This is a genomic window from Clostridium sp. AF32-12BH (assembly GCF_003477935.1).
Classification (GTDB): Bacteria; Bacillota; Clostridia; order Lachnospirales; family Lachnospiraceae; genus Brotaphodocola.
Genome location: NZ_QUEH01000010.1, coordinates 1 through 115,343 on the forward strand (window position 1 = coordinate 1; position 115,343 = coordinate 115,343).

108 protein-coding genes, 1 tRNA gene and 1 pseudogene (1 of these 110 running past the window's edge) are annotated in these 115,343 nt (G+C 48.8%); 79 read left to right on the forward strand and 31 right to left on the reverse strand.

From position 1 onward, the window contains the following. From DWZ40_RS11000 to DWZ40_RS11045, 9 genes are all read right to left on the reverse strand, one after another. Window positions 1-287 (reverse strand): antirestriction protein ArdA (locus DWZ40_RS11000; protein ID WP_243035316.1); only part of this gene is annotated, 287 nt, incomplete at its 3' end. A 109-nt stretch (window positions 288-396) separates the two neighbouring features. Continuing rightward, window positions 397-618 carry a hypothetical protein gene (locus tag DWZ40_RS11005; RefSeq protein ID WP_002570387.1) on the reverse strand — a complete coding sequence of 74 codons (222 nt, stop codon included), beginning with the start codon at window positions 616-618 and terminating at the stop codon, window positions 397-399. Window positions 619-669: 51 nt separating this feature from the next. Continuing rightward, window positions 670-1,881, reverse strand: a complete 1,212-nt coding sequence (gene mobT, locus DWZ40_RS11010; protein WP_347560081.1) for a MobT family relaxase — start codon at window positions 1,879-1,881, stop codon at window positions 670-672. A 163-nt stretch (window positions 1,882-2,044) separates the two neighbouring features. Beyond that, window positions 2,045-3,442 (reverse strand): FtsK/SpoIIIE domain-containing protein, encoded by a 1,398-nt coding sequence (locus DWZ40_RS11020; protein ID WP_118543098.1) that lies wholly within the window; start codon window positions 3,440-3,442, stop codon window positions 2,045-2,047. Between the two features lie 38 nt (window positions 3,443-3,480). Further along, the gene (locus DWZ40_RS11025) at window positions 3,481-3,858 is read right to left on the reverse strand and encodes a YdcP family protein (protein WP_118543099.1); all 378 of its coding nucleotides are present in this window, start codon (window positions 3,856-3,858) and stop codon (window positions 3,481-3,483) included. Between the two features lie 21 nt (window positions 3,859-3,879). Next, window positions 3,880-4,194 carry a YdcP family protein gene (locus DWZ40_RS11030; protein ID WP_002578441.1) on the reverse strand — a complete coding sequence of 105 codons (315 nt, stop codon included), beginning with the start codon at window positions 4,192-4,194 and terminating at the stop codon, window positions 3,880-3,882. A 182-nt stretch (window positions 4,195-4,376) separates the two neighbouring features. Further along, entirely contained in the window at window positions 4,377-5,093 is a 717-nt protein-coding gene (locus DWZ40_RS11035) for a hypothetical protein (RefSeq protein ID WP_118543100.1), read from the reverse strand. After that, window positions 5,086-5,403 (reverse strand): hypothetical protein, encoded by a 318-nt coding sequence (locus DWZ40_RS11040; RefSeq protein ID WP_007037474.1) that lies wholly within the window; start codon window positions 5,401-5,403, stop codon window positions 5,086-5,088. The genes DWZ40_RS11035 and DWZ40_RS11040 overlap by 8 nt, the downstream gene beginning before the upstream one ends. Then, window positions 5,396-6,484 (reverse strand): hypothetical protein, encoded by a 1,089-nt coding sequence (locus tag DWZ40_RS11045; RefSeq protein ID WP_118543200.1) that lies wholly within the window; start codon window positions 6,482-6,484, stop codon window positions 5,396-5,398. Before DWZ40_RS11045 ends, DWZ40_RS11040 begins: the two co-directional genes overlap by 8 nt. Before the next feature lie 1,204 nt (window positions 6,485-7,688). Between DWZ40_RS11045 and DWZ40_RS11050 the strand changes: the two genes are divergently transcribed. The 4 genes from DWZ40_RS11050 to DWZ40_RS11065 all read left to right on the forward strand — a co-directional run bounded on the left by DWZ40_RS11050 (window position 7,689) and on the right by DWZ40_RS11065 (window position 11,660). Then, entirely contained in the window at window positions 7,689-8,201 is a 513-nt protein-coding gene (locus DWZ40_RS11050) for a pyridoxamine 5'-phosphate oxidase family protein (RefSeq protein WP_118543101.1), read from the forward strand. A gap of 115 nt (window positions 8,202-8,316) precedes the next feature. Then, window positions 8,317-9,360 carry a GGDEF domain-containing protein gene (locus DWZ40_RS11055; RefSeq protein WP_182431718.1) on the forward strand — a complete coding sequence of 348 codons (1,044 nt, stop codon included), beginning with the start codon at window positions 8,317-8,319 and terminating at the stop codon, window positions 9,358-9,360. A 53-nt stretch (window positions 9,361-9,413) separates the two neighbouring features. Then, window positions 9,414-9,938 carry a flavodoxin family protein gene (locus DWZ40_RS11060; protein WP_118543103.1) on the forward strand — a complete coding sequence of 175 codons (525 nt, stop codon included), beginning with the start codon at window positions 9,414-9,416 and terminating at the stop codon, window positions 9,936-9,938. A gap of 363 nt (window positions 9,939-10,301) precedes the next feature. After that, the gene (locus tag DWZ40_RS11065; protein ID WP_118543104.1) at window positions 10,302-11,660 is read left to right on the forward strand and encodes an MATE family efflux transporter; all 1,359 of its coding nucleotides are present in this window, start codon (window positions 10,302-10,304) and stop codon (window positions 11,658-11,660) included. Here DWZ40_RS11065 and DWZ40_RS11070 read toward each other — a convergent pair. Then, complete coding sequence (locus DWZ40_RS11070; RefSeq protein ID WP_118543105.1) at window positions 11,657-13,012, reverse strand: MATE family efflux transporter; 1,356 nt, start codon at window positions 13,010-13,012, stop codon at window positions 11,657-11,659. The genes DWZ40_RS11065 and DWZ40_RS11070 overlap by 4 nt on opposite strands. Window positions 13,013-13,270: 258 nt before the next feature. On the opposite strand from DWZ40_RS11070, the gene DWZ40_RS11075 reads away from it, so the two are divergent. Beyond that, entirely contained in the window at window positions 13,271-13,645 is a 375-nt protein-coding gene (locus DWZ40_RS11075) for a zinc ribbon domain-containing protein (protein ID WP_118543106.1), read from the forward strand. Window positions 13,646-13,773: 128 nt separating this feature from the next. Here the strand turns inward: DWZ40_RS11075 and DWZ40_RS11080 are convergent. Beyond that, window positions 13,774-14,107, reverse strand: a pseudogene (locus DWZ40_RS11080) (C-terminal helicase domain-containing protein); the annotation flags it as partial. 27 nt (window positions 14,108-14,134) lie between these two features. On the opposite strand from DWZ40_RS11080, the gene DWZ40_RS11085 reads away from it, so the two are divergent. From DWZ40_RS11085 to DWZ40_RS11095, 3 genes are all read left to right on the forward strand, one after another. Further along, window positions 14,135-14,365: a hypothetical protein gene (locus DWZ40_RS11085; protein ID WP_147354187.1), complete on the forward strand. Its 231-nt coding sequence runs from the start codon at window positions 14,135-14,137 to the stop codon at window positions 14,363-14,365. A 13-nt stretch (window positions 14,366-14,378) separates the two neighbouring features. After that, window positions 14,379-14,852, forward strand: coding sequence for a MaoC/PaaZ C-terminal domain-containing protein (locus DWZ40_RS11090; RefSeq protein WP_118543108.1), 474 nt, complete (start codon window positions 14,379-14,381; stop codon window positions 14,850-14,852). Window positions 14,853-14,928: 76 nt separating this feature from the next. Then, window positions 14,929-16,509, forward strand: coding sequence for an AMP-binding protein (locus DWZ40_RS11095; RefSeq protein ID WP_118543109.1), 1,581 nt, complete (start codon window positions 14,929-14,931; stop codon window positions 16,507-16,509). A 94-nt stretch (window positions 16,510-16,603) separates the two neighbouring features. Here DWZ40_RS11095 and DWZ40_RS11100 read toward each other — a convergent pair whose 3' ends face one another. Then, complete coding sequence (locus DWZ40_RS11100; RefSeq protein ID WP_118543110.1) at window positions 16,604-17,254, reverse strand: DUF6198 family protein; 651 nt, start codon at window positions 17,252-17,254, stop codon at window positions 16,604-16,606. 275 nt (window positions 17,255-17,529) lie between these two features. Between DWZ40_RS11100 and DWZ40_RS11105 the strand changes: the two genes are divergently transcribed. From DWZ40_RS11105 to DWZ40_RS11120, 4 genes are all read left to right on the forward strand, one after another. Continuing rightward, entirely contained in the window at window positions 17,530-19,722 is a 2,193-nt protein-coding gene (locus tag DWZ40_RS11105) for an ATP-binding protein (protein ID WP_118543111.1), read from the forward strand. A gap of 15 nt (window positions 19,723-19,737) precedes the next feature. After that, window positions 19,738-21,030, forward strand: a complete 1,293-nt coding sequence (locus tag DWZ40_RS11110; RefSeq protein WP_118543112.1) for an ABC transporter substrate-binding protein — start codon at window positions 19,738-19,740, stop codon at window positions 21,028-21,030. A 143-nt stretch (window positions 21,031-21,173) separates the two neighbouring features. Beyond that, entirely contained in the window at window positions 21,174-22,541 is a 1,368-nt protein-coding gene (locus DWZ40_RS11115) for an MATE family efflux transporter (RefSeq protein WP_118543113.1), read from the forward strand. A 13-nt stretch (window positions 22,542-22,554) separates the two neighbouring features. Beyond that, complete coding sequence (locus DWZ40_RS11120; RefSeq protein ID WP_118543114.1) at window positions 22,555-23,142, forward strand: cytidylate kinase-like family protein; 588 nt, start codon at window positions 22,555-22,557, stop codon at window positions 23,140-23,142. Between the two features lie 282 nt (window positions 23,143-23,424). On the opposite strand, the gene DWZ40_RS11125 is transcribed toward DWZ40_RS11120, so the two are convergent. The 5 genes from DWZ40_RS11125 to DWZ40_RS11145 form a co-directional block, all read right to left on the reverse strand. Beyond that, entirely contained in the window at window positions 23,425-23,964 is a 540-nt protein-coding gene (locus DWZ40_RS11125; RefSeq protein WP_118543115.1) for a hypothetical protein, read from the reverse strand. A 251-nt stretch (window positions 23,965-24,215) separates the two neighbouring features. After that, on the reverse strand, window positions 24,216-25,343 hold the full coding sequence (locus DWZ40_RS11130; protein ID WP_118543116.1) for an aldo/keto reductase: 1,128 nt from the start codon (window positions 25,341-25,343) through the stop codon (window positions 24,216-24,218). A 108-nt stretch (window positions 25,344-25,451) separates the two neighbouring features. Further along, a complete protein-coding gene (locus DWZ40_RS11135; protein ID WP_118543117.1) occupies window positions 25,452-26,342 on the reverse strand; it encodes a LysR family transcriptional regulator in 891 nt (296 codons plus the stop codon). Between the two features lie 77 nt (window positions 26,343-26,419). Continuing rightward, a complete protein-coding gene (locus DWZ40_RS11140; RefSeq protein ID WP_243035317.1) occupies window positions 26,420-27,613 on the reverse strand; it encodes an alanyl-tRNA editing protein in 1,194 nt (397 codons plus the stop codon). 31 nt (window positions 27,614-27,644) lie between these two features. Further along, entirely contained in the window at window positions 27,645-28,334 is a 690-nt protein-coding gene (locus DWZ40_RS11145) for a Crp/Fnr family transcriptional regulator (protein ID WP_118543118.1), read from the reverse strand. A 136-nt stretch (window positions 28,335-28,470) separates the two neighbouring features. On the opposite strand from DWZ40_RS11145, the gene DWZ40_RS11150 reads away from it, so the two are divergent. The 7 genes from DWZ40_RS11150 to DWZ40_RS11175 all read left to right on the forward strand — a co-directional run bounded on the left by DWZ40_RS11150 (window position 28,471) and on the right by DWZ40_RS11175 (window position 33,848). Then, window positions 28,471-29,361 carry a 4Fe-4S binding protein gene (locus DWZ40_RS11150; RefSeq protein WP_118543119.1) on the forward strand — a complete coding sequence of 297 codons (891 nt, stop codon included), beginning with the start codon at window positions 28,471-28,473 and terminating at the stop codon, window positions 29,359-29,361. Between the two features lie 221 nt (window positions 29,362-29,582). Next, the gene (gene trmB / locus DWZ40_RS11155; protein WP_118543120.1) at window positions 29,583-30,218 is read left to right on the forward strand and encodes a tRNA (guanosine(46)-N7)-methyltransferase TrmB; all 636 of its coding nucleotides are present in this window, start codon (window positions 29,583-29,585) and stop codon (window positions 30,216-30,218) included. Between the two features lie 271 nt (window positions 30,219-30,489). Further along, a complete protein-coding gene (locus DWZ40_RS19575) occupies window positions 30,490-30,627 on the forward strand; it encodes a hypothetical protein (protein WP_154106737.1) in 138 nt (45 codons plus the stop codon). A gap of 8 nt (window positions 30,628-30,635) precedes the next feature. Further along, entirely contained in the window at window positions 30,636-31,052 is a 417-nt protein-coding gene (gene trxA / locus DWZ40_RS11160) for a thioredoxin (RefSeq protein ID WP_347560075.1), read from the forward strand. A 143-nt stretch (window positions 31,053-31,195) separates the two neighbouring features. Beyond that, window positions 31,196-31,268, forward strand: a tRNA-Lys gene (locus DWZ40_RS11165). 108 nt (window positions 31,269-31,376) lie between these two features. Beyond that, the gene (locus DWZ40_RS11170; protein WP_118543121.1) at window positions 31,377-32,081 is read left to right on the forward strand and encodes a TIGR01906 family membrane protein; all 705 of its coding nucleotides are present in this window, start codon (window positions 31,377-31,379) and stop codon (window positions 32,079-32,081) included. A gap of 108 nt (window positions 32,082-32,189) precedes the next feature. Continuing rightward, window positions 32,190-33,848 carry a D-alanyl-D-alanine carboxypeptidase family protein gene (locus DWZ40_RS11175; RefSeq protein WP_118543122.1) on the forward strand — a complete coding sequence of 553 codons (1,659 nt, stop codon included), beginning with the start codon at window positions 32,190-32,192 and terminating at the stop codon, window positions 33,846-33,848. A gap of 48 nt (window positions 33,849-33,896) precedes the next feature. Here DWZ40_RS11175 and DWZ40_RS11180 read toward each other — a convergent pair whose 3' ends face one another. Further along, on the reverse strand, window positions 33,897-34,892 hold the full coding sequence (locus tag DWZ40_RS11180; protein WP_118543123.1) for a 3'-5' exonuclease: 996 nt from the start codon (window positions 34,890-34,892) through the stop codon (window positions 33,897-33,899). A 267-nt stretch (window positions 34,893-35,159) separates the two neighbouring features. Between DWZ40_RS11180 and DWZ40_RS11185 the strand changes: the two genes are divergently transcribed. From DWZ40_RS11185 to DWZ40_RS11240, 12 genes are all read left to right on the forward strand, one after another. Beyond that, a complete protein-coding gene (locus DWZ40_RS11185) occupies window positions 35,160-36,122 on the forward strand; it encodes an SH3 domain-containing protein (RefSeq protein ID WP_118543124.1) in 963 nt (320 codons plus the stop codon). Window positions 36,123-36,314: 192 nt separating this feature from the next. Beyond that, window positions 36,315-36,659, forward strand: coding sequence for an ATPase (locus tag DWZ40_RS11190; RefSeq protein ID WP_147354188.1), 345 nt, complete (start codon window positions 36,315-36,317; stop codon window positions 36,657-36,659). Window positions 36,660-36,663: 4 nt separating this feature from the next. Continuing rightward, on the forward strand, window positions 36,664-37,707 hold the full coding sequence (locus DWZ40_RS11195) for a V-type ATPase subunit (RefSeq protein WP_118543126.1): 1,044 nt from the start codon (window positions 36,664-36,666) through the stop codon (window positions 37,705-37,707). Window positions 37,708-37,806: 99 nt separating this feature from the next. Beyond that, entirely contained in the window at window positions 37,807-39,861 is a 2,055-nt protein-coding gene (locus tag DWZ40_RS11200; protein WP_118543203.1) for a V-type ATPase 116kDa subunit family protein, read from the forward strand. A 119-nt stretch (window positions 39,862-39,980) separates the two neighbouring features. After that, window positions 39,981-40,412, forward strand: a complete 432-nt coding sequence (locus DWZ40_RS11205) for an ATP synthase subunit C (RefSeq protein ID WP_118543127.1) — start codon at window positions 39,981-39,983, stop codon at window positions 40,410-40,412. A 1-nt stretch (window position 40,413) separates the two neighbouring features. Continuing rightward, a complete protein-coding gene (locus DWZ40_RS11210) occupies window positions 40,414-40,722 on the forward strand; it encodes a V-type ATP synthase subunit F (RefSeq protein ID WP_118543128.1) in 309 nt (102 codons plus the stop codon). A 13-nt stretch (window positions 40,723-40,735) separates the two neighbouring features. Beyond that, window positions 40,736-41,350 (forward strand): V-type ATP synthase subunit E, encoded by a 615-nt coding sequence (locus tag DWZ40_RS11215; RefSeq protein WP_347560076.1) that lies wholly within the window; start codon window positions 40,736-40,738, stop codon window positions 41,348-41,350. Continuing rightward, window positions 41,343-43,109 (forward strand): V-type ATP synthase subunit A, encoded by a 1,767-nt coding sequence (locus tag DWZ40_RS11220; RefSeq protein WP_118543130.1) that lies wholly within the window; start codon window positions 41,343-41,345, stop codon window positions 43,107-43,109. Before DWZ40_RS11215 ends, DWZ40_RS11220 begins: the two co-directional genes overlap by 8 nt. 12 nt (window positions 43,110-43,121) lie before the next feature. Beyond that, on the forward strand, window positions 43,122-44,597 hold the full coding sequence (locus tag DWZ40_RS11225; protein ID WP_118543131.1) for a V-type ATP synthase subunit B: 1,476 nt from the start codon (window positions 43,122-43,124) through the stop codon (window positions 44,595-44,597). A 12-nt stretch (window positions 44,598-44,609) separates the two neighbouring features. Next, a complete protein-coding gene (locus DWZ40_RS11230) occupies window positions 44,610-45,227 on the forward strand; it encodes a V-type ATP synthase subunit D (protein WP_118543132.1) in 618 nt (205 codons plus the stop codon). 147 nt (window positions 45,228-45,374) lie between these two features. Continuing rightward, complete coding sequence (locus tag DWZ40_RS11235) at window positions 45,375-46,937, forward strand: peptidoglycan-binding protein (protein WP_347560077.1); 1,563 nt, start codon at window positions 45,375-45,377, stop codon at window positions 46,935-46,937. Window positions 46,938-47,638: 701 nt separating this feature from the next. Continuing rightward, window positions 47,639-49,348: a carbon starvation CstA family protein gene (locus tag DWZ40_RS11240; RefSeq protein ID WP_118543133.1), complete on the forward strand. Its 1,710-nt coding sequence runs from the start codon at window positions 47,639-47,641 to the stop codon at window positions 49,346-49,348. A gap of 160 nt (window positions 49,349-49,508) precedes the next feature. Here DWZ40_RS11240 and DWZ40_RS11245 read toward each other — a convergent pair whose 3' ends face one another. The 8 genes from DWZ40_RS11245 to DWZ40_RS11280 form a co-directional block, all read right to left on the reverse strand. Beyond that, complete coding sequence (locus tag DWZ40_RS11245) at window positions 49,509-51,806, reverse strand: HAMP domain-containing sensor histidine kinase (protein WP_118543134.1); 2,298 nt, start codon at window positions 51,804-51,806, stop codon at window positions 49,509-49,511. Window positions 51,807-51,815: 9 nt separating this feature from the next. Continuing rightward, the gene (locus tag DWZ40_RS11250) at window positions 51,816-52,511 is read right to left on the reverse strand and encodes a response regulator transcription factor (protein ID WP_118543135.1); all 696 of its coding nucleotides are present in this window, start codon (window positions 52,509-52,511) and stop codon (window positions 51,816-51,818) included. Between the two features lie 138 nt (window positions 52,512-52,649). After that, entirely contained in the window at window positions 52,650-53,402 is a 753-nt protein-coding gene (locus DWZ40_RS11255) for an aminoglycoside phosphotransferase family protein (protein ID WP_118543136.1), read from the reverse strand. Between the two features lie 241 nt (window positions 53,403-53,643). Continuing rightward, entirely contained in the window at window positions 53,644-55,563 is a 1,920-nt protein-coding gene (glgB, locus tag DWZ40_RS11260; protein ID WP_118543137.1) for a 1,4-alpha-glucan branching protein GlgB, read from the reverse strand. A 4-nt stretch (window positions 55,564-55,567) separates the two neighbouring features. Further along, window positions 55,568-56,902, reverse strand: a complete 1,335-nt coding sequence (locus tag DWZ40_RS11265) for an alpha-amylase family glycosyl hydrolase (RefSeq protein WP_118543138.1) — start codon at window positions 56,900-56,902, stop codon at window positions 55,568-55,570. 67 nt (window positions 56,903-56,969) lie between these two features. Beyond that, a complete protein-coding gene (locus DWZ40_RS11270) occupies window positions 56,970-57,212 on the reverse strand; it encodes a DUF2508 family protein (RefSeq protein ID WP_243035318.1) in 243 nt (80 codons plus the stop codon). Between the two features lie 69 nt (window positions 57,213-57,281). Next, window positions 57,282-57,614: a metalloregulator ArsR/SmtB family transcription factor gene (locus DWZ40_RS11275; RefSeq protein ID WP_118543139.1), complete on the reverse strand. Its 333-nt coding sequence runs from the start codon at window positions 57,612-57,614 to the stop codon at window positions 57,282-57,284. A gap of 248 nt (window positions 57,615-57,862) precedes the next feature. Continuing rightward, entirely contained in the window at window positions 57,863-58,120 is a 258-nt protein-coding gene (locus tag DWZ40_RS11280) for a hypothetical protein (RefSeq protein ID WP_118543140.1), read from the reverse strand. Between the two features lie 310 nt (window positions 58,121-58,430). Here DWZ40_RS11280 and DWZ40_RS11285 point away from each other — a divergent pair, with 310 nt between their 5' ends. The 13 genes from DWZ40_RS11285 to DWZ40_RS11345 all read left to right on the forward strand — a co-directional run bounded on the left by DWZ40_RS11285 (window position 58,431) and on the right by DWZ40_RS11345 (window position 70,975). Beyond that, complete coding sequence (locus DWZ40_RS11285) at window positions 58,431-58,979, forward strand: A24 family peptidase (RefSeq protein ID WP_118543141.1); 549 nt, start codon at window positions 58,431-58,433, stop codon at window positions 58,977-58,979. A gap of 114 nt (window positions 58,980-59,093) precedes the next feature. Beyond that, on the forward strand, window positions 59,094-60,083 hold the full coding sequence (locus DWZ40_RS11290) for a ParA family protein (protein ID WP_118543142.1): 990 nt from the start codon (window positions 59,094-59,096) through the stop codon (window positions 60,081-60,083). Window positions 60,084-60,319: 236 nt separating this feature from the next. Continuing rightward, window positions 60,320-61,546 (forward strand): CpaF family protein, encoded by a 1,227-nt coding sequence (locus DWZ40_RS11295; RefSeq protein ID WP_118543206.1) that lies wholly within the window; start codon window positions 60,320-60,322, stop codon window positions 61,544-61,546. Further along, on the forward strand, window positions 61,479-62,276 hold the full coding sequence (locus DWZ40_RS11300; RefSeq protein WP_118543143.1) for a type II secretion system F family protein: 798 nt from the start codon (window positions 61,479-61,481) through the stop codon (window positions 62,274-62,276). The genes DWZ40_RS11295 and DWZ40_RS11300 overlap by 68 nt, the downstream gene beginning before the upstream one ends. 181 nt (window positions 62,277-62,457) lie before the next feature. After that, entirely contained in the window at window positions 62,458-63,681 is a 1,224-nt protein-coding gene (locus DWZ40_RS11305) for a hypothetical protein (protein WP_118543144.1), read from the forward strand. Window positions 63,682-63,766: 85 nt separating this feature from the next. Continuing rightward, window positions 63,767-63,973 (forward strand): Flp1 family type IVb pilin, encoded by a 207-nt coding sequence (locus DWZ40_RS11310; RefSeq protein ID WP_118543145.1) that lies wholly within the window; start codon window positions 63,767-63,769, stop codon window positions 63,971-63,973. A 23-nt stretch (window positions 63,974-63,996) separates the two neighbouring features. Beyond that, a complete protein-coding gene (locus DWZ40_RS11315; RefSeq protein ID WP_118543146.1) occupies window positions 63,997-66,087 on the forward strand; it encodes a DUF5702 domain-containing protein in 2,091 nt (696 codons plus the stop codon). 191 nt (window positions 66,088-66,278) lie between these two features. Then, complete coding sequence (locus tag DWZ40_RS11320; protein WP_118543147.1) at window positions 66,279-67,145, forward strand: hypothetical protein; 867 nt, start codon at window positions 66,279-66,281, stop codon at window positions 67,143-67,145. Beyond that, the gene (locus DWZ40_RS11325) at window positions 67,142-67,798 is read left to right on the forward strand and encodes a hypothetical protein (protein ID WP_147354189.1); all 657 of its coding nucleotides are present in this window, start codon (window positions 67,142-67,144) and stop codon (window positions 67,796-67,798) included. The genes DWZ40_RS11320 and DWZ40_RS11325 overlap by 4 nt, the downstream gene beginning before the upstream one ends. A 121-nt stretch (window positions 67,799-67,919) precedes the next feature. Beyond that, entirely contained in the window at window positions 67,920-68,237 is a 318-nt protein-coding gene (locus DWZ40_RS11330; RefSeq protein ID WP_118543149.1) for a hypothetical protein, read from the forward strand. Continuing rightward, window positions 68,234-69,589: a DUF6382 domain-containing protein gene (locus tag DWZ40_RS11335; protein WP_118543150.1), complete on the forward strand. Its 1,356-nt coding sequence runs from the start codon at window positions 68,234-68,236 to the stop codon at window positions 69,587-69,589. Before DWZ40_RS11330 ends, DWZ40_RS11335 begins: the two co-directional genes overlap by 4 nt. Before the next feature lie 87 nt (window positions 69,590-69,676). Beyond that, entirely contained in the window at window positions 69,677-70,324 is a 648-nt protein-coding gene (locus DWZ40_RS11340; protein WP_118543151.1) for a rhomboid family intramembrane serine protease, read from the forward strand. A gap of 234 nt (window positions 70,325-70,558) precedes the next feature. After that, on the forward strand, window positions 70,559-70,975 hold the full coding sequence (locus DWZ40_RS11345; RefSeq protein ID WP_118543152.1) for an HIT family protein: 417 nt from the start codon (window positions 70,559-70,561) through the stop codon (window positions 70,973-70,975). A gap of 81 nt (window positions 70,976-71,056) precedes the next feature. Here the strand turns inward: DWZ40_RS11345 and DWZ40_RS11350 are convergent, their stop codons facing one another. Next, entirely contained in the window at window positions 71,057-72,127 is a 1,071-nt protein-coding gene (locus tag DWZ40_RS11350; RefSeq protein ID WP_118543153.1) for an undecaprenyldiphospho-muramoylpentapeptide beta-N-acetylglucosaminyltransferase, read from the reverse strand. A 304-nt stretch (window positions 72,128-72,431) separates the two neighbouring features. Between DWZ40_RS11350 and DWZ40_RS11355 the strand changes: the two genes are divergently transcribed. Continuing rightward, window positions 72,432-73,124: a 5'-methylthioadenosine/adenosylhomocysteine nucleosidase gene (locus DWZ40_RS11355; RefSeq protein WP_118543154.1), complete on the forward strand. Its 693-nt coding sequence runs from the start codon at window positions 72,432-72,434 to the stop codon at window positions 73,122-73,124. Window positions 73,125-73,330: 206 nt separating this feature from the next. Then, window positions 73,331-74,296 carry a hypothetical protein gene (locus DWZ40_RS11360; protein ID WP_118543155.1) on the forward strand — a complete coding sequence of 322 codons (966 nt, stop codon included), beginning with the start codon at window positions 73,331-73,333 and terminating at the stop codon, window positions 74,294-74,296. Between the two features lie 97 nt (window positions 74,297-74,393). On the opposite strand, the gene DWZ40_RS11365 is transcribed toward DWZ40_RS11360, so the two are convergent. Next, complete coding sequence (locus DWZ40_RS11365; RefSeq protein ID WP_118543156.1) at window positions 74,394-74,660, reverse strand: hypothetical protein; 267 nt, start codon at window positions 74,658-74,660, stop codon at window positions 74,394-74,396. A gap of 280 nt (window positions 74,661-74,940) precedes the next feature. On the opposite strand from DWZ40_RS11365, the gene DWZ40_RS11370 reads away from it, so the two are divergent. The 9 genes from DWZ40_RS11370 (at window position 74,941) to DWZ40_RS11410 (ending at window position 85,799) form a co-directional block, all read left to right on the forward strand. Then, complete coding sequence (locus DWZ40_RS11370) at window positions 74,941-76,038, forward strand: hypothetical protein (RefSeq protein WP_118543157.1); 1,098 nt, start codon at window positions 74,941-74,943, stop codon at window positions 76,036-76,038. Window positions 76,039-76,101: 63 nt separating this feature from the next. Continuing rightward, window positions 76,102-76,701, forward strand: a complete 600-nt coding sequence (gene yyaC, locus DWZ40_RS11375; protein ID WP_118543158.1) for a spore protease YyaC — start codon at window positions 76,102-76,104, stop codon at window positions 76,699-76,701. Between the two features lie 143 nt (window positions 76,702-76,844). Continuing rightward, window positions 76,845-78,173 (forward strand): LysM domain-containing protein, encoded by a 1,329-nt coding sequence (locus DWZ40_RS11380; RefSeq protein ID WP_347560078.1) that lies wholly within the window; start codon window positions 76,845-76,847, stop codon window positions 78,171-78,173. A gap of 128 nt (window positions 78,174-78,301) precedes the next feature. Next, complete coding sequence (locus DWZ40_RS11385; RefSeq protein ID WP_118543159.1) at window positions 78,302-79,570, forward strand: DUF5711 family protein; 1,269 nt, start codon at window positions 78,302-78,304, stop codon at window positions 79,568-79,570. Between the two features lie 112 nt (window positions 79,571-79,682). Then, a complete protein-coding gene (tkt, locus tag DWZ40_RS11390) occupies window positions 79,683-81,671 on the forward strand; it encodes a transketolase (RefSeq protein WP_118543160.1) in 1,989 nt (662 codons plus the stop codon). A gap of 26 nt (window positions 81,672-81,697) precedes the next feature. After that, entirely contained in the window at window positions 81,698-82,651 is a 954-nt protein-coding gene (locus DWZ40_RS11395) for an ROK family glucokinase (RefSeq protein ID WP_118543161.1), read from the forward strand. A 341-nt stretch (window positions 82,652-82,992) separates the two neighbouring features. Continuing rightward, window positions 82,993-84,660, forward strand: a complete 1,668-nt coding sequence (locus DWZ40_RS11400) for a putative manganese-dependent inorganic diphosphatase (protein WP_118543162.1) — start codon at window positions 82,993-82,995, stop codon at window positions 84,658-84,660. A 15-nt stretch (window positions 84,661-84,675) separates the two neighbouring features. After that, entirely contained in the window at window positions 84,676-85,272 is a 597-nt protein-coding gene (locus DWZ40_RS11405) for a flavin reductase family protein (protein WP_118543163.1), read from the forward strand. After that, the gene (locus DWZ40_RS11410) at window positions 85,269-85,799 is read left to right on the forward strand and encodes a shikimate kinase (protein ID WP_118543164.1); all 531 of its coding nucleotides are present in this window, start codon (window positions 85,269-85,271) and stop codon (window positions 85,797-85,799) included. The genes DWZ40_RS11405 and DWZ40_RS11410 overlap by 4 nt, the downstream gene beginning before the upstream one ends. A 75-nt stretch (window positions 85,800-85,874) precedes the next feature. Here DWZ40_RS11410 and DWZ40_RS11415 read toward each other — a convergent pair whose 3' ends face one another. Then, a complete protein-coding gene (locus tag DWZ40_RS11415) occupies window positions 85,875-86,408 on the reverse strand; it encodes a DNA-deoxyinosine glycosylase (protein WP_118543208.1) in 534 nt (177 codons plus the stop codon). A gap of 122 nt (window positions 86,409-86,530) precedes the next feature. On the opposite strand from DWZ40_RS11415, the gene DWZ40_RS11420 reads away from it, so the two are divergent. The 6 genes from DWZ40_RS11420 to DWZ40_RS11450 all read left to right on the forward strand — a co-directional run bounded on the left by DWZ40_RS11420 (window position 86,531) and on the right by DWZ40_RS11450 (window position 92,997). Beyond that, the gene (locus tag DWZ40_RS11420; RefSeq protein ID WP_207664512.1) at window positions 86,531-87,064 is read left to right on the forward strand and encodes a hypothetical protein; all 534 of its coding nucleotides are present in this window, start codon (window positions 86,531-86,533) and stop codon (window positions 87,062-87,064) included. After that, complete coding sequence (locus DWZ40_RS11425; RefSeq protein ID WP_118543165.1) at window positions 87,061-88,002, forward strand: LysR family transcriptional regulator; 942 nt, start codon at window positions 87,061-87,063, stop codon at window positions 88,000-88,002. The genes DWZ40_RS11420 and DWZ40_RS11425 overlap by 4 nt, the downstream gene beginning before the upstream one ends. A gap of 235 nt (window positions 88,003-88,237) precedes the next feature. After that, complete coding sequence (locus DWZ40_RS11430; RefSeq protein WP_118543166.1) at window positions 88,238-89,635, forward strand: Na+/H+ antiporter NhaC family protein; 1,398 nt, start codon at window positions 88,238-88,240, stop codon at window positions 89,633-89,635. 118 nt (window positions 89,636-89,753) lie between these two features. Further along, complete coding sequence (locus DWZ40_RS11435) at window positions 89,754-90,929, forward strand: M20 family metallopeptidase (RefSeq protein ID WP_118543167.1); 1,176 nt, start codon at window positions 89,754-89,756, stop codon at window positions 90,927-90,929. A gap of 412 nt (window positions 90,930-91,341) precedes the next feature. Beyond that, window positions 91,342-92,214, forward strand: coding sequence for a YitT family protein (locus tag DWZ40_RS11445; protein ID WP_118543169.1), 873 nt, complete (start codon window positions 91,342-91,344; stop codon window positions 92,212-92,214). Window positions 92,215-92,496: 282 nt separating this feature from the next. Continuing rightward, complete coding sequence (locus DWZ40_RS11450) at window positions 92,497-92,997, forward strand: QueT transporter family protein (RefSeq protein ID WP_118543170.1); 501 nt, start codon at window positions 92,497-92,499, stop codon at window positions 92,995-92,997. 103 nt (window positions 92,998-93,100) lie between these two features. Here the strand turns inward: DWZ40_RS11450 and DWZ40_RS11455 are convergent, their stop codons facing one another. Continuing rightward, a complete protein-coding gene (locus DWZ40_RS11455; protein WP_118543171.1) occupies window positions 93,101-93,667 on the reverse strand; it encodes a hypothetical protein in 567 nt (188 codons plus the stop codon). A gap of 3 nt (window positions 93,668-93,670) precedes the next feature. Further along, window positions 93,671-96,589, reverse strand: a complete 2,919-nt coding sequence (locus tag DWZ40_RS11460) for a transglycosylase domain-containing protein (RefSeq protein WP_118543172.1) — start codon at window positions 96,587-96,589, stop codon at window positions 93,671-93,673. 242 nt (window positions 96,590-96,831) lie between these two features. Here DWZ40_RS11460 and murC point away from each other — a divergent pair, with 242 nt between their 5' ends. From murC to DWZ40_RS11550, 18 genes are all read left to right on the forward strand, one after another. Next, window positions 96,832-98,211: a UDP-N-acetylmuramate--L-alanine ligase gene (murC, locus tag DWZ40_RS11465; RefSeq protein ID WP_118543173.1), complete on the forward strand. Its 1,380-nt coding sequence runs from the start codon at window positions 96,832-96,834 to the stop codon at window positions 98,209-98,211. A 265-nt stretch (window positions 98,212-98,476) separates the two neighbouring features. Beyond that, window positions 98,477-99,502, forward strand: coding sequence for a DnaD domain protein (locus tag DWZ40_RS11470; protein WP_118543174.1), 1,026 nt, complete (start codon window positions 98,477-98,479; stop codon window positions 99,500-99,502). Between the two features lie 113 nt (window positions 99,503-99,615). Then, window positions 99,616-100,617 (forward strand): ATP-binding protein, encoded by a 1,002-nt coding sequence (locus tag DWZ40_RS11475; protein ID WP_118543175.1) that lies wholly within the window; start codon window positions 99,616-99,618, stop codon window positions 100,615-100,617. 170 nt (window positions 100,618-100,787) lie between these two features. Continuing rightward, window positions 100,788-101,960: a ribose-phosphate pyrophosphokinase gene (locus tag DWZ40_RS11480; protein WP_118543176.1), complete on the forward strand. Its 1,173-nt coding sequence runs from the start codon at window positions 100,788-100,790 to the stop codon at window positions 101,958-101,960. A 363-nt stretch (window positions 101,961-102,323) separates the two neighbouring features. Next, window positions 102,324-102,899, forward strand: a complete 576-nt coding sequence (gene lepB / locus DWZ40_RS11485) for a signal peptidase I (protein WP_118543209.1) — start codon at window positions 102,324-102,326, stop codon at window positions 102,897-102,899. A 176-nt stretch (window positions 102,900-103,075) separates the two neighbouring features. After that, window positions 103,076-103,999, forward strand: coding sequence for a sugar phosphate nucleotidyltransferase (locus DWZ40_RS11490; protein ID WP_118543177.1), 924 nt, complete (start codon window positions 103,076-103,078; stop codon window positions 103,997-103,999). Continuing rightward, window positions 103,992-104,747, forward strand: coding sequence for an exodeoxyribonuclease III (locus DWZ40_RS11495; RefSeq protein WP_118543178.1), 756 nt, complete (start codon window positions 103,992-103,994; stop codon window positions 104,745-104,747). The genes DWZ40_RS11490 and DWZ40_RS11495 overlap by 8 nt, the downstream gene beginning before the upstream one ends. A 158-nt stretch (window positions 104,748-104,905) precedes the next feature. Then, the gene (locus DWZ40_RS11500) at window positions 104,906-106,813 is read left to right on the forward strand and encodes an alpha amylase C-terminal domain-containing protein (RefSeq protein WP_243035320.1); all 1,908 of its coding nucleotides are present in this window, start codon (window positions 104,906-104,908) and stop codon (window positions 106,811-106,813) included. A gap of 83 nt (window positions 106,814-106,896) precedes the next feature. Then, window positions 106,897-107,172 carry an HU family DNA-binding protein gene (locus DWZ40_RS11505; RefSeq protein ID WP_118534074.1) on the forward strand — a complete coding sequence of 92 codons (276 nt, stop codon included), beginning with the start codon at window positions 106,897-106,899 and terminating at the stop codon, window positions 107,170-107,172. Window positions 107,173-107,367: 195 nt separating this feature from the next. Continuing rightward, window positions 107,368-107,607 carry an RNA-binding S4 domain-containing protein gene (locus DWZ40_RS11510; protein ID WP_118543179.1) on the forward strand — a complete coding sequence of 80 codons (240 nt, stop codon included), beginning with the start codon at window positions 107,368-107,370 and terminating at the stop codon, window positions 107,605-107,607. Window positions 107,608-107,778: 171 nt separating this feature from the next. Continuing rightward, window positions 107,779-108,063, forward strand: coding sequence for a sporulation protein YabP (gene yabP, locus DWZ40_RS11515; protein ID WP_118543180.1), 285 nt, complete (start codon window positions 107,779-107,781; stop codon window positions 108,061-108,063). Next, window positions 108,063-108,392, forward strand: a complete 330-nt coding sequence (gene yabQ / locus DWZ40_RS11520; protein ID WP_118543181.1) for a spore cortex biosynthesis protein YabQ — start codon at window positions 108,063-108,065, stop codon at window positions 108,390-108,392. Before yabP ends, yabQ begins: the two co-directional genes overlap by 1 nt. A gap of 58 nt (window positions 108,393-108,450) precedes the next feature. Continuing rightward, entirely contained in the window at window positions 108,451-108,837 is a 387-nt protein-coding gene (locus tag DWZ40_RS11525) for a septum formation initiator family protein (protein ID WP_347560079.1), read from the forward strand. Window positions 108,838-108,959: 122 nt separating this feature from the next. Beyond that, window positions 108,960-110,366, forward strand: coding sequence for a SpoIIE family protein phosphatase (locus tag DWZ40_RS11530; protein WP_279220661.1), 1,407 nt, complete (start codon window positions 108,960-108,962; stop codon window positions 110,364-110,366). A gap of 246 nt (window positions 110,367-110,612) precedes the next feature. After that, window positions 110,613-112,184 carry a tRNA lysidine(34) synthetase TilS gene (tilS, locus tag DWZ40_RS11535; protein WP_118543182.1) on the forward strand — a complete coding sequence of 524 codons (1,572 nt, stop codon included), beginning with the start codon at window positions 110,613-110,615 and terminating at the stop codon, window positions 112,182-112,184. After that, the gene (gene hpt / locus DWZ40_RS11540; protein WP_118543183.1) at window positions 112,174-112,704 is read left to right on the forward strand and encodes a hypoxanthine phosphoribosyltransferase; all 531 of its coding nucleotides are present in this window, start codon (window positions 112,174-112,176) and stop codon (window positions 112,702-112,704) included. Before tilS ends, hpt begins: the two co-directional genes overlap by 11 nt. Before the next feature lie 12 nt (window positions 112,705-112,716). Continuing rightward, window positions 112,717-114,525: an ATP-dependent zinc metalloprotease FtsH gene (gene ftsH / locus DWZ40_RS11545; protein ID WP_118543184.1), complete on the forward strand. Its 1,809-nt coding sequence runs from the start codon at window positions 112,717-112,719 to the stop codon at window positions 114,523-114,525. A gap of 564 nt (window positions 114,526-115,089) precedes the next feature. Continuing rightward, on the forward strand, window positions 115,090-115,343 hold the 5' end (the start) of the coding sequence (locus DWZ40_RS11550; RefSeq protein WP_118543213.1) for a glycoside hydrolase family 13 protein. 1,819 nt of this gene lie beyond the right edge of the window; only the first 254 of its 2,073 coding nucleotides appear in the window; its start codon is at window positions 115,090-115,092; the stop codon falls past the right edge of the window.

Sequence of the window (115,343 nt, forward strand, 5' to 3'; positions counted from 1 at the left end):
CGCTTTTGTACCACATCCATTTCATAATAGAGGGGCGTTCCTTGCATTTCCAGTATCATCCGGCAAAGTGCGTTGATTTCCCAGAGCCTTGTGTTGCCTTCCAATGGAAAGGGCAGCTCATAGTCTTCAATTTCGATTTCTTCCTCACTTTGAACCCCAAGACGTTCCCTGATTTCTTCAAAATCCACAGGACAGGAAAACCATGCCCCAGGATATTCCTCAAAATCCTCATGGTAAAACCGTGTGGTGTTCAGGATGTAGATTCTCATTTCCTCAATCAGTATCATGTCCTTTCTCTGTTAAGGTTTTGGGGAGTTACGCTCCCCAAGCCCCTAGTGGACTTCCACCATGAAGCAATCAGAGCTTGCTCCATAGCGGAAGTGTAACAAGGGTTTCCTATGCACCGATAATCTTATTGAACAGTTCCAGTAAGATGTCCTTTACACCATCCGCATTGAAGACCAGACCAACCGCTACAAGGGAAACTACTAAAAAACCGATAAGTTTGGAAAATTCCCTCTTAAATCCGAGGTACAGTCCAATCACCACGATTGCCAGCAGCACAAGGGACTGGGCGTTGGATAAAAACCAGTTGTAAAGATTCTGTCCGAAATTCATAAAAGCTCCTTTCTTTCCTGTAAGATTCCTTAGGTTTCAAGATTGCCGCCGTTAAAGCACCACCTCCTTTGCAGCGGCGGCTTGCTGCTTCAGGATTTTTTCGTGCTTCTTCGTCAGCCTTGCATGGGTGATGATGTCATGGACAATCTGGGTGTGGTTCAGCTTATCCAGACGGAGAGCCAGCTTTAACGTGGGGGCTACCTGATGGGAGAGCCAGTGCAGGGTGCGTTCAAAGGAATAGGGTTCCGGTTTCGTTGTCAGTTTCAGGCTTCCCCTGTGTTCCCCGATAAACCACGCCCATTCCTCACTGATACGCCAGTCAGAACGGGGCTTCGTATCGTCCCTGTCCACGAACCGGACATAGCGGTTGATGATTTGAAAGGCTGTCCGTTCTGGATTGTCGTGTTCTAACAGGTCACGGATGGCGTAAAAGGCACGCTCATTTTTCAGCCGGATTTCAAAACGGTTCTTTACCTCTGCGTCCGCAATGGGAATATCATGTTTTTTGTACTGCTCATAGTCCTTTTCGTAAATGCAGAAGTACACCTCACTTTGGAGGGAGCCGATATACAGGGTGTTCCCCATACATTCTTTTTCCCCACGCCGTACCAGTTCGCCGATGCGGTAGCTTTTGAAGCTGCGGAAGACCGAGATACATTCTTCATTCCGGCACTTCTCTGTCAGATGGGGAATGTTCAGGATTCCCGTTTTGTCATTGATGGCGAGGTCAAGCCGCTTCATCACGCCGTCCTCCATGAGAACATCCATGAAAAACTCATACCAGCTCCGTTCCTGTGCCAGCAGATAGCTTTCAAACTGGCGGCAGCCACGCCCTTTCAGTTCCAGCAGCACCCCTTTTTCCAGTTCCGGCGATACCAGAACGAAAATATCCCCCAGATAGTAATGCTCTGTGTAAGAATAGAAGCCGTAGTCTTCATAGATAAAGTAGGGGAGCTTTAGCCGAAGCACGTCTTCCACGATATGCTTCACATCCGTAGTGGGAAAACGAATCCGAACATAATCAAAGAGCATTTCAAGAGGAGCGTCTGGATTGAAGCGTTCCAGAGCTTCCGTGATGGCTTCCTGTAATGCTTCGGATGGGTGAGCCTTGCCCGTTTCAATATCGCTCAGGTACGGACGGGTGATTCCGGCAGCTAGGGCAAGTTTTTGTTGTGAGATACCGTAAACTTCCCGTTTTTCTTTGATGTCCCGTACCCATGTTTCTTCATTCAGTGAAAATCCCTCCTGTCTAAAAAAGCGTATGTCAACTTTCAGAGCCTTGTTGACACACGCCGGATATGGGAAAATCCCTTGTGTACCGTGGGATTCTGCCCTGTTGTTTGGTTGTTGCCTGTCGATTTGTACCCCTCTGTTAGATATGAGGGGTTCCTGCTGGCGTGCCTTGCGGCACACCAGCCACAGCAGGTCAGTACGTTTTTGCGGCTTTCGCTTCGCACGCCGCCTGCACTCCCTGCCTGCTGTCTATGAGCTTTTTTATTTCCTTGAGGAAATCGTGTCCTTTTGGTACAAGGGGCGTGTAAAACTCCGAGATAACGCTGGTTCCCACATCCACATAGCCACGCCCTTTTATCTGTTTGAGGAAGAAGTCCTTTGTGGTTTCCCCGAACATCATCCCATAGCCCATTTCCGACATCCGCCCCAGAGCTACACGGAAATTAAACTGGTCACGGATTCCATCCCCCAGATACTTTGCGTCCGGACGCTGGCAGGCGAGTATCAGGAAGAAACCTGCCTGCCGCCCAAGCATAACGATTTGTTTTAATTTGTTGAGGACAGCAGCGTTTTCCTTTGTGCCGAGCATTTCCATAAATGCCACATATTCATCAAAGATAAGGAAATTTGCAGGAAGCCCCAGATAAGCGTAATTTTCCCCTGTCCGGTAATTCTCCATGAGCTTCATGTCTTCGCTGCGTTTCATCATTTCTTCATAGAAACGGTCAATGCAGGCGAGCATATCTTCCTTTTTGTAGTACACATCCGGCATAACCGCCTGTAAGTCCGCAAGGTCGGCGTTTTTGGGGTCTAACACGAACAGGACGGCGTTAGTGCGGAGCAGGGCTTCAATGAGGGTCAGGATAAAGTAAGTCTTTCCGCCGCCGGTTCCTCCGGCAATGAGCATATGGGGGAGCTTGTCATACTCCCACCAGACATTTTGCATAAGCCGGAGCCTGCCGTCCTTTGCCTGTACATCCTCAATGGAGATACGGTTGGCAATAGTATCATAGAGCAGGGTGTACTCCACATAGGAATCCTTTAATTCCTTATCCGTCAGCTCACAGTACAAGCCGCTTTCCAGCTTTCTCTCCAAGTTTAAGAGCTGTTCCTGATATTTCCCCAAGGTGATTTCTACACGGATATGGAGCAAGCCCTGTTTCATCCGGTAGTAGATTTTGGGAAAGTAAGTAATGGTTTCTTTGGAACGGCTGGAAGACAAGTCCTTGAAAAAAGCGTCTTCCTTTCTCTGTTCCGATTCATACCACTTGTTTTCCAATACCATCCTTGCCAGCTTTTGGCGGTGGATGAGCTGTTTTACTTCGTCCCTGCGGTATCGCCAGAACAGAAGAACGGCTGTAAGACACACCAGCCCTGCCACGCCCATACTGAATAACAGGTAAGGGATGTTTACATCCTGTATTATCTGGGAGAGGGACACTTCCTGCCAGTTGGTTCCGGCTATTTGCCCTGTATGAAACAGCAGGACAACCAGCAGGAAGACAGGGAACAGGGCGGCAAGGGCAGTATGGGACACAAGGTCTTTATCCGTGGGACGGATACGTTTTCCACGGGGAAAAAGCTGCTTCATGGGAACAATCCTCCTTTCGTTTTTCTCTTATTTATCTGTTATTTTGCAGGGGGAGCGTCTTTTTTCGGTGTCTGCGGATTCATGGCAGCCCCTTTTTTCAGGACAATATCCTCTGCCTTGATGTACCAGTCCACCTCTGCTCCCTGAAAGGTAGCCGTTGCCACGGTATCTGCCACTGGATTGATAAGTTCCACCTCTGCGTTGTAATCGAACTCCTTTAACGGCACGCTGGCAGGGATGGAAACCTGAATCATACGCCCCTGTCCTCTGGATTTTAAGTCATAGGTACGCTCCTTGATTTCTTCTGATACCGAGCCGTCTTCATTCTGGAGGTGAACCTCACGGCGGAGGGCAGAAAATTTCAATGCCCCGAATGTTGCTTCCTTGTCAATCACGATTCCGTTTGCTAATCTCATAGTCTGATGTCCTCCTTTTCCTTACGCTTTTACCATATCGTCAGCGTGCAAAATGTAGTTGGTAAAGCCCCTTGTGCCGATTTTATAGCCCTCTGCGGTGATACGGGGATTGACGAGCTTTACACGTTCTTCAAAGTCAAAGTGTTTCTCTCCGGCTTCGGCAGGGAGGATAACCACAATATCATCCGCCCTCTGTACGTCTGAATACAGATTGAAGCTGCGGGAGAGTACCGCCATGCGTCCATTGATTCTTCTCTGTTCTGTTTTGTCTTCTCCGGCAAACTCCAAGTTGCCGAATGTCTTTTCCATGTTGGGGATAACGAATTTTAATTCCATATAGATGTACCTGTCCTTTCTGAATGTTGTGTTTGATAGTTGGTTTTGGGTTCTGGTCTGGAAGCGGAGGGGAACGCTCCGGCGGTGGTGATTTCTTCGTGGTATCACATCCTTTCTGGTTTTAGGGTAAAAAAATAGACGCTCAGTTTTGAACGTCTATAAGGGAAATACTTATTAACTTTTTAGTCTTCTGCTGGATGTTTTGAAAGATAACGGGAATAATCTGTGTCAAATTGTAAAGATTTCAATTGTTCATCTATAATCTGTAATAGGTTTTTACCGTTAAGGATTGCTTCAAATTCTTTTATAGAAAAATCAATAATGCAATATTTATCTTCCAATTTCTCCCTATGGAGATAAAATTTTTTTATTAGTCCAGCACCATTACTCCATCCGGTTCCGCTAGTACCATAATACGAAAATAAAATGCCTATTTTTATGTTGGTTGTCAAAAGCAAACTACAAAATTTTCCTATGTATGTAACACTAACGGCTTTGTCGTAATTTTTGCATTCTCCTAAAAAGGTATCAAGTTTTGGGTCAATCAGATGATATGTCAACAAAACTTTTCCTTGAGGAGTTAAAGTAACAATTTGGTCTATTTCATTTGTTGAAGTTCGTAAGTTTCTATCTACATTAAAAATATTTCCAGAGATAGTTAAGAGATACGAAACTAAATTTTCTAAAGCTTCGCCCTTTAAGTTATGTAAATTTTTAGGTGCATTGTCTGTAAGGGAAATGTCATGAAGCTGTTTGAATTTTTCAAGTAACTCTTTATAAGTATTTTTTTGGGCTTCGCTAATTTCACAAATTTTTTCATATCTTAATGTATCAGATATACTATTAAGGACATTTAATGCCTTAGAAATTTCTTTATCATCTGGCATAATATCAATCATCACGTACCACCATATATATTAAAAATGAATTTTCTATTGAGGAGAGTTCGCTATGGCAGAGTTCACATTCAAAAGTTTCTGGTAACTCATTAAACAAACGTACTGTCCCCATAGATTTTTGGCAATTACTACAATATAGTTCATAATAACTTTGCAAAATTCCTTGCTTTTCCAATTCAGATAAAAAATCATAGATTTCAGGAATAGATAAGGAAAATTTTCTTTTCAAAACGCCAGGATAAATCCACATATTTTTTCTATAATTTTTGAAAAAATTAGTTAAGGCAATGCTATCTATGTTTTTATTCATTTTGCGTTGTATCGTCATTTCTATGATTGACAATGTATTCGATAACATAATTCATTCGCTCCATTCCAATTAGCACATTACTATAGTAATATTGTATTAAACAATAAGATTTATTCATGTAATTGAAAACGAATTTAACACGGTTACTTCGTGTTTTTATTTCGTTCTCCCATAATAATTCAATCCAAGGATAATCGGACATTTCTTCCATTTCAAACATAAATTGTTCTAAGGCTTCTCTGAAATCAGGTACTTTCTCTAATTCAGCCTGATTGTCATTTAATAGTGAGCGTAGTTCACCGATAAATGGTAATATATATTCTTGATTGTTACCAACATCCAGTTGTGCGTTTCCACCATTAGGTAATTTCATGGATTGAGCAATAAGTTTTACATTTTCATCACGTTTGCATACATTAACCATAAAGTCTAAATTTAGCGGAATCAAATCGCACGCAAAATGCTCTTTAAAATAATCAGACATTTCTGCAATTAAGTTGGAATATATAGTCGGTTCTTTTTTGTCGGATAAAAAGACCCTTTTTAAAACATCAAAACGAAATTCTATCAATTCTCCTTTTTCGTGAAATACAACTAAAAAGGGATATTTAGTTAAAAATTCTTCCTGTGTGAGAGGATGAATAGCCGCATATGCCAAATTAAATTTCAGAAAATAGTATCCATCCATAGAATATGCAACAGGCTTTACGAAAGATGTATATAAGTAATCATTTTCATAAGTGTCTTTAAGAGGAAGGATTTCCTGTGCCTTTTTTAACGTTGATGAAAAATCATCACAAGTAAAAATAACGGAATACTTATAATCTTTTAAAAACTCCCATTTTTCTAAAGCATATCCAGCTCTTTTGCTCTGGTGAATGCAGGTTACAAGCTGTTCAGATAATGTTTTTTCTGAAATATCTACAGTTTCTAGCCCCTCTATGTATAACTGTCCCGAAGTATCTGTTTGTTTAGTCGCAATTCCGTGCTGAATGAATTGTTTTACTAAATGGCGTTTTACTTTATCTGAATAAGCCATTACTGTTTTTTCAAGATATTCTAAATAGTTATTTAACTGCATACAATCCCTCTTTTCTGTGCATATATCTTTCGTTATCTTGATTATACTTGATATAAGTACAAAAAGCCATGCACAAATCAAAATTTTTATAGGATTTTCGATATATACATAATGATAAAAGTTTTGGTGGTGTTGCATATATAAAAATAGACGCTTCATGTTTTCACATAAAACGTCTACTCCTTGCATTAAGGAAAAGAGTATCGTATAATCTTGATAAATGGTCTATAAGCCGGATTTGAACCAGCTAACACGTTGCTAACACTTTTGTTACCAGTACAGGATATTTCGTGAATCTATCTTCCGCACAGACCTCACGCTTTTCCTGCATTATAAGGTGTTAGATGGTATTACAGGAGGTTAGAAACTACTTGCTGCGAAAGGACATTTAGAACTCCTAAGCGCTAGTTGTGGGTTCGATTCCCGCTGGGAACAGTTTTTGCAGCAATGAGCGAAACTCTATTTATATTGGGCTGGTCGAAAGACCCGGGTCCACCAAACGGCGGGTAAGACACCCGTCGTTTTTGTTTTTTGGAATTATTGGCTGCCATTTGTTTTTCTGGTGCTGGTCGATGCGGTCTTTATCCGATCTTGACTTAAATAAGGAATGTAGTTAGAGATTTTGGTTGACATATTTTCAGAAGCTAGGTAATCTAATATTAGAGACAGGCAACCTGAGTGTCTGTCAAGCTGTGAAGTAAGGTATTGTACCAGAGAGCAGTGTCTTATGAGCTTTATAAGGGTTTGACATTTACCACAACCTGGCTAGAGGTTAATTCTCGAAAGAAAATGTTATCATGACTTAATTGGGTGAAGAAGCATAAATTTTCTTTGACTATTTCAAAGCTACAGTGTAATCTAAAAGAGATACTTATAAGGTCGGAACAGAGACCTAAAACCTGTTCTAGTGGTCTGGATGGAGACCGAAAACCCATTCCCATTGCAGGATAAACTGTGAAAAATTAGTAGAAGGATGGCTGTGAAGTCATTCTTCTATTTTACTATATGGAGGTTTGATGGAAGAACAGAAGAGTTTTACACAACGCGTGAAAGAAACATAAATCACAAATCTTGGTCAAAAAAGCATCGATATCCGACCCCATACACGGTATAATATAGGTAATTTAATAAGGAAACAGAGTTATCATTGTTATGGTATCGTAAAACTGATTACAAGAAAATGAGCTCCAAGGGAGGAATAAGCATGAATCATGAAGACTATAAAAAAGCCGCAGACCACTGGAAACCAATCGATGCGGCTTCCGTTAAGATGCCGCAGGAAGAACTGTTTGCGGCAATGGAAACCTATATTCTGACGAACGATACCTGTGCACTCGCCACGGGAAGCGGAAGCCAGATCCGAAACACTCCGATCGAGTATACATACCACGACGGCGCATTCTGGATGTTTTCGGAGGGCGGCGAAAAGTTCCTGGGATTGGAGCAGAATAAGAATGTATGTCTCGCAATCTTTGACAAGTATGCCGGGTTTGCAAAATTAAAGGGAATGCAGGTTCAGGGCGTTGCAGAGATTGTAGAACCATTTTCGGAAGAATATCTGAAAGCGGCAGAGTTTAAGAAAATCCCGATTGAGATGTTAAAAAAGCTTCCGGAGGTCATGAACCTGATTAAAATTGTGCCGGAGCGGATTGACTTTCTGAACTCGGATTTCAAGAAAGACGGATACGGGAGCCGCCAGGAATATGTTTATTTTTGAGAAAAAATCGTCATTTTCTCTACAATATCTCCATAATTTATGCTAGAATATGCCGTACAAAAAAATCTGGTTACCGAACACGCCTGCGTGAACTGTAGCCATGTGGAGAATCGGAATGAATATATTTTATGATGAAAACATTGATTTAAAGATCCGGTTGTTTTATGTACTGGCTTTGACAGCTTGCATTGCGAATACGCTTGGATACCTGACGAATATGCTGTTATATGGCATGACGGCAGCTACGCTGTTTCCGCTTTTCTGTGCCGTGATCATCTATGCGGCAAGTGCCTATGGTATCAAGACAAAGAAAACGAAAATTCCGGTCGTTCTGATCCTGGTGATCTGCGATCTGATTGAGTTTTCGGTGCTCTATTGCAGCTATGGTTTTTACCGCTTGTCTTATATGGTTCTGGGAATTGTGGCAACAACATTGTTTCTGGAGGATAAATGGCGGATGAAGGGAACCAGTGCCCTGATCTTGTTTGATCTGGTATTCATTGTATGGAGGCAGCGCGACCCGGCTTTCTTTGCTGCATTTGCGGGAAAAGAGAATATGAGCTCGGTGGTTATTACGTTCCTGATCGCAGGCAGCAGTATTCTGATGCTGCTGAGTACTCTTCTCAAGCAGTATACAAGGCAGCAGAAGTGCCTGGAGGAGATGACAAAGGACCTGCGGTGGATGGCAAATCTGGATCCGCTGACCCACCTGTATAATCGCCGCTATCTGCCCCAGTATCTGGAGGAGAAGAAGGCGGACGGAGAAAATGCTTTTTCGGTTGTATTGCTGGATATTGATGATTTTAAACAGATCAATGATACGTATGGTCATATGTTTGGAGACGAGGTATTGCAGACATTTTCGGAGATTCTTCTGAAGCATATGAAAGGACAAGGACTTGTGACCCGTTTTGGCGGGGAGAAATTTATGCTGGTGTTCCACACGACAGACCAGAATAAGATACAGCAGGTTTTAAACGGCTGTGCGGATGATTTTAAAGAGTATGGGATGTCTTCCAAAGGGAAGCCGCTGACATTCAGTGGCGGTGCTTCGGTCTTTCATGGGGAAGATATGCTGGTCAAGCTGTTCAACTATGCGGATGAGCGCCTGTATCAGGCAAAAAACACAGGAAAAAGACATGTGGTATATGACGTGTAGCAACATAAGATATGCTTATAAAATGATAATGTTGTGATAAAGGGGGATTACCAATGAAAATTGTAATTATTAACGGAAGTGCCAGAAAGGGCAATACCTTAACGGCAATCAATGCCTTGATCAAGGGAGCATCTAAGAATCATGAGATCGAGGTGATTCAGCCGGACAAGCGGCACATCAGTCCATGTAAAGGCTGTGGCGCCTGTCAGTGCTATAAGGGCTGTGTTGACCAGGATGATACCAATCCGACGATTGAACAGATCGCGGCGGCGGATATGATCGTATTTGCGACACCGGTGTACTGGTGGGGAATTACCGGACAGTTGAAACTGGTGATTGATAAGTGTTATTGCCGCGGTCTGCAGCTGAAGGGCAAAAAGACTGGTCTGATCGTTACAGGCGGTGCGCCTGTAAATCATGATCAGTATGATCTGATTGAGAAACAGTTTGCATGTATGTCTGAATACCTGGAATGGGATATGCGCTTTCAGAAGAGATATAGTGCGAATGGGAAAGATGAACTGGCGAAGAATGAGGCGGTAATGAAGGAACTGGAAGAATTGGGGGCTCAGTTGTAACTGCTGCTTACGTGTTTGGCAAACCGCAACGTGTGAACAGTAACCGCCAGGTTAAGATGGCAATATAAATTTTGCATTGCAAATTGACAAGAAAAAATGCATATTGTATAATCAGAATCGTTCATCGGAGGGTGATTTGTTCCATTTAAGTAACCGGGTGATACAGACCCGTTGCTGATGCAGAAACAATAGCTGGATAAGATGGCAGGTTGAAATATCTGCTTTCTTATCCGGCTTTTTTATTGCATTGCATATCGAAGAAGGTGCTGGTGGCATATCCGCTGATTTCAGAGGAAATTATAGCGTGGAAAAACACGCTCCACAGAATAAAAAATAAATGATCAACATTGGAGAGAAAATTTCATGGAGAGAACCACATCATTTACAGAAGGGAAAATTTTGCAGCCGCTCATCTTATTCGCATTTCCAGTCCTGTTGGCGCTGTTTTTGCAGGCAATGTACGGTGCGGTGGATCTGCTGATCGTCGGAAAGTTTGCTTCCTCCGCAGATGTATCCGCGGTATCGACCGGTTCGCAGATCATGACAACACTGACGAACCTGATCAGCAGCTTTGCGATGGGAACCACGATCTTGCTGGGACAGCAGATCGGAAGCGGAAAACGGGAAGAGGGAGGCCACACGGTAGGAACGGCGATTTTGCTGTTTGCGGGAATTGCGGTGGCATTGTCGGTTATTCTTGTGGCATTTGCCCCTCAGGTCAGCCGTGCGATGAATGCACCGGAGGAGGCGTTTCACAAGACTGTGGATTATATCCGGATCTGCGGCGGAGGTATGCTGGTGATCGTTGCGTATAACCTGATCGGCTGCATCTTCCGCGGACTTGGCGATTCGAAGACACCGCTGGTCACAGTGGCAATTGCCTGTGTATGCAACATTGTCGGTGACTTGATTCTGTGTGCTGGCTTTCGCATGGGAACGGAAGGCGCTGCGATCGCAACGGTGTTTGCGCAGGTTGTGAGTGTGGTGGTGTCTTTCTTTCTTATCCAGAAGAAGGACTTACCGTTTACCATGAAGAAGGAGAATATCCGGATCCACGGTGTTTATCTGCGGAAGATGGTGAGCTTTGGTGTGCCGATCGCGCTGCAGGATCTTCTGGTCAGCATGTCGTTTCTGATCATTCTGGCTATCGTGAATGCGATGGGGGTGACGGCATCTGCCGGAGTCGGCGTGGCAGAGAAGGTATGTGCGTTTATCATGCTGATCTCATCGGCATTCATGCAGTCGATGTCGGCGTTTGTGGCGCAGAACTATGGCGCCGGACGCATGGACCGCGCCAAAAAAGCATTGCATTATGGAATTGCAGTGTCCTTTGTGATCGGTGTGTGCATGTTTGCGCTTACGTTCTTCCATGGAGACCGCATGGCCGGTATTTTCTCATCGGATGAGGCAGTGGTTCTAGCAGCAGCTGATTATTTGAAGGCATATGCGATCGACTGCCTGTTTACGTCTATCTTCTTCTGTTATACCGGATTTTACAATGGCATGGGCAGAACAAGATTTGTGATGATCCAGGGAATTCTTGGGGCATTTGGTGTCCGTGTGCCGGTGTCTTATCTGGTGAGTATCCAGCCGAAGACATCTCTGTTTCATATCGGGCTGGCGACGCCGATGTCGTCTGCGCTGCAGCTGGTTTTGTGTGTGGGATTTATGATGTGGCTGAATAAGAAAAGAGGAGGTGCCAGTGGCACCTCCGATGATTAATTTTCTCCGAACAGAATCTTCAATTTTTTCAGGCAGTGGAAGAATGCCGGGAGCAGGAACGCATCTGCAAAGATCCACGCAAGTGGGCTGGCGAAGCACGCCGGAAGGAACCCGAATACCGGAACCAGGCAGAAGCCGACGAGTGACCGTGCAGCCATCTCGCAGACTCCGGCCAGGATCGCAAACGTGGAAAATCCCATTCCCTGGATCGTGAAGCGGACGACGTTGACAAAGGTCAGCGGGATATAGAACATACTGTTTGCGGCCAGGAACGTGGCTACCCTGCCGATAATCTCGGTCTGCCCTGCGTCCATGAAGAGAAGCGCAATGTATTTGCCGCCGAAAAGCAGGACCACAAATGCGATCAGGGAATAGATGATCCCGATCAGACTTGCAGCTTTCAGTCCTTCTTTTACGCGGTCCAGCTTTTTGGCACCGACATTCTGGCCTGCGTAGGTTGCCATGGTACCGCCGAGTGCGTCAAACGGACAGCAGAAGAACATGCTGACTTTGCTTCCGGTGGAAACTGCTGCCACGGCCATGGAGCCAAGCGAGTTTACCGCGGTCTGGAGCACAACGCTTCCGATCGCCGTGATGGAATACTGGAGCCCCATCGGGATTCCCATGCCGCAGAGGAAGCGGAGCATGTGGCTGTCCGGTCTCCATTCCTCCTGTTTCATATGCAGGATCGGATAATGCCGGATCATGTAGATCAGGCAAAGCACTGCGGAAATTCCCTGGGAGATGATGGTAGCCAGTGCCGGTCCGCGGACTCCCATGCCGAGCACAAGGATCGTAAAGAAATCCAGGGCGATGTTCATGAGGGAGGAAAGCAGCAGGAAATAAACTGGTGTTTTGCTGTCTCCCAGGCTTCGGATGATGCCTGCGAGCATGTTGTAAAGATAGGTGACAGGAATTCCGAGGAAAATCACGAAAATGTAATCGTAAGCCCCCTGGATGATATCTTCCGGCGTGTTCATCCACTGCAAAATGTTCATGCAGAGGATACCGACGATGGTTGTCATGACTGCGGCGAAGACTGCGGACAGCCAGCCGGAGTTGGCTACGAATTTTCGCATCCCGTTATAGTCTCCGGCACCGAATTTTTGGGCTACCGGGATTGCAAAGCCATTGCATGCGCCGGTGCAGAAGCCGATGATCATAAAGTTAATGGAGCTCGTTGAGCCGACCGCTGCCAGGGCTGATATGCCCAGACATTTACCGACAATGATGGTATCGACCATGTTGTAAAACTGCTGGAAAAGGAACCCGAAGAGCATCGGGATCGCAAAGCTTAAGATCAGCTTCATCGGGGAACCGACGGTCAGGTCCTTGATGTCATTCTTTTGCATAATATCTCCTTGTGTATATTCGTGCGGAAAGTTTCCTGTGATTTATGAGGAATCTCAAATCGGATGTATTATAAAACAAGGTAAAAGAAAAGTACATAGGGTAATTGCAAAAAAATCGGATGTCAGGTAAGCCATGAATCGTGAGCGGTTTGCGCAACGAGCGAACAGTAACGAAACCGGAACATAAAATGAGGTTGCATTTGTGTAAAGAGAACAGCTATAATGATTACACTATAAATTAAGAAAAGAAGTGACACTATGTTTTTTATGATGGGAATTACCGATGGAAGAAAGCAGCTTGATTTTACGCAGACCGTCATCTGCAGTGTATGCGGCAAGTATGGGCGCTACCAGGTCTTTATGACGTATACGGTGTTGTCGTTATTTTTTATCCCATGCTTGAAGTGGAACCGGCACTATTATGTGCAGATGAGCTGCTGCAATACGCTGTATGAGCTTGATCCGGAAATCGGAAAGGCGATTGCGCGTGGGGAACAGGTGGAGATTCTGCCGCAGCATTTGACGATGGTGCAGCAGGGAACCAGTGGATATGGACACCGGCATTGCGATCATTGCGGTTATGAGACAACAGAAGATTTTGAGTATTGCCCGAAGTGCGGGAACCGGTTTTAGAAAAATATGGGCGTCAGATCCGAAAAAGTGGATCTGACGTCTTTTTTGATTGTGAAGCATCCCAAAGCAATTGTTAATGAGTTAATGACAGTAGTTACAGGTCAGCCTATTTCTCAAATTCACCGATCCTACAGCAGCTTCAAAATCTCATCCCGGTCAATCAGGATGCTGCTGATTCCCTCTCCGGAGAGAATCTCTTCGGCCAGGTCCTGCTTACTCTTATGAAGATTCTGGATCTGCTCTTCGATGGTGTGTTCCGCGATCAGTTCGTAAACGGTTACGGTGTTTTCCTGGCCGATGCGGTGCGCACGGTCGGTTGCCTGGTTCTGGGCTGCCACCGTTCCACCACGGATCGTAGTGGATGACGATGTCAGCAGCAGTCAGGTTCAGGCCGGTTCCGCCGGCTTTTAAGGAGATGCAGAATACCGGGACATCGTTTGTGGCGAAGCTTTCAACTAACTGCATGGGCTGGATTGCCAGACGCTCTGGGTGGATGGAAGCTATATTGGACTACTGGATCAGCAGATGAGCTTCTTAAAACCGGTATACGTGGGAGATACGATTTATCTCACGATGACTCCGACTGCAAAGCGTTTATCAAGAAAACCAGGACGTGGAATTATAACATATCGTATTTCTGTCTTTAATCAGAAGGAAGAAATGGTTATGGATGGAACCTGGGTTATTTTGATGGCGACTGACCGTGAACATATGGAATAAGGAGAAGATACTTATGGCGATGAAAGATTATGTATTTCCTGGGAAAACCTATGATGAATGGAATGTAGGAGACGAATTTATCACTGGAGCACGAACGATTACAGAAGCAGATATTGTAAATTTTGCAGGTTTATCTGGTGATTGGAGCGCTACCCATACCAATGATGTTTACGGAAAGAGTACGATTTATGGTTCAAGAATTGCATATGGAAATGTAACATTTATTGTTAGTACAGGTTTGCTGGCACAGACGAGAATGTTTGAAGGTACGGCAACAGCGCTGCTTGATATGAAAATCAGTTATCAGGAGCCGGTAAGATTTGAGGATACTATTTACTGCAAGTTAGTCGTAGAGGAAAAACGTCCAAGTAAAACGCCTGGTAGAGGCGTGGTTACGTTCCGTGTATATGTTTATAACCAGAGTGATGAACAGGTAGCAGAGGAACGTCTTGTTTTTCTGATTTTTTCTGAAAAAGCAAGTTTGTAAAAAATCAATTTTTGAGCTTCGCTGTCTGAGAATCTTTCATCAGGCAGCGGAGTTCATTTTATATGGAGAATATCATATGGAATTGATAGAAAAAACGATTGGGCAGTATTTGGAGGAAGAGGCAAGAAATAAAGAAAATCATATGGCAATAGAAGAGAACGCATGGAGCTGCACCTATGCACAGTTAAATCAGATTGCTGAGACACTTGCGTTTGAGATGGAAAGTTTGGATATAAAAAGGGGAAGGCATGTAGGAATCTGGAGCGAAAACAGTGCGGCCTGGGTATTTGTTTTTTTGGCTTTAATGAAGAGAGGGGCCATTCCGGTACTTTTGAATACCTGTTACAAAGTGGAAGAGATTCGGAAAGTTCTGGACTATTCAGATGTGGAGATCTTATATTATGGGACTGGCTACAAGGATTGTGTCTATGCAGACATGATTGCAGATTTGCATAAAAAATTACCAAGAATTAGATATTTTATTTCAATGAATAAAATGAATGACAGAGCGTGGATAGAAAACCATGAATTAGGGAGCTGCAGTTCGTTTTCAGCAATGAGGGAATTGGTGAATCCGGGGGACACAGCATGCATTATCTTTACGTCTGGAACAACCAGTATGCCGAAAGGTGTCATGCTAAGTCACTATAGTATTGTGAATAATGCGAGGGCCGTGGCCATGGCTATGCACTGGAATGCAACAGATAAAATGTGTATTACGGTACCATTGTTTCATTGCTTTGGAATTACTGCTGGAATTGTTGCTTGTCTGGTCAGCGGTATGTGTATGCATATTATTCCGTATTTTCATACGCTTCACGTGTGGGAGGCTATAGAAAACAATCATTGCAGTGTGTTAAATGGAGTGCCGAGCATGTTTTTGGCACTGATCCGCAAGCAGGAACACAAAAGCAGAAAAGGAAAAGATTTAAAATCAGGAATTATTGCAGGTTCTGCTGTAACATCATTGGAGTATAAAGAAATCTGTTCACGCTTTTCTTCAATGCATCTGCAGCCGGCATATGGTCAGACGGAAAGCGCACCATGTATCTCGATAGCAGACTGGGAGGACAGTATAGAAAATAAGGCAACATCGGAGGGGGAGGTTTTAGAGCATATACAGATTCGAATTAATTCACTGGACTACGAAGAAAACGGTCAATCAGGCGTATGTGGAGAAATACAGGTTCGCGGATATAATGTTATGCAGGGATATTATAAGAAGCCGGAAGAAAACAAGAAAGTGTTTACAGAAGATGGATGGTTAAAGACGGGAGATATCGGATATTTGGATGAATGCGGGAGACTTCGTATAACAGGACGTTTGAAGGAAATGATTATTCGGGCTGGGGAAAATATCGCACCACAAGAAATTGAAGAGGTAATCAGATTATTTGATGGTGTAGATGGAGTTAAGGTAATAGGAATTCCAGCAGAAGTATTGCAGGAAGAAATCGTAGCTTGCATTGTAGCAAAGCAAGGATATCCCATATCAAAAGAAGCGCTTCAGGCATTTGTAAGATCCAGACTGGCAGATTATAAAGTCCCGGCACATGTTTTGCAATTTACAGAACTTCCTATGAATGCAAGCGGGAAAATTGATATAAAACAGTTAAAAAAGCTTGTGCAGGAACGGATTTGCATGGGAAAAAAGTAAATATTAGGCAGGAAATATGCAGTGGGGATATTTCCTGCCATTTTTTTGTTGCCATACATCTGAAATGAGTTGTCAGTGCAAAATCTCTTTTCATTTATTGCCCAGCCAGCCCACGGATCTTTTCAATCCCCAGCAGATGCCGGTTCACAAAGGAGATCATTGGCCCGATAAGGATGGCAGATACAATGGTGCCAAGTCCGACGCCGTTTAAGCGCTGGAAGAAAAGGAATGACAGTACGATCGCAATGATGATCAACGTAACATCAAACCGGATCTTGACCTTACCGAATTCGATGCCGGATACGCGGGAGATTGCATGGACAATGCCCTCACCCGGAACCTTGATGACATCAGGAGCGACTTCTACGCTGATCCCGATGGCAAGGATCGCGCAGCCAATCAGTAGGCTTAAGATGCGCAGTGGCAGTGTCTGCGGGTTCAGCCATGCCAGCACGAGCATGCTGATATCAATAAAGAAGCTGAACAGAATGTTGGCCAGAACCTGCAGAAACTGGATCGGGTGAAAATCCTTTTTCAGGATCGCGATCTGCATGACAATGAAGATCATATTAAACAGGAACGTGGTCTGCCCGAAGGTCAGCATGGTGAATTTTAGGCTTAAAACATAAGGAATACTGGAAATCTGGGAGGTGCCCAGGGCGCTTTTGGTGATGAAGGCAACGCCAAAAGAGTTGATGATCAGCCCCAGAATAAAGAAAAAATAGCGTTTGGCAAGTGTTGGCATGGAAAAAGTCCTCCTTTGTAAATTTTTTTGCAGGTTTTTGATAAATTTTGTTTATTGCTGTTACGTTATTATTAAGGATACTACGATTTTATACTTGAAACAATGAACGCATTTACTTTTTTGTGTGGTGGTGTTACTATTTATATTAGGGAATTCTACGTTTTTGGGGGGAGAATTTGGGTTGTGCATGAGTGAACAGCAATGAAGATAGATTTGGCAGCAGATTCTGCCAGACGCATATGCACAACCAAAAATACGGCTAAGGGGGAAGGAGCATGGCATTGTATACCAAGCATACAGAAAAATTGTATAAAGCAGCCTTATGGGCTGGAAATATCGTGCTCATGCTCGTTGCAGTCGCTGTCTCCCTGATCTATGCGTATCATGTCCGCACTTCGCAGATCGAAGTAAAACAGGCGGATTTTATTTCCACGGTAGAATCCATGAAATCCGTTTCCCAGAATTATCTGGACAGTGAGCGGGGCTATGTGGAAAACTGGGCATTCTACATCAACGACCGGCAGATGACGCGGGAAGAGGCATTGGACTTTTTGCGGTCTATCAACACCAATCCGGGGCGGTATGTTCATATTGTAGATATGGAAAATTTTGATGCCTGGTCGGCAAGCTATCCGGCTGGTCATGATGAGATCGATACTTATCACAGATTCCAGGGCGAGTTAAAGGACTGGGAGCAGCTCATGCTGGATGCCATGTGGGAGATGTACAATGGCACAGCGCCGAAGTTTACGGTGGTCGGGCGGTATCAGCTGGATGAAACGGTTTCACCGGCAGTCAGTGTCGGGGCACGGATCACGCTGCAGACGGAAGATGGGACGAAAGATTTTCTGCTGCTGCGGGCCATTCCGACAAATGTACTGCAAAAGACCTGGGTATTTCCGGCAGAATACCAGTCTGCCGAGGTCGGGATCATGACAACAAAAGGCGGTTATGTGATTCAGTCTCCATCCATGAAATCAATTTCGTTTCCGGAATATATTCGGGGCTATAATTTCCAGGATGATTACAACAAGGTGGACAGTTTCCAAAAAGAACTGGAAAGCACCGATCATGGTGTACTCTGCTATAAAAATTTCAGGAATGAGGACTGTCTGTGGTATTATTCGTCCTTTGGTGGCAATTCCAATCTGGATATCCTTGGTGTGATCCGGTTGGATGAGCTGCAGCCGGAGAATGGCACCTGGCTGATCGTAGTCCTGATCTGTGGAACGCTGGCGGCCCTGGTGCTTCTGGACGGACTTTATCTGCGTCAGGTAAACCAGCGTCTTCGCAGGACTGCAAAGCTGGCGCAGGAGGCCAGTGAGGCAAAGACTCAGTTTCTTTCTTCCATGTCCCACGATATCCGGACTCCGATGAATGCGGTACTTGGCATGATGTCGATCGCGAAAAGCCATGTGCAGGATCCGGAGTATGTGACGCAGTGTCTGGATAAAGCGATGACATCTGGAAAACGCCTGCTGACCCTGATCAACGATGTCCTTGATATCTCAAAGATCGAGAGCGGTCAGTTTGTGCTGACTCCTTCGGAGGTCTTGGTGGAGAAATTTTTTAAAGAGCTGGACGATATGCTGGCGCTGCAGATCCGGGAGAAAAATCTGCATTTTACCATTCAGAAAGATGCGCTGCCGCATCCGGTTGTTCTGGCCGATCCAATCCGGCTTAATCAGATATATATGAACCTTCTGTCAAATGCTGTGAAATATACCCCGGATGGCGGCAGCATTACCATGCGTTTTGGGGAAGAGCCGGCAGAGGCGGATAAGAAGCTGACTTGCCTGGTCTTTTGTGTATCCGATACGGGAATCGGCATGACACCGGAATATCAGGACCGGATGTATCAGTCTTTTTCGCGTGAGATCAATACCCAGGTAAACCGGACTTTGGGATCTGGTCTGGGACTGGCGATTGTGCGTCAGATGGTTGATCTGATGGGCGGTACGATCACCTGCGAGAGTGAGGTTGAGAAGGGAACGACCTTTACGGTTCGACTGAATCTGCCAATTGTAGATCAGCAGCCTGTGACAAAGCAGGAGGGACATCTGGAAGATGATGATGTAAGAGGTCTTCATCTGCTGGTTGCAGAGGACAACGAGTTAAACTGGGAAGTGATTGAGATACTTTTGGAAGAATTCGGGGTTACCTGTGAGCGGGTGGAAAACGGAAGGCTCTGTATCGAGCAGCTTTTGGCAAATCCTGCAGGAACGTATGATGCAGTTCTGATGGACGTACAGATGCCGGAAATGAATGGTCTGGAGGCCAGCCAGCGGATCCGGAACTTAGACGAGGCCGCCCTTCGGAATATTCCGGTGATCGCCATGACGGCAGATGCCTTTGCGGAGGATGTACAGGCCTGCATCTCCAGTGGAATGAATGGCCATATGGCAAAGCCGATCGATACTATCGTGCTTTTGAATTATCTGAAAAAGATAAAAAATAAAATGTTTTAATGGGAGAGTTACGATATGAAAAGTTTTACACACGGTATGGTGACTGCGGCACTGGCAGCATCATTGCTGTTGTCTGGATGTTCGGCAAAGAAAGAACCGGAAACGGGATTTACACCGAGAATGGATAAGGATGCAAAAATCCAGCTGGATATGATTGGTTATTTTGGGAATTTTGAGGCGTTGGATCAGGTCATGAGCGATTTTAACCGCTTTTATCCGAATATCACGTATACCTACCAGCAGGTAGGCGGGAGTAATGAGGTGGCATATTTGCAGGCAAATCCCAACGTTGATGTTATTATGACTTCCAGTGAATTATTAACTCCAAAGGATAGTGCACTTGCAAAATATTGCGTGAATCTGTCGGAGGCAGATGTTGATTTCAGTGCAATAGACCCGCAGATGCTTTCTGCATCCTGTATTGACGGCAGGCAGCTTGCCATTCCCATGGGACAAAATATTTACGGGATGATCGTGAATACATCCCTTCTGGAAAAAGAAGGTCTGGCACTTCCCCAAAATAGAGAGGAATTTCTGGATGTGCTTTCTGCGTTAAAGGAAAAAGGATACAATCCTGTTCAGGGACCAACTGCAAAGGTGTATGCGGAGCTGGTGGCAAATCAGATCTTTTCTGGTCTCTGTGACGGGCAGCCACTGAATAAGGCATTGCAGGAGGGAGACCGGGCAGCAGCCGAAGCGGCTGTTATGCCAGCCGTGGAGCTTGTGGATGAAATTCTTGCGGGCGGTTATACAGATCCTGCGGTCAATGACAGTTACCCGAAGGATAATTATGACCAGGCAATCCTCCGTTTCCTGGAGGGGGATGTGCCATTCTGGGTATGCAATACCGAAAAGGTCGGTGGAATGAAAAAACGGGAATCCAAATCCGAAGCATTCCAGAAGGAACCTTTTTCTTACACGTTTATTTACCCGCCGACCGGAGAGAACGGGGCATACGTTTACCGTGAACCGTGGTGTGGATTTGCGGTGAACAAGGACGGCAGCCATTTGGATTATGCAATGGAGTTCATTCGTTTCCTTTCCACGGAGGAGGAAATCAACAAGATGGCAAACATCAAAGGAGTTCCGTCTGTGGCAAAGAACAGCAGCATCACTGAGAATTATAAACAGGTCCTGGATGCAGAGTTCATTAAGGATGGCAGTGTAAACCTGGGCGAGGTTACGCCGAATATCGTCGAGGCGTGGTATTCCTGTATGACAGGATATGCGGCAGGGGAGTATGTTTCTGCAAAGGATGCGGTAACCGAATTTCTGGATGTATGTGACCGGGATATGGGGCAGGAGTAAAAATACGGAAAAAGCCCTTTGACTTTTTGAAAAACAGGCAATATAATAGGTGGCGAACGAGTAGCAATAACTGCGTAAATCCAGTTTTTGCTGCTCGTTCTTTTTATTTATGGAAAAAGAAAGGAACAGGAGGATTTGACGAAATGTCAGAAGGTAACAAAATGAAAGAAATGCCAGTGAATAAGCTCATGATCCAGATGGGAATCCCTATGATCTTATCCATGGCACTGCAGGCTGTCTACAACATCGTGGACAGTGCGTTCGTCGGCAATATGAAAACAGGAAGCGAATCGGCATTGAATGCCCTGACGCTGGTATTCCCGGTGCAGATGCTTATGGTTGCGATCGGAGTCGGAACAGGCGTTGGAACCAATGCGCTTCTTGCAAGGACACTGGGACAGGGAAACAGCAAAAAGGCAGCAAAGGTCGCAGGCAACAGTCTGTTTCTTGGCGTGATCATTTATGCAGTCTGTCTTTTGTTTGGATTGTTTGGTGTGGGTGCCTATATCTCTTCCCAGACAGTAGACCCGGAGGTCCTTTCCATGGGAATCAGCTATCTGCGGATCTGCTGTGTAGTCTCATTCGGAATCATCTTCTTTTCCCTGTTTGAAAAACTGCTTCAGGCAACCGGACGCTCTCTTTATTCTACCATCGGTCAGGTCGTTGGTGCAGTTGTCAATATCATTCTGGATCCGATCATGATCTACGGTCTTGGACCGGTACCGGAAATGGGGGTAAGAGGTGCTGCTTATGCAACAGTCATTGGCCAGGTGGTTTCTGCGGTACTTCTGCTCATCTTCCATCTCAGACTGGATCATGAGTTTGAGCATGATATAAAGTATATGAAGCCGGATATGCGGATCATCGCAGAGATTTATTCCATCGGACTGCCGGCGATCATTGCGCAGGCGCTGATGTCCATTATGGTATATGCTATGAACCTGATCTTAAAATTCAGTCCGTCTGCGCAGACGGCATACGGCCTGTTTTATAAGGTGCAGCAGTTTGTATTGTTCCTGGCATTCGGACTTCGCGATGCCATTACGCCGATCATTGCATTTGGTTACGGAATGCGCAGCAAAAAGAGAATCAGCGATGGCATCAAGTATGGTCTTTTGTATACCCTTGTGCTGATGATCTTTGGTGTAGCGATCACTGAATTTTTCCCAGGCGCATTTGCAACGTTATTTAACGCCGGACAGTCCAGAGAATCCTTTATCGGTGCGATGCGGATCATTTCCATCAGTTTCATTTTCGCGGGAATGAATGTGGCGTATCAGGGCATTTACCAGGCACTGGACGGCGGTATAGAGTCTCTGGTGATTTCCCTTTTAAGACAGCTCATCATCATTCTGCCGCTTGCGGGAATCTTCTCTGTATTTGTGCGGAACGGCCAGGCAGGAGTCTCTTTGATCTGGTGGGCATTCCCGATCACAGAGCTTGTGTCCTGCGTGGTGGGATATGTATTTTTACAGCGGATACGGAAAACGAAGGTTGGTAAATTAGCATAAAGGAGGAAATACTATGGCAAAACGAATCATTACGATCAGCAGGGAATTTGGCAGCGGCGGTCGTTTTATCGGCGAAGAAGTGGCGAAGAAACTGGGAATCGCATACTATGATAAGGATATTATCGGCAAGATTGCGGAGCATGCCGGATTATCCCCGGAATATGTTCTGGAAAGCAGCGAATTATCCCCAAGAAAAGGCCTGTTTGCGTATGCGTTTAGCGGGCGTGACGCAACCGGGAAATCCATGGGGGATATTGTTTATGAGGCACAGAGGAAGGTGATTTTAGATATTGCAGAGAAAGAATCCTGTGTCATCATTGGCCGGAATGCGGACTTTATATTAAAGGGCCGGAGTGATGTATTGAATGTTTTTATTCATGGAAATATGCCGGAGAAAACAGAGCGGATCAGCCGTCTGTACCATGTGACAGAGGCGGAAGCTGTGAAGATGATGGAAGATATCGATAAGCGGCGCCGGACAAATTACAACTTTTATACCGAGCAGAAATGGGGAATGGCAAGCAATTATGCGCTGGCATTGAACAGTTCAGAGCTTGGATATGAGCACTGCGAAAGCATGATCATAGAGTGTGCAAAGTGAGTGTGAGAAACAAAAAATCACTTACATTTTTGAAAAAAACAGGGAATAATTAAGGTACAAATCCAAGTACAATTTACATGAAAAACGAGATCGTTTCATTCAAATTTACTGAGTGAACGGTCTCGTTTTTTCATTCTTATGCATACTGAAAAAGTATTTTCGTGCGCAGTATAAGATTGTGTCCGAGGTGACAAATGAGGATGGTTCGATCGTGATCGAGATCAAAAAGCAGTATAATTCTACGCCGGTGGGGGATTATCTGAAGTAACAATTTATTTATTTTTACCATGCAATCTGCAGAATAATCTGAAGCGCGTAGCATGCAAAAGCCAGCAATACAGTTGGTACAATAAATTTTAATCCTTTCACAAACTCATCACAGCGGCGGTGAAGTTTCACCAGATTTCCATTCACGGTTTCCCGGTACAATGCGATCAGGCGAAGCCTTGCCGCCTCTTCTTCCATTTCTTCGAAATGTTCTTTCCGCATGATATCCGGGTCCATTCGGGTAATCTGCTCGGGCTGCAACAGACGCATGAAAAATACCAGGACAAAAGCATATGCACCCATCACGCCAATGCAGGTTAAAATATATAATACAGAGACAAAAAGCTGCAGTCCATCCTGAGGCTTTTCCAGTTGGGAAAGTCCATTAAACAAGCCAATAATAAATACAAAAAAGAATCCGCAGAATGTAATGGTGATATAGACTTTATTATCCAGTTTGTTGCTGCGGTCAAACTGGTTTTCATATTCGGTAGTCAGGCTGGTTAATTCCAGTTGGCTTCCGGTTGCAGGATTTTGAGTTGTCGTGTTTGGCATATGTTAGTCATCTCCATTCTTGAATTTTTTCTTGATTTTTCATATAGAGGTATTTATAATAACTATAAAAGAAAGCAGCCACTCCTGTCATGAGTGCTTTCCTTTTTTAGTATATCATGCGAACATTTGTTTCACAATCATATTATAAACAATATTGGCTAACAATGAACGAGGGGCGAAAGCTCCTGCAGCCGCCATGCATGGTGGCTGCAGGAACTTTCGCCCCTTTGATACTTACTGTGTGATATTGTTTATTCAGCCAATAGCTTCGCAGTAACCTCATCAAGGTGTTCGCGAATCGCGATATGCTGCGGGCAGACTGCTTCGCACTTACCGCATTTGATGCACTGGTCAGCGCGTTTGCGGCCGTGACTGTCTACCAGCCAGTTCTCCTGGTGCAGGGCACTTGCCTTATCGCCGTAGAGAGTTAAGTAGTTCATGGCGGTAAAGGAACCGGAGATACCGATTTCCATCGGGCATACCTTTGCGCAGTAATTGCAGGTGGTACACGGGATCAACGGGATGCGGTTTAATTCCTCTTGTGCTTTCTTAAGAGTTTCTTTCTGTGCATCGGTAAGACCGGTAAAGTCTTTCATGTAGGATAAGTTATCCTGCATCTGTGCGATGTTGCTCATGCCAGAAAGTACGGTGATAACGCCGTCCAGACTTGCAGCAAAGCGGATTGCCCAGGATGCAACGGAAGAATCCGGTTCTGCATTTTTTAAGATCTTGGCAACGGATTCCGGCGGGGTAGCCAGCATGCCGCCCTTGACCGGCTCCATGATGATGACTGGCTTGCCATGCTTTCTTGCTACTTCATAGCAGGCTCTGGACTGGATGGCCGGGTTCTCCCAGTCAGCATAGTTGATCTGCAGCTGTACGAACTCCATTTCCGGATGTGCAGTTAAGATTGCCTCCAGCTCTTCCGGGGTAGAGTGGAAGGAAAAACCAAGATGTTTGATGAGGCCTTCCTGCTTCTTTTCCTGCAGCCAGTTCCACAGATCAAAACGGTCGAAGAACTCTGTGCGGCTTTCTCCGAGGTTGTGGAGCAGGTAAAAATCAAAATAGCCTGCTCCGGTCTGCTTTAAAGAGGTTTCGAACTGTGCGTGAGCCTCCTCTTTTGTCTTGCAGTTGATCCATGCGGCATTCTTGGTAGCGAGCTGGAAGCTTTCACGCGGATAGCGCTCTACCAGAGCCTGGCGGATGGCATCCTCAGAGCCTGCGTAAGCCCATGCGGTATCGAAATAGGTAAATCCGGCATCCATAAACATGTCTACCATCTGTTTTGTCTGTTCTACGTCAATCGTTTTTTCGTCTAATTTCGGCAGGCGCATCAGGCCAAAGCCGAGTTTCTTAATATCACGACCCAGATCACTCATGTTCTCATCCTCCTTAGGGTGCTGTTAATGATAATCAATTATATTTTACAACCCGAAGTTGACTTTACGTCAAGGATTTTTTGATAATCTGTCTTCAATATCACCTTTTCAAGTTGCAAGCTGGATAAATAATTCAGATGTTTCTGAACTCCTGTTGGTTTTGTGGCAGCCTAGATAAACGATTTGGGAAACTGGCAGCGGCAGCGCCTGATAATCCACACTTTTGCAGGCACGACACCATGCATGGGTGAGATATACCCCCTCGTTTTGTGCAACGAGGTCTAAAATTGTGGATAAGTTGGCCGCTGACCGGATTTTTGGTGCAAAACCAAGTTTATTGAAAAAGTGGTAGAGATTCTGGATTTTCCAGGTAGATACATCGTGTTCTGGTAATAAAAAGGATGAGTCCTGGAAACAGGAAATATCTGTCGACTCTGGGCAGGATGCGGCATAAAGGAGCACCTGGGAAATTTCAGCAAATGGCTGTATAGACAGCGGATTTTCATCGGTAAAAAGTTTCCCGCTATCAGAAAACCGGCTCCAGACTGGTGGCGCTGCGGTCAGAATTAGATCGCAGCGTCCCTGCTCCAGTATTTCTGGTAGTTCTGATTCTGGATAACAGGTAAACTCCAGATGTACTGGTGTGAATATAGAAGCTGCAGCATCAAGAAAACGGGTACGAAAATGAGACGGATCGACATCATCCGGATAAGCAATCCGAATGATGCTGATTCCGTCTTTTTTCTGCGCGTTCAGCTTATTTTTTAACAGATCAAGCTGAAAACGACACTGCTGAAAGTAGTCGTGATAAGCCTGGCCAGCCGGGGTCAGGGAAAGTGTGCGGCCGGAGCGGGTAAAAAGGCTGCAGCCAAGTTCTTCTTCTAACTGCCGGATCTGTTTGCTGATCGCGGGCTGACTCACCGAAAGAACCTGGGCGGCTTCCGTGAAGCTGCCGTGTTTTACGATGGTGAGGAAGTATTGTATTTCCAGACTGTTCATGATTTCTCCTTTGCAGATGGCAGATTAGCCGTTTTCGTGCTTGCGCTGGTGCGGATGTTGGTGCTGCTGCAGATTTGTTACTTCTTTTCTATATAATTCCGTATAGTCTCTTCTGATGCGTTGACGGTTCCCTGCACCATCTCTCCCTTGCCGCCGCCTTTTCCTCCAAGTGTTTCATGGAAGGTCTTAGAGAAGGCCTTCAAGTCTACGGATTCGCTTCCGAGAATATAGCGGTAACCGTCTTCGTCATTTCCCAAAAAGATGCTGCAGATGCCCTGGCATTTGCTTTTTCCCTCGTCTACAAACCGGCGAGCCACGTTTTTGTCCACATCTTTTTCAAAAACGAGATAGTTTTCCATATGCTCTGGGAGATTTTCCAGAATCTGCTCCATGGCACGGCTCTGCGTCTGGATCAGTTTTTCTTTCCAGGATTTTGCTTCGTCCTGAAGCCGTTTTACGGCCTGGGCGCTTTCTTCGGGCTTTGCGGACAGCATGCGGGAGATTTCGCGGATGTTACTTTCTTTCATGCGGTAATCTTTTAAGGCGCGGAAGCCGCATACCATGGTCACACGGGTGCCGCCTTTGTATTTGATTGCGTCGATCAGGCGGATGATTCCAATCTCTCCGGTGCGCTTTACATGCGGTGCGCAGCAGGCGCAGACATCGTAGCCAGGAATTTCAACAATACGTACCTGACCGGTCAGCTCTTTTTTGCTGCGGTACTCCAGCTGGTCCAGTTCTTCTCTGGACGGGTAGGTGACCAGAATCGGAAGATTTTTTACAACGGCTTCGTTTGCTTCCAGCTCGACGTTCTGTAATTCTTCTTCGGTGAATGTCCCGTTAAAGTCCATAGTGACCAGTTCCTGTCCGAGATGGAAACCTACGTTGTCATATCCGAATGTACGGTGCACGATACCGGAGACGATGTGCTCTCCGGTGTGCTGCTGCATTTGGGAGAAGCGCTCGGGGTAGTCGATGCGACCTTCCACTTCGGTTCCCGCATCCAGTGGCTGATCGGTATAGTGGATGATCTGCCCCTCCTTTTCCTGAACATCCAGTACCTTTGCGGTTCCTAAAATTCCGGTGTCGGCGTACTGGCCGCCGCCTTCCGGGAAAAATACGGTCTGGTCAAGAATGACCTCGTAGCAGTTCTTTTTTTCGTTTCTTTCGCAGGAGATTACGGTTGCGAGGCAGCTGTCCTGGTGGCTGTCTTTATAATATAATTTGGTTGTTTCCATAGTCGGTGTTACCGGTCCTTTCTTTGCTGTCATGGTATCTTTCTCATCTTAGAAAATGTTTTTGTCATTTCTTTTGGTTTGGGGATGGTTCGTCTGTATCTGTTTTTAATGCAAACTGGTTTTTCCAGAAATCCAGCAGTCCTTCTTTTTTCATTTTACTAAGCTCTGCCGACAGGGCGCTGCGGTCGACCTCCAGGTAATCTGCAAGCTGCTGGCGGTTGAAGGGAATGGAAAAATTCCGGCTTCCTTCCCTGGCTGCCTGGGCGGAAAAATAGGAGATCAGGCGTCCTCGGATCGATTTTGGAGATGTATGCATGATGCGTTCGGACAATCCGAGATTTTTTCTTGCGGATGCCATGAGCAGATTCCGGATTAGCTGGCTGTGGTGGCTGCAGGTGGTCTGACAGGTGGTCAGTACCCGCCCGATGTCCAGAAACAGAATGTCGGAGTCCTGGTCTGCAACGACATTGACCATGAGCGGTTCGCCGGGAACACAGGCGTAGGTTTCCGCAAAGATCTGCCCCGGTCCGGCGTGACCGAAGATACTGCGGTTCCCAAAAAGGTCATCCCGCTCGATGGTCACACTGCCGGACAGGACGATTCCGAGGTCCTTTACCAGATCGCCCATATATAAAATGATTTCGCCTTTCTGGTAATGCTTTTCCCTTGCGTAAAAACATTTCATCATCTCGTTTACCTGTTCTGGGGTGCTGCCGCGAAACAGGACGGTCTGAGCGAGGAACTGATTATCCATGGTATTTCCTTTCTTCTCGAAAATGTTGTTCTAACAACATCTTTATGAGACTCATTATAGTATAATCTGCCTGTACAAGCAAGAAAACAACAAAAAGTATATTCACATATCGATTTTTTATTAGGAGGAAGAGAACATGGTTCGAAGAGTGATTCATATTGACCAGGAGAAATGCAACGGCTGCGGTATCTGTGCCAATGCCTGCCACGAGGGAGCAATCGGGATCGTAGAGGGAAAGGCACAGCTTTTGCGCGATGATTACTGCGATGGACTTGGTGACTGTCTGCCGACCTGCCCGACCGGAGCGATCACTTTTGTAGAGCGTGAGGCAGCTGCCTACGATGAGGCTGCGGTGAAAGCGCATATGGAACGCCGCAAGCAGGAGCAGGCTGCCACTCAGGCATCAGACACACACAGCAGCGCTGTTCAGGAAGCATCTGCATCTACCGGATGTCCGGGAAGCCGCGCACGTCAGATCGTTCATGAGGAGACTCCGGCATTTACCGGATGTCCGGGAAGCCGCGCGCGTCAGATCGTGCATGAGGAAACCCCGGCATTCACCGGATGTCCGGGAAGCCGTTCGCAGCAGATCGACCACGCGGAGGAAGCAGCAGAGGCAGCGCAGAATGAGGCAGCAGCACCATGTTCCATGCAGTCCCAGCTGACAAACTGGCCGGTACAGATCAAGCTGGCGCCGGTGCGTGCACCTTACTTTAATCATGCACGCCTGCTCATTGCAGCTGACTGTACCGCTTATGCGTATGCAAATTTTCACCAGGAATTCTTAAAAGGCAAGGTGGCTCTGATCGGCTGTCCGAAGCTGGATGATGTGGATTACAGTGAAAAACTGACCGAGATCATCCGCAACAACGATATCCAGAGTGTCACCATTGTCCGCATGGAGGTTCCTTGCTGCGGCGGTCTGCAGCATGCAGCTATGACGGCGCTGCAGAACAGCGGAAAGTTCATTCCGTGGCAGGTTGTTACGATTTCTATCGACGGAAAGATTTTGGACCAGGCATTCTAAGCAGGTCGCTTTATGGCTGACACTGTGAGAAACGTCTCATTTTAATGAAATTTTTTGGCTCGTTTCCCGGAGTTAACTGTGGCGGCTTTTCCTTGCAAACTGTCTGGTGCAATGATAGAATGAGAGCAGATACGGAGCAGTTATAAGTTATAGGCGAGAGAAAACGTTATGACTGTTTTCAGAAACGTATCACCAGTAACAGATAAACGGAGGAAAAAATTATGAGATTACGCCACATCCGGGGCGCAGAGGAAGCCATTACGAGCAGTCCTTTCGTCATTCAGGAGCCGAAAGAGCATCGTGGCCATTTTAATGAGTTGTTTGGCAATGCAAATCCGATCGAGATCGAGGTTGGAATGGGAAAAGGCAAATTCATCATGGAGCTGGCGCAGAAACATCCGGAGACGAATTTCATCGGCATTGAGCGTTATTCCAGCGTGTTGCTGCGGGCGCTTCAGAAACGGGAAGAGCTGGAGATTCCCAATATATATTTCATGTGTGTGGACGCAAAAGAGCTGGGCGAGATTTTTGCGCCCGGGGAAGTCGAAAAGATTTACTTAAACTTCTCGGATCCGTGGCCAAAGGACCGTCACGCAAAGCGCCGCCTGACTTCACCGGATTTCATGAAGGTGTATGACCAGGTTCTTGCAAAGGACGGCCGTGTGGAATTCAAGACGGATAACCAGGATCTGTTCACCTATTCTCTGGAGGCAATTCCGGAGGCAGGATGGCAAATCGAGGCATTTACCCGAGACCTTCATCACAGCGATATGGCTGAGGGCAATGTCATGACCGAGTATGAGACCAAGTTTTCTGCAATGGGGAATCCCATCTGCAAGCTGATCGCAAGCCGCTAGGCGATGCTGACCGTTGCTGGCATATTGGCGGTCAGGAAATGCCGTGTGCGGCGGAATCAAAAGCGGGCGGACCAAAGCAGAATCTGCAGGATGCAGACATCTGCGATAAAAATGAGATGCCGTCAGGACCGGATATGTGAGTGAATAAGTCAGATCTGCATATACTATCGGTAAAGAAATGCTGCTGTTCATGGGCAGGAATTTCCTGAGTGGAAAATCCCGCTGCTAAGTGCGTCTGCCGCGAACGGCAGCATAGAAACCGGTGATGCATATGTCAATCAAGAAAAAACTGGTCCGCTGTCTGCGCAGTGCTACCTGCGATAAGGAAGCCTTAAACCGCCGCATTTTAAAATGGCGCAAGTGTTTCAAAGAGGTGGAAAAGGAGCTGAACCGCTGCAAGAAATGCTGACATGCGATATGCAGACGAAAACCTGGATATTGCAGCAGTACAGATGGCAGGAGTCAGATAGCATCCGAGACAGATACACAGGGAAACATATAGCGGAAGAAAAGGAGGAACTATACTATATGGAAAGAAAATTTACATCTGAGAATTTTGAAGCTGAGGTATTAAAATCAGAAAAGCCGGTTTTGGTAGATTTTTATGCAGACTGGTGTGGTCCGTGTAAGATGATGGCACCGGCAGTTGAGGAACTGGCAAACGAGCAGGACGATGTGATCGTCGGAAAGCTGAATGTGGACTTCGCTCCGGAGCTTGCCCGTACTTACAAAGTATTCTCGATTCCTACCCTGATTCTGTTTAAAAATGGAGAAGCCGTGGAAAAACGCGTTGGCGTCCAGAGTAAGACAGAGCTGGAAATGCTGATAAAATAAGGCTTTTTGCCCCATCAAAAGTCGACCGGAAAAAAATTGAAAAAAATTTAAAAAAAGTGTTGACTTTTGGTGGGACTTAGGATAGAATAATGAACGTGCCGCTGAGACAGCAACAAACAAGCGGGACAGAAAAAATTAAATAAGCGCCTTTAGCTCAGTTGGTAGAGCAGTAGACTCTTAATCTATTTGTCCAGGGTTCGAGTCCCTGAAGGCGCATTATAAAGGCACTGATTTTGCAGACAGAGAGCTGCGGGGTCGGTGTTTTTTGCTATATAGATTTTGCGGCAGCATTAGAACTGAAATTCAGAAAGGGGATACATTCCAATGAAAATCCTGCACAATCTGCTTGGTATTTTATGTGGCTTTGCGCTGATGATCATCTTACTGATCACTTCGATTGAAGCGGTTACTTACTGGACTCCGGGTTATTACGAAAAAGAATATGCGAAATATGGTGTTTTGCAGGATGTTCATATGGAAATGAATGATCTTTTGGATGTTACGGACCAGATGATGGCATATCTGCGTGGAAACCGGGAAGATCTTCATGTCCCGACTGTGGTGGACGGGCAGCCCCGTGAATTCTTCAACGACCGGGAAATTGCCCATATGGAGGATGTGAGAGGATTGTTTTTGGGTGGACTTGCTCTTCGCCGGATCAGTATTGGGTTGATCGTAGTCTGTGTGGTCCTGCTGTTTGCACGGAAAGCAGATGTGCGCCGGGTGCTGCCGAAAATGATCTGCGCAGGATCAGCCTTGTTTTTTGCAGTGCTGGCGATCCTTGCTGCAATCATATCCACAGATTTCAATAAATATTTTATCATCTTCCATCATATCTTTTTCAATAATGACTTATGGCTGCTGAATCCGGATACGGATCTTCTGATCAATATTGTTCCGGAGCCATTCTTTATGGACACGGCCGCGCGCATTGCCGTAACTTATGGAGTATCTGTTCTTGCAGTATTTGCAATTTGTCTCATTATCCTTTATTATAATGATAGAAGGGGTAAAAAAACGAAAATCTGATGCAGGTTTGCCTGTGAATTGGTTTTCGATCGCATGCCCCAAGATCATAAGAATATCGCCGGACAAGGAAAACCCATCCTTGCCCGGCTTTTTGGGAGATAAAACAGAATGAAACGAATACTGACTCTATTGCTATGCCTGACTTTGCTCACCGGCATCTCTGTTTCACCGGCACTGGCGGCTCCAGACTGGCCGTCGAATGTTTCGGTGGAAGCGGAAGGCGCCATTCTTATGGATGCCCGTTCCGGAGCCGTTCTTTATGGAAAAAACTTACATGCAGTGTATTATCCGGCCAGCATCACCAAGATCCTGACTGCCCTGATCGTCATTGAGCACTGCAACCTGGATGATGTAGTGACCTTTTCCCATGATGCGATCTACAGTGTGGAGCAGGGAAGCAGCAGTGCGGGAATGGACGTAGGCGACAAGATGACGGTGCGGGATTGTCTGTATGCCATGCTGCTGAAATCGGCGAATGAGGTTGCCAACGCACTGGCAGAGCATACTGCCGGTTCTATCAAAAATTTTGCAGTTTTGATGAATGCCAAGGCAAAGGAACTGGGATGTCAGGAGAGTCATTTTAACAATCCGAGCGGACTGAACGACCCGCAGCACTATACCTCGGCTTATGACATGGCGCTGATCGCGCAGGCCGCTTTTCAGAATGAGACGTTTGTCACCATTGATTCCAGTCTTTATTACGATCTGCCGCCGACCAGACACAATCCGGACGGATTCCGGGTGTATCCGGGACATCGTATGTTAAAGAAAAATGCGCCGCAGTATTATGCAGGCGTGATCGGCGGCAAAACTGGTTATACCACGCTGGCTGGAAATACATTGGTAACGTGTGCGGAAAAAAACGGAATGAAGCTGATCACGGTGATCTTAAATGGTCATCAGACGCATTACAGTGATACCAAAGCCCTGTTGGATTTTGGATTTGCCAATTTTCAGTCAGTGAACATTGCGGATGCGGACAGCACGTATTCCTCAGTCTCAAATGACATGACCATTGCCGGACTTCCGGCGGCAGACTTGTCTGTGCTGCATATGCAGAAAGAATGCTATGTGACACTGCCGAAAACGGCAGATATTTCGGAAGCCCAGTCTTCGATCCGTTATGATCTGCCGGAGTCTGCCCCGTCTGCAGCGGTGGCCCGCATTTCCTATCAGTATAATGACCGTCAGATTGGGGCAAGTTATCTGCTGCACAAGGAGACCGCGGAGGAAACAGAACCGGCCGTTGCAAGCGTTCAGGCAGAAACGAATACGGAAACAGAAACCGGAGTGGCAGAGGAAAGCAATGCATCTGTGGGAGCAGGAAGCCGTCAGAGCGCACAGACGGAAAGCGGATTGGAGGCAGAGACTTCGTTTGATCAGGATCCGCTTGCACTTGCCGAAACGGATCCGCTGGCATCTTCCGAAGCCGAAGAAAAGCAAAGTCCTTTTGGAAAGCGCAAGACCGGGTTCCATCTGAACATTCCTCCGGCATTCTGGATCATTGTTGGAGCAGCTGCGGTGGCTGCGATCATTGGTTCCGGACTCCTCACGGCAAAATACCGGATCGAGAAAAGGGAAGAGGAAGAGCGCTCCGCGCGCTATGAGCGCCGCAAGCAGCGTCTGCAGGATATTGGCATGACGACCTCGGAATTTGACATGATGCTTCAGCAGAAACGTTCCGATTCCGCGTTAAAGCAGACGAAAGAAAAACACAGACCGAAAAAACATAAATCATTTCTGGACGATCCGAAGAAGCATTATTAAACTGGTTTCATGGTCCACAATAAAAAACTTCCGTAATCTGAGAATAGATCACGGAAGTTTTTTTGTGCGTTTTTGTTTTCGTTTTGCTCGGTTTCGTTCTGCACGTTTTTTACGGACATCTTCTTTTCGCTGCAGGATCGCCTGTGCGCCTTCTTCGTCCGTCAGCTTTAAGGTTTTTACTACGAATACCGATTCGTCCTCTACTTTTTTCATGCGGATCTTGCCTTTGAGGAATCCATGTTCCGGACAGAGCGCCAGGGCAAAATAGGTTTTCTGGTTTGGTGTAAACCAGCGGACTTTTTTGCGCAGCATACGGCCGCAGCGGTAGCACATCATCTCGGTGACGTTCTTGCTTGCCATGGCTTCTTCTTTGGTGTCAAAGACCCGGGAAACATATTTGGAGTAGCCGGGAAAGGTTATGCGGATTTCTTCTTTCCTATTAGAAGGAAGGCGGTAATAATCGACGGACAAAAATGGCAGAATCATCTCTGGTCCTGGCGTGTTTCCAAGCATGGTGAGCAGTTTCCCCGTGTAGTAAGCGTCGTCTAAGGCCCGGTGAAAGGGACGCGCTTCCATAAGCTGTTGTTCTTCTACGGCAGAGTCCAGGGAAATTCTTGCGTTGTCGCGGCAGAAAAGCCCGTAAAGCTTTTGTACGTCATAATAAAAAAGTGGTTTCGGAAAAGGATTTTCCATGTGGTAAAAATCCATATTTCGCTGCAGTTCTAACAGATCCATGTTTCCCCAGGTACAGAATACGGCATCCTCCCCACACCAGGAAAGAAACTCCGCAGCGGCATCCGGAAACAGGTCGCCATCTTTTTGCAATTCCTTCATATTCATATGGGTTACTTCGGAGATTGCGTGATGCATCTGTGTGTAGACCTGCGGGCGGATGAGCCGGTGGAATTCGCCGGTCATCTGAAATGCTTCATTCAGTTTTACAGCCCCGATTTCGATAATTTCAAAGGGAAAATGCGGAATGGATTTTTCTTTTCCATTTGCGCTCTGATTCCATTCTAAGTCAAATACAATGTAGTTCTTCATAATGGAATTATTATAGCATACCCGCTGCAGTTTGCCTAGGGCGGGAATTTGCTGCTGTTTGCGTAATGCATGAACAGGAATGAACAGAATGCTTCTGTTTGCGTCTTGCAGGAACTTACAGTTTCCTTACAATACGAAAAACAATGCTTTTTTGCGTGCGCAATTTTGCCGGATATAGTATAATTGTAGTAAATGTTATGTTATGGTGCCGGGCACGTATGCGTGCACAGGAACGAAAAATAACGGTGTACAAAGGAGGGATTCTTTATGGCAGGTGGAAACAGCAGCTGGGAGAAGATCCAGCAGGGCGTGAACGATACAGAACGGCTGATTGTCCAGAGAGAGTACAATGCTTCTATGATGAAAGCACGTCAGACTCTGGAATTTATGGTAAAAAATCTGGCAGATCAGGCGGGCATCCTGGATGAGAGCGATTTAAAAAACATGATTGATGCGCTTTATGAAAACCGCTGGATCTCCAAGACCACGTGTGAGAACTATCACAAGATCCGGATGATCGGCAACAAAGCAGCTCATGAGGGCGATGCAAATGCCTACAGCGCGAATCAGGCGTACCACATGCTTTCTCAGGAAATGTACACGTTCGCAGATGAATACCGCAAGACAAGAAAAGGAGCAAAACCGCTCACAAGACCGGTAGTGACGCAGAAATCTTCCAGCCAGTCTTATACTGGCACTGCACGAAAGGGTACGGCGGGTACTGGCCGCGCAAATACGGGGAATTCTTCTGGAACAGCACGAAACAGCAAAGGAAACGCAGCTGCCGCAGGCAGAACTTATGCAGGAACACGAAACAGCAGCGCTGCTTCTTCCAGGAGCCGGAGACGTTCGGGAGGCCGGAATGCTTCCTTTTCGTTTTATAATCTGCTGAAGCTTCTGGTACCGGTGCTCTGTATTGTCCTTTTGCTTCTGGTCGTGAAGTTTGTGAAGCCGCAAAGCCAGACAAAGGAAACCGAAGGTCCGACTGCTGTGGAAACCATGGAAACAACGGAAGCTGCGCCAAAAGAGACGGAAAGCACAGGACCGGTTTACCGTACTACGGATGTTTTGAATGTCCGTCCGGAGCCAAGTACTTCTTCGGAGCGGATCGGTCAGCTGAATGCAGGCGTGACCGTGGAATATGTGCGCGCCCACAATGCTGACTGGGCCGTGATCCTCTACAACGGGCAGGAGGCGTATGTGGCAAGCCGGTATCTGCAGGAAGAATAACCATATATTTAACAACATAATTTCTACAGCCTCGCAATGCGATTTCGGCACTTTGACAAAAAAACATCGTTAAAAAAGTGTTATTCTTTCATTTTCACTATGGAGTTTTTGGGGCAAAAGAGTATGATGTTAGCAGAGCGCTTATGACAAATATAATAAAATACCTATAGAATGGATACTTATATATTGAGTATGAGTGCAATCGAAAAGACAAGGAGGAGCAAGATGGATACCGTGATCAAGAGGATATCGGAGATTGAAAAAGCTGCTGTGACCGTCATGGATGATGCCGCTGCACGCAAGAAAGCGTTTGCGGCTGAGATGGAAGAAAAAACAAGGCAGTTCGACCAGACAGCAGATGCCGAGACAGAAAAAAAGGTGCAGGATCTTCGTCAGGAGATGGAAAGCCGGATGAAGTCTGAATTGTCTGAGCAGAAGGCACAGGCTGAGGCGCAGCTTGTACGGATGGAAAAAAATTATGAGCTTCATCATGAAACGTATGTGAAGAAGCTGTTTCAGGAACTAATAAGGGAGTGATCGTATGGGGCTTTTGGCCTACAGCGGGATAACGACAAAGGTGCGGGCAATGGAAAGCCGTTTGCTGACGGAAGAAGAGTTTCGCCAGCTGGCAGAGCAGGAGGATGTCCGCAGCGCGGCAGATTATCTGAAACAGCAGCCAGCGTATGCGGAAGTGTTTGCCGGTCTGGACGATACGAAGCTGCACCGGGGGTATATTGAACAGATCCTGACCCAGTCGGAGTACCGCGATTTTACCAAGCTTTACCGCTTCTCCAGTGTGAAGCAGCGGAAATTCCTGGATCTTTACTTCCGGCATTATGAGGTGGAAGTGATCAAGAAGCTTCTGCGGCATATGCTGGGCGGCAGGGAAGGACAGCCGGATCTGTCGGTGTTCCAGGAGTTTTTTGAGAAGCATTCCAATCTGGATCTCGAAGCACTTTGTAAGGCAAAAAATCTTGCAGAGTTTACCGATGCACTGGGGAAGAGCGCATACGGGGATCTGCTGAGGCAGCTGCTTGATAAGGAACAGAACAGTCTGTTTGACTGTGAGCTGCAGCTGGATCTATTTTATTTTCAGTCTCTCTGGAAAGCGCGGACCAAGATTTTGAGCAAAGCGGAGCGGAAAATCCTGGATGCATGCTATGGAAGCCGCCTGGATATTTTAAATATCCAGTGGATCTTCCGGGCGCGGAGCTTTTACCGGCTTTCCCCGGCGCAGATTTATGCCTTACTGATCCCGGTCCATTACCGGCTGCGTGCAGAGACGGTAAAGCAGTTAGTTGAGGCGGAGGATGATGCGAAGTTTTTTGCCGTATTAAAGGAAACTCCGTATGGAAAACTGGATGCAGGTGATGCCGGACAGGTACCGGATGTCCAGCTTTTGTCGAAACAGATTTTAGACCAGATTTATGGAAAGACCGGGCGCCGCTATCCGCATTCTCCGGCGGTGCTGGATTCGTATCTGTATTTTAAGGAACAGGAGATGCGAAAGATCGTCACGGCGTTAGAGGGAATCCGGTATGGAATTTCCGCGCCGGAGATCATGGGGCTGATAGCAAAACAATAAAGGAACGCAGTGGGAAGCTTTGGGGTGCAATTTCGGAGGGAGTATTTGGAAATTGCGACCGAAAACGGAGCAGAACGCTGCAGACAGGAGGAATTACTTGTGATAGAAAAAATGAAGTTTTTGAGTATCACAGGTCCGAAGGATGATATTGACCGGGTGGTGGAGCAGTATCTCTCAAAATATGAGATCCAGCTGGAAAACGCCCTGTCGGAGCTTAAGACGGTGGCAAGCCTCAGGCCGTATCTGGAGATCAATCCTTACAAAGCGGAGCTGCAGACAGCAGAAACGCTGATGAAGGAGATCGATGGAACGGCTGAGGCAGGTGTGCCAGCAGGAAAGACTGGAAGCGGGGCAGACGCAACCGCAGGAAAGACTGGAACAGCGGCCGGGACTGGTGAAAAACAGAAACAGTCCGGCAAACCGGATCGAATGCTGAAAATCCAGTTAGAGGGAGCCGGACAGATTTCCGTAGAAGATGCCGTTAACACGATCCACAGTCTGGATGAGCAGTTAAAGTCCCTTCGGGCAAAGAAGGAAGCACTGGAGAAGCAGGCATCGGACATGGAGCAGTCCATGGACCGGGTGATCCCGTTTACGGATCTGAATTATGACCTGAAGGACATTTTACATTTTCAGTATATCAAATTCCGGTTTGGACGCATGACGCATGAGTATTACAATAAATTCATGGATTATGTGTACGATACCATCGATACGGTGGTGCACAAATGCCAGGAAGATGCAGAGTATGTGTGGCTGGTGTATTTTGTGCCGGAGCCGCTTTGCGATAAGATCGATGCAATTTACGCATCGCTGCATTTTGAACGGTTTTTCCTGCCGGATGAATATGAGGGAACCCCGGTGGATGCGACCCATGAACTGGAGCATCAGCTTTCCGGAGTCTATGAAGAGATCCGCGGGATCGATGAGCAGTTTCAGAAAGCGCTGGCTGCACAGGCAGACAGCCTCAGAGCCGCTTGCCGGAAGCTGGAAACCTATTCCAGAAATTTCGATGTGCGCCGCCTTGCCGCCTGCACAAAGGATAAGGATCACACGTTTTATATTCTGTGCGGCTGGATGAGCGAGACAGACGCGAAGGCTTTCCGCAAGGAACTGGAAGAGGATGATAAGACCTTCTGTTTCGTGGAGGAAGATCATGGAAACATCATGAGCAAGCCGCCGACCAAGCTAAAGAATCCGAAACTCTTTAAGCCGTTTGAGATGTTCATCCGCATGTACGGACTACCATCGTATGAGGAAATCGACCCGACGGTCATTCTCGGTCTGACTTACTCGTTCTTATTTGGATTTATGTTTGGCGATGCAGGACAGGGCCTGTGCCTGATGCTTGGCGGTTACCTGCTGTACCGGGCAAAGAAGATGAACCTGGCGGCGATCATTTCCTGCTGTGGTTTCTTCTCGACCATTTTCGGATTTTTATTCGGCAGTGTCTTTGGATTTGAGAATATCATACAGCCGCTGTGGCTGCATCCGAAGACAGCGATGACGAACCTTCCGTTTGTTGGAAATTTGAATACCGTGTTTATCGTAGCGATTGCCATGGGCATGGGAATTGTTCTGATGACGATGGTTTTGAACGTCATCAACAGCCTGAGAAGCCATGACACGGAAAAGGCATTTTTTGATACCAACGGCATTGCAGGTATCGTATTCTACGGTGCACTGGCTGTCACGATCATTCTGTACATGAGCGGACATACGCTTCCGGCTACGGCTGTGCTGATCGTGATGTTTGTCCTGCCGCTTCTGGTGATCTTCTTTAAGGAGCCGCTTACGGCACTGGCTGAGAAGCATGCGAAGATCATGCCGGAGGAAAAGGGCATGTTTTTCGTGCAGGGTGTATTTGAATTGTTTGAAGTATGCTTAAGCTATTTTTCCAACACCCTTTCCTTTGTCCGTGTGGGCGCGTTTGCAGTCAGCCATGCAGCGATGATGGAAGTGGTCCTGATGTTAGCTGGTGCCGAGGCGGGAACGCCAAACTGGCTGGTAGTCGTCCTGGGCAACCTCTTCGTGTGTGGCATGGAAGGACTGATCGTTGGCATCCAGGTACTCCGTCTGGAGTATTATGAGCTGTTCAGCCGTTTCTACCGTGGAACCGGGCGGGAGTTTAAGCCGTACGGAAGACAGAATTAGCGGAATTTCCCAAATACCCGGGCTGACAGTACCGGAAAGGACTGAAAGCCGGGACAGCAGAAAACAGACCGCAGATAAAACAACAAAAGATATTCAGAATAAAAAAGGAGAATCAGATCATGACTTTATTAGCAAAAATCACACTGGCAGCAGCATTAATCCTTAGCATTGGAGTTCCGTTTGGCGCGTTTGCGGCAGGAGAGAAGACGAGAGGCCGTTATAAGACCGCCATCGGCGTGAATGTATTTCTGTTTATGGCAACCATTGGCGTGGCTGCGGGACTCATGTTTACCGGTCATGCATTTGCGGCAGAAGAAACTGCCAAGGCAGTCAACAGTGCAGCAGGCTGGGGCTATCTGGCAGCAGCACTTTCCACCGGTATGAGCTGCATCGGCGGCGGTATTGCCGTATCCGCAGCAGCATCTGCCGCACTGGGAGCGATCAGTGAGGACGGCTCCATTCTTGGTAAATCCCTCATCTTCGTTGGTCTTGCCGAAGGTGTCTGCCTGTACGGACTGATCATTTCCTTTATGATCCTTGGTACCCTGTAAGATGAAGATGTATCTGATCAGTGACAACATCGACACCTGGACCGGCATGCGGCTCGCCGGTGTGGAAGGTGCGGTGGTGCACGAAAAAGAGGAATTGAAGGCAGAACTGGATAAGGTCCTGGCCGACAAGACGATCGGAATCGTACTGCTGACAGAAAAATTCGGGCGGGATTTCCCGGAACTGGTCAATGAGGTAAAGTTAAACTATCGCCAGCCACTGTTTGTAGAGATTCCGGACCGTCATGGAACCGGCCGCAAGCCGGACTTTATCACGGCCTACGTCAACGAAGCGATCGGGCTGAAATTATAATGCAAAAAGGAAGGTGACCAATGTGACCACCGAGGAAAAATTACAGCATTTTCTGGACACCTGCATGGAAGATGCCAGGGTTCGCAGCGGACGGATGCTGGATGAATATATGTCCGCACTGGAAAAGACATTTGAGGAACATAAAGCCGATACCCGCAGACGTGAGAAGCTGCAGCTGCAGCAGGAAACGGAGAAGATCGAGCGGGAGATCAACAAACAGCTGGCGGTAGGGCAGATCGATATCCGCCGGATGCTGGGGCAGAAACAGGAAGAATTAAAAGACAAGCTGTTTGTGGAGTTAAAGGATATGCTGGCGCATTACCTGGAGACGCAGGACTACCAGAAGCTTTTGGAGCGCCAGGTGAAACATGCGGTAGAGTTTGCAGGGCAGGATCCGGTGATCATTTACCTGGATCCGGTCGATGAGGATAAAGTAAACCGCCTTGCGCTTCACAATGGAAACGCGGAATTCCGCATCAGCGAGTATTCTTTCACCGGAGGAACCCGGGCGGTAATCCCGTCGCGCCATATCCTCATTGATAATTCCTTCCAGACGAAGCTGGAGGAAGCCAGGGAGAAGTTCCACTTCGACTTAAGCCTGACAGAAGGAGGAAATGGAGATGTCTAAGACGGGTGTGATCTGCGGGATCAACGGCCCGATCGTCCATGTGAAAGGGGACGCGGGCTTTACCATGAATGAGATGGTCTATGTAGGCCATGAGAATCTGGTGGGCGAAGTCATCGGCTTAAAAGCCGGGGATACCATTATCCAGGTTTACGAGGAGACAGCCGGGATCCGTCCGGGTGAGCTGGTAACAGGAACCGGTGCGCCGGTGTCCGTTACCCTGGCACCGGGCATCCTGACCAATATTTTTGATGGAATTGAGCGGCCATTGAGCGAGATCGCGAAAAGTGGCGGCGCGTACATCAGCCGCGGTGTGAATGTCAGCGCGCTGGATAACGAAAAGAAGTGGAAGACCCACATCACCGTGAAAAAAGGTGACCGGGTATACGGGGGCACGATCCTTGCGGAGGTGCCGGAGACTCCGGCAATCCTTCATAAGGTCATGGTGCCGCCGGATAAGGAAGGCTATGTGCTGGATGTGGTGGAAGATGGGGAATACACGATCAACGATCCCCTGGTAACGATCCAGCATCTTGACGGAACCGAGGAAAAACTGACGATGACCCAGAAATGGCCGATCCGTGTGGCAAGACCGACGGCGAAGCGTTTCCCGGCAACCCAGCCGCTTGTGACCGGCCAGCGTATCCTGGATACGCTGTTTCCGCTGGCAAAGGGCGGCACGGCGGCAATTCCGGGCGGATTTGGTACCGGAAAGACCATGACCCAGCATCAGATCGCAAAGTGGTCGGATGCGAACATCATCATTTACATTGGCTGTGGTGAGCGCGGAAACGAGATGACACAGGTTCTGGAGGAATTCTCCGAGCTGATCGACCCGAAGACCGGAAATCCGCTGATGGACCGCACCACCCTGATCGCGAATACATCCAATATGCCGGTGGCAGCCCGTGAGGCGAGTCTGTATTCCGGTCTGACGCTGGCAGAGTATTACCGGGATATGGGCTATCATGTTGCGATCATGGCGGATTCCACCTCCCGTTGGGCAGAGGCACTGCGTGAGCTTTCCGGACGTCTGGAGGAGATGCCGGCGGAGGAAGGATTCCCGGCATATTTGGCATCGAAGCTGTCTGCCTTTTATGAGCGTGCCGGTATGATGCAGAATTTAAACGGAACTGAGGGAAGCGTGACGATCATCGGTGCGGTATCGCCGCAGGGCGGTGATTTCTCCGAGCCGGTAACGCAGAATACCAAGCGTTTCGTGCGCTGCTTCTGGGGGCTGGACAAGAGCCTGGCTTACGCGAGACATTTCCCCGCTATTTCCTGGCTGACCAGTTATTCTGAGTACTTAAACGATCTCGGTCCGTGGTACACGGAGCATGTCGATAAAAAGTTTGTGGACTACCGCAACCAGATCGTCTATCTGCTGTCCCAGGAGAGCAGTCTGATGGAGATCGTGAAGCTGATCGGCGGCGATGTCCTGCCGGACGACCAGAAGCTGATCCTGGAGATCGCCAAGGTGATCCGCGTGGGCTTTCTGCAGCAGAATGCCTTCCACAAGGACGATACCTGCGTCCCGATGGAGAAGCAGTTTAAGATGATGGAGATCATTCTGTACCTGTACCGGAAGTCCCGTTCCCTGATCTCGATGGGCATGCCGATGTCAGTATTAAAAGAGGATCCGATCTTTGACCAGGTCATTGCCATCAAGTACGATGTGCCGAACGATAATCTGGCAATGCTGGATGACTATAAAAAGAAGATTGACGCCTTTTATGACGGCGTCATCGAGCGGAATGCATAGGAGGGCTGTGATATGGCAATTGAATATTTAGGTTTGAGTGCGATCAACGGCCCCATGGTAGTGTTAGAGGGTGTTTCCGGTGCGGCTTACGACGAGATCGTGGAGATGACGGTCGACGGAAACAAACGGAAGCTGGGTCGTATCATTGAAGTATACGAAGACAAGGCGGTAATCCAGGTTTTTGAGGGAACCGAGGGCATGGGATTGAAAAATGTCCATACCCGCCTGACCGGTCACCCGATGGAGCTCGGTGTTTCGGAGGAAATGCTGGGTCGTACCATGAACGGAATCGGCGTGCCGATCGACGGACTGGGCGAGATCTTGCCGGAAAAGATGCTGGATGTCAACGGAAAGCCGTTAAACCCGGTGACCCGTGAGTACCCGCGTAACTACATCCGTACCGGAATCTCTGCGATTGATGGTCTGATGACCCTGATCCGCGGTCAGAAGCTGCCGATCTTTTCCGGCAACGGACTTCCGCATGACCAGCTGGCGGCGCAGATCGTGCAGCAGGCATCGTTGGGCGATGATTCCGACGAGCAGTTTGCGATCGTTTTTGCGGCCATGGGCGTGAAACACGATGTGGCAGAATTTTTCCGCCGGACGTTTGAGGAGAGCGGTGTTTCCTCCCACGTGGCGATGTTTATGAACCTGGCAAACGACCCGGTGGTCGAGCGTCTGATCACGCCGAAATGTGCGCTGACTTTAGCGGAATATCTGGCATTTGAGAAGAACATGCACATCCTGGTCATTTTGACGGATATGACTTCGTTTGCAGAGGCGATGCGTGAGGTGTCCTCTTCCAAGGGCGAGATCCCGTCCCGAAAAGGCTTCCCGGGCTATCTGTACAGCGAACTGGCAGCGCTTTATGAGCGCGCCGGAATTGTAAAGGGTGTGAACGGATCCGTGACCCAGATCCCGATCCTGACCATGCCGAACGATGACATCACCCACCCGATCCCGGACCTGACCGGTTACATTACGGAAGGTCAGATCGTTCTGGACCGGGAGTTAAACGGTCAGTCGGTTTACCCGCCGATCAACGTGCTGCCGAGCCTGTCTCGTCTGATGAAGGACGGCATCGGCGAAGGCTACACCCGTGCGGATCACCAGGCAGTGGCAAACCAGCTGTTTTCCTGCTATGCCAAGGTGGGCGATGCGAGGGCGCTGGCATCCGTCATCGGCGAAGATGAGCTGTCCCCGCTGGATAAAAAATATCTGGTCTTTGGCCGGGAGTTTGAGCACCGCTTTGTCGGACAGGATCCCCATGATAACCGGAATATCATAACCACCTTGAACATTGGCTGGCAGCTTCTCGGACTTTTGCCAAAAGCGGAGCTCGACCGGATCGATACGAAGATCCTGGATCAGTATTACCGGCCGATGAAGCTGGATGAGAACGGGGATCTGGTGGCTGTGGAAACAGAAAAGAGCGCGGTGGCTGGCACAGTCGTGACACCAGCCCAGGTCGAAACAGCGCGGCAGTAAGGGGGAATCTGTATGAATCCGAATACCTTTCCTACCAAGGGCAATTTGATTTTAGCGAAGAATTCCCTTGCCCTGGCGAGCCAGGGTTACGAGCTGATGGATAAAAAGAGGAATATCCTTCTTCGGGAACTGATGGGTCTGATCGACCAGGCAAAGGATATTCAGGCAGAGATCGATACCACGTTTACAGAAGCCTACAGGGCGCTCCAGAAAGCCAATATTGAGCTCGGCATCGGTTTTATCCAGGATATCGCCGCGACAATTCCGGTGGACGATACCATCAGGATCAAGACAAGGAGCATCATGGGAACGGAAATCCCGCTGGTGCAGCATGAACCGGTGCCGTTGACACCGGGCTACGCTTTCGCAAGCACCAGTCCGGCGCTCGATGAGGCCCGGATGCATTTTGAGAAGGTGAAGGAGCTGACGGTAAAGCTTTCCATGGTGGAAAATTCCGCTTACCGGCTGGCGTCCAGCATCCGCAAGACCCAGAAGCGGGCCAATGCATTAAAGAATATCACCATACCGACGTACCAGAATCTGGTTACGACCATCGGCAATGCGCTGGAGGAGAAGGACCGTGAGGAGTTCACGAGGCTGAAGGTGATTAAACGTACAAAAACAGGATAAGACTTCACAGAAATTGTGAACTGTGATAAAATATAGGTCAACTGGGGGTTCAAAATAAGAACCCCTTTGACATTTACCACAGGAAGTGAGGTCAGAATTTTGACAACTGGAAATACAAAAAGAAATTGGAAAAGAAAAGTACAGTGCGTGAGTGCGGCGCTTCTCATGGCTGGTCTTCTGGCGGGATGCGGCGCAGCCCAGACGGCAAACCAGGCAGAGAGCGAAACCACCGAGGAAAACCTGGTTCTTATGGAAGAGACCTTGCCGCAGACTGCCGCAGATGAAACAGTCATGGCGCTTTCACCGGATGGTCCGCTGCTTCCGTCTGTAGAGGGCGTGGATGCGGAATACAGTGAACCGATCCCGGATTACCTGCGCATCGGTGAGAAACATCCGATCGTTTTAAAGCTGCAGCAGCGCCTGATGGATTTAGGCTTTATGGATAACGATGAGCCGACCGATTATTATGGTGAGGTAACCCAGAGTGCGGTCAAGATCTACCAGCGTCAGAACCAGCTGGCGCAGGACGGCATCATCGGCCCGGATACCCTGGAGGCGATCCTTTCCCCGGATGCCAAGTATTATGCGGCGCAGAAGGGCGATGAGGGTACCGATATCACCCGGATCCAGAGCCGTCTGTATGAGCTGGGCTATCTGGCAAGCGACAGTCAGGTGACCGGCAGCTTTGGTGACGCGACCGAAGAAGCGGTCATGAAGATGCAGAGTGTCAATGGTCTGGACCAGGATGGTAAAGTCGGCAGAAAGACCATGAACCTTCTTTACAGTGAAGATGTGAAGGCAAACATGCTGGCATACGGCGAGAAGAGTGATCTGGTCCTGGCGGCGCAGAAGCGCTTAAAAGAGCTGGGCTATATGACCACGGAGCCGGACGGCAGCTACGGAAACGATACGATCATTGCGGTAAAACAGTTTCAGTCCCGGAATGACCAGGTTGTGGATGGTTACCTTGGACCGGCAACCCGTGTCGCATTGAACAGCTCGGATGCGGTTCCGAACGGCTTAAGCCTGGGTGATAGCGGCGATAATATCCAGCGTGTCCAGAACCTGTTAAGCAAGTTAGGCTACTTAAAATCTGCAAATGTAACTGGCTATTACGGTGAGGTGACGGAGAATGCAGTCAAGATGTTCCAGCGCACCAACGGACTGAGTGCGGATGGTACGGTCGGCGTCATGACCATGGCGAAGCTGACTGCAGGGGATGCCAAGAAGGCACCGGCACAGCCGAAGACCAGCACCAGCAAGAACAACAGCAAAAATAATACGACCAGTGGCGGAAGTAAGAAGGGAAGCTCCGGAAGTACTTCGGTTCCGAATACCGGCGGAGCCAGCGGCGGTGCAAGTGCCCTCATTGCAGTGGCAAGCTCCAAGCTTGGCTGCCCGTATGTATGGGGCTCTAAGGGACCGAACTCGTTTGACTGCTCTGGTTTCGTATACTGGTGCTTAAACCAGGTAGGTGTGCGCCAGAGCTACATGACTTCCTCTGGCTGGAGAAATGCCGGAAGATATACCAGAATCAGCAGCTTCTCAAGTCTGCGTGCCGGAGACATCATCGTCGTAAGCGGCCATGTCGGAATCGTGGCAGGCGGCGGAACCGTAATCGATGCTTCCTCCGGTAACGGTAAGGTGGTACACCGTTCCTTAAGCTCCTGGTGGGCAAATAACTTCATCTGTGGATGGAGAATCTTCTAAAATAACAGGAATAACAGGATCGAAAAGCCAGAAATCAGGAAATGGGTTTCTGGCTTTTGTATTGTTCCAAATAAAAAACTTTTGGAAAAAATAATTGACAAATTAAAAAATGGGACTATAATGGCAGTTATTCAAAGCGTTGACATCCCATCAGTCTCTACGAAAATACTGACTGAGGATTGAAACAAACAAATGCGACGAACAGGACAAGGCTTTTTTGCCAGAACCGTTTTCAGAGAGCTTCCGGCCGGTGTGAGGAAGCAGCGGGGCAAAGAGGTTATCCCCTGCAAGCAGCTTGTCTGAAATGCAAACATAGTTTGTGTGTTATGCTTTGTGCAACACATGAGCAGCAACGCTCCGGTGATACCGGACGTTAAGCGAAAGTAAGACGGGACGGAAACCCACCGTTAACCGGGCGCGTATTCCTCCGGACTGAGAGACGGAAGGATATGGTCAGAGTGGCTGGCAGTATGTCAGCAAGGGAAGTGGTAACGCGGAGCGCATCCGGTAATATTGTGGTAACTATGCCTTCGTCTTCCTGCAGAAAAAGTTCTGCGGGGAGACGGAGGCTTTTTTGTTGCGATACATTTACAGGAAAACTGCAGGTGGCTGCTTCTGTGGCTGCGTCGCACATCAGAGATTCATCCGCGGTCTGTTTGCTGATTTCCCGCGTTGCATAGTTTTGAGAGGAGAGAACAATTATGAATACACTTGTTATTGTTTTGATCGCAGCTGTGTGTCTCTTCTGTGGATACACATTTTATGGCCGCTGGCTTGCAAATAAATGGGGCATCGATCCAAAGGCGAAGACCCCGGCTGTTGCTTTAGAAGATGGACAGGATTACGTGCCGACTGACGGCTGGACCGTTTTTGCACATCAGTTTTCCTCTATCGCAGGTGCAGGCCCTGTCACCGGTGCCATTCAGGCAGCAGCATTTGGCTGGGTTCCGGTTCTTCTGTGGGTTATCATCGGAGGCATCTTCTTCGGTGCAGTAACCGACTTTGGCGCCCTGTATGCCAGTGTAAAGAATGAAGGCAAGTCCATGGGTCTTCTGATCGAGAAATACATCGGCAAGACCGGACGGAAGCTGTTCCTTTTGTTCTGTTGGCTGTTTACCCTGATCGTTACCGCTGCTTTTGCTGATATGGTTGCGGGCACATTCAATGCTTACACCGTAACCGATGGAGTCACTTCTTTATCTCCGGCAGCACAGACGAATGGTGCAGCAGGTTCCATTTCCTTGATGTTCATCGTGTTCGCTATGGTATTTGGTCTGATGCAGAAGCATCTTCATCTGACCGGATGGAAAGAAACACTGGCCGGACTGGCATGTACCGTTGCTGCTTTTGCAGTCGGCATGGCATTCCCGCTGGTTGCAGGCAAAGACACCTGGTCTTATTTGACTTTTGCATATATCTTCCTGGCAGCTGTTATGCCGATGTGGCTTCTGATGCAGCCGCGTGATTTCATGACAACCTTTATGTTTGCTGGTATGATCGTCGGTGCCGTTGTCGGTCTGGTGGTTGCACACCCGACCATGAACCTTCCGGCTTACACCGGATTTAAGAATGCCAAGATGGGAGATATGTTCCCGATCCTGTTTGTAACGGTTGCATGCGGAGCGGTTTCCGGATTCCACAGCCTGGTTTCCTCAGGAACCTCTTCCAAGACAATCTCCAATGAGAAAGATATGCTGAAGGTTGGTTATGGTGCCATGGTATTGGAGAGCCTGCTGGCTGTTCTGGCTCTGTGTGTTGCCGGCGCGGCAGCTGCAGCAGACGGTACCGCAGCAACCGGAACCCCGTTCCAGATCTTTTCTGCAGGCGTTGCCGGATTCCTGGAGATGTTTGGCATCCCGGTTTATGTAGCACAGTGCTTCATGACCATGTGTGTTTCCGCACTGGCATTGACCAGTCTGGATTCCGTAGCTCGTATCGGACGTATGTCTTTCCAGGAACTGTTCTCCGTTGATGATATGGAGCATGCAGAGAGCTGGAGAAAACTGTTATGCAACAAGTACTTCTCAACCGTCGTAACCTTGGCCTGCGGCTTTATCTTAACCAAGATCGGTTATTCTAACATCTGGCCGCTGTTCGGCAGTGCAAACCAGCTGTTAAGCGCCCTGGTACTGATCACCTTATGTGTATTCTTAAAGGTAACTGGGAGAGAGAACAAGACCCTGTTCCCGCCGCTCATCATCATGCTGTGTGTAACCTTTACTGCCCTGGTTGAGAGAACCATTGCACTGATTCAGGCATTCGGCGCAGGAACCGCAGTCTTTATGGTAGAAGGATTACAGCTCATCATTGCAATCCTACTGATGGTTCTGGGTGTCATCATTGTGTATACATCCGGGAAAGAGTTGTTTGAAAAGAAAAATGTAAAGAATACGCAAGTAAAACATGCGTAGAAGCTGCATCCATGATCCACAGACAAGATTACACCAGATATTATGAATAAATTTGCGAAATAAAAAAAGTCCAGAGAACGATAACGGTAAAGAGTCGTTCTCTGGACTTTTTTGTGTGTTGTATACAGATTTTTCATGACATCTCGTATGCTAAAAAGCTTTAAGCTGTCTTGACCGGGAATCCCACGCGCACCTTAAACAGATCCCCGTCGATCAGGATCTCAAAGGTTCCGCCCTGAAGCTTTGTCAGGCTCTGGGCGATGGAAAGACCAAGACCGCTTCCCTCGGTAGTGCGGGAAACATCGCCGCGGACGAAACGCTCGGTGAGTTCTTCACCCTGCACGTTTAACGGGTTTGCAGAGATGTTTTTGATCGTGAAGTAAACCGTGTCGTCGTTCTGTTCCAGATCGGTGTAGACGCGGGTGTGTTCCATCGCGTATTTGAATGCGTTGTTGTAAACATTTTCGAGGACACGCCACAGATGGCGGCCGTCTGCCTCAATGAGGATGCTGCTTTCCGGAAGCGTGGAAACCAGTTCCAGATTACGGGTGGCAAATTTCTCTTCAAATTCTCCGTTGGTCTGCCAGATCATCTCGACCAGATCGAGGGTTGTCATCTCCAGCTTGACGTTGCCGGAGCTTGCTTTGGAGGCCTCGACCAGGTCTTCGGTCAGGTTCTTCAGCCGTTGGGACTTCTGGTCCAGGACTTTTAAGTATTCCTGAGCCCGTTCGCCTGGAATCTGTTCCCGTTTTAACAGGTCTACATAGTTAATAATAGAAGTAAGCGGTGTCTTAATGTCGTGGGAGACGTTGGTGATCAGGTCGGCTTTTAAACGCTCACTTTTCACCTGCTCCTGAAGGGCACGCTCCAGTCCGGTTCCGATGCTGTTGATCATGTTGCCGACTTTTAATTCCTTGCCATCGAGTCCGGCCAGATTCATCTGGTAGCTGGTATCGCCGCCTGCAATTTTTTCAATCGCATCTGCGATCTGGTCTTCCTGACGGGACTGCAAAAACAGACGGTGGAAGGTCTGATAATCCAGAATGACCACGAACAGGAAGCCGAGAATGCCAATAAGCTGTGCAGCGGTATGGGAACGGAAGCATACGCAGATAAAAATAATGCTGATTCCCAGCGTCTGTGCGGCAATAAATGCAAGAAACAGGCAGAACAGTCTTCGGGAATAAGTCCGGTCCGCAAAGTACAGATTCAGATTTTCCTGCACGTGATGGAGCATACTGTTGCTCCAGAGCTGGCGGCTCTTATAACGCCGCAGCATACTGAATGCACCGACCATGCAGCAGCCGTAAACGATCATGGCACGCAGCATCCGCTCAGAAAAACTCCAGGCATCGCTCTGTGTTATCAGGTGGATTAATGGGTAGCCAATTTTTTCTGCGAGGAACAGCATGAACATGGTACTGACAGCGGTCAGAAGAATGCCGCTTTCGGTGGTGATCATATCGAAACCGTGCAGATATGGATTGGTGCGCTCTTCTGTGCGGTATCCGGATACCAGGATCAGGTAATATAAGGTGACCAGGCAGCCGATGATACCAAGCGCCAGACCAAACATGGCTTCTACGAAACGTCCGCGCAGGTGCCGGTAATCAGCGGCCTGTTTGGCGTAGCTGTCGTCGGCATCGTAGTGGGTATCGACGGCAACCGTCATATGGTAGCGGTCTGCATCGTTTACATTCAGCTGTTCCAGCTGGGACATGACATTTTTCGGAAGTTCATCCAGATTGTTGTCGATGAGAATGGAACTGCTGTCTACCGAGCAGTAGCGTCCCATGGATTTTAGCTGGGCATCGGTCAGGTCGCCGACATTGGAATACTCAGAAACTGCGGTGTCATCGTCCAGATAGGTGATCCGAAATTTGAAATTGGATGGATTGGAGAGCAGCCGGTAGTTTACAATGTAGTATTCGCTCAGACAGTTTAACACTTCTTTGGAAAGATCCAGGAGAGAGGAAAAGGCGTCGCCCGGCTCTTTTAATGTGGCATTGGGATCGTAGGCACGCCAGTATACGACCTGATCCCTTGCCGTGGAAGCATCGTCATAGATGAAAAGGTCGTTGACGACTTCAAACTGATCGTTTAAATAAAATCCCTGGCTTTTGGCATAGCGCAGGACTTCTTCCAGGGTATAGGTGATCTCCGGACCGTTGTCGCGGCTGACAGCAAACATTTCTTTGGAAAGATCCAGGCTGCCGTCAGTCTCGAATACGTCCCGGTAGGCAACGTATTTGAAAACGTGGTCCAGATCTTCCTGGAACTGATCCCGGAAGGCGGCAGAGTCATCGTAGCGGCGGTCCAGGATCCAGGAGAGACCAGAGCCGATGCTGGTGTTTAAGTACATGACACTGATGGAAAGCACCGCCATAAACAAAAACAAGATGTGCAGGAATACTGCAATGTTTTTCTTGATCCGCATGGAATAATCTTTTAGTCTCATGGGCGGCTCCTACTGTTTCTCAATCTTGTAACCGACACCCCAGACTACCTTTAAGTAGCGCGGTTCCCGCGGGTTGATCTCGATTTTTTCGCGGATATGGCGGATATGTACGGCGACGGTGTTGTCTGCGCCGATGGCTTCTTCGTTCCAGATCTGCTTGTAGATCTCGTCGATGGAGAAGACTTTTCCGGCGTTTTTGGTCAGCAGCAGAAGAATGTTGTACTCGATCGGAGTCAGTTTGATGGGCTCATCATCGACAAATACTTCCTTGGTGTCATCGTTGATGGTGAGTCCGCCGCATTTGTAAATGTTTTCGTTGCTGCCCTGGTTCATGTTGCCAAGCTGGGTGTAGCGGCGCAGCTGCGATTTGACCCGGGCCACCAGTTCTAACGGGTTGAACGGTTTGGAAAGATAGTCGTCCGCACCGATGTTTAAGCCGAGGATCTTGTCGGAATCCTCGGATTTCGCGGAGAGGATGATGATGGGAATGCTGCTGGTCTCCCGCACCTTTAACGTGGTACGGATGCCGTCCAGTCCTGGCATCATGACGTCGATGATCATCAGATCGGCGTGTTCGGTCTCTAAAATTTTTAAGGCATCGTAGCCGTCGTAGGCTTTTAAGATGCGGAAGCCTTCTCCGGTTAAGTAAATATCTATCGCATCGACGATCTCTTTGTCGTCGTCACATACTAAAATGGTCTGCATGGAGTCCTCCTTTGATGTGGGATGCAGATGCCTGCATCCGGTTTTGCTGCCGGAGTCTTGTGACCTGGCAGCGGTGTTTCTTTAAGTATATATCAAAAAGGGTCTTACCGCAATCGGCAAGACCCTCTTCTTTTTAACCTACTGGTAATCACATACATTCAGCCAGCTTTGAAGCAGTTCCTTTTCTTCCGGACGTTTCTTCGTGAGCTGTGCCGCAGCTACCAGAGGCAGCCACTGCTGTACATAGCGTTTGGCGGTACTGGTCTTTTCACAGAAGAGATCCATGTACTTTTCCGCTGCTGCCTGATCGGTCAGGCAGAACAGAAGATAGGTTCTGGCTACATCTGCGCTGGCATTGCCCTGGGCTGCGTGAACCCAGTCAACCACATACATGGTGCCGTCTTCTTTTACGATGATGTTGTCCGGCTGGAAGTCTCCGTGGCACAGTTTGGCGTGTTTTGGAGTGCTGTCAAGGCGGGTGAGAAGATCGTAACGGTTGACGGGATCTAATTCTTCCATCTCAGAGATCTGCCGCGCCATTTTGTCTTTTAACTTGTTCAGTAATGGACAGGTCTTGGAATGAATCATCAGCTGCAGTTCAACCATCTGATTCAGATATTCGTCGCGCTTATCCGGGTTCTCCGCCATAAGCTCTTTGAGTGTCTTACCTTCGATGTAGTCCCTGGTAATGGACCAGCAGCCGTCTTCCTCGACAGAAACTGCCTGGATGGACGGGATGTTGATGCCGCCAATGGCTTCAACACGTGCGTTGATCAAAGCTTCGTTTAAAACCTCTGCTTTTGGGAAGCCCTTGCAGAACACTTTTACCGCTTTATCGCCATCGCGATAGACACTTTTGGTCGCGTTTTTGGATATTAACTCTCTTGCCATACGAAACTCTCCTTCCTTATTTATGATGCTGATGCTTGCCGACAGGTTGATAACCGGATCACCAGGTAGGCTGTACGTAACGGTTACTGCATTTTCACAATTACGTCGGTTCCTATTTTACTACAAAGCTGGAAGAATGTCACCAACTTTTTGATAATTATTTAACGAAATATTAGACGTATTATTTCTTTTGCACAGGAGCTGTCTGGTGCTGAAAGAAGCCGTTTGCCAAAGCAGCGTCTCAGGAGAAGCGGAGAATCGCAGTTCCGTATGCCGGAAGCGGCAGGGATACGGAGTATGGCTGTCCATCGCATTCGGATTTTACGGCCTTGAAAACAGGAGCTTTTTCGCCTGTTTTGTAGGCACCGTGATCATTATCCAGGATCAGCGTATAATTGCCGCGCTTCGGAACGCCGACCCGGTAATCCGGACGGGCCACCGGAGTAAAGTTGCATACGAACAGCAGGCTCTTTTTGTGGTTTCTCGCATAGCGCACAAAGCTGTAGATGCTGCGGTCACCGTCGTTGGCATTGATCCAGGAGAAGCCGTCCCAGTCATCGTCGGCTTCATAAAGTGCCGGATATTTCTGATAAATATGTAACAGGTCCCGCACATAATGCTGCAGGTTGCTGTGCAGATCTTCCTCGGTCAGGTGCCAGTCCAGGCTGACCTTTTCGTCCCACTCGTGGAGCTGACCGAAATCCTGTCCCATGAAGAGAAGCTTTTTGCCCGGATGCCCCAGCATAAAGGTGTAACCGGCTTTCAGGTTTGCAAATTTATCTCCGAAGAGACCCGGCATCTTGTTGATCATGGAGCATTTTAAGTGAACGACTTCATCGTGGGAGAGTACCAGGATAAAGTTTTCGCTGTTAAAGTAGGTAAGACCGAAGGTCATCTTGTGGTGGTTGAATTTGCGGAAGTACGGGTCCAGCTTCATGTATTCAAGGAAATCATGCATCCAGCCCATATTCCACTTGAAGGTAAAGCCCAGTCCGCCTTCCTTCGGATCATGAGTGACAAGAGGCCATGCAGTGGATTCTTCAGCAATGACCATGGCACCGTGACCGCGCTGCACGACAATGCTGTTTAAATGGCGGAAAAATTCGATGGCTTCCAGGTTTTGGTTGCCGCCGTACTGGTTGGCAACCCATTCGCCGTCTTTGCGGCCATAGTCCAGATAGAGCATGGAGGCAACCGCATCGACACGCAGACCGTCTACATGGAACTGCTCGATCCAGTAGAGCGCGTTGGCGATCAGGAAGTTGGAAACCTCGTGCTTTTCATAGTTGAAAACTTTGGTGCCCCAGTCCGGATGCTCGCCTTTTCGTGGGTCCGGGTACTCAAAGAGGGGCTGTCCGTCGAAGTCTGCAAGACCGTGTGCATCCCGCGGGAAGTGTGCCGGCACCCAGTCCAGAATGACGCCGATGCCTTTTTTGTGCATGTAGTTGACAAAATATTTAAACTCCTCCGGCGTGCCGTAACGGGAGGTCGGGGCATAATAGCCGGTTACCTGATAACCCCAGGAGCCGTCGTAAGGATGTTCGGCAATACCCATGAGCTCCACGTGGGTGTAGCCCATGTCTTTGACGTAAGCGGCGAGCTCTGCGGCTGCCTCTTTATAGGTATAGTAACCATCTTTTTCCGGGCGGTTTTTCTTTTTCCAGGACCCCAGATGCACCTCATAAATGCTCATGGCCGCTTCACGCGGATTGGTGCTTTCCCGTTTCTGTATCCAGGAAGCATCGCTCCAGCGGAAGGAGTCGTGAAAGGCGGTGATGGAAGCTGTACCAGGCCGGTATTCTGCGTACTGGGCAAAAGGATCGGCCTTGAAGATGACTTTGCCGGTCTGGGTCGTGATGGCAAATTTATAAAGCTCTCCCGGCTTGATGCCTGGAATGAAACGTTCGTAAATACCGGAGGTTTCCAGTACCTGCATCGGGCAGGCATCCGGATCCCAGTTGTTGAAGTCGCCCACAACACTGACGGATGCGGCATGAGGAGCCCAGACCGCAAAATAATAGCCGTCTTTCCCCTCATAGGTTTTCGGGTGTGCACCGAGCTTGTTATAGATCTCATAGTGGGTGCCTTCTCCGAAGAGATAACGGTCACCGGCGGTGATAAAGCCGGTTTCCGTCTGCTTTTTCTTATCTCTGACTGCCATAAGGTTAGTCCTCCCTGATCTTTAGGACAACACTGCTGTTGCCCGGTAATGTAAGGTTTAATTTCCCGTTCTCAACTGGAATGATGGAACTGTCCATCAGATTTTCGGCCTTGGAGGCATGCAGCGGGACCGGAACGGAAAGGTGGCTTTCCTGGTCGTCACTGTTGGATGCGGTAATGCAGATGCTTCCCTGTGCGTGTCTTGCAAATGCATACTGCCGGTTGGTCAGCAGAAGCTCCTGGTAGCGTCCGCCATGGAATTCCGGGTTTTCCGTGTGGATACGGGCCAGCTTTGTGATCAGGTCTGTGAGGTCACAGTGCTTTGCCTCGCCTTCCTCCAGTGTGATGCAGGGCCTGAGCGCAGCATCGCTTTCCCGGGTGCGGGTGCCGGTGAGTTCCCATTCCCCGCCATAATAAATAGAAGGAATGCCCGGAAGGGTAAAGAGCAGTGTCCATGCTAACGGAAGATGTGCCTTTTTATTTAATTTGCTGGCAATGCGGTTTTCGTCGTGATTGTCCAGGAAGGTGTAGAGCTTTGTGCCGATGGTCTCCAGCCTCCGCACATTGTGGGCGATCTCGAAGAAGTTGTGGTCGTTGAGTCCGGAATACAGACTCTTATGTAATTCGTAGTTGGTGACGGAATGGAGCATGCCGTCATTGACCCAGCGTCCGTATTCGCCGTGAATGACCTCGCCCATAAGCCAGAAGTCCGGCTTCATGGAAGCGGTCTGGGAACGCATTTCCTGCATGAATCCGAAATCCATGACATTGGCGCAGTCTAAGCGGATGCCGTCGATGCCGAATTCAGAGATCCAGAAGCGGATGACATCGAACAGATACTGTTTTACCTCCGGGTTCTGCAGGTTTAAGCAGGGAAGTTCAAAATGTCCCTGCCATGCCTCGTAACCGAAGCCGTCGTTGTAAGGGCTGTTCCAGCCAAAGTTGACACCCTTATACCAGCCGCAGTAGCGGGACTGTTCCCGGTTCTTCTGAATATCCTGAAAGGCGAAAAATTCCCGGCCGGTATGGTTGAACACTCCGTCCACCACAACCTTAATGCCTGCTTTGTGGCAGAGCTCTGTGAAATGACGGAAGCCTTCATTGGTGCCAAGACGGCGGTCTACGAGGCGGTAGTCACGGGTGTCGTATCCATGGGAGGAGGACTCAAAGAGCGGTCCGATGTAAAGTGCGGTGCAGCCTAACGCTTCCATATGGGCAACCCATTGGTCCAGTTCAGGGAAGTGGTCGGCTACGGCGTCTTCGGTGTTGGCGAAGGGTGCCCCCAGCATACCAAGCGGATAAATATGATAAAACACTGCTTTTTCATACCATGATGCCATAGATAACAAGTCCTCCTGTTGTAATTTTTCGTGTGAAAATCGTAACTGTCCAGTACCTTCACAGTTACTAAAACTCTAAATTCTCCAGCAGCTTGAAGCGCCGGAGCAGAAACTGATAGCGGAGCCAGACCGCGTTCAGCTCGTAGATACAGCAGTCGATCAGCGGTGGGTCCGTCACCTGGTCGAACTGGTTTAATAAGGATTCCATTTTGTGCTGTGTCTGGTGGATCTCGGCTTTCAGTCTTACATTTTCACGCGCCGCAGCCTGTTGAAACTCCCTGCGCGTGAAGGACATTCCATTCTTTTTCATGGGTTCATGCACTCCTTTTGGAGTGTAGTATCTGGAATGTATGGAAAAAATATGCGTAAAAAATAACACTTATTCCTGGCTGAAGATCTCTTCAACCAGATAACCCAGTTTCATAAGCTGCCTTGTGCAGTCCATAAAGGTGAGACGGTAGTAATTGGAAGTACCGGACTGGGTGACCTCCACCAGCCCGCAGCTTTTCATGATCTTCAAATGATGGGAGATAGCCGGTCTGGACAGATTTGTCTGCCGGGTGATCTCGTTTACGTTCAGCCCTTCCGCATGACCGTTCTGGGAGGCAATGCACAATGCTTCGATGATGTTTAAGCGGACCTCATCTCCGAGGGCGATAAACAGCGGCATACAGCTGTGAAACAGTTCCTGTAGTTCTTTGGAGTCCGCCATAAAAACCTCCTTTGGTTTAAAAAATTGAACTAAGTTCATTCTATCACGCTTGATTGTTCATGTCAACCAAAGCAGATGGGAGAAAAAGGATATTTTTCGTCAAAATGTTACATGATGCGAGGCGTTTGGCCTGGAAAAACGGCCTGTGACTGTGAAAGTACGGAATTGTTATGAAAACAAAAAAGCCGCCAGACCTTTGGGACCGGCGGCGGTGTGATCGTGTGGAAGTGCAGCGAACAGAGGAAGATTTATTTGTCGAAATCTGTCTCAAATACACCTTCCGGGGTGCGCATGGTGAGAACACCCAGATTAAACTCCTCATCCGAGATGGTAATATGGTATTCAAATACGACATCTTCCTCAAATTTGGAGAGCAGTATATAATCTCCATTTTCTTTGCCCTCAATCTGGTCGCAGATATCGTTGTAAACAGCTTCGCCGGAAATTTCCCTTGGGTAGCCGGATTCTTTGATCTTTGCTTCGATTGCTTCGTATAATTCGTTCATGATAACACTCCTTTGGGTTGATCTGTAGCAACAGTTACAGACAGTATAACATCTGGAACGGGAACTGTCTATTTGTTGTTTGGTTGTGCAAATTTTGTCGAATTATGCAGGGGGTCTTTGTTGACGGTTTGTTGTACGATCGGGTATGATAAGGGCACGATCGCTGCATTGTTCTGATGCAGCATTCATTGGTAACTGTACGGATACGAAACATGCAGGTACAAAGCAGTTACCGGGATTCATAAAGTTCTGAAAGCAGATTGTTTTCAGACATCGGCCGTTTCGGCAGAATATTCATGATGTGTAAGGTTTGGGATTCCAGAGAAGGGGGTGGTCTTTTATTGCATATGGGACAGGCAATCTGGTTTTCTATGCAGGCGTAACACTGTGTGCATGGACAGACTGGAAATATGGAAAGGTGAAAAATATCTGGCTTTTGCTACTTGCGTTTGCAGGGGTATTGCAGCAGGGAACCGGCTTCTTTTCCGGTGCTGTATGGTTTCTGGTATTTGGCATGGCATTGTTCCGGTTCCGCTTTATGGGAGCGGGGGATGGGAAGCTGATGGCAGTGATCGGCGGATACCTGGGGATAAGGAATGGCTTTTATGCAGTGGCGCTGGGATTTTTCATCGGCGCGGTCTGGAGTTTATGGAAACTGAAACGCTATGGTCTGGCGGCAGAACGGTTTTATTATCTGCGCAATTATGCAGTAAGCACATGGGTGAGCGGCGAAATCCGGCCTTACGATGCGTTAGAGCAGATTGACTTACCGCACCATATTCCCTTTGCAGTTTGTCTGGCGGCAGGTGTGTGGGGGTATGAGATTGCTACGCACTTCATGGGAAATGGAAGCCTGTGAAAGAAGCGTTTTGTCAGAATATATGCGCGTGCAGAGAACAAGGCTGCTGTGGAAACGATACATTTGTGTGGATAGGTGGCAGGGATCCGGGTAACAGGTTACAGGATAAGGGGGATGAGAAAGATAAAAAAGATTATGGCAGTTTATGACGTGGATTCCAGGTACGCGGACCGGTTTGCGGAATTTGCAAATCAGAGGGAACAGGTGCCGTTTCGGGTGGTAGCCTTTACCAGCCTGGAGAAGATGCGGGAATTTTCGGAACGGGAGGAGATTGCGATCCTTCTGGTGGGAGACTCTGTCACAGAGGAACAGCTGACCGGGATCCGGGCGCTGCAGACGGTGCGCCTCAGTGAGACAGGGCTGGCAAAGGAAGGGGAAGCCGTGGTGTATAAATACCAGGCTTCAGACAGTCTTTTGCGGGAAGTGATGTCCTGGTACCAGCCGCAGGAAATGGTACCGCTTATGACGATAACCGGCAGAAGAAGCCAGATCATCGGTGTTTACTCCCCAATTGGTCGCTGCGGGAAAACAAGCTTTGCACTGACCCTTGGACAGGCGCTGGCGCGGGACGAAAAGGTTCTTTATCTCACACTGGAAGAATTTTCTGCACTGTCTGCCCTGACGGCAACGGTATATACCAGTGGACTTTCGGACCTGCTGTATTATTACACCCAACGGGAATATAATCCGGTGCGTTTAGGCGGTGTGACGTACAACTGGGGTGGACTGGACTACATTCCGCCGCTTACCAATGCAGAAGATAAAAATGGGATCAGTCAGGCGGTATTTGCCGGTTTGGTCCGGCGGATTGCTTCGGATGGTGTTTATGAGACTCTGGTTCTGGATGTGGGGATGTTTTGCGGCGGGGCGGAGGAAGTGCTGTCGGTCTGCGATCTGATTTATGTTCCGGTAATGGAAGATGTCGTGTCAACTGCAAAGCTGGAAGCGTGGAAGGAGTATTTGAAGAGGTCCGGACGCAGCGTGATCTGGGAAAAACTGAGGTTTTTAAAACTCCCGAGACCAGGCCAAGCTCTTGTGCGGGAAAATTACCTGGAGCAGCTTTTGTGGGGAGAACTGGGAGATTTTGTGCGGGAACTGAGATAAGAAGGTGGAAGCTGAGAGAAATGGTGAAAGCTGAGGCAGGAGGTGGAAACTGAGAAAAACGGTGAAAGCCGGTATGATTTTGCGAGGAGGTGACAAATGTGGGCGTGAAATCTGCGAAAGGAAAGCATCTATCAGAGAGCAATGCGTCAGTACGGAACAGGGAGGGAGAACCGGAGAAAAATCTTCTGGATCTTCTTCGCAGCGAGGTTCGTGAGGGACTGGCGGGTCTGGATCAGATTGGTGATGAGGAATTGTACGACTGCATCGATCAGGCAATTGCAGATCAGGCAGAACACTGCTATCTGCCGCTTAGGCAGCGGATTGAACTGCAAAACAGGTTATTTGACAGTTTCCGGCGGCTGGACATTTTACAGGAGCTGGTGGATGACCCGCAGGTGACAGAAATTATGGTAAATGGGAAAGACCACATTTTTGTTGAGCGGGGTGGAAGGCTGGAGCGCTGGGAGCATAGTTTTGAAAGTGTGGAACAGCTGGAGGATATGATCCAGCAGATCGTTAGCAAGATCAACCGGGTGGTGAACGTGAGCAGACCGATCGCGGATGCCAGACTGGTGGAAGATGGTTCCCGCGTTCATATTGTGCTGCCTCCCATTGCCCTGGAGGGACCGGTGGTGACGATCCGGAAGTTCCCGGAACCGATTACCATTGAGCGTCTGATCCGCTATGGCTCTTTAACGGAAGAGGCGGCGGAATTTCTGGGTATGCTGGTGCGGTCCGGATATAACATTTTTATCAGCGGCGGAACCGGATCTGGAAAAACTACATTTCTCAATGCATTGTCCTCTTATATCCCTGAGACGGAGCGGGTTATTACGATTGAGGATTCTGCAGAGCTGCAGATCACTCAGGTGCCGAATCTGGTGCGCCTGGAAACCCGGGGACCAAATGCAGAGGGGGAAGGCGCGATCGGGATCAGTGATCTGATCCGGGCATCCTTGCGTATGCGTCCCAATTACCTGATCGTCGGGGAGGTCCGTGGAAAAGAATGTCTGGATATGCTGCAGGCACTCAATACCGGACATTTCGGACTTTCCACAGGACACGGAAACAGTGCGCGGGATATGTTATCCCGTCTCGAAACCATGACGCTGATGGCTGCGGATCTGCCTTTGCCTGCGGTAAGAGGGCAGATTGCCTCTGCGATTGATATTCTGGTTCACCTAGGAAGACTGCGGGACCGGAGCCGGAGAGTGCTGGAGATTACGGAAGTGACTGGTTTTTCGGACGGGGAGATCCAGCTCAATCCGCTTTACCGTTTTGAGGAAAGAAGGGATACAGATGAAGAAAAGGAGCGGGGAGAGCCAGAGAAGTGCAGCAAAACCAGAGGTTTGGGGCGGGCGGAAAAAGGAAGGGTTTCGGGCACGCTGGTCCGGGTTGGTACCCTTAAAAACCGGGAAAAACTGCAGGCAGCAGGCTGGGAAGCAGCAGGGACCGGATTATAACCAGTATCACCTGTCTGCAAAAGAATTTGCATGGGTGCTTGGAAAAAGCGCAGCAGTGAGCGGCTTATTTGCTTATGTGTTTTACCGCAGTATACAGATATTTCTGGTGATGCTGCCAATCAGCATGTTCCTTCTTTTCTGGAGGGAGCGAAAGCAGCGTTTAAAGAAACGGAAGCTGCTTTTAGCACAGCAGTTTAAGGAAGCAATGGTGATCCTTGCCGCATCGCTCAGCGCCGGTTACGCCATGGAAAATGCCATGGCTGTGAGTCTGGAGGAACTGCGGCTTTTGTATGGGGAAAACGGACTGATCGTCGAGGAATTTTCCGGGATGGTGCAGCAGATCCGGACTAACCGGAATGTGGAACAGGTGCTTTTGGAATTTGCCGCCAGGAGCGGTCTGGAGGATGTACAGAATCTGGCAGAGGTACTGGGGATCGGCAAACGGACAGGAGGTGACCTGGGAAGTATTATGCGCCACACAGCTGAGGTGATCCGAGATAAGATGCAGGTAAAAGAAGAGATCCTGACGCTGACCGCATCGAGGCAGTTTGAACAGAAGATCATGAACCTGATTCCTTTTTTCATTGTATTCTATGTGGAAGGAACTTCGCCGGGATTTTTTGATCAGATGTACCGGACCGGAATGGGACGATGCCTTATGACGCTGTGTATGGGATTATACCTGACTGCATTCTGGCTGTCAGAGCGGATTCTCGATATTGAGGTGTAGTATGAGAGCAGGCGGTGGAGGACAAAACGAAAGAAACAAATATAAATCAATGCAGGGCAGGAGTGTCCAGAGAAGACCGCTGCAAAACGGAATACGTTATGGCAAAACAGAGCCGCAAAGAACTGGACAAAGCAAAACAGAAGCGGGCAAAAACAATCGAAGGTGGATAGAACAGATCAGAATGTGGCGAAGCAGGATTGCAAAAAGCAGCTTTCTGCGCTCGGCAGTCTGCGTTGCAGTCAGCCTGCTCCTCTGGGGATATCTGACGTATCTGGCACCGGATCAGAAAAGCAGTCTATTACAGGGACAGCTTGAACGGGAAAGCTATGGTGGCTCTCCAAAAGAAGAACAGCTGGTGGTAAACGGTCTTGGAAGCAGAGAGCAGACTGTGACGGTAAAAGTCAGTCCAAGGGTCTATACAAAGCAGGAAGCGGATGCGGTGTTTTTTGAGATCATGGACCGTATGGAAGAACGGATCCGCGGAAAGAATGAGAGCCTTCAGGAAGTGTCGGAAAATCTGCAGCTTCCATCTTATCTGGATGAGTATGGTGTGCGGGTGCGCTGGCATTCTTCAGAGCCAGAACGTTTATCCTCAGCCGGGACGATTGAAACAGAGATAGAAAAGAAACAGGAGGTGGTGCTTCAGGCAGAGTTTTTGGCGGGAGAGTACCGTGCGGATTTTGAGTTACCGGTAACGCTGGTGCCGAAAAAGCGAACGGAAGAGGAATTGCTGAAAAAGCATTTTTCAGAAGAGGTGAGCCGCCTGGATGAGCAGCAAAAGCAGTACTCGTCGCTGCAGCTTCCAATGGAATATCAGGGAAAAGCGTTATCGTACCGGAGTGCAGAAAAGACAAGCTATGCCGTGATCCCATTATTGGGTGTGCTGATGGCAATGCTGTTGTTGCTGCAGGAAAAGTCGAAACAGCAGCAGTTGGAGAAGAAACGGGAGCAGCAGCTTTTACTGGATTATCCGGAGGTGGTGTCAAAACTGCAGGTGCTGGTAGGTGCAGGCATGACGGTGCGCAATGCCTGGGGGCGTATGATTCACGATTACGAAAGCGCGCCGGAAAAAAAGGTACGGCCTGCCTATGAAGAGATGCGCCAGACATATTACCAGATGGAGAATGGAACAGCGGAGGGAGCCGCGTACCGGGATTTCGGAAGGCGATGCCGCCTGCAGCCTTATCTGAAACTGAGCAGCATTCTGGAACAGAACCGGAAGACCGGAACAAAAAATCTGAGGGAACTTTTGTACAGAGAGGTGGAGGATGCGTTTGAACTTCGGAAAAATCTGGCAAAAAGGCTGGGAGAAGAGGCCACAACCAGGCTTCTGGCGCCGCTTTTGCTTCTGTTGTTTGTAGTAATGATCTTTATCCTGGTGCCTGCCATGATGAGTATGGGATGATGGATTTTCATTCTGATAATGCGGAGCATTCTGAGCAGGGAATGTTGTGGCTCAACAAAAATCAAGAAAGGAAATGGGGAAGAGTATGAACAGAAAGAAAAACTGGAAGGAAAATAAGCTGGTGCAGGAGTGGAACGCGTTCTGGAAACAGGAAGAAGGTGTGGGTACGATAGAAATTGTACTCTTGCTCGTGGTGCTGATCGGTTTGGTGATCATTTTCAAGACCCAGATCACCAAGCTGTTGGAGAACATTTTCAAGGAGATTGAAAGTCAGTCAAAAGAAGTTTATTAGGAATTGTTAGGATGGGATGTGGGATGAGGCAGTATGGGAAAAAACAGGGATTGCGTGGACAGATTACCGTGTTTATCAGCATGATCCTGATGATCCTCTTTGCATTTTTATGTGTATTGATGGAATCCGCGCGTACGGCCGGGGCGAGGTGGTATCTGCAGATGGCGGTCTCCTCTTCCATGGATTCCGTGTTCAGTCAGTATCACCGGGAACTGTGGGACCGGTATCGCCTGTTGTTTGCGGAATATGAAACCCCGGAAGAGATCGAACAGGATTTTGCAGGATTTCTGCTGCCTTATCTGGAAACAAAAAACTGGTATCCCATGGCGCTGGAGCAGGCCACTGCAGAAGAGGTTGTGCGGGCAACGGACGGACATGGAGCATACCTGGAGAAAGAAATCCTGGACTATATGAAATATGGGATATGGAAGCTGGATTTTGAGGGTGATGGCGTGCCGGAACTCTGGGACTATGAGCGGGAGGCGGAGGCTGTGACTGAGATGGCACAGACCTACCGCCTCAGAACCCGGGATGTGTGGAAGCTGGAGCGGGTACTGGAAGATATCAGTGGAAATCTGGACCGACAGCGGACATTCCGTGAGCAGGGATTAAGCAGTCTCTCTTCTTATGATGGAGCGGGATTTCGCAGAGCGGCGGAGCGGATGATCGGGGAATTAAAAAAGATTCCGGGGCTGGTACGGCAGTATGAAAAAGAAGCGGATAAGCTGTCTGCTGTCCTGGCAGCGGACCGGCAAGAGCAAAATGCGCGTGCGGACCGGTTGAGTGCCGGGACAGCAGCGGCTCTGGATGAGGAAATCCAGGAATACGAGGCATACATAGCGGAAGATGGGAAGCGCAGGCAGGAAATCCGGAATCTGGAGTCAGACAGTGCCGGGCAGATTCAGCGTCTGGAAGCATTGATCGAACTTTCCTATGAAGTAGAACGGGAGATTGAAGAATGGGAGGATGAGGAGGATGAAGATGGAGATGGCGGTGAGCCGGATTATGAGAGCTTGTGGAGACCTGTGCGCAATGGCCTGGAAGGGATTGTAATTCCGGTATTATCCTTTGCGCATGGCATTCAGGATAAGCAAAAGGAAGGCTGGTTAAAACAGGTGGAACAGCTTTACCAGGAAGGAATGCTGGGGCTTCTGGTGCCGGAAGGACACCTGGTATCGGAAAAGCTTGCCAGTACGGCGGAACTTCCTTCCCATACAGAAAGCTATGAGGAAGGCGCCGGGAGCGGCAGCATGGTGGATCATGTTCTGGTGAATGAATACTGCGGAATGTTTTTCTCCCAGTTTTGTTCTGGGGTGGAGCAGAAGCATGTTCCGGAAAAAAGAGAGGGACAAAAGAATCTGAAAAAGACCAATGAAAATTCAGGCGAAACAAGCCCAGGTGCAGAGTCTGTGAACACAACGCAGGGAGATATAGCAGGGGACGGCACAAAGCTGGAAACACAGGCACATGTTTTGGATTACGAGATGGAATACCTCCTGTTTGGAAATGCAAGTGACCGGGAAAACTTGAGTGATGCAGTGCACCGGCTTTTAGCAGTCCGATCCGGTCTGAATTTGATCCATATTCTTTCCGACAGCGGTAAGCGGGAACAGGCCAGGGCGCTGGCAGCCGTGATCACGGGAGCCGGTTCGATCACACCGCTGATTTTGGTGACAACTTTTTTTGTCATGTCGGTCTGGGCTTTAGGGGAAGCACTCATGGATGTAAAAGGACTTCTTGCCGGAAAAAACGTGGTTTTGTTGAAAACAGCGGAGGACTGGACGCTGGATGTGGAAAACCTGCTTGCTTTGGGACGGGATGGAACACTGAAGGCCGGAGGCGGGGAACGCGGGCTTTCGTATCTTTCCTGGCTGAAGATCCTGCTGTTTGTGGAACCGACAGTCCGCCAGGAATACCGGATCATGGATGTGATCCAGCTGAATCTCGGGCAGGGGAAAAGCGGATTTCGCATGCGCAACGGCGTGTATCAGGTGCATATGTCCGGAAATGTCTGTGGAAAATACCTGTTCTTTTCTCCGGCATTTGTGGAAAACCTGACTGGAAACCGGGAAACGGGAATGAATCTGACCGTGAAAGTAGAACGACGCTATTAAAAAGGAGGTGAAAAGGAATGCTCTGCTGGATGAACGATCCAATCAGCCGCGGACAACAACGGGCGAATCAGAAAAATAAAACAAATGTACCTCTCCAAGTACGAAGCCCCTTTCAAAAAGACAAATGGTTCTCAGCTCAGAAATGCGGCAGGAAACATTCGGACAGCAGGGCATTCCCTTTCACCTCCCTGATGAGAGTACGCTTTGCAAAAAGGGAAAAATCCACGGCAAAAAACGGGTTCAGGTCGTTGAATGCTTCCTTGACACTGGAAGCAGCCCTGGTGCTGCCGCTTCTGATCTTTGCCTCAGTCTGTCTGATGCTTCCGGCCAGAATCATGATGACAGAACGGAAACTGCAGGCAGGTCTGGAAGCAGCAGGAGAAGAACTGAGTCAGTATGCCTATCTTCTGGACCGTGTTGAGCGGGGAAATTTAGGCAGCATTCCAGGGGCAGGGGAAGCAACCCTGGCATTTTGCCAGAATGCAGCGGCCGTAGCAGCTCCCATGTATGCCCGTGGAAAAACCATGGATTATTGTGACACGGCACAGGTATCCCACGTCAGTATGCTGGGATCTTCTATCCGTGAGGATGGGGAGACGCTGGATCTGGTTATGGAATATGATATTTCCTTTCCGTTTCCGGTACTCGGACTTTCCTCCCTTCATCGCACGGTACGAAGCCGGAGACGGTGCTGGATCGGAAGGGACGGGCGTTACGGGGCAGATGCGAATGTCGGGGATGAGGATGAGCAGATCGTATATGTCGGGAAGAACAGCACGCGCTATCATCCGGACCGGAGCTGCCATTACCTGTCAAACAAGCTGACGGCGGTGGCCTGGGAAAGTGTCTCCGGTAAACGGAACACAGATGGCAGCAAGTATTATCCATGCGCTTCCTGTGCCCAAAACGCTGGAAAGGGAAGTACCGTTTACATTATGCCAAGCGGGGGACGTTACCACGCAATGCAGGATTGCAAAGCGATCATGGCTTATGTGCGGGCGGTAAAATTAAAAGAGGTAAAGCATCTGGGGGCTTGCTCTTATTGCGGTGGAGGATGAGCGATCTGGAGAATGCGCAGTCACGATATGGGGCAAATGGTGATAGCAGGAAAATGAAGAGGAAAATAACGATCACTATGGAAATAACGATAGAAATGATTCTGGTTTTAGTCCGTATGGGCATCTTTGTGATTTTCCTGATGACAGCGGCCTGGCAGGATTTGAAAACAAAACAGATCAGGATAGGGGGATTATGTTTGTCCGGGGCGGCAGCATTGGCGGTTCAGGCACTGGTCGTGTGGTCCCTGAGCCTGAAAGGGGACAGAACTGGCGCGGACTTGGGAATTTTATGGTTGTGGAAAGCATGGTTCCCTTATCTAGCAGGGCTTCTGCCCGGTGCAGCATTGCTGGTATTTTCCTGGCTGAGTGGGGGGATCGGAGCAGGAGATGGCTGTTTCTTTCTGATCAGCGGTCTGTTCCTGGGCCTGGCAGACAATCTGCTTCTTTTGTGCGGGGCAGTATTGAGCAGTGGCTTATTCGGATTGGGATATTATGTGTTTCACTGCGTGAATCGATGCAGGAACCGGAGCAGCTGCCAGGAAAGAAGATTGAAAATCGGAAAGACAGAGTTTCCTTTTTTGCCTTTTGCGGTGTTACCTGGAATTTGGATCGTGGTAAACCGGATCGTGCAGATGGACCTTTTGGGTTCATAACAGAAGATTGTTTACTGGACATGTATGTGTGTCCAGCAACGAACATTGCTTTCTGGAAACAGGAAGCGCCTTGCGTGACGCAAAGGAGGATGGCTGCCAGGAATGGGATAGGAGAGAGTAGATGAGATACAGGAGCGAAATGCAGAAGAAAAAAGGATTGCGGGCCAGTATGACGGTAGAGGCGGCAGGTGTTATGGTAGTCGTGCTGACTACACTTATGGTACTGATGGGGCAGGCAATGAGCTGGAGCGCCAGGGCAGCAGGAAATTTCAGGCTGCATGAGACCGTGGAGCGGGAACGTCATCAGATCGAACATGATCAGGAAGAACGTATTCAGAGGCGGGCGGATGGAAGCAATTGGAACTTGGAAATTTCAGCGCCGGTATTCCGTCCGGAAAAATCGCTTAGGATGTGGAGTCTGGCGGAGGATATGACATGAAGACCAGTTATCAGAGAGAAATGAAACGAAATTACCTGATCGTAGATCCGGAATTGTCGGAATTTCCGGAGATGATTCCATTTGAACAGAAAATGCTGGAGCAGAATCAGATTGAGGGAATCCTGCATTTTCAGGTAAGACAGAAAGATGAAAAAATCCGTTTCTTTTATGAAATTACATCCAGGCAGCCTTTGACCCGTATGCTGGAAGGGCAGTCTGTTCAGGCACCACAGATCCGCGCATTGGTATTTGGAATTGCCCGCGCCCTGGATCATATGGAGCAGTATCTGCTCAGCGAGAAAAATGTACTGCTGGATCCGGAATATCTGTATGTGGACCCGGAAAGTTTAAAGGTATGGTTGTGTCTGGTACCCGGAAGAGAGTGTGATTTCCCAGAGGATTACAGTAAGCTTTTGGAGTATCTTCTCGGAAAAGTCGACCATCGCGACAAGGAATCGGTGGTGCTGGCCTACGGACTTTACCAGGAAACCAGAAAAGAAAATTATGGAATGGGGGATATCCTGCGGCTTGCGCAGCAGAAATGCAGTGTGGAAAAAAACGGGGATAAAGACGGAAAAACGATATTCAGGATGGGATCTGATGGAAGTGCAGGTGCTGAAGAAAATGGCAGGACGGCTGCGTCTGGAAAGGAAGCTTTTGATGAGAAGCATTATGAGCAGTACCCGTTTCGCGAAGCAGCCCGGAAACTTCCGGAAGCCGAAAAGCAACCGCCAGCGTGGCAGCTGGGTACCGTGCGCACCAACAAGATTCAGACGGATTCCGAACCCGGCGAGAGCAGCTTTTGGGGAAGGTGGAAACAGCACAGAAGAAAACGGCAGGAAGAAAAACAGCGGGAGTATGAGCGGGAGATCCAGATGCCCTGGGAGACGATATTCGCGGAAAATGACTCTTTGGAGTCACCAGGATATTTTGATGCATATGGAAATGATGCCGAGAAACGTCAGGGAAGAGAAACAGCAGGAAGGGAACCGGGATCAGAGAAGCCTGCCCAGGGGAATGATACCGTCCTTTTAAATGGCGACTCATCCGAAAATCGTACAACGATCCGAAAACTTGCAGCACTGGACGCGGGAACAGAGGATATCGTGATTGCCTATTATCCATTCATTATTGGAAAGCAGGAAAATCTGGTGGATTATATTCTGCCCAGGGAGACGGTCAGCCGTCTTCATTTGCGGATCGACCGAAAGGATGAGCGGTATTATGTGCAGGATTTAAATTCCACAAATGGGACCAGTGTGGGCGGCCGCATGTTGGAAAATAATGAGATTATGGAAATCTGGGAAGGCGTGGAGGTAAACATTGCCGGGGTAAGATATCGGTTTGAGTAGGAAAATAGATGTGGATTTTTGTGGGTGGATACGTTAAGATAAGGAAAAGATCAGAAAAATGGCTGCGAAAGCGAGAATGGAATTTATATGAACCAATATCAGAATCCTTATGAGATAACACCACCCCACCGTCCGCGTACATGGGTCAATGGTATGCTGATCATACTTAATATTATTTATTTTTTGTATCTGGAGCTCGCAGGTTCCAGTGAGGATGCCTATTTTATGCTGCAGCACGGTGCCATGTATGGTCCTTGTGTGTTGGAAGACCATGAGTATTACCGGCTGCTGACTTCCATGTTTATGCATTTCGGCATCAACCATATTGTGAATAATATGCTGGTTTTATTTGTACTGGGGGACAATTTGGAGCGGGCACTTGGAAAAGTGAAGTATCTGCTGTTTTATTTACTCTGCGGAGTTGGGGCAAATGTGGTTTCCATGCTTTTTGAACTGCCGGTGGGAGACTGGGCAGTAGGAGCCGGAGCTTCCGGTGCGATCTTCGGAGTCGTGGGCGGTCTGATTTATGTGGTGGCCGTGAATAAAGGATGCCTAGAAGATCTAAACAGCCGCCAGCTGGTGGTTATGGCTGCTTTTTCCCTGTACCTGGGTTTTACCAGCACCGGAGTTGACAACGCAGCGCATGTAGGCGGTCTGGTCATCGGCATTATTCTGGCAGCGCTTTTCTATCGCAGACCCAAACGCACTTGCCGAGCCGATATTTGGGATGTATAATTTGTGATAGCAATGAGCAGTGCCGAAAACAGGCAGAGCGCGCCGGTCGTGCTCGCACGGGCCGGTGCGGGAGGCATGTTTTCGATAGGGCGAACGCCCGACAGTGAAAAAACACGAAGTGTTTTTGAACGGGCACTGAAAAAGTGCCGAAAACAGGCAGAGCGCGCCGGTCGTGCTCGCACGGGCCGGTGCGGGAGGCATGCACTACTACTAATAATTATGGAGGAAATGAACATGAGAGATGATAATTGTATTTTCTGCAAGATCGCAAACGGCGAAATTCCGTCTGCTACCGTATATGAGGATGATGACTTCCGTGCAATCCTGGATTTAGGTCCGGCATCCAAAGGTCACACCCTGATTCTGCCGAAGAATCATTATAAAGACATCTGCGAGGCAGATGAGGAAGTTATGGCAAAAATCCTGCCGCTTGCTGCAAAGCTCGGAAAATCCATGAAGAGCCAGCTTGGCGCCAGCGGATTCAATGTTGTCCAGAACAACGGAACCAGCGCAGGTCAGACCGTATTTCATCTGCATGTCCATGTGATCCCGCGTTATGAAGGCGGTCCGGATATGGTAAACTGGGTACCAGGAAAGCCAGAGCAGGAGGAGCTGGCACAGACTGCAGAGACGTTAAAGGCAGGACTGTAAGTAACAATTTAAGTATATGACAAGGGCCGTGTGAGTTGCCGAAAGGCAACTCACACGGCCCTATTAAAGTGAAATAAATTGTTATTCAGCCTCTGCGTAAGAAGCAATCAGCCCCATAACAATGCTGACAGCGTCAGACAACTCACTCTTTTCCATCGCATCTACAAATTTTCTGCGGTTTTCGTAGGTGGTCTCGATGGCATCATACAGGGAACTTCCGGTGACGTTTTCTTCCTCCAGAACGGTGGAGAAGCCCTGCTTTTCAAAGGAGCGGGCATTTAAGATCTGGTCACCGCGGCTGGCAGCAGCGGAGAGCGGGATCAGTACATTCGGTTTTCTGAGGGCCAGGATCTCGCAGATCGAGTTGGCGCCTGCGCGGGAGAGGACGATATCCGCGGCGGCAAACAGATGGCGCAGCGGAGCATCTACATATTCATACTGGACATAACCCGGGCGTCCGATGAGGCTTTCATCCAGATGTCCCTTTCCGCAGATATGTATTACCTGGTATTTCTGCAGAAGTTTTGGGAGCAGTTCGCGTACGGCATTGTTGATGGCAACAGCGCCAAGACTTCCGCCGATGACCATGATGATCGGTTTGGCGGCGGAAAGTCCTGTGAAGTTTAAGCCGGTCAGGCGGTCACCCTGAAGTAATTCCCGACGGATCGGAGAACCGGTGAGGACTGCTTTGTCAGCCGGAAGGTACTGCAGGGTTTCCGGAAAGTTACAGCAGACTTTGGCAGCAGACGGGATGCAGATCTTGTTGGCCAGTCCCGGGGTCATATCGGATTCGTGGATGATGGTCGGGATCTTGAAGTGTTTGGCAGCCAGAACAACCGGAACTGCCACAAAACCGCCTTTGGAGAAGACCACATCCGGGCGGTATTTCTTTAAGAGTGCCCGTGCCTCCGCATAGCCTTTGATGACGCGAAAGGGATCAGAAAAGTTTTTTAAGTCAAAGTAACGGCGCAGCTTGCCGGATGAAATGCCATCATACGGAATCTCGGCTCCCTCGATGAGTTTTTTCTCGATGCCGTTGTAGGAACCGATGTAGTGGACCTCGTAGCCCCGCTCCTGCAAAGATGGCAGCAGAGCCAGGTTTGGTGTAACGTGTCCGGCAGTACCGCCGCCGGTCAGAACAATCTTCTTCATATAAAAATTACCTCCGGTTGGATAAAAGTCTGTGTAAGCGTAACAGTTTGGCATTCTCACGGTTACGTACGAGTACATATCTGTACTACTATAGTAACTGTCATGCCTAAAATGTCAACCCTGAATCGCCCTGAGAAATTTTTGCATTGCTTTTGTTTCCGGCCGCGCCGGAAGTTCACCGTGGCTGGATATCTCATTGCTTTACAGGCAGGGATTTTCTGAACGAAAAAATCCATTGCCTTTCCGAAAAAGGTTTGTTAGACTGGAGACAGAAAACGTTAAAAGAAAGCAGAGGAATTCACAGATGTTAGGAATCATTGGCGCCATGAAGGCGGAAGTAGAGCAGTTAAAGCAGGAAATGAAGCAGCCGGAGGTTGTGACGGTAGCAGGAATGGAATTTTATAAGGGAACCATCGGTGAAAAAGAAGTTGTGGTGGTCCAGTCTGGAATCGGTAAAGTCAGCGCCGCGTTATGCGTGCAGATCCTGGCAGACCGGTTTGGTGTGGACGGCGTAGTCAATACAGGGATTGCCGGTTCCTTAAAGGCTGAGATCAACATTGGTGATCTGGTGCTTTCTACGGATGCGATCCAGCATGATGTAGATGCTACCAATTTTGGTTACCCGCTGGGTGAGATTCCACAGCTTGGAACTCTGAATTTTGTTGCAGATGAGCGTCTGCGCAGTCTGGCAAAGAAGTGCTGTGAGGAAGTAAATCCGGATATCAGCGTTTATGAGGGAAGAGTGTTGACCGGGGATCAGTTTATCTGTGATAAGGATAAAAAAGAATGGCTGGGCGAGACGTTCCATGGCTTTTGTACGGAGATGGAGGGTGCCGCTATCGCCCAGGCAGCATACTTAAACAAGATCCCGTTTCTGATCGTGCGCGCCATCTCCGATAAGGCAGATGACAGTGCTTCCATGGATTATCCGGAATTTGAGCGTCAGGCTATCATCCACAGCACGAACCTGACCCGCGCCCTGATCCTGGCATATTAAGACGCGCTGACCTACTGAACAGTTACAACGCGTTTTTTAGCAGAATTTGACGAACGATTCTGAGCTCCCTGAACTTTTCAAATGGTGCCCGGGCAGTTATAATGATAGCTGTCTGAGACACCAGGGCAGCTGCACTTTCAGGTGGAGAGGATCCACACCTGGAAATTTTTGCAGCTGCAAAAGGAAAAGAAAGGGGAGCTGTTTTTATGCTGCAATTACTGGAAAGTGGCCGTGCACTGTATGTGCTGATGGCAGCCTGCGTATTGGGAATCCTGACACGGATGATCACCAGACGTGCTTACAAAAGATTGCTGAAGGAGAGCAAAGACCTTTCACTGACGAAAAACAAAAGTTTAAAAGAACTACGGCAGAGAGCGGAGAATACATACCGGGTAAACCAGGGACTGGTAGACAGCGGAGCCTGGCTGGAGCATCAGCTGTATGATTTTAAGACCATGGGATTCCGTCTTTTAAGCTGGAGTAATATGGGAACACGGCTGACCTGGCTTTGCCTGCTGCTTGGCGGCGTCAGCGCATTTTTTTCTTACTGGTACCGGCTCGATACGTATTATGTTGTGATGTATGGAGGCGGAGCTGTGCTGATGGCAATGCTTACGATGCTCTTTGACGGAGGTATTGCCGGAGATTTAAAGGAACAGCTTCTGATCAGCCTCCAGGATCAGATTGACAATGTAGTCGGTCCGAAGATGGCACGGAACTTTTCCATGGAAAATGGCCGCACGGAAGGTCTGGGGGACAGGGGCGCACTGCGCAAGGTGAGCCGTCTGGTGGACCGGGCCGGCAGAATGGGACGTGTGGAGCCGGAAGAGGAGCCGGCAGTACAATCTGTACCCTCTGTGCAGTCAGCCGCTACGGCTTCTTCCGGGCGGAGAGAAAAACGCAGAAACAGCGGCCGCATGACGGTATCTGAAAAAACACCGGGAGTGGCATCGGTTTCGTCCGGTGCGACAGAATTGGGGCAGGCGGCATCTGCGCAGGAGGTGCCTGTCCGGGAGAAGAGTATCCGGGATGCAGATTTTATTAAGCGGGGATTGGAACAGATGGCTGCAAGCCGGGAGAAAAACAGAAACGGTGATGAAAACTGGATCCGGGATCTAAAGCCAGAGGAGATTGAACTGATCGGAGATATTTTAAAGCAGTATCTGGCATAAATAAGAAGGACGCATTTTCCATATCACAAGGAAAATGCGTCCTTTTTTGTGGTGCATTCCAGCGGTTTTACCGGTACAGTGGCACGTCTGGTAACATTTACTCTTCTATGACTTCAATCTCCAGATAATCAAAATCGATCTGCTCAATGAAGCTGTCTTTGGTGAAACGTGTTTTTGCATGACGCTTAAAGTCATTGATATTGGAAGAAAGCCAGATCGGTTTCCCAAGATCAAATTCATAACAGATATCATCCAGTGCCTGAAATACCATACTGGTGCGGGACATGCTGTAATCGGTCAGGCAGATCACGGTGTCGGTTATGAGGTGACTGTCTTTCCAGATTTTTCCCCACATACGAAACATAAATGTTTGCTCCTTTTTGTTTATAACTGCTTCGTTCCTTACAGTTGCGTTTATTTTAAGAGTATAGAAGATTTTTTCCTTTCTGTAAAGAAACTTTTGTCTGGATACAGACTGTGGATACAGACCGTGCGATCCCAGAAATTGTTATGCTGCAATTACAAACTTTTTATGATTGTCCGCCAGAAATAGTTGGACCAATCCCTTCGATTGTAGTAAACTGTATATAATATATGGGGGAAAAGCTTTCACAAAAGACAAGCTTTCGAAGGAGGAAACCGTTATGGCGCAGACAATTGAGGAATGCCTGGACTATCTGGCAGCAGCAAGAGAATCTGTTGAGGAATTGTCACTTGCTGCAGATCGGGAAGAACAGTTAAAACAGGATGAAACCCGTCTGAAAAAATCTCTGGATGCAGAAAAGAAGCAGATGGCAGATGCCGTTGGAACCACAGTAAAAAAACGGAGAGAAGATTTAAGTTCCAGCTATGACGTAGAAATCAATAAAGCACAGGATCTGCTCAAAAAAGCCCGGGCAAAACGCGAAAAAGCGAAAAATCAGGGAATGAAAGAGCGGATTGCGGAGGAAACATCTGAACTTCACGAATATAATAAGGAACTGATCAGCCGCATGAGGGCAAAATTCCGGGAATATCATGCACCGACCTGGTGCCGGAGCCGTCTTTATTACAGCCTTTACATGCCCAGATGGGCAAAAGAGTTCTTCAGCCTTCTGATCTTTATCTCCTTGTTTTTCCTGGCACTGCCATTTGGTGTTTATGCCGTATTGCCGGATCATAAGACCTGGTATCTGGCGCTTATTTATGTGGCAGATATTCTGGTCGTGGGCGGCATTTATATGTGGATCGGAAATCACACCAAGCTTCAGTATGCAGAGTGTTTAAGAGAAGGCCGCCAGATCCTCGACCAGATGCATGCCAACGATAAAAAGATCAAAGTCATCACCGGTACGATCCGGAAGGACCGCAATGAGTCTCTTTATAACCTGGAAAAGTATGACGATGAGATCGCGCAGCTGACCCAGGAATTAAACGAAGTGGCAGCGAAGAAGAAAGAGGCGTTAAATACATTTGAAACCGTGACAAAAAACATTCTTCAGGATGAGATTGAGCATGGTCACCGGGAAAAGATCGGGGAACTGGAGTATCAGTATGAGGATGTGAGAAAGCAGCTTCAGCTTACCACGGCAGAGGTAAAAGCCCGCCGTCTGACTTTGACAGACCAGTACGGAAGTCATCTTGGCAAAGACTTTTTGGATCCGTTCAAGCTGCAGGATTTGAGCAATATCCTTCAGCAGGGCCGGGCATCCAATATCAGTGAAGCAATCCGTGTTTACCAGGAAGAGGAAAAGAAGCGCTGACGCATAAAAGTTGTCCCATGTGCCTATAATAGGAGTAACAAAATGGCGCAGGCGGGATAAAACATGAAAAAGAAAACCAGAGAGCAGGACATATACTATTTCGATTCGAGGGAGCAGGAGGATACTGTGCTTTGTGCCAGTATGCTGCGGCAGATGATCGGCGAGATCATGCTGCAGGAGAATCGAAAAGGGGTCCTGCTCTTTTGTATTGGAACAGACCGCTCGACTGGTGACAGTCTTGGTCCGCTGATCGGCCATAAACTGAAATCTTCCGGAGTAGAGGATGGCTCTGTCCAGATCGTTGGAACCCTGGATTGCCCGGTCCATGCCATGAATCTGGAACAGGCTGTTTTTATGGTGCGCCGCTGTTATCCAGACCATGTGATCGTGGCTGTGGATGCATCGGTGGGACAGAGTGAGCATGTGGGCTGTATTACTTTGGGAAAAGGAGCGCTCCGCCCGGGACTTGGGGTGAGCAAACAGCTGCAGGCGGTGGGAGATATTTTTATCACCGGGATCGTGGGCGGATACGGAAATTATGATCCGCTGATGCTGCAGAGTGTCCGGCTTTCCGTGGTGATGCGGATGGCGGACTATATCTGCGCCAGTGTCCGTCAGGCGCTGCACCAGGATGTACGCAGTTTTTGTCGAAGAGTTTTTTGAATGAACGGACTGAAACTGACAAATTATACGCAGGCGGTATGGTATGATGCATCAAACAGGCTGTGGATGGACAGGCAAACTGTATACAGCCGTGCGAAGCTTGCGGCAGTTTCTGGCAAGGAACAGAGCTGCTGTAAAATATCATGCAGCGGGGTGAGGTCATGGGAGAACTTTATAATCCGTATCCGAAACTGCCGAAAAATATCCGGCAGGTCGGAGAACGGGATCAGGTGGTAAAGCTTTATATTGAGGATTATGTCAATACATATTTAAAACGCCTCTATCCGACCGGCGGGCAGGATCTGCGGGTTGGTCTTTTGCTGGGAGAGATCCGTACAGAAGACGGAGTCCCGTTTCTTTTTATTGACGGAGCCATGGAAATGGAGCAGGTGACCCGGGAAGGGGAAAAAGTAGAATTTACAGAGGAAGCCTGGAAAAAGGCATATCAGGTTATGGAGCAGATGTTTCCACACCGCAGTGTACAGGGGTGGTTTTTGTGCGGGGCACCGGGCTGTGCGCTGAGTCCGCTTGATTACTGGAAGCAGCACGGACAGTATTTTGCAGGAAAGAACCAGCTGATGTATCTGAATTCCGGACTGGAGGGGGAAGAAGCGATCTACACCGCATCGGAGGATGGATTTTATAAGCTGCGCGGTTACAGCATTTACTATGAGCGGAACCAGATGATGCAGGATTATATGGTTTCCAGAAAGGATGCAAGGCGGGTGGAAAGCGGAACGCGGGATATGGTGATCCAGGATTTCCGTGAGCGGATGGAGGACAGGCATCAGAGTGCAGTGCGGACCCGTTCGGCGATCGGACTTTTGGGCGGGGCATGCAGTGTCATGGCGGTCCTGGTTTTAGCCGGAGGTCTGGTGATGTTTGGAAATTACCGGAAAATGAAAGACATGGAAGCAGTGATTGCTTCGGTCATGCCTTCGGATGGGAAAGCGGGGGCATTCCGCTCTTTTGCAGGAGCAAAGAGCGCCGATGAGATCGAAGTGGAATCGGTTCCGGGGGAAGTTTATCCGACGCTTGCAGATATTGTGATCACGCCGGAGCAGCAAAATGGCGCAGAAAATGAGATGGAAACAGGTCGTGCCGGGGCAGAAAATTCCGGATCGGAAGGAACAGGCCGCAACGGGACAGAAAATTCTGGACCGGCGGGAACAGAAGACAGTAAGACTGGAAACACCCGGACAGAAGCTGGTGCAGCATCAGGGGAATCTGGGACCGGAAACCCGGCAAACGCAGAGGTGCTTCACGGCGGCAACGCAGGGGCTTTGGCAGATGCGGTGCAGATTCCGTCAGATGCAGTCAAACATGTGGTGCAGGAAGGGGAAACTTTATACGGAATCTGCATGGAACAGTATCACAGTATGGCACAGATCCCACAGATCTGCGCATGGAATGGCCTAGCGGATGAGAATCACATTTCAGTGGGGCAGGAGTTGTATCTTCCGGCGAAATGAGGTATACTTGAATGAGATATCGGCCTCCTGACGCGTATGAAAAAAACGTAACGGGCAGGGACCGGTAGCCCATTCCCTGTTAAAATGGGTGAGGGCACGGAACAGTTACGCATCAGGAGAGAAAGAAAATGAGTGACTTCAGCTCCATGAGCAGAGAGAGCAAGAAAGATAAACTGCGCAGACAGATCGTGAAACCGCAGCAGACCGCGTGGAATACTGAGCCGGAAGAAGACAGCGAAACCGCGGTGCGCAAAGCACATAACCGGGTGCTGAGAAGAAAAGGGCTGATTGTCCTTCTGGTGCTGATTTCCATCGTGGGAGGCGCGGCAGCATGGATCATGTACCAGCGCAATTACCATTATTCCGGATATGATACGGCGTGGCAGGTAGACTTAAATGAAGGAAGCCTTGTCGGCTATGAACGTTTTGGCACGAATGTTTTGAAATATACCAAAGATGGGGCGTCTTACATGGACAACAGAGGGCGCACTGTCTGGACAGAAAGTTATGAAATGAATTCGCCGATCATTTCTGTAAAAGGTGATTATGCGGCGATTGCGGACATGCAGGGAAACAGCATTTATATCTGCAATACAGACGGAACCTTAGGGCAGGCAACGACCGTGCTTCCGATCAGCAAGGTAGCTGTGTCCGGTACCGGCGTAACGGCAGCGGTACTGGAAGATTCTACATCCAGTTACATTACTTTTTTCCAGAAAGACGGCACTTCCCTGGATATTACCGTGAAAACCAATATGTCTGGAGATGGTTATCCGTTAGACATTGCCCTTTCGGACGATGGAACACAGCTGATGTGTTCGTTTGTTCATCTGCAGGGCAGCGAACTGAAAAACCGCGTGGTATTTTACGATTTTTCAGAAATAGGAAAGAATGTTCCCAACCGTCTTGTGGGCGGCTTTGACGACGAATTTCAGAGCGATATGGTTCCCCGGGTAACTTATATGGGGGATCCGTATTCCTGTGCTTTTTCGGGAAAAGCGCTGACGTTCTTTTCCTCCAGAAACCTGGCATCACCGGAACTGGTCGTGCAGAGAACGATCGATGAGCGGATCGACAGTGTGCTTTATTCCGATGAGTATGCGGCAGCGATCGTCCGCAATACCAACGGGGAATATGGAAGCCGGCTGGAGGTCTATAAAAAAGACGGCACCCATGTACTGAGCAAAGAGTTCAATTTTGAATACACCCATGCAGATATCGATGACGATCTGATCATCCTGTACAATGAAGATTCCTGCAGGATTTATAATATGAATGGGACAGAAAAACTCGATATGACGTTTGACTTCCCAGTTTCAAAGATCAGAAAAGGACGGTTCCCGGGAACACTTGTGGTAACCGGTCCGCAGCAGATGCGTGAGCTGAAGCTGCGCTAGCCGGGCTGTAGGAGTACGATGCTCTTATAACTGTTTTTCGGTTACATACATACAGATTCTGGCTGCAAAAGAGTTATGCAACAAAAATTATATATACCAGGAGGTCTCACCAATGAACACTATTGATACCATGTCTGTGAACGCAATCCGCGTATTATCTGCAGATGCGATCCAGAAAGCAAAATCCGGTCATCCGGGTCTTCCGCTGGGCAGTGCTCCGGCTGCATATGAGCTTTGGATGAACCACATGAATCACAATCCGGCAGATCCGCAGTGGGCAAACCGCGACCGTTTCATCTTATCCGGCGGTCATGGCTCCATGCTGTTATATTCCCTGCTCCATTTATTTGGATATGGCGATCTGTCCAAAGAAGATCTGATGAATTTCCGTCAGTTAGGTTCCAAGACCGCCGGTCATCCGGAGTACGGTCACACCGTTGGTGTTGAGGCAACGACCGGCCCGTTAGGTGCAGGTATGGGCATGGCAGTCGGTATGGCAGCAGCAGAAGCACATCTGGCAGCAATCTTCAACAAGGAAAATTATCCGGTTGTGGACCATTACACCTATGTACTGGGCGGCGACGGCTGCATGATGGAAGGCATTTCCTCCGAGGCATTCTCCCTGGCAGGAACCCTTGGTCTTTCCAAACTGATCGTATTATACGATTCCAACCGCATTTCCATCGAGGGAAGCACTGATATCGCCTTTACCGAGAATGTGCAGGAGCGCATGGCTGCATTCGGCTTCCAGACCCTGGATGTTGCAGACGGCAACAACTTAGAGGAGATCGGCAAAGCCATCGAAGAGGCAAAAGCGGATACTACCCGCCCGTCCTTCATCACCATTCACACCCAGATCGGTTATGGCTGCCCGGCAAAACAGGGCAAGGCAAGTGCACATGGCGAGCCGCTGGGAGAAGAAAATGTTGCAGCTATGAAAGATTTCTTGGGCTGGCCGTCCAAAGAGCCGTTCTATGTGCCGCAGGAGGTTTATGATCACTATGCAAAGGCAGCAGAGGAAAAGGCTGAGACTGAGGCTGCATGGAATGTGATGTTTGCTGCGTATTGCCAGGAGTATCCGGAAATGGAAGCACTCTGGAACCGGTATTATGGAGATACTGACGAGCTTGCTAAGGCACTTATGGAGGATGAATCCTTCTGGGCAAACAGCGAGAAAGCTGAGGCAACCCGTAACCTTTCCGGTAAAGTCATCAACAAGTTAAAAGACCGTATGCCGAACCTGATCGGTGGTTCTGCTGACCTGGCACCGTCCAACAAGACCAATATGAGTGATGCAGGAGACTTCTCCAAGGCAGATTACGCTGGCAGAAATATGCACTTTGGTGTTCGTGAGCTGGCTATGACGGCAATCGGAAACGGTATGATGCTGCACGGCGGCCTGCGGACCTATGTATCCACCTTCTTCGTATTCAGCGATTACACCAAGCCAATGGCACGTCTGTCTGCTCTGATGAAGCTGCCGTTAACCTTTGTCTTCACCCACGACAGCATTGGTGTCGGCGAAGACGGTCCGACCCATGAGCCGATCGAGCAGCTGGCGATGTTCCGTGCAATGCCGAACTTCCATGTATTCCGTCCGTGTGACGCAACCGAGACGGCAGCAGCCTGGTACAGCGCAGTAACCTCCAAGACCACACCGACCGCATTGGTACTGTCCAGACAGAACCTGGCTCCGATGCCGGGAAGCAGTAAGGATGCCTTAAAGGGCGGCTATGTCATCGACGACTGCGAGGGCACCCCGGACCTGATTCTAATCGCTTCCGGTTCTGAGGTAGAGCTTTCCGTAAAGGCAAAGGCAATCCTGGCAGCAGAGGGCAAGAAAGTCCGCGTCGTATCCATGCCGTGTATGGATCTCTTCGAGGAGCAGTCTGCTGAGTATAAAGAGTCTGTACTTCCGAAAGAGGTACGCAAACGTGTCGCAGTAGAGGCACTGAGCGACTTTGGCTGGGGCAAATACGTCGGTCTTGACGGTGCATGTGTCACCATGACCGGCTTTGGCGCAAGCGGCCCGGCTTCCCAGCTCTTTGAGCATTTCGGCTTCACTGCAGAGCATGTTGCTGAGGTAGCACGCAGCCTGTAGTTTTGACGTGAGAATGAGGACATACTATGGGTGAAAATACAAAGAAATGCATTGGTATTGATGTGGGGGGAACCTCCGTCAAGATTGGTTTATTTGAGACAGACGGTACCTTACGGTTTAAGTGGGAAGTTCCCACCAGAAAAGAAGAGGGCGGTCGGTATATTTTAGAGGATGTGGCTGCTTCCATCCGGGAAGTGCTGGCGGAAAGGGAGATTCATTTAGCAGATATCCTGGGAGCCGGACTCGGCATTCCGGGACCGGTCCTGCCGGATGGTTACGTGGAGGTTTGCGTAAATCTTGGATGGCGGGATGTAAATCCACAGAAGAAACTGAGCGCCCTGTTAGACGGCATCCCGGTAAAGAGCGGAAACGATGCCAACGTGGCAGCGCTTGGTGAGATGTGGCGCGGCGGCGGCATGGGCTTTACCGATATTGTCATGGTAACGCTTGGAACCGGCGTGGGCGGCGGCATCATCATTGACGAAAAGATCCTTGCAGGCAAACATGGACTGGGCGGCGAGATCGGCCATATCCATGTCCGCGATGAAGAGTGGGAACACTGCAACTGCGGCGGCGTAGGCTGTGTAGAACAGATTGCCAGCGCAACCGGTATTGCCAGGGAAGCAAGACGCCGTATGGCGGCAGAAGAGACGCCTTCCATGCTTCGCCAGTATGGCGATGACGTAACCGCAAAGGATGTTCTGGATGCGGCAAAGGCAGGGGATAAACTGGCGCTTTCCGTTGTTGAGACGGTAGGCCGTTATCTGGGATTGACCCTGGCAACCATTGCCATGACGGTGGATCCGCAGATGTTTGTCATTGGCGGCGGTGTCTCTAAGGCAGGTCAGTTTTTGATCGATATCATCGACAAATATTATCAGCATTATACCCCGATTTCGGAGAACAAGGGGATCATCGGTCTGGCAAAGCTGGGAAATGATGCAGGAATCTACGGAGCAGCCCGTCTGGTCCTGGATTAGAATTTTATATGTATCAAAAAAAGAAATGCCCGGAGCATGGTTGCTCCGGGTTAACTATTGCAAATCTGTATAAAATCGTATAAAATGAGGAGACCCCGGTGGACTTTCGTCCAACCGGGGCAATTATGAAAAATCTATGTGCAATTTGACTGTTTCATCAAGTTACAACCTTTTCTTAAGTTGTTTTTAGTATAGGAAAAAGTTGTGAATAAATTATGAACAACACATGAACAAACTGTAAAAAATAGTGCAAAATCAATAATTATCTTTCGCAAAGCACGATTTCTTTGTGAAAATAGCAAGAAAGAAAACCTGGAAATTACCAATAAGAGGAGGACATTATGTCAGAAGAGAGAAGAAGACGGACGATCGTGATCGGTCATAAAAACCCGGATACCGATTCCATCTGTTCCGCAATCTGCTATGCAGCACTGAAATCCAAAATTACCGGAAAAGAGTATGTTCCGGGCCGTGCAGGTCATGTGAATGAGGAGGCCCAGTATGTGCTGAATTATTTTAACGTGGAAGCACCGAAGCTGATCGAGAGCGTAAAGACCCAGGTAAAGGATATTGAGATTCGTGCGACCAAGGGCGTCAACCGCAACATTTCCTTAAAGAAGGCATGGAACCTGATGCAGGATGCCCACGTTACAACCTTACCTGCAGTCAGTGAAAGCGGAGTCCTGGAAGGACTCATCACCGTTGGCGATATCACCAAGTCCTACATGAATGTTTTAGACAGTAGCATTTTGTCTAAAGCACACACCCAGTATAAGAATATTCTGGAGACACTGGAGGGTGCCATGGTAGTTGGCGATGAGAACGACTATTTTGATCAGGGTAAAGTTCTCATTGCAGCGGCAAACCCGGATATGATGGAATACTACATTTCCGAGCATGATCTGGTGATCCTTGGAAACCGCTATGAGTCCCAGCTGTGTGCGATCGAGATGGAAGCAGACTGCATCATCGTCTGTGAGGGCGCTGCTGTTTCCATGACGATCCGTAAGCTGGCACAGGAGCATGGCTGCACTGTTATGACCACACCGTATGACGCGTACACTGCAGCACGTCTCATCAACCAGAGTATGCCGATCGGACATTTCATGAAGACGGAAGACCTGATCACCTTTGAGGACAGCGATTTTATCGATGACATCAAAGAAGTTATGGCAAGCAAGCGTCATCGTGATTTCCCGATCTTAAATAAAGATGGCAAGTACCTCGGTATGATCTCCCGCAGAAATTTGCTGGGTGCAAAGGGCAAGCAGATCATCCTGGTAGACCACAACGAGAAAAACCAGGCGGTAGACGGTCTGGAAAACGCAGATATCCAGGAGATCATCGACCATCATAAACTGGGAACTGTCGAGACCATCTCCCCGGTATTTTTCCGCAACCAGCCGGTCGGCTGCACCGCAACCATCGTATATCAGATGTATCATGAGAATAATGTAGAGATCGACAAAGCAACCGCGGGCATGCTGTGCAGCGCGATCATTTCCGATACCCTGTTATTCCGCTCTCCGACCTGCACTCCGATCGACAAGATGGCAGCAACTGAGCTTGCAAAGATCGCTGAGATCGATATGGACCGTTATGCGGCAGATATGTTCTCCGCGGGCAGCAATCTGCGCGGCAAGAGCAATGAGGAAATCTTTTATCAGGATTTCAAGCTGTTCAATTCCGGCAAGATCAGCTACGGCGTAGGCCAGATCAGCTCCTTAAACGCAGACGAGCTGACGGAGTTAAAAGACCGTCTGCTTCCGTTCTTAAAGAAGCCGCACGAGGAGCATGGTGTAGACATGATCTTCTTCATGCTGACCAACATCCTGACCGAGTCTACCTCCCTTCTTTGCGAGGGTGAGGGCGCAGAGGACCTGATCCGTCTGGCATTCCATATGGAAAATGCGGGTGATGATGCAGAAGCGAATGTCGTAGAGCTTCCGGGCGTGGTATCCAGAAAGAAACAGCTGATCCCGTCGATCATGATTGCCAGCGAAGCATAAAAGGAGAAGATTATTATGGGAAAACAGAGTTGGCGGGGCGGTAATATGCTGTACCCGGTACCGGCCGTGATGGTAAGCTGTGCACGACCTGGTGAAAAACCCAATATCATAACGGTAGCCTGGGCCGGGACCGTCTGCTCTGCCCCGGCTATGCTCTCCATCTCCGTGCGCAAGGAGCGTTATTCCTACGACATTTTAAAGGAGACCGGAGAATTCGTTGTAAATCTGGTGACAAAAGACCTGGTCTTTGCAACCGATTACTGTGGTGTGAAATCCGGCCGCGATACCGATAAGTTCAAAGAGATGAAGCTGACGCCCCTGCCGTCACAGCACATCAGTGCGCCTGGCATTGCCGAGAGCCCGCTGAATCTGGAATGCCGCGTGAAACAGGTGGTGGAACTGGGAAGCCATGACATGTTCCTCGCAGAGATCGTAGGTGTGACGGTGGATGACCGCTACATGGATGAGAAGGGAACCTTCCATTTAAACGATGCGAAGCTGGTGAGTTATTCCCACGGAACCTATTTTGAGCTTGGAGAAAAGATCGGAACGTTTGGATATTCGGTGCGGAAAAACACAGCGAAGCACACACGCAGGAGGAACGCAAAATGAAATCAAACATTACTTTAGTAGGCATGCCGGCTTCTGGCAAGAGCACCATCGGCGTTTTGCTGGCAAAACGCCTGGGCTATTCTTTTGTTGATGTGGATATTGTGATCCAGGAAAAGACCGGTCAGTTATTAAAAGAGATCATTGCAGAGCGCGGAACAGAAGGCTTTTTAAAAGTCGAGGAAGACGTGAACGCAGGGCTGGAACTGGAGCGTTCCGTGATCGCTCCGGGCGGCAGTGTCATCTACGGTCCCAGGGCCATGGAACATCTGCATGAGATCAGCACGGTTGTGTACCTGAAGCTGAGCTATGAAGATGTAAAACAGCGCCTGGGCGATTTAAAAGACCGCGGCGTTGCCTTAAAAGACGGTATGACACTTCTGGACCTTTACAAGGAGCGCGTGCCGCTCTACGAGAAGTACGCAGATGTGACCATCGATGAGACTGGAAAGAGTCTGGGAGCCTGTGTCGACGAGCTGCGAAAGATCATGGAAAAGCGGATGGAAGACGGAGAGCAGGCACGCCCATAATTTTGGCATGGAACAGGTATGCTATTCATGATGTAGAAACAGCATGCCCTGTTTCGCGTAAAGAGACCTGTACAGTCAGAAACCGGAAATGACTGGTTTTATGACCGGCTCCCAGATTTCAGCCAGCCGCTCCAGGGAGAAAGCAGCATTGGCCGGACTGGTGGACGGGCAGAGAATGGCAGGCCGTCCGGTGAGCGGTTCACAGTAACGACTGTAAAGCTTAAATGCAGTACCGCCGTTTGCGATGATTGTGTGGATATCCGCTGTTTTTAAGATGCGGCTGATATCTGCCGGGACCGCGTTTTTGATGCTGCTGTCGCTGGAACCCCTGATATCGCAGGATTCGATGACATCCCAGAGTGCAAGACCATGTGTAAGAAGCATGGTCTTTTTTTCGTCTATGGTCTGCGGGACCGGTACCTGTAAAAGCAGCGCCATGAGCTTCCAGAAACGGTTCTGCGGATGTCCGTAATAGAACTGGTTTTCCCGGGACTTTACGGAAGGGAAACTTCCCAGAATCAGGATACGGGAGTGTGTGTCAAAAACAGGTTCAAAGGTGTGCTGAACGTGGGTATAACCTGGCGGCAGGGACAGGGTGTCGGAATTCATAAAAACCTTCTTTCTGCGGGAGTCGCTGATATTTGGCTCTTCCTGCTTGTGAATTGTGTTTGTCTGGTTGTCATTAACTGTATGCTTTTTCTGTCGGAAAGTCAATTTTTTCCTTGTAACCTGTGCTATACTATATCTTATACAACGCGAGAAGTGCGGTTACTCTTGATCAGGGAGAAACTACAGCAGGAAAAAGAAAGGGTGAGATCATGGAGCGGGATGAGAAACAAAACGCAGTGTCAGGACTCCTGGAAGACTTTTCGGAGGAACATCTCTGGGCGTGTATTGTGGCGTTTCAGGGAGAATCGTTTTTGACGATGTCCGGACTTCCTTATACTTATACGCTGAAACAGGGAAAACGCGGTGGCTTTACCAGAGAATTATGGGTAGACCGCAGAGAAAACAGCAAGTCCATCACCTGGAGTTCTGTCCGGATGGCATTTCAAAATATATTGAAGATGAAAGAAGCTCTTCCAGATGGCGAGAAGCCTTATGTGAAACGGCCAAAGGCGCTGGGAGATATCCGCGGAGTTTCTTATATTTATCCGCTGTTTTCCAGGTTTGGACTGATTGAGACAAATCCGGACAGGGAAAGAACCTGTGACGGGCAGATTTGTATGCAGCTGGAAGAAAATACAGAAGGTGAGACAGCATGAATTTAAAAGAACAGCAATATGTATGCACACTGGCGCGCTGCCAGAGTATTTCCAGGGCGGCGGAGGAGCTTTTTATTTCACCGTCAGCGCTGAGCGTGTATATCAGCAATCTGGAAAAGTATCTGGGTGTCCGGTTATTTGAGCGGACTGGTAAAGGCAAAGCATTTGTGCTGACGTCCATTGGGGAAGAGTATGTGGCGCGCGCAGAAAAAATGCTGGAATTAAAGGCAGAGTTTGACGGCCTTTTGGAAAATGAACTGCATAAAAGCCATGCAACGATCCGGGTGGGGATCCAGCAGCGGCGCGCCATTTCTATTGTACCGGAAGTGTTTCAGCGTTTTATGGAACGTTATCCGGATGTGGACGTGATCTTCCGGGATGGAACGATTGGTGATCTGACGCGTATGTACCGGGAGGGAGCGGTGGATTTTATGATCTCTATTTTCCGGGATGAACTGCCGGATGCCGTCTACAAGGAGATTGCCAGGGAACAGGTACTTCTGGCTCTGTCGGACACCCACCCGGCAATCCAGTATGCATATGCGGTTGAGGGAGATAAATTTTTACATCTGGACATGCAGCATTTAAACCGGGAAACCTTTATTGTTCCACTGCCGGATCAGAGCATGCGCAGAACGGCCAACCATATTTTTGAAGAGGCCAGGATCCGTCCGGGACGTCTGATCGAGATCGGACATTTCGATATTATCATGAGTATGGTAAACCAGGGACTTGGAGTTGGTTTTAACCGGCTTGGATACATCAAGGATATGCAGAAATTTGACCACGTGCGCTATTTTCTGATCGGGAAAGAGGCATACGAGTCCAGCCTGGTACTGGTTTACCGCAAAGGGCATGTGATATCGGAATGTGAACAGGATCTGATGGATATTTTAGAGGATACGATCCGGCAGCGATACCAGACGGATGCGCAATAGATACGATCCGGCAGCGGTACCAAACGGAAGATCAATGTGAGCAAGAAAGTTTCATTTGTATCCAACCATGTTTCCGAACATTCATCGGTGCAGGAGCAAAACATGACAAAAATTACACGAATATGACAAACAATTCAAAAAATTTAAAGTTGCTTTAAAAAAAACAAAATGGAAAAAAGCCACCGGCACTGTTATACTTTAAAACAATAAAGTTTAACAGGAGGTGGCTTTTTGTATGAGTACCAAGAAAAAGTTTCGCGTACCGCACAGCTTTGTAATCGTATTTTCTATTATTATTGCAGCTGTGCTCTTAACCTGGATCATTCCGGCCGGCGAGTATGTCCGTGTGGAGAATGCGGATGGCATCAAGGTCATTGATCCGACCCAGTTCAGTTACATCCAGAGAACACCGGTTAACCCGCTGCTGATCCCGATGTACATTGTAAAAGCATTTGTAAAACGTGTGGATATCATGCTGGTTATCTTATTTTCCGGCGGTGCATTCCACATGCTGACTCAGTCTGGTGCACTGCAGGCAGTGATCGCCAAACTGGCAAAAAAATTCTCCAACAACCTGTATGTGTTCATTCCGATCCTGACCCTGATGTTTGGTCTGATCTGTACCACCCAGGCTGTGAACATGTTCATCGCATTTGCTCCGGTCATGGTCATGCTGGCTCTGGCGATCGGACTGGATTCCATCACCGGCGCAGCCATCATTTTGCTGGGCGGCGCGATCGGATTTTCCACCGGTACCTTAAACCCGAATACCACAGTTGTTGCGCAGAAGATTGCTGAGCTTCCGCTCTACTCCGGTATCGGATACCGCTGGGTATGTTTTGCTGTTTACTATGTAATTACCAATATTTTCCTGGTACGCTATGCATTAAAGATCAAAAAGGATCCGACCAAGAGCCCGATGTACGATCTGGACCAGACCAGTGAGCTTCGTGCCGGAGGCGGTCTGGATGATTTCGGAACAATCGATACCCGCAAGATCTTAAGCATCATTGCTCTGGTTGTTTCCCTGGGTGTTGTTATTTACGGCAGCATCAAGCTTGGCTGGGATATGCCGGAGATGGCAGCCATGTTTATCTGGCTGGCGATCATCGTAGGATTTATTTCCGGTTTCGATACTGAGACCATTTCCAAGAACTTCCTGGAAGGCTGCAAGAAGATGATGTCTGCCATGATCATCATTGGTCTGGCACAGTCCATCAGCACGATCATGTCTGACGGTAAGATCATCGATACCGTTGTCCATGCCCTGGCTGGCGGCCTTGGCAGCGTGCCGACCCTGTTACAGGCACCGGCTATGCTGATCGCGAACGCCATCATCAACGTATTCTTAACTTCTGGTTCCGGACAGGCAGCAGCTGTTATGCCGATCCTGGTACCGCTTTCCGACCTGATCGGTGTTACCAGACAGACCGCAGTCCTGGCATTCAACTTCGGCGACGGCTTCTGTAACTACATCCTGCCGACCTCTACCGCACTGATGGGTATCATCAGCGCCTGCAACATCCCGTATGACCGCTGGATGCGTTTCATGTGGAAGATGTTTGCAATCTGGCTGGTTGTCGGTACGGTTATGCTTGTGATTGCACAGCTGATCAATTACGGACCAATGTAAAGTTACAACAATTGCAACATGCGAGGATATCCGGAAGTTGCATAAAAGGTACGGTTGGCGCGCTGCTGTTTGTGCAGCGTGTGGGCCGTAATGTATAAAAGGAGGAATTGTGGGAATCATGAGCGATAAGAAATCCCTGTTTCAGGCCATCGATGCGCAGCGGGATACGCTGTGCTCCATGGCAGACCAGATTTTTGATAACCCGGAGTACGAGGGCGAAGAAGTTTTTGCGAGCGGTCTTCTGACCGATTATCTGATTGCGAATGGCTTTGATGTGCAGATGGGCGTTGGCGGTTTTAAAACCGCTTTCCGTGCCACCTACAGCCACGGCGAGGGCGGTCCGGTGCTTGGCATCCTGTGTGAGTACGATGCCCTCCGCAATCTCGGACATGGCTGCGGACATCACATGCAGGGTCCGGGCTGCCTTGGCGCGGCAGTTGCCTTAAAGAACCTGGATACTGATAAGCCGTTCCAGTTAGTGGTATATGGAACTCCGGCAGAGGAAACCTTCGGAAGCAAGGTCCAGATGATCCAGAATGGCTGCTTCAAAGAGCTGGATGTTGCATTGATGATGCACGGCGGCCCGAATACCTGTACCGATATCAAGTGTCTGGCACAGAAAAGTTACAACGTTACATTCCACGGACACCGCGCCCATGCAGCGCTCGCGCCGGAAAAGGGCAGAAGTGCATTCGATGCAATGCTGGTGGCATTCCAGGGCGTAGAATTCTTACGGGAGCATGTGCCGGATGATGTGCGCATGCATTACTGCATGACCGAACTTCCGGGTCCGTCCAATGTAGTTCCGGCTACCGCAAAAGGCGAATTCTCCCTGCGTTCCTTCTCCAGAAAGGAACTGGAAGAAGTCAGCCTGCGCTTCCAGGACATCATCAAGGGCGCTGCGCTGATTGCAGGCGTTACTTATGAGATCAAGGAAGGAACTTTCTTCTACAATAAGATTCCGGTACTTGGTTTAAACAAACTTCTGATGGAGAATGCTGAGCTTGCGGGTGCACCGCAGCTGGCACCGCCGAGAGAAAAGACCGGTTCCACGGATTTTGGCAATGTCATGTATGAGATCCCGGGTTCCTGTATCCGTGTGGCATTCGTGCCGGAGGGAACCGCCTCCCATTCCCAGGAGTTCGTAGATGCGGGCAAGAGCGAGAACGCTCACAACTGCGTCATCTACGGGGCAAAAGCCATTGCCGGTGCCTGCTACGACCTGATCACCACAGACGGACTGATGGATCAGATCAAGGCAGAATTTGTCGAAAATAAAAAGAAAAACCAGTAACAAACGACAAAATATGGTATAATGAGCGTAAGTGAGCCAGGAGCGTGCGTGCGCGATCTTGGCAAACGGCGAGACAAGCAAGTGACAGAGTCACGAGAAAGAAAAGAAATGCTGCTTGCATGGATTATAGAAGAGACGCAGCTGCGAGGGTACAAAACCTCTTGCAGCCGCGAAGAGACTATTTTCGTGCAGCGGCTATAGGAATGAAAAGAGGGCTGACGGGAAAGTTGGTCCTCTTTTTTATTACGGTGCGTATCGAGGGACCGTGGTTCTTGTTGTGCACCGGTCAAAGAAAACCGTGAAGCAGTATACTTGCGCTAAGGCGGCTGATTGCTGAAGCAACCAGGGAGAATCATGAAGGAATAACTTAGCGTTGGACGGCTGAGCGCCAGACGCAGGAAGGAGATATGTGATGAGTAGAAAGAAAAAATGGAAAGAACTGGGACTGGATGCATTGTTTGATTTTGCCGGGGCCTTTTTGCAGGCAATCGGAATCTGGTGTTTTATCGAGCCAAGCCACGTTGCGCCGGGCGGCGTGTCTGGTATTGCGCTGATGTTAAACCATTTGTTTTCCCTGCCGATTGGTACCATGAGTCTGGTATTTAATATCCCGCTTCTTCTGGCTTCCTGGTTTTTACTGGACCGGGAAATGACTCTCAAAACGATCCGCACGGTTATCTGGATGAGTGTGGTCCAGGATTTTGTCTCTGCGTCCGGAATATGGCAGTATGAAGGAGACCGTTTGATCGCCTGCGCGTTCGGCGGAATTTTTGCCGGAGTCGGCATGGCACTGATCTTCATGCGTAATTCCACAACGGGCGGCGGCGATATCCTGGCCAAGCTTTTGCAGAAGCTCCGTCCTTATATGCAGACCGGCTATGCAATCATGCTGGTGGATTTTGTGGTTGTCGGTGCTTCCATTCTGGTGTTTGGTGAGATTGAGGCAGCCATGTACGGTATCATCTCCATTGTCTGCACAACCCAGGCCATGGATACCATTCTCTACGGTATGAACCGGGGAAGCATGATCACGGTCCACTCCGAAAAGAACGAAGAGATCGCACAGGAAATCATGCAAACACTGGACCGCGGTACTACATTTTATAAGAGCATCGGCGGCTACAGCGGGAAAGAAGGCCTGACCCTGACCTGCGCCGTGGACCGCAAACAGTTTCACCTGGTAAAAGAGATCATCGACCGGCATGACCCGAAGGCGTTTATCATTGTCTCACCGACCAAGGAAACCTATGGGGAAGGATTCCTTGGGGATTACCGGAACTTGTAAGATGAATGAATAATAAATTGTATACAGAGAATCGCAGAACTTCATTCTTGATTTTGCATAGAGCCTATGCTATACTCTTCCACGTTGTAAAGCCCATAAAAACAAGGTCTTACAGGGCTATCGCCGATTTCCGGCGTAAGGTCATATACCTGCGGTATATGCCTTCCGCGGCATTCGTCAGATATTCATGCAAGCATGAATGCCTGACTCATTGCTGCGCGAAAATGAATCGAGTGTTCGTGACCTTCCACTCGTAAAACAAAACTAAAGGAGAACAATATCATGAACAAGAGGTACAACTACAACTCTGTAACCGGTCGTCTTACCCAGAGTGCAGCCATTGCAGCCATTTATGTGGCACTGACCATGATCGTGGCACCGATCGCATTCGGACCGATCCAGTTTCGGATTTCCGAAGCACTGTGCGTGCTTCCGTATTTCCTTCCGGGTGCGGTACCAGGCATTACCATCGGCTGTTTCCTCGCAAACCTGCTTTGCGGAGCAGCACCGCTCGATGTGGTGTTCGGCAGCATCGCAACCCTCATCGGGGCACTGGGTTCCTACTATCTTGGAAAGAAAAGCAAATGGCTGGTATGTGTTCCGCCGATCCTTTCCAACACCATCATCATTCCGTGGGTCCTGCGCTATGCCTATGGCTCCACAGACTTGATCCCATTCGCTATGGTAACCGTTGGAATCGGAGAGATCCTGGCAGTCGGAGTACTCGGAAATATTTTGCTGCTCGCGCTGGAGCGGCATCACAGAGCTGTATTTGCACAGTAAACAATATCGCACGATAACGAACGAGGGGCGAAAGTTCCCGCAGCCGCCATGCATGGCGGCTGTGGAAACTTTCGCCCCTTTGATACTTCCTGTGCAATATTGTTTATAGCATCTCCATATAGGCAAGCAGCTGGTCTAAGAGCCCCAGCCCGATCCACAGGAGGATCAGCAGGACAACCAGCCCCGCAATGAGAAATACGAGTTTGTAAAACAGGTAGGCCCGCGCGAATTCCTTTCGATGCGGGTCTTCTTCGTGTTTCGCTTCATGGAAGAGGTAGAACCAGCCGACAACCGGCATGTTCATGCACATAAAGGTATAAAACCAGGAGCGGACCGAAGGGTCCCACCAGCGTTCTCTTGCGGAGTGGCCGGTGCTGCGTTTTTTGAAGAATGTTTTTTTGCCTGCTTCGGATTCGGAAATCTGTCTGGCAGTCTGGATCTCACCGGAGAGATCGGTTGTATGAGCGGCGGCAGGTTCTGGATCTGGGGAAGAAGGATCTTCGTCGATATCTGGAACGGTCAGGCGTGGGAGCGACGCAGTCTCCTGGTCGACGCGTTTTTCCAGGGCTGCCTGGATTTTGGCGGTATCAATGACTTCAGCCGATTTGCCAGAGGTGGATGTTACGTTGTCGATCGCCTCAGCCTGTTTGGCAGGATTATATTGATTCATCGTTTAATTTCCTCCTCCCGTCGGTGCTGTAGTGACGGCAGCCTGGGAACTGCCAGAGCCGGGTGCAGTGGTCGTGCCGGATCCCGGAACGCTGGACGTACCGGAATTATGATCGATTCCGGGTCCTGCATTGTCGGTCATCTGGGAAGACCAGGTGGTCCAGCTGCGGCTTGCCTGGCTTAAATAATTCCGCAGGGACTGCTGCTCCAGACCGATCTTCTGCTCATTCGCGGCCTGGACCGCTGCTTCCGCTTCTTCTTTCTTTGCCTGTTCGGCTTCCCACTCACTTTCGGTAGGCAGGGTGGCAATGCGGTCGATTGCTTTCTGGAGCCGTTCTTTGTAGGAGGCAGCTTCCTCATAGCTTTCTACCAGGGAAAGCTTGTCGATGGCATTTTGGACAATGTCTTCGGCATCTTCAGACTGGTATTCCAGATTTTCAACATCGCGCAGGGCGCTTAAGAAGGTGTTCTTCCTGGTCTGGATCTCCAGGTTTTTCCGTGTCGTAACGGCTTCTTCTTCTGCCTTTTTCTGGGCTTCTGCTTTTTCCTTTGCTTTCTGTATTTCGTAAAGGGCAATGGTGTCCTTCATGTCGTTGATGATCGGCGTGAATTCTTCGTTGCGCCTGGTCATGCGCTCCAACAGTTCGGTCCGTTTTTCACTTCCGTCCATCAGGTTCAGCTTGGAGATGATGCTCTGATACTGTTCCTTGACCCAGTAAGTGTCTTCCACGGTTTCGATGGTCTTGTCTTCAAATGCGGTTACGGCATTTTCCAGATCGGTCTCCAGCTTGCGTTGTTCTTTATCGTGGAGACTCTGCTGTGCCCGCTCGCTTAAGGTAGAACTGAACAGGTCCGTGATGCCGCTTTTAGGATCGGTGGTCATTTCCACGGTAGCAGGCTGTTCCCAGTCTAACAGTTCTTTGCCTTCGTGGATCTGGTCCATGACCTGTTTCCAGATCTTTCCGGCATAGGTTTTGCCGTAGATGCCAGGCATTGCGCGCGGGGTATCGTAGCCGACCCAGACAGCCGTGGTGTAGTAGCGGGTATAGCCGCAGAACCAGGTATCCTTGCTGCTGTTGGTGGTACCAGTCTTACCGGCAGCAGGCATGCCGCTTTCCAGTGCCAGTCCGTAGCCGGTTCCGTAAGGCTCATTTAAGGTTCCTTTCAGGACATCAGTCAGCATATAGGCGGAATCCTGTTGGTAGACAACCTGGGTATGAGGTTTTAAATTTTTGGTTAATTCTCCGTTATGTTCGTGGTCGATCTTGCGGATGCAGGTCTGGTCGTTATAGATCCCGCCGTTTGCCAGTGTACTGTAGCCCTTCGCCATGTCCACAACACGGACGCCGTTGGTGAAGCCGCCGATACTTAAGGATGGAACGCCGTTATCGATGTAAGTAAGCTTCTGGAATTCCATTTCTCCCAGATAGTTCAGACCGTAATCAACACTGATATCAGTGAGAATCTGCCATGCCACGGTATTTAAGCTCCGGTTTAAGGCTTCCCGGACAGAAACGTTGCCATAGTAGGAGCCGCCGCTGTTGGAAGGACCTCCTTCAAATTTGTGATCGTCAACCAGGCGGGCCGGATAGTATTCTCCGGTATCAAACGCCGGCCCATAGTCGATGAGTGGTTTGATGGTACTTCCCGGCTGTCTTGCGCTTAGGTAGGCGCGGTTATAAGCGTCTGTGGTGCCGCGTCCGCCGACGATGGCAGCCACGCAGTCAGTCTGGTTGTCTACGATGACGCCGGCGCCCTGCAGGGCATATTTTCCGTTGTCCTGAAGTTCTGTGTACGGGGAAAGAACATCGTCCAGCTGGGTCTGCAGGGTCTGCTGCAGATCCTGGTCGAGGGTTGTGTAAATGCGGTAGCCGCCCGCACGGATATCATCCGCTTTTTCGGTATAGGTGGCCTGATAATTTTCTATGTAGGAATCGTAATCGGATTTGTCTTTGAAGGTATACTGGAACGGGAAATCCTCCAGCTTCATGAGCGCCAAAGCTGCGCAATGGATGGCATAGCTGCTCATGTAGTTCTCGTTACTTCCCTCACCTTCCTCCTGAACGATGTTTAAAGGCTGGCTGATGGCACTGTTGTAGGCATCTTCCGTGAGATAGCCCACCTCCAGCATGCTGTGCAGGACATCGTTGCGCTTTTCTAAAGAAGCTTCCGGGTTGCGGACGGGATTGTAGGCAGTGGGGCTGTTGCTGATGCCGACTAAAACAGCGGCCTCGTAAGGGTCTAAGTCGCTGGCATCCTTGCCGAAGTAATAGCGGCTGGCAGCTTCCACGCCATAGCAGTGGTTGCCGTAGAAATTGGTATTGCAGTAAAATTCCATGATATCTGCCTTGGAATACTTTTTCTCAATCTCCGGCGCCAGCAGAATTTCTACGATCTTCCGGGTAAAGCTCTGTTCCTGGGTCAGGTACGTGTTCTTTACCACCTGCTGGGTAATCGTGCTTCCGCCCTGTGTGATCTCGCCGCGGTTTTTGATGAGGGCAAGACCTGCGCGGAAGGTCGCGATCCAGTCGACACCGGTGTGTGATTTAAAACGCCGGTCCTCCTGGGCAATATAAGCATTCTGCAGATTCATGCTGATCTGGCTGATCGGGACATATTCATAATGTCCGGCATTGATCAGTCCGATGAGCTGGTCGTTTTTATCGTATATTTCTGTGTCGGACAGCATACTGAAGTCCTGGCGCTGCATCTGCGCGAGCTTATCGTAGGCAACTTCCCGGCAGTGATCAAGCTGTGGGCGTACTTTGGCATAGATGAGCAGGCCAATGATTCCGCAAAGGATCAGTCCGCAGGTAAGCAAATGCAGAATGGACTGCAAAAGCCATCCAAGGATGCCGAACAGACTGACAAAGAAGTCGGGAACGGCACCAGCAAGCGATTTCGGTGTATGGTTAGATTTCATAGTAAGATACCTCTGTAAACAGACTCCTTTCGTTCCGTATTTTCTATACGATTATATTACAATTTCCATGGAAAGACTAGAAAAACATTGACTTTTCCCGCAAAAGGAAGTAAAAAAGAAAAGAATATGAAGCAGCATAATATATAAGAAGAATTGTGACTGTGAAAGCACGGAACAGTTACGAAGAATTTTAATCATGGAATGCATGATAAAATTAATTAAGGAAAAGGATGGAACCCATTATGTATCAGATAGATTTTAAGAAACCCATTGCCATTCACTTCATCGGCATCGGCGGCATCAGCATGAGCGGACTTGCAGAGATTTTAATGCAGGAGGGCTTTCGCATCAGCGGTTCCGATGCACATGAGAGTGAGCTGACGGACCATCTGGCTTTAGCAGGTGCTAAGGTCATGTACGGTCAGGCAGCAGCGAACATCACCGATGAGATTGATCTGGTGGTTTATACCGCAGCAGTTCATGCGGATAACCCGGAGTATGCCGAGGTTGTGCGCCGTGGTATCCCGATGATGAGCCGTGCAGAGCTTTTAGGGCAGATCATGAAAAACTACGGAGAGGCGATCGCGGTATCCGGAACCCACGGAAAGACCACCACGACCTCCATGCTGACTGAGATTTTACTGACAGCCGAGAAGAACCCGACCATTTCTGTCGGCGGAATCCTGCATTCCATCGGCGGCAATATCCGTGTAGGCGGACCGGAGCTGTTTGTGACCGAGGCCTGTGAGTATACCAATAGCTTCCTCTCGTTCTTCCCGACCATGGAGATCATCTTAAATATAGAAGCAGATCATCTGGATTTCTTTAAGGATCTGGACGATATCCGCCATTCTTTCCGCCTGTTTGCGCAGAAGCTGGATGAGAAGGGACTTCTGATCATCAACCGTGATATCAAAAACTATGAGGAGATCTGCGGCGGGCTGCCTTGCAAGGTGGTGACCTTCGGCCATAGCGCAGAGAGTGACTACAGCGCGGTAGAGATTACATACGATGCGTTCGCACGTCCGACCTTTACGGTCATGGCGCAGGGAAAGAAAGCCGGAACAATTACGCTGGGTGTTCCTGGCGAGCATAATGTATACAATGCACTGGCTGCTATCGCTGCAGCAAAGGCACTGGCTATCCCGGATGAGGCAATTGTGGAAGGTCTTCTTCATTTTACCGGAACGGACCGCCGTTTTGAAAAGAAGGGCGAGCTGAATGGCATTACCATCATCGACGATTACGCACATCATCCACAGGAGATCACGGCAACCTTAAAGGCGGCAAAGAATTATCCACACAAAAAACTCTGGTGTGTATTCCAGCCGCATACTTATACCCGCACCAAAGCATTTCTGGATGAGTTCGCAGAGGCGCTTTCTGCGGCAGATGCAGTTGTTCTTGCAGATATCTATGCGGCAAGAGAGACCGATACACTGGGGATCAGCTCTGCAGATATTGCTTCCCGCATCGAAAAACTGGGCACGGAAGTGCATTATTTCCCATCATTTGAAGAAATTGAAGCATTTCTTTTAAAAAATTGTTCCACCGGTGATTTGTTGATAACTATGGGCGCCGGAGACATTGTAAAAGTTGGGGAGAAGCTTCTTAACAAATAGTTATCCACATTATCCACATAGTTTTCCACTTTTTATGTAAAGGGACTATGTGGATTTTTTAATTTACATAATAAGCTGTCTAAAAATTTCAAAAACCGCGGTTTTATTGACATTTCGACGTTTTTCGAGCACATTTCCCTTACGGAAAAAGAGTTATATCCACATTATCCACATTATCCACAATGAATTCTGTGGATAAACTCGGCTATTTCTTTTTGAATTTGGATGTGGTAAGATGTTACCAGACAGGAAAGGTGAGATTTTTATGAGTTTTACATATCGTTTCCAGGTGGATGCAACCCTGGTTTCCAATGAATTTATTGACCGCTATCTGGCAGAGGCCAATGGGGAATATGTGAAAGTATATTTGTATCTGCTCCGGCATAAGGACGAACCGGTCAGCCTCGAAAAGATTGCGGACGGACTGAACCATACGGAAGCGGATATCCGGCGGGCGATTGCCTACTGGGAAAAACTTGGGGTGATCGGTGCACCAAAACAGGCGGCATCCCCAAGTGTGGGAGAAAAGCGTGCAGTGGCAGCTGCGAATGCTTCCATGGCCCAGTCGGAGCTTGCGGCAGCGGATCAGGAAAAAGAAACAAAAGCGGCACGACCGCTTTACAGCCAGGACCAGGTGAACAGCCTGCAGGGAAACAGCGAATTTGCAGAACTGCTCTACATTGCGCAGCGCTATTTAAATAAAATCTTTACTCCAAGGGAGCTGGAGGTGTTTGCGTACCTCTATGACGGACTTCATATGTCGGCAGAACTTCTGGAGTACGTGGTGGAGTATTGTGTGCAGGGCGGCCATACCAGTATCCGCTACATAGAGACCGTAGCCATCAGCTGGCACGAGAAGGGGTTTGCGACGGTTGACCAGGCAAAGGCCTATGCGAGCGGTTTTACGAAGAATTCGTTTTCTGTTATGCGGGCATTTGGTCTGACCGGAAGAAATCCGGGGGAAATGGAACGGGAAATGATCGAGCGGTGGTTCGGCGAATACGGGTTTACCAAAGAAGTGGTGCTGGAAGCGTGCAACCGTACCATCGAGGCAACACACAATCCGAGCTTCCGCTACGCAGACCGGATCCTTTCCGAGTGGAGAAAAGCCGGGGTTCACAGCCTGACGGATATTTCCGTGCTGGATGAAAAGTATAAAGGCCAGAAAAATCAGAAATCCCAGAAAAACAACCGGCAGGCAAACAACCAGTTCCTGAATTTTGAACAGAGAAACACCGATTATGATTCCATGGTATTAAACCAGGTGAAGGACTGGATCGGGGAACAGTAAGAAGAAAGCCGCTGACAGCAGGGTTTGTGGGCAAAAGAAAGAGACAGACAGCAGTAAGAAGCAGCGGTGAACAGCAGGAAACAGCGATTAGCAGTTAAGAAGGAGAATCAACAATGGCACTGAGCAATTCCCAGTACAACGCAGTCATGCGCGGGTATGAAGAACGGCAGCGCTTGCAGCGCCGCGCCATGGAAGCGCGGGTCGAGGAAGTATATAAGAAAGTACCGGCAATTCAGGAGCTGGACCGGCAGATCAGCAGCCGGGCGGCAGACTGTGCCAGAAAGGTCCTGAATGGAGATCCGGGTGCCCGCACGCACTTAAAGGAGGAGCTGGCAGACTTAAGAGAGCAGAAACTGGCACTGTTAAAGGCGGCCGGTTTCCCGGCAGATTATATGGAGCTGCGCTATGACTGTCCGGATTGCCAGGACACCGGCTATGTGAATGGAAAGCGCTGTCATTGCTTTGAACGTCAGCGGCTGAATATCCTGTATGCGCAGTCCAACATCGAATCCATTCTGAAAGAGGAAAATTTCGACCGTCTCCGTTTCGATTTTTACGACGATACGGAAAAGGTGCCGCAGCTTGGCATGACGGAACGCGCTTACATGGAGATCGTGGTACGGCAGTGCCGGGAGTTTGCAGACCAGTATCCGCAGAAAGGGAACAGCATTCTGTTTACCGGCGGTACCGGCGTCGGCAAAACATTTCTTACCAACTGCATTGCAAAGGCGCTGATCGACCGGTGTATCTCCGTCATTTATCTGTCCTCCAACGAGTTGTTTGAGATTTTTTCCAAATATAAATTCGGGCGCGACAGTGAGGAGGATATCGAGGAAAGCTATCGTTACATTGTGGAGTGCGACATGCTGATCATTGATGACCTGGGAACGGAGTTAAACAATTCCTTTGTTTCTTCCCAGCTTTTTTACTGCATCAATGAGCGCATTGGCAGAAAGAAGGGGACGATCATTTCCACGAATCTGTCCATGGGCATGTTAAAGGACACTTATTCCGACCGTGTGACTTCCCGGATCATGAGCAGTTACCGGATCATTCCGCTCTATGGGGCAGATATCCGCATGAAGAAGCGTGCGCTTGCTGCTGGAAGCAAATGAAAAAAAGTATTAAGATTGTGAAAAAGAAATCAGTCCCATTTTTAAAGCGAAAGTTTGCGGGGATTGTCTTGACTTAACTGAGGCATAATGATATAAAAGAAGCGATATTGCGGCAATTTTTATTGCTGCACAAAAACAAATAAATATAAACACAGAGCATGGAGGATAAGATGATTTACGAAGAGAAGACCATTGAGACCATTCCGGTAGGACCATTAGGATTGATCCCGTTGAAGAGCTGTTCCACGTTAGGCGCAAAGGTAAACGACTGGCTGGTTGAGTGGAGAAAAGAACGCGAGAGTGAGCATAAATCTACGATCGCGTTTGCAGGATATCAGAGAGATTCTTATATTATTGATGCAAAAACCCCGCGTTTTGGTTCCGGCGAAGGCAAGGGAACCATTGAGTCTTCTATTCGAGGCGATGATCTTTACATCATGGTAGATGTGTGCAACTATAGTCTGACGTACTCCCTGTGCGGCATGACCAACCATATGTCCCCGGATGACCATTATCAGGATTTAAAGCGTGTCATTGCGGCAGCAGCAGGTAAGGCACGCCGGATCAATGTCATCATGCCGTTCCTCTATGAGAGCCGTCAGCATAAGCGTTCCGGCCGTGAGTCCTTAGACTGCGCCCTGGCGTTACAGGAACTGATGAACATGGGTGTTGAGAACATCATCACCTTTGATGCGCATGACCCGCGTGTGCAGAACGCGATCCCGTTAAAGGGCTTTGAGACCGTTCAGCCGATCTACCAGTTCATCAAGCATCTGTTAAAGAACGAGACCGAGCTTCAGATCGACAGTGACCACATGATGGTCATCAGCCCGGATGAAGGCGGTATGGGCCGTGCTGTGTATTTTGCAAACGTGCTTGGCCTGGACATGGGTATGTTCTACAAGCGCCGTGACTACACCAAGATCGTAGACGGACGCAACCCGATCGTGGCACACGAGTTCTTAGGTTCCAGCGTAGAAGGTAAGGACGTGATCATCGTCGACGACATGATCTCTTCCGGCGAGAGTATGCTGGATGTCGCAAAAGAATTAAAGCGCAGAAAAGCAAGAAAAGTATTTATCTGCGCAACGTTTGGTCTGTTCACAAACGGACTGGCAAAATTTGATGAATATTATGAGAACGGTCTGATCGACCGGATCCTGACCACCAACGTGGTTTACCAGACTCCGGAGCTGTTATCCAGACCGTACTACATTGATGTAGATATGAGTAAGTACATTGCCCTGATCATCGATAACTTAAATCACGATGATTCCTTAAGCGAGCTGTTGAGCCCGACCAAGCGTATCAACAAGCTCCTGGACAAGTACCGCAATAAATAAGGTGGTTATTTCATGAGTGAAGACAGAACAAACAAGGATCCGCTTCTGGGCGGACTCGACGGCATGCGGGCCGGACAGCACTGGGCTGGGGAACCAGACCGTCTGAAACAGGCAGAAAACAGACAGGCTTTGGCGGAAAATGATACGACAGCTGCGGATCCGGCAGAGGCGGCAGAAAAAAATGCAGAAAGTTTTTCTGCCAAAGAAAATACGGCAGCTTCAGGTGCAGCAGGAACAGATGCAGAAGCATTTTCTGAGAAAGAAATACAGACTGCTGAGCTGGAAGCGCAGAAAATCGCACAGGAACTCCGGAGAGAAGCAATCAAGACCGGTAACACAGAGAAAGAAACAGAAGTACCGCATATGGAGCCGGTAAAGAGCCAGAAGAAAAATTCCCGCAAACAGGAGGAGCAGCCGGGCGGCTGGAAAAAAGAACTCTTGGAATGGGTCAAGATCATTGTATCTGCAGCACTCATTGCCTTTGTCCTGAATACCTTTATTATCGCAAACAGTGAAGTACCGAGTGGTTCCATGGAGAACACGATCATGACAGGCGACCGTGTCATCGGTTCCAGACTTTCGTATCATTTTTCAGATCCGAAACGAGGCGATATCGCGATCTTCCGTTTTCCGGATGATGAATCGATTTACTACGTAAAACGTATCATTGGTCTTCCGGGAGAGACGGTCGACATCATCGACGGAAAGGTCTATATCGATGGTTCCGATACTCCGCTCGACGAGCCGTATATCCGTGAACCCATGATTCCGGAGGCACCGATGCATTTTGAGGTACCGGATGGATGTTACTTTATGATGGGTGACAACCGGAACTATTCCATGGATGCGCGCCGTTGGGAAAACACGTATGTAAAACGCGAGAAGATCATCGCGAAAGTATTATTCCGCTACTTCCCAAAACCGGGAGTGCTGAAATAAACAATATCATGCATTTCACAGAGCCGTGTGAGCTGCCGGCAGGCAGCCCGCACGGCTCTTGTCGTAGAATCAATATTGTTATTTGGCGTGGTTTGTGTTATGATTTTAGGTACATTATGGCATGCTGTCGGCATTTGACAGAAGAATACGTCGAAGTATTTGGAGAGGGAACAAACATGAAAGATACAACATTAGTAATTATGGCAGCTGGTATTGGAAGCCGGTTTGGCGGCGGTATTAAGCAGCTGGCACCGGTAGGACCGGGCGGCGAGATCATTATGGATTATTCTATCCATGATGCGCTGGAAGCTGGATTTAACAAGATCATTTTTATCATCCGCAAGGATCTGGAAGCGGATTTCCGCGAAATCATCGGAAACCGCATTGAGAAGATCGCCCATGTGGAATATGCATTCCAGGAACTGGATGCACTTCCAGATGGATATCAGGTTCCGGAAGGCAGAAAGAAACCATGGGGAACCGGACAGGCCGTTTTAACAGTAAAAGATATGGTACATGAGCCGTTTCTGGTCATCAATGCCGATGACTATTACGGCAGGGAAGGATTCTTCAAGATCCATGATTATATGGTCAATGAGATGGATACGGAGGGAGACGTGTACGATATGTGCATGGGCGGTTTCATTCTGGAGAATACACTGAGTGAGAACGGTACCGTGACACGTGGTGTCTGCCAGGTAGATCCGGACGGTACGTTAAAAGAAGTGACCGAAACCTATGACATTGAGCGCAAAGGCAATGGCATTTTTGCAAATGACGAACAGGGGAATCCGGTTTTAGTTGATGCAAAACAGTACGTTTCCATGAATATGTGGGGACTTCCGCCGAAATTTTTAGATGCACTTGAGGTTGGATTCCCGGAATTTTTAGATCACATCAAAGAGGGCGATATCAAGGCAGAATATCTGCTTCCGAGCATCATCGATCAGCAGATCAAGGCAGGTAAAGCGCGTGTTCAGGTACTGGAAACCAGAGACAAGTGGTTTGGTGTCACCTATAAGGAAGATAAGGAAGCAGTCGTAGCTTCTATCCGGAAGCTGATCGCGGATGGTGTTTATAAGGAGAATCTGTATGACTAAGCTGATTTCCTGGAATGTAAACGGATTGCGCGCCTGTGTCGGAAAAAACTTTCTGGATTTTTTCCATGAGGCGGATGCGGACGTATTCTGTCTGCAGGAAACCAAGCTGCAGGCTGGTCAGATTGACTTAGATCTTCCAGGTTATCATCAGTACTGGAATTATGCGGAAAAGAAAGGGTATTCCGGAACTGCGTTATTTACCAAAGAAGAGCCGCTTTCTGTAACCTACGGAATCGGCGTGGAAGAACACGATCACGAAGGAAGAGTCATAACCGCGGAATTTCCGGAATATTATGTAATTACGTGCTATACGCCGAATTCCCAGAACGAGTTAGCGAGACTGGACTACCGCATGGAATGGGAAGACGCGTGGCGTGCGTATTTAAAGGGACTGGATGAAAAGAAACCGGTTATTTTCTGCGGCGATCTGAATGTGGCACATCAGGAGATTGACTTAAAGAATCCGAAGACCAACCGGAACAATGCCGGTTTTACGGATCAGGAGCGGGGAAAATTTACCGAGCTTCTGGCAGCGGGATTTACGGATACCTGGCGCTATTTTTATCCGGATCAGGAAGGAATCTATTCCTGGTGGTCTTACCGCTTTAAGGCGAGAGAGAAGAATGCAGGGTGGCGTATTGACTATTTCTGCGTTTCAGACCGTTTAAGAGACCGCCTGGAGTCGGCAAAGATCCACACAGAGGTGTTTGGTTCAGACCACTGTCCGGTAGAGTTGTGCCTGAAGTAAACGGGAACGCTGGTGCAATACATGTGCGGAAACCGGCGGATGCACCGCCGGTTCTCCCCGGTATGCCATGCAATAAAAAACAATGCGCTATGGAGTAAAGATGCTGCATCGCATGCGTGAGCAGCAAAAATGCTTTGTGGCGGGAAAGGTGGGCAAAATTGGAACCGTATCAGATCGATCTAAATGACAGCAAAGTGTATCCAATGGGACTCACAAGGACAGACAGGGGAATTCATGTCTCAACAGTGGCTGCAGCGAAGGCTTGCAGCCTGCTTTTGTTTGCAAAAAAGGAAAACGGTGGGAAACGGGGAAAAGCCGGAAAAGAAGCCGGATTTCAGGAAATATGCCGGATTCCGTTTCCGGAAACAGGAAAGACCGGACATGTCTGGTCTTTGACAGTCAATGGGGCGTTTGATACGTTCTATTATGCGTTTGAGGCAGATGGAACCTGCTTTTCAGATCCATATGGACGTTCCTTTGCCGGGCGGGAACGCTGGGGAAGGTTAAATCAGGCAAAAACCCTTCTTTTGACGCCGGTAGCACAGGCGAAATTTGACTGGCAGAACGACCGGCCGCTGCATATTCCCTATGAAGACTGTATCGTGTATCGTGCCCATGTTCGTGGTCTGACAAAACATGCTTCTTCCGGGACAGAGCACCGTGGAACCTTCCGTGGTGTGGTAGACAAGATCCCGTACTTGAAAGAATTGGGCATTACGACACTGGAACTGCTCCCTGCGGTGGAGTTTCAGGAAGTAATGATGCCGGAGCATGAGGAAGGAAATCCTTATGGAAGCAGTGAGCCGACCGGACGTCTGAACTACTGGGGCTACACAAAAGCCTGTATGTTTGCGCCCAAGGCATCTTATGCGGATCCGGGAAGCAATCCGGTAACCGAGTTTCAGTACATGGTACGGGAACTGCATAAAGCCGGTCTGGAAGTCGTGCTGGAACTTTATTTTTCCGGGAAAGAAGTGCCGGAGTTTGTGCTGGAGACGGTACGTTTCTGGGTGCGGGAATACCATGTGGACGGGATCCATCTCACGGGTTACGCGCCGACTGCGCTTCTGGCAAAAGACCCGTATCTGGCAGACACCAAGCTCTGGGCAATCTCCTGGGATGCAGAAAAGCCGGCAGCCGGAGAAAAAAAGCATTTAGGGGAATACAACGAAGGCTTCCTGATCGATATGCGCCGGGCTTTAAAAGGCGATGAGGATCAGATGAGCAGCCTGATCTTCCGGAACCGCAGAAACCCTGCGGAGTACGGCGTGTTAAACTTTATGGCTGGCACCAATGGCTTTACCATGATGGATATGGTTTCCTACGACCAGAAGCACAACGAAGCCAACGGGGAAAACAACCGGGACGGAAGTGATTACAACTATTCCTGGAACTGCGGCGTGGAAGGAGCTGTACGTAAGAAAAAGATTCAGGAGCTGCGGGCGAGACAGCTGCGCAATGCCATGCTGCTGCTCTTTTTGAGTCAGGGTACCCCGGTGCTTCTTGCAGGCGACGAATTCGGCAATTCCCAGAACGGCAACAATAACGCTTACTGTCAGGACAACGAAACCTCCTGGCTCAACTGGAATTTGAATAAATGGGACCAGGCACTTCTGGACTTTGTCAAACACGTGATCGCGTTTCGGAAGGCACACCCGGTCTTTCATATGGAACAGGAACCGCGGGTCATGGATTATCTGGCCTGCGGACACCCGGATATCTCTTACCATGGAGTCAATGCCTGGCAGCCGGAATTTGAAAATTTCCGCCGTCAGATCGGGATTCTCTATTGTGGGAATTATGCGAAAAAGCCAGATGGTCAAAACGACGACTTTTTCTTTGTGATCTTCAACATGCATTGGGAACCGCACGGCTTTGCCCTGCCAAACCTTCCGAAAGATCTGGAGTGGACCCTGTCATTTGATACCAGTGACAGCGCGGCCGGAGGTTTTTATGCAGAAGGTCAGGAACGCAAAGTTTCCAACCAGAAGAACTGCATGGTGCCGCCCCGTTCTGTTCTGGTGTTTAAGGGAAAGAAAAAGGCGAAAAACCTTGACAAAGCATAGCAAAACAGATATAAATGAAAGGGCAAAATGAATTACGAAAAAACGGCCTTTGTGGCTGTTATCGCATTTAGGAGGAATTAATAATGAACAAGACAGAATTAGTAGCAGCAGTAGCTGAGCAGGCAGGTCTTTCCAAGAAGGATGCAGAGGCTGCAGTAAAGGCATTTACCGATGTAGTTGCAGAGGCTCTGAAGGCAGGCGATAAAATCCAGTTAGTAGGTTTCGGTACTTTCGAGGTATCTGAGAGAGCAGCAAGAGAAGGCCGCAACCCGAGAACCGGCGAGACCATGACCATCGAGGCTTCCAAGACTCCGAAGTTCAAAGCTGGTAAGGCATTAAAGGATCTTGTAAACGCTTAATTTGCTGATTTTTCCGAAAACGCTAAAAATAACTAAAAAAATTGGTTTAAAATGTAAAATAAAGATTCCCCCTAGAATGCGTTTCGCGTGATAGGGGGATTTTTACCCATTAGCAAGGAATTGGCGCACAGGGATTTATTTGTTGGAGCGCGATTGACATTGCAGGGAATTCACCCATTAGAAGGAGAACCGGATATGCGTCTGGACAAATACCTGAAAGTATCCCGTATCATTAAAAGAAGAACAGTAGCAAATGAGGCCTGCGACAGCGGGCGTGTCATGCTGAACGATAAAGTGGCAAGAGCCAGTGCGGACGTAAAGGTCGGAGATGTGATCGAGATTGCATTCGGCAACAAATCTGTCAAGGTGCGCATCACGAGCGTGCAGGAGACAATCCGCAAGGAAGATGCAAAGGAAATGTTCGAGTATCTTTAGTATGTTATATAAAAAGCCTGGAAGCTGATCACAGAAGTGAGCTTTCAGGCTTTTTTGTGTGTGTAGGTTTTATACAAAGCACCAGTGTTTTCCTAATTGATATTCTAGGAAACATAAACATCACCCCCTCCCCATATACTAAACCATGAGTTCAGGTGGGGAGGTTTTTTCGTGGAAGAAAAATCCGGAATCCGTGCCCATGCCTGTCGGCTGGAAAACCGGAGCGCGGCAAGCCTGACCGGGGTGCGGGAAGTGGTATCGTTTGATGAAAACCAGGTGGTGGTGGACACGGACATGGGACTTCTGACGATTAAGGGGAAGGAGCTTCATGTCAGCCGCCTTACGGTAGAAAAGGGAGAACTGGAGGTGGATGGGCAGGTGGACAGCCTGACCTATTCTTCAAATGAAGCTTACCGGAAGGCGGGACAGTCCATTCTGACCCGGTTGTTTGGCTGATGGCGCAGGTGTACCGGGAAGCGCGGCTTTTGCTTCTTGGGCTTGGTGTTGGTATCGTCCTGATGATGGTGTACGACGGACTTCGTCTGTTACGGTTTCTGTTTCCACATAAGAATCTGTTGGTAGGACTGGAAGATCTGTGCTACTGGATCTGGTCCGGTTTTTTTACGTTTCTGTTTTTGTATCGGGAGAATGACGGGGCACTGCGTTTTTACATGATCGGGAGTATTTTTTGCTCGATGCTCTTTTATGACCGGATAATCAGCAGAAATTTGCGAAAGGTCTTGAAATGGGCGGTTCGATGCATTAGAATGAAATTACGAAGGTAACATAAATTGGAAGATCCGAACAAGCAGGCAGATTCCAATTCCAAAGAACGTGTACCAAATGCATGAAACTGTTACGAAAAAGAAACAGAGTAAGGAAACAAAGAAGTTGGTGAGAAACATGAAAGCGCGGGGAACAGGGCGCAGAAAGCGCAAAGAGCGGTTGGGAAACCGTCTGACCATGATTGGCATTACGGTGGTGGTACTGAGCATGGCAGTGATCGTGAACGTCAAGAATACCTCCATGGAAAAGAAAGTCATGGAATACCAGGCAAAAGAGGAATCTCTGATGCGCCAGGTAGAAAGTGAAAAGAAGCGGTCTGCAGAGTTGGAAGAGCGCCGGGTTTATGTGCAGACAAAGCAGTACATTGAAGAAGTGGCAAAACAAAAGCTGGGACTGGTGAAACCAGATGAAATCCTTTTAAAGCCGGCACCGAAAAACAATTAAGCAGCCATGCATCCGAAAGAAACGGCCGTTACTGTTTGCGCAACGCGTGAACAGTAACAGAAAAATAACAGACATAGGATCCTTTCCTGCCGCATATATTGTGGTTCAGGAGGGGATTTTTTGTGTGGAAGCGAAAACAGCGCCGCGATATGGCGGATGTTCATATCTATACAGCAGAAAGACTGCATGAGATGGCCCAGTCGCTGGAAGGTCTGTCCAGGGCCTGCAATGACCGGATGCAGGAGGAAAAGGGACTGACCCGGGAAGATGCCCAGGCGGCCATGCAGACGGCAGCGGCGGTGGTTTGCGGTCAGTGCAGCAGGTGTAATCTGTACAGTGATGCAAAGAAGGAAGATAGTTACTATCTGTATTATCTGCTTCGTTCTTTTGAGCAGAAGGGGAGGGTGGAGTATGAAGATATGCCCAGGCTGTTTCTGGAAACCTGCCGGAATAAAGAGGAATATCTGGCGCAGCTAAACCGCAATCTGGGGCGGGCAACCATGAACCTGGAATGGAAGAACCGTTTTCTGGAGAGCCGGGATACGGTCATGGTACAGTTTCGGGAGCTGGCCATGATGCTGGAAGAATTTGCCAGTCAGATGGGACAAGCTGTTGATATTACCGATCAGAAGCAGGATGCAGTGCGCCGCCTATTTCATCTGCACCAGATTTCCGTAGATAATATGCTCCTTCTGCAGCATGAAAACCGTTACCGGGAGGCCTATGTGACCCTTCATGCGCTTGGGAACCGTTGCATGACAGCAAAGGATGCAGCAGGTCTCTTTGGACAGGCTGTGGGAGGGAAAGGCTGGTATGCGCCGCCGGATACCCGTGCACTCATTACGAAACAGCCGGGCATTGTGCGTTTCCTGGAACCGGGCGAATATCGGATGATGTATGGAGTGGCGCGCATGTCGAAGAATGGAACCGGCGTTTCCGGAGACAATTATACGTATTCCGGGAGTCTGCCTGGGCAGGTGATCATGAGTATTTCGGATGGAATGGGAAGCGGGGAGACTGCTGCAAGGGAGAGCCGGAAGGTGATCGAGCTTGTGCAGCAGCTGCTGGAAACCGGATTTTCTGCCCGGTCTGCGTTGAAAATGGTGAACACCATTCTTATGCTGACGGGCATAGAGCAGCACCCGGCTACGCTGGATCTCTGCTGTATCGATCTTTGCAGCGGTGTGTTGGAAGCCATGAAAATGGGGGCGGTAGCTACGTTTATTCTCAGCGATGGTACAGCGGATGTACTGGAGGCGGGGAATCTTCCGGCAGGGATTTTGTCCCAGGCAGAGCCGGTGCTTCTTTCCCGGAAACTCTGGGACGATGACCGCGTGATCATGATGAGCGACGGGGTGCTGGAAGCCTGTCCGGGACTGGAAAAGGAAGCGGCCCTGAAAGCGTACCTGGAAGCCATGCCGGTAAAAACACCCCAGGATATGGCGGAGCGGATTCTCCGGTTCGCCTGCCAGAATGGTGGTATGAATGATGATATGACGGTTTTGGTGGGAGGGATCTGGAAACGATAGGAAAATGGCTGGAGTCTGAAAAAAACTGGAAATGAAAACTCCAGAGTCCAGGAAACCCAGGAGAAATCAGGAACCTTGGAACTGGGAAAAGAGAACAATGACGCAGAAACAGGAAACACCGCTTGCGGCAGGAAGAAAATACAGGTATAGTGTAAGAGACGCAGTATCATAAAATTCCGTTGCCGGACACGCCTGCGTGACCGTAACAGACGTGTCAGGACAAAATGGGAATACAGGAAGGATAAGATGTTACAAAAAGTAAGAAACTATATACAGGACCAGCATATGATCCTGCCGGGAGACGGTGTGATCGTGGCACTTTCCGGCGGTGCAGACTCCGTATGCCTTTTGGTGGTATTAAAGAAACTTGCACAATTGGGACTGCAGTGTCAAAGTGCCGGAGTGGAGAGACAGGTGACTGAGCCGGAGACAGAAAAGGAACATCCCTGTTTTGCCCTGCGCGCAGTCCACGTGAACCATGGGATCCGCGGCGCGGAAGCAGACCGGGATGAGGCTTTTGCGCGGGAGCTTTGCAGAACGCTTCAGGTTCCGTTTATCGCGCTGCATTGTCAGGTTCCGGAGTATGCAGCGGAGCATGGGCTTTCGGAGGAAGAAGCGGGACGGATCCTGCGGTATCAGATCCTGGAAGCGCAGGCTGAGGCGTGGGAGCGGGAATTTTTGGCGGAACACCGGGTGAAGATTGCGCTGGCCCATCATCGGAATGACAATGCGGAGACAATCCTGCATCATCTGCTCCGGGGCAGCGGGCTTACCGGACTTGCCGGGATACGACCAGTGCAGGAACGGCGCATCCGGCCGCTTCTTGGCGTGGGACGCGGGGAAATCCGTGAGTATCTGAATGCAGAAGGGATTGGCTGGTGTGAGGACAGCACGAATCAGTCTGGGGATTATACCAGAAACCGGATCCGGAATGAGGTGCTGCCGCTGCTGAAAGATGCGGTGAATGCGCAGGCAGAGGAACACATTTTACAGGCGGGGCAGATCATCGGGCAGGCAGATGCGTATCTGGCAGATCAGGCAGCAGAAATCTGGAAGACATCCGGGAAGCTGTACGGCAAGGAGAAAAGGGATGCGTCCTGCGATTCTGGAAACAGGGATTTGGCAACGTGCTGGGATTCGGAAAAACAGGCTGCAAAAGATTGTATCCGGGCGGAAATCCCCCTTGCCACAATCCGAACGCAGCCAGACATTCTGAAAACCTACCTGATCCGGCATATGTTAAACCTGATTCATCCGGGCTGGAAAAATATAACCAGCCGACATTTTTATCAGATCACGGAGCTGGCAGAAAAGCAGGTGGGAAGCCGGATCGATCTCCCGGGAGGTCTGATTGCAATGCTTGGATATGAGACGCTTGTGCTGACCCGAAATACCGGACCGGACATGGCTTTCCGGAAAACAGAAGCAGCTGGTCCCGGATACGGTGAAGAATACAGTCTGGAAATGGACCAAGCGCTCCACATGACGGTATTTTCTCGCCAAAAAGACCAGGAAATTCCCAAAAACCAGTATACGAAATGGTTTGACTATGATAAAATCAAAGGTACGCTGTCGGTGCGGACCAGGCGGACAGGAGATTATCTGATCCTGCCGTCCGGAGGAAAGAAAACCATTGCCCGTTTTATGATCGATGAAAAAATCCCGAAAGAAGAGCGGGATCATATTCTGCTTCTTGCAGAGGACGATCATGTATTGTGGGTGGTTGGTTACCGGATCAGCGAATACTATAAGATAGATAACAAAACACAAAACATATTGCAGGTAACCTGCGACGGAGGAAAAGATTATGGCAGATAAGATCAGAGTATTGTTGCCGGAAGAAGATGTAAACAAGCGAATCAGCGAAGTAGCAGAACAGATCAGCAAAGATTATGAGGGAAAAGAAATCCACCTGATTTGTATTTTAAAGGGTGGCGTATTTTTCACCTGTGAGCTGGCAAAACGCCTTACCGTTCCGGTTACCATGGATTTCATGTCCGTTTCCAGCTATGGAGATGATACCAAATCCAGCGGCGTTGTCCGCATTGTAAAAGACTTGGATGAGTCCCTGGCAGGAAAAGAAGTCCTGATCGTGGAGGATATCATCGACTCTGGCCGCACCCTGTCTTACCTGATCGAGGTATTAAAGCAGCGCGGACCAAAGAGCATTCACCTGTGCACCCTGCTTGACAAGCCGGAGCGCCGTGTGAAAAAGCAGGTCAAGGTTGATTATACCTGCTTTACCATTCCGGATGAGTTCGTAGTAGGCTACGGACTTGATTACGCTCAGAAATACCGCAACCTGCCGTTTATCGGTGTGGTTGAGGTAGATCAGTAAGGAGGCCGGTGAGTGAAACAGCAAAGTAGTTTTCGGGGCAGCTGGCTTCTTTTTCCGCTGCTTCTGATCGTACTGGCGCTGGCTTTTATGCCGGGGCGCAAACAAAATGAGCTGAGTTACCAGCAGTTCAAACAGGTTTTGGAAAGTGGGAATGTAAGTTCCCTGATCATTTACCAGAATGAGCAGACACCGACCGGTGAGGTACGTCTTTCCAACCGCGCAGGCGAGGTTTATGTGACCTATGTTTCTGATGTAAACCAGGTCCAGCAGATGCTTCAGAATGCGGACATTGATTACAGCATGAACGATGTTCCGCAGACCAGTTACTGGATGAGCATCATTCTTCCGGTTGTGATTTCTGTAGGCGCAGTGATCCTGATGCTGGTCATCATGAACATGAGAGCCGGTGCAGGCGGCGGTACCAATGCCAAGATGATGAACTTTGGCAAGAGCCGTGCACGCATGACCAACACCAGCAATGTGACATTTAAAAATGTGGCAGGTCTCCAGGAAGAGAAAGAAGATCTGGAAGAGATGGTGGATTTTCTGAGAAATCCCCAGAAGTACACCAGTGTAGGCGCGAGAATCCCGAAAGGTGTGATCCTGGTGGGCCCTCCTGGAACCGGTAAGACCCTGCTTGCCAAGGCTGTAGCCGGTGAGGCGGGGGTACCGTTCTTCTCCATCTCCGGTTCCGATTTCGTAGAGATGTTTGTCGGCGTCGGTGCTTCCCGTGTCCGCGACTTATTTGAGGATGCCAAGAAGGCGGCTCCGTGTATTGTATTTATCGATGAGATCGATGCCGTAGCCCGCAGACGTGGTACCGGCATGGGCGGAGGCCACGACGAGCGTGAGCAGACCTTAAACCAGCTTCTGGTTGAGATGGACGGTTTCGGTGTCAATGAGGGCATCATCGTCATGGCAGCGACCAACCGTGTAGATATCCTGGATCCGGCTATCTTACGTCCGGGTCGTTTTGACCGTAAGGTTGCAGTAGGCCGTCCGGATGTGAAGGGCCGCGTGGAGATCCTTCAGGTGCATTCCAAGGAAAAACCGCTTGGAGAAGACGTAGACCTGGCCCGTGTGGCAAAGACGACTTCCGGCTTTACCGGAGCTGATCTGGAAAACCTTATGAACGAGGCAGCCATTCTTGCGGCAAAGGAAAACCGCAGCTTTATCCGCCAGAGCGATATCGACCGCGCATTTGTCAAGGTTGGCATCGGCGCGGAGAAGAAGAGCCGTGTCATTTCCGAGAAAGAGAAGAAGATTACCGCATACCACGAGTCTGGTCATGCGATCCTGTTCCATGTACTGCCGGATGTAGGACCGGTTCACACGGTATCCATCATCCCGACCGGCGTTGGGGCAGCAGGCTACACCATGCCGCTCCCGGGTGAGAACGAGATGTTCAACACCAAGGGCAAGATGCTGCAGGATATCATGGTATCCTTAGGCGGCCGGATTGCAGAGGAGATCATCTTCGGTGATGTGACGACCGGTGCTTCCCAGGATATCAAGCATGCCAGCAAGATCGCGCGTGCCATGGTGACCCAGTATGGTATGTCCGAGAAGGTCGGCATGATCGATTACGGCAGCGACGATGATGAGGTATTCATCGGAAGAGACTTTGGCCATGTGCGTGCTTACAGTGATGAGGTGACGGCTTCCATTGACGCGGAAGTAAAGCGTATCATCGATGAGTGCTACGCAAAAGCAAAGAATATCATCCTGGAACACCGGGATGTACTGGAGAGCTGCACCACCCTGCTGATCGAGAAAGAGAAGATCGGACAGGAAGAGTTCGAGGCGCTGTTCCAGAAATAAAAAGAAGTCAGAAGGCATAGATGCGTTGCTTAGCGGGACAAAACAGATGAAACTATGCAAAATGCACAAAAAAAGTTTTGAAATTTGTTCATGTTTGTTAACACTTATTGGTTGGTCCGTGCTATTATAATACACGTAAACCCCCCAATACATTATATAGTTTTTGCTACACCCCATAAGAAACGAAATACCTTCTCCTGAAAGAGCCAGCTACCCCGCTGGCTCTTTCGCTGTTATTTGCGCAATGCGCAAACAACAGCGGGATTTTGCCGATGCTTCGCATTCCAAATCGGCAAAATCTGCTACCACGACTGTACTGTACGGAATTTTCAGTTCAGAAAATTCCTATCTACGACTGGAATGTAGATGTTTGTTTTCAGAAAATAAACATGTTGTCATTGACATGAAAATCATTTAAAATGAGGTTATACGATTCCATCGGGTGAAAGAGAAAAGTAACGTGTAACTGTGAGGATGCGGAACCGTTACACAAACGTTTTGCTGCGTAACACACAGGCAGAATCAGGACAGAGACAGCAAACCCGGGAGGAAGGAGCAGGGGTTATGTTTGATGAGCATCAGGAAAAAGGAATCAACCGGCAGGCATTGTTTACGGATGAGACGCAGGATTACCGCAGACCGGAAGAACCGGACGCAGGCGAGACTGTAACACTCCGCTTTCGCACCGCGAAAGACAATGTTGACCGGGTTTTTTATATTGAGGAAGATAAAAACATTCAGGCAGAGATGCGCAAAGTATCTTCGGACCGCCTGTTTGATTATTATGAATACCGGATGGAGGCGGACAGTGAGCCACA

Excerpts from the sequence above, each read along its gene's own strand:
- DWZ40_RS11340 (WP_118543151.1), top strand. The coding sequence starts at position 69,677 with ATGAACCAATATCAGAATCCTTATGAGATAACACCACCCCACCGTCCG.
- DWZ40_RS11330 (WP_118543149.1), top strand. The coding sequence starts at position 67,920 with ATGAGATACAGGAGCGAAATGCAGAAGAAAAAAGGATTGCGGGCCAGT.
- DWZ40_RS11360 (WP_118543155.1), top strand. The coding sequence starts at position 73,331 with ATGCTGCAATTACTGGAAAGTGGCCGTGCACTGTATGTGCTGATGGCA.
- trmB (WP_118543120.1), top strand. The coding sequence starts at position 29,583 with ATGAGATTACGCCACATCCGGGGCGCAGAGGAAGCCATTACGAGCAGT.
- tilS (WP_118543182.1), top strand. The coding sequence starts at position 110,613 with ATGTTACAAAAAGTAAGAAACTATATACAGGACCAGCATATGATCCTG.
- DWZ40_RS11090 (WP_118543108.1), top strand. The coding sequence starts at position 14,379 with ATGGCGATGAAAGATTATGTATTTCCTGGGAAAACCTATGATGAATGG.
- DWZ40_RS11145 (WP_118543118.1), bottom strand. The coding sequence starts at position 28,334 with ATGGATAATCAGTTCCTCGCTCAGACCGTCCTGTTTCGCGGCAGCACC.
- DWZ40_RS11020 (WP_118543098.1), bottom strand. The coding sequence starts at position 3,442 with ATGAAGCAGCTTTTTCCCCGTGGAAAACGTATCCGTCCCACGGATAAA.
- DWZ40_RS11325 (WP_147354189.1), top strand. The coding sequence starts at position 67,142 with ATGAGCGATCTGGAGAATGCGCAGTCACGATATGGGGCAAATGGTGAT.
- DWZ40_RS11225 (WP_118543131.1), top strand. The coding sequence starts at position 43,122 with ATGGCAATTGAATATTTAGGTTTGAGTGCGATCAACGGCCCCATGGTA.
- DWZ40_RS11370 (WP_118543157.1), top strand. The coding sequence starts at position 74,941 with ATGGCGCAGACAATTGAGGAATGCCTGGACTATCTGGCAGCAGCAAGA.
- lepB (WP_118543209.1), top strand. The coding sequence starts at position 102,324 with ATGGAGCCGGTAAAGAGCCAGAAGAAAAATTCCCGCAAACAGGAGGAG.
- DWZ40_RS11115 (WP_118543113.1), top strand. The coding sequence starts at position 21,174 with ATGTCAGAAGGTAACAAAATGAAAGAAATGCCAGTGAATAAGCTCATG.
- DWZ40_RS11130 (WP_118543116.1), bottom strand. The coding sequence starts at position 25,343 with ATGAGTGATCTGGGTCGTGATATTAAGAAACTCGGCTTTGGCCTGATG.
- trxA (WP_347560075.1), top strand. The coding sequence starts at position 30,636 with ATGCAGACGAAAACCTGGATATTGCAGCAGTACAGATGGCAGGAGTCA.
- DWZ40_RS11250 (WP_118543135.1), bottom strand. The coding sequence starts at position 52,511 with ATGCAGACCATTTTAGTATGTGACGACGACAAAGAGATCGTCGATGCG.
- DWZ40_RS11270 (WP_243035318.1), bottom strand. The coding sequence starts at position 57,212 with ATGAAAAAGAATGGAATGTCCTTCACGCGCAGGGAGTTTCAACAGGCT.
- DWZ40_RS11240 (WP_118543133.1), top strand. The coding sequence starts at position 47,639 with ATGAATACACTTGTTATTGTTTTGATCGCAGCTGTGTGTCTCTTCTGT.
- DWZ40_RS11030 (WP_002578441.1), bottom strand. The coding sequence starts at position 4,194 with ATGGAATTAAAATTCGTTATCCCCAACATGGAAAAGACATTCGGCAAC.
- DWZ40_RS11425 (WP_118543165.1), top strand. The coding sequence starts at position 87,061 with ATGAATTTAAAAGAACAGCAATATGTATGCACACTGGCGCGCTGCCAG.
- DWZ40_RS11320 (WP_118543147.1), top strand. The coding sequence starts at position 66,279 with ATGAGAGTACGCTTTGCAAAAAGGGAAAAATCCACGGCAAAAAACGGG.
- glgB (WP_118543137.1), bottom strand. The coding sequence starts at position 55,563 with ATGGCAGTCAGAGATAAGAAAAAGCAGACGGAAACCGGCTTTATCACC.
- murC (WP_118543173.1), top strand. The coding sequence starts at position 96,832 with ATGTATCAGATAGATTTTAAGAAACCCATTGCCATTCACTTCATCGGC.
- DWZ40_RS11125 (WP_118543115.1), bottom strand. The coding sequence starts at position 23,964 with ATGCCAAACACGACAACTCAAAATCCTGCAACCGGAAGCCAACTGGAA.
- DWZ40_RS11450 (WP_118543170.1), top strand. The coding sequence starts at position 92,497 with ATGAACAAGAGGTACAACTACAACTCTGTAACCGGTCGTCTTACCCAG.
- DWZ40_RS11510 (WP_118543179.1), top strand. The coding sequence starts at position 107,368 with ATGCGTCTGGACAAATACCTGAAAGTATCCCGTATCATTAAAAGAAGA.
- DWZ40_RS11435 (WP_118543167.1), top strand. The coding sequence starts at position 89,754 with ATGAGCGATAAGAAATCCCTGTTTCAGGCCATCGATGCGCAGCGGGAT.
- DWZ40_RS11410 (WP_118543164.1), top strand. The coding sequence starts at position 85,269 with ATGAAATCAAACATTACTTTAGTAGGCATGCCGGCTTCTGGCAAGAGC.
- DWZ40_RS11305 (WP_118543144.1), top strand. The coding sequence starts at position 62,458 with ATGTGGCGAAGCAGGATTGCAAAAAGCAGCTTTCTGCGCTCGGCAGTC.
- DWZ40_RS11170 (WP_118543121.1), top strand. The coding sequence starts at position 31,377 with ATGAAAATCCTGCACAATCTGCTTGGTATTTTATGTGGCTTTGCGCTG.
- DWZ40_RS11475 (WP_118543175.1), top strand. The coding sequence starts at position 99,616 with ATGGCACTGAGCAATTCCCAGTACAACGCAGTCATGCGCGGGTATGAA.
- DWZ40_RS11495 (WP_118543178.1), top strand. The coding sequence starts at position 103,992 with ATGACTAAGCTGATTTCCTGGAATGTAAACGGATTGCGCGCCTGTGTC.
- DWZ40_RS11040 (WP_007037474.1), bottom strand. The coding sequence starts at position 5,403 with ATGAATAAAAACATAGATAGCATTGCCTTAACTAATTTTTTCAAAAAT.
- DWZ40_RS11365 (WP_118543156.1), bottom strand. The coding sequence starts at position 74,660 with ATGTTTCGTATGTGGGGAAAAATCTGGAAAGACAGTCACCTCATAACC.
- DWZ40_RS11315 (WP_118543146.1), top strand. The coding sequence starts at position 63,997 with ATGAGGCAGTATGGGAAAAAACAGGGATTGCGTGGACAGATTACCGTG.
- DWZ40_RS11380 (WP_347560078.1), top strand. The coding sequence starts at position 76,845 with ATGCAGCGGGGTGAGGTCATGGGAGAACTTTATAATCCGTATCCGAAA.
- DWZ40_RS11245 (WP_118543134.1), bottom strand. The coding sequence starts at position 51,806 with ATGAGACTAAAAGATTATTCCATGCGGATCAAGAAAAACATTGCAGTA.
- DWZ40_RS11070 (WP_118543105.1), bottom strand. The coding sequence starts at position 13,012 with ATGCAAAAGAATGACATCAAGGACCTGACCGTCGGTTCCCCGATGAAG.
- DWZ40_RS11255 (WP_118543136.1), bottom strand. The coding sequence starts at position 53,402 with ATGGCAAGAGAGTTAATATCCAAAAACGCGACCAAAAGTGTCTATCGC.
- DWZ40_RS11005 (WP_002570387.1), bottom strand. The coding sequence starts at position 618 with ATGAATTTCGGACAGAATCTTTACAACTGGTTTTTATCCAACGCCCAG.
- DWZ40_RS11045 (WP_118543200.1), bottom strand. The coding sequence starts at position 6,484 with ATGCAGTTAAATAACTATTTAGAATATCTTGAAAAAACAGTAATGGCT.
- DWZ40_RS11415 (WP_118543208.1), bottom strand. The coding sequence starts at position 86,408 with ATGAATTCCGACACCCTGTCCCTGCCGCCAGGTTATACCCACGTTCAG.
- DWZ40_RS11190 (WP_147354188.1), top strand. The coding sequence starts at position 36,315 with ATGAGTGCAATCGAAAAGACAAGGAGGAGCAAGATGGATACCGTGATC.
- DWZ40_RS11120 (WP_118543114.1), top strand. The coding sequence starts at position 22,555 with ATGGCAAAACGAATCATTACGATCAGCAGGGAATTTGGCAGCGGCGGT.
- DWZ40_RS11060 (WP_118543103.1), top strand. The coding sequence starts at position 9,414 with ATGAAAATTGTAATTATTAACGGAAGTGCCAGAAAGGGCAATACCTTA.
- DWZ40_RS11385 (WP_118543159.1), top strand. The coding sequence starts at position 78,302 with ATGAGTGACTTCAGCTCCATGAGCAGAGAGAGCAAGAAAGATAAACTG.
- DWZ40_RS11490 (WP_118543177.1), top strand. The coding sequence starts at position 103,076 with ATGAAAGATACAACATTAGTAATTATGGCAGCTGGTATTGGAAGCCGG.
- DWZ40_RS11050 (WP_118543101.1), top strand. The coding sequence starts at position 7,689 with ATGAATCATGAAGACTATAAAAAAGCCGCAGACCACTGGAAACCAATC.
- DWZ40_RS11280 (WP_118543140.1), bottom strand. The coding sequence starts at position 58,120 with ATGAACGAATTATACGAAGCAATCGAAGCAAAGATCAAAGAATCCGGC.
- DWZ40_RS11395 (WP_118543161.1), top strand. The coding sequence starts at position 81,698 with ATGGGTGAAAATACAAAGAAATGCATTGGTATTGATGTGGGGGGAACC.
- DWZ40_RS11430 (WP_118543166.1), top strand. The coding sequence starts at position 88,238 with ATGAGTACCAAGAAAAAGTTTCGCGTACCGCACAGCTTTGTAATCGTA.
- DWZ40_RS11095 (WP_118543109.1), top strand. The coding sequence starts at position 14,929 with ATGGAATTGATAGAAAAAACGATTGGGCAGTATTTGGAGGAAGAGGCA.
- DWZ40_RS11205 (WP_118543127.1), top strand. The coding sequence starts at position 39,981 with ATGACTTTATTAGCAAAAATCACACTGGCAGCAGCATTAATCCTTAGC.
- DWZ40_RS11230 (WP_118543132.1), top strand. The coding sequence starts at position 44,610 with ATGAATCCGAATACCTTTCCTACCAAGGGCAATTTGATTTTAGCGAAG.
- DWZ40_RS11065 (WP_118543104.1), top strand. The coding sequence starts at position 10,302 with ATGGAGAGAACCACATCATTTACAGAAGGGAAAATTTTGCAGCCGCTC.
- DWZ40_RS11455 (WP_118543171.1), bottom strand. The coding sequence starts at position 93,667 with ATGAATCAATATAATCCTGCCAAACAGGCTGAGGCGATCGACAACGTA.
- DWZ40_RS11265 (WP_118543138.1), bottom strand. The coding sequence starts at position 56,902 with ATGGCATCATGGTATGAAAAAGCAGTGTTTTATCATATTTATCCGCTT.
- DWZ40_RS11105 (WP_118543111.1), top strand. The coding sequence starts at position 17,530 with ATGGCATTGTATACCAAGCATACAGAAAAATTGTATAAAGCAGCCTTA.
- yyaC (WP_118543158.1), top strand. The coding sequence starts at position 76,102 with ATGAAAAAGAAAACCAGAGAGCAGGACATATACTATTTCGATTCGAGG.
- DWZ40_RS11110 (WP_118543112.1), top strand. The coding sequence starts at position 19,738 with ATGAAAAGTTTTACACACGGTATGGTGACTGCGGCACTGGCAGCATCA.
- DWZ40_RS11345 (WP_118543152.1), top strand. The coding sequence starts at position 70,559 with ATGAGAGATGATAATTGTATTTTCTGCAAGATCGCAAACGGCGAAATT.
- DWZ40_RS11350 (WP_118543153.1), bottom strand. The coding sequence starts at position 72,127 with ATGAAGAAGATTGTTCTGACCGGCGGCGGTACTGCCGGACACGTTACA.
- DWZ40_RS11355 (WP_118543154.1), top strand. The coding sequence starts at position 72,432 with ATGTTAGGAATCATTGGCGCCATGAAGGCGGAAGTAGAGCAGTTAAAG.
- DWZ40_RS11445 (WP_118543169.1), top strand. The coding sequence starts at position 91,342 with ATGAGTAGAAAGAAAAAATGGAAAGAACTGGGACTGGATGCATTGTTT.
- DWZ40_RS11055 (WP_182431718.1), top strand. The coding sequence starts at position 8,317 with ATGAATATATTTTATGATGAAAACATTGATTTAAAGATCCGGTTGTTT.
- DWZ40_RS11210 (WP_118543128.1), top strand. The coding sequence starts at position 40,414 with ATGAAGATGTATCTGATCAGTGACAACATCGACACCTGGACCGGCATG.
- DWZ40_RS11150 (WP_118543119.1), top strand. The coding sequence starts at position 28,471 with ATGGTTCGAAGAGTGATTCATATTGACCAGGAGAAATGCAACGGCTGC.
- DWZ40_RS11175 (WP_118543122.1), top strand. The coding sequence starts at position 32,190 with ATGAAACGAATACTGACTCTATTGCTATGCCTGACTTTGCTCACCGGC.
- yabQ (WP_118543181.1), top strand. The coding sequence starts at position 108,063 with ATGGCGCAGGTGTACCGGGAAGCGCGGCTTTTGCTTCTTGGGCTTGGT.
- tkt (WP_118543160.1), top strand. The coding sequence starts at position 79,683 with ATGAACACTATTGATACCATGTCTGTGAACGCAATCCGCGTATTATCT.
- DWZ40_RS11195 (WP_118543126.1), top strand. The coding sequence starts at position 36,664 with ATGGGGCTTTTGGCCTACAGCGGGATAACGACAAAGGTGCGGGCAATG.
- DWZ40_RS19575 (WP_154106737.1), top strand. The coding sequence starts at position 30,490 with ATGTCAATCAAGAAAAAACTGGTCCGCTGTCTGCGCAGTGCTACCTGC.
- DWZ40_RS11140 (WP_243035317.1), bottom strand. The coding sequence starts at position 27,613 with ATGACAGCAAAGAAAGGACCGGTAACACCGACTATGGAAACAACCAAA.
- DWZ40_RS11405 (WP_118543163.1), top strand. The coding sequence starts at position 84,676 with ATGGGAAAACAGAGTTGGCGGGGCGGTAATATGCTGTACCCGGTACCG.
- DWZ40_RS11525 (WP_347560079.1), top strand. The coding sequence starts at position 108,451 with ATGCATGAAACTGTTACGAAAAAGAAACAGAGTAAGGAAACAAAGAAG.
- hpt (WP_118543183.1), top strand. The coding sequence starts at position 112,174 with ATGGCAGATAAGATCAGAGTATTGTTGCCGGAAGAAGATGTAAACAAG.
- DWZ40_RS11400 (WP_118543162.1), top strand. The coding sequence starts at position 82,993 with ATGTCAGAAGAGAGAAGAAGACGGACGATCGTGATCGGTCATAAAAAC.
- DWZ40_RS11460 (WP_118543172.1), bottom strand. The coding sequence starts at position 96,589 with ATGAAATCTAACCATACACCGAAATCGCTTGCTGGTGCCGTTCCCGAC.
- DWZ40_RS11135 (WP_118543117.1), bottom strand. The coding sequence starts at position 26,342 with ATGAACAGTCTGGAAATACAATACTTCCTCACCATCGTAAAACACGGC.
- DWZ40_RS11185 (WP_118543124.1), top strand. The coding sequence starts at position 35,160 with ATGGCAGGTGGAAACAGCAGCTGGGAGAAGATCCAGCAGGGCGTGAAC.
- DWZ40_RS11075 (WP_118543106.1), top strand. The coding sequence starts at position 13,271 with ATGTTTTTTATGATGGGAATTACCGATGGAAGAAAGCAGCTTGATTTT.
- DWZ40_RS11335 (WP_118543150.1), top strand. The coding sequence starts at position 68,234 with ATGAAGACCAGTTATCAGAGAGAAATGAAACGAAATTACCTGATCGTA.
- DWZ40_RS11505 (WP_118534074.1), top strand. The coding sequence starts at position 106,897 with ATGAACAAGACAGAATTAGTAGCAGCAGTAGCTGAGCAGGCAGGTCTT.
- DWZ40_RS11180 (WP_118543123.1), bottom strand. The coding sequence starts at position 34,892 with ATGAAGAACTACATTGTATTTGACTTAGAATGGAATCAGAGCGCAAAT.
- DWZ40_RS11220 (WP_118543130.1), top strand. The coding sequence starts at position 41,343 with ATGTCTAAGACGGGTGTGATCTGCGGGATCAACGGCCCGATCGTCCAT.
- DWZ40_RS11025 (WP_118543099.1), bottom strand. The coding sequence starts at position 3,858 with ATGAGATTAGCAAACGGAATCGTGATTGACAAGGAAGCAACATTCGGG.
- DWZ40_RS11035 (WP_118543100.1), bottom strand. The coding sequence starts at position 5,093 with ATGATTGATATTATGCCAGATGATAAAGAAATTTCTAAGGCATTAAAT.
- DWZ40_RS11100 (WP_118543110.1), bottom strand. The coding sequence starts at position 17,254 with ATGCCAACACTTGCCAAACGCTATTTTTTCTTTATTCTGGGGCTGATC.
- DWZ40_RS11310 (WP_118543145.1), top strand. The coding sequence starts at position 63,767 with ATGAACAGAAAGAAAAACTGGAAGGAAAATAAGCTGGTGCAGGAGTGG.
- DWZ40_RS11275 (WP_118543139.1), bottom strand. The coding sequence starts at position 57,614 with ATGGCGGACTCCAAAGAACTACAGGAACTGTTTCACAGCTGTATGCCG.
- DWZ40_RS11470 (WP_118543174.1), top strand. The coding sequence starts at position 98,477 with ATGAGTTTTACATATCGTTTCCAGGTGGATGCAACCCTGGTTTCCAAT.
- DWZ40_RS11290 (WP_118543142.1), top strand. The coding sequence starts at position 59,094 with ATGAGAAAGATAAAAAAGATTATGGCAGTTTATGACGTGGATTCCAGG.
- DWZ40_RS11480 (WP_118543176.1), top strand. The coding sequence starts at position 100,788 with ATGATTTACGAAGAGAAGACCATTGAGACCATTCCGGTAGGACCATTA.